The sequence below is a fragment of the Parabacteroides sp. AM17-47 genome (assembly GCF_003434625.1).
Classification (GTDB): Bacteria; Bacteroidota; Bacteroidia; order Bacteroidales; family Tannerellaceae; genus Parabacteroides; species Parabacteroides distasonis.
Genome location: NZ_QTLI01000006.1, coordinates 115,343 through 230,685, shown reverse-complemented (window position 1 = coordinate 230,685; position 115,343 = coordinate 115,343). Strand labels below are relative to the sequence as shown.

Sequence of the window (115,343 nt, the reverse complement as noted above, 5' to 3'; positions counted from 1 at the left end):
CTAACACCGCTAGTAGTTGGCCCTCACGGACCTTCTGCCCCTCGCCCACCAATACTCGCTCTACATTACCCATCACCTGAAAACTAATCGAGGAAGATACGACCTCCTCTACCGTTCCCACGTAATTCCTTGTATCCGCCGGAACGGTCTTCGCTACCTTCACGATCTCCACCGGGATCTCTTTGCTATCCCGTCCCTCTTTTTGACTGCCCGAACATCCGGACAGCACGAATACGACGGATAATAATCCTCCATAAACAATGCCTTTCATCCTTTTCATATCGTATGATTTATTATACCGCGAAGATGATGAGTTTATCCACTCCAAAGAAGTTCCGTTTTGCAACCAAATTGTCCTATTTGACACATTTCAATTGGATTATTCTATTATTTCACTAATTTTATCGCCCAAACAAGAATAAATTATGAACGTAACAGATCTACCTCAAGCTTGTATCTCTCTTATCGAGAACGTACCCGGCATAGACTTTATCGACGAGGATTTCGCCATATTCGATAACATCGACGATATTCCCTCGCTCGACCATCCGATGCGAATAGACGCCGTCGTATTCGCGCTTTGCACGAAAGGCTTCATGCGTATACGGATCAATATGGAGGAATATGTCGTAGGGGAAAACCATCTCGTATTGTCCTTGCCCGATCAGATCATCCAACACGTGGAACGTAGCGAGGACGTGGCCGGGATCTTCATCGTCATCTCCAAGAATTTCATGGAGGAGATCATTCCTCATATACAGAATACCTTGCCGGCGTTCTTCTACATCAAGGAGCATCCGGTCACTGAGTTGAATGCCGAGGAGATAGGTTGTATCAAGGAATATCATTCTTTTCTCTGGAAGAAAGTGAAAGCGAAAGGGCATCCTTACCGGAAAGAGATTGCCCAGAGCTTATTGTTGGCGGTATTCCACGAGGTTTACGGCATGTTTAAGAATCATATGCCGATCGAGGTGAAGAAGAGCCGGCAAGAGGAGTTGTTCGCGGCGTTCATACAAACGCTCGCCTTACATCATAAGCAGGAACGATCGGTAGCTTTCTACGCCGGGAAATTATGTGTCACTCCAAAATATTTATCTCTTTTGGTAAAGAACGTCAGCAACCGTACAGCCGGGGAATGGATCGATAATTACGTTGTCTTGGAGGCGAAGGCGTTATTATCCTCCTCCACCCTTTCCATCCAAGAGATATCAGACCGGCTAAACTTCGCCAACCAATCCTTCTTCGGTAAATACTTCAAGCAACACGTCGGGATATCGCCTACGGAGTATCGGAAGAAATGGTAATAATCAGAAAAATAATTATCTTTGTCTCACGACATAAGTCATTTAATGAAAAGATAAAATGAAACGAACAGAAATTATAGATCAGATAAAAGATATCATGCGCCGGATAGCTCCTACGGCACAAACTATCTTATTCGGTTCGGAAGCACGTGGAGACGCTCGGATTGATAGCGATATCGACTTGCTCATCTTAATAGACGGAGAGAAAATGACTTTGGAACGAGAGGAAGAAATTACTTTACCCTTGTATGAGCTGGAACTAAAGACTGGCGTAAATATCAGCCCCATCGTCATGTTAAGAAAACTCTGGGAAAACCGTCCCTTTAAAACTCCTTTCTATATTAATGTTATAAACGAAGGTATTATATTATGAAAGAGATCCTAGATGAAGAAAGTAAGAACGCATTGATTAACTATCGAATCCAACGTGCTTATGAGACATTGAAAGAAGCTCAAGTGATGATGCGTGAGTCTTTCTATAATGCTGCTGTTAATCGCCTCTATTATGCATGCTATTACGCAGCGGTTTCCCTGCTATTAAAATATGATCACCAACCACAAACACATAATGGAGTTAAGACTATGCTTGGATTACATTTTATCTCTACCGGAAAGCTTCCTATAAAAATCGGGAAAATATTCTCGACTTTATTTGAGAAAAGACATAGTGGAGATTATGACGATTTTGTTTATTGTGATAAGGAAATGTTGGATAACTTATATCCACAAGCCGAATTATTCATTCATACAATCAACCAATTATTGAAAGAAGAATAGTTCCCAAAGAGAACTATCCTCCGATCAACGCAGTTATCCCGCAAGAGGCGAATTGATCGATACACCTTTGCAGGACTGCTTCGGAAGGGGTGGATAGCGGAAGGTGCCCGGGATTGTAGAGGGTTCCTCGCTTATCGTGCTTACCTTTTCCGATGTCGTGGTACGGGAGGAGATTGACGACTTTGCGTTTCCACGGCAAGGAGGCTAGGAAGGTGGCAGAGCGGAATATATTCTCCTCGTCCGCATTGACGCCCTCGATCAAGGGGACGCGAATGAGGAAGTCTATGCCGGCCTCGGCGATCATCCGAAGATTGGAGAGGATACGCTCGTTCGGGACACCCGTGAAACGACGATGGCTACCGGAATCCATATGCTTTAAATCCACCAGAAAAAGATCCGTGCGCTCCATTACGCTCCGGACGGTATCCGGCGAGGCGAACAAGGTCGTATCCACCGCACGATGGATTCCCAACGCTCCGCAACGATCCAGCAGGGCAACCAAATCCGATGGATGCGACAACGGCTCTCCCCCGCAGAAGGTAACGCCTCCCTCGGAGCGATCCATAAAGACCGTCTCTTTCTCGATCTCACGCATGACCTCGTCGATAGAATACTCACGGCCGGACATCTCCATCGCCAAGGTGGGACAAACCTCGGCGCATCTACCGCATGTCCGGCACAGAGACCGATTCGTGACGATACCCGCCTCCGTCAAGGTCAACGCCCCGGTGGGGCATACATCCACGCAGGCCCCGCAACCTATGCACTTCTTCCTCGTATACAGCTTCTCCGCCCGGGGCGAGATGCCTTCCGGGTTATGGCACCATACGCAGGCAAGCGGGCATCCTTTCATGAAGATCGTGACACGAATGCCCGGCCCGTCGTTTATAGCGTATCGTTTGATATCGAATAACAGCATGGCTCAGAAAGTCTCTTGCTCCGTACGTGCGATCACGTCCGCTTGCAAATCGGCGTTCATATCGTTGAAATAGTCGCTATAGCCCGCTACACGGACCAGCAGATCCCGGTAGTCCTCCGGACACTTCTGGGCGGCGTAAAGCGTTTCCGTATCCACGATATTGAATTGGATATGATGGCCACCCAAGGCGAAGTAGCTACGGATCAAGGAGGCCAGCTTCGAGATATCCTCCTCCCGCCGGAGCAGGCTGGGCAGGAAGCGTTGGTTCAGCAGCGTGCCGCCGCTCTTCACCTGATCCAGCTTGCCGAGGGACTTGACAACGGCGGACGGCCCGTGGGTATCGGCTCCGTGCGAGGGCGAGGTACCGTCGGAGATGGCACGCCCGGCCAAGCGGCCGTTCGGGGTGGCTCCCATCACTTTGCCGAAGTAGACGTGGCAAGTGGTGGATAACATATTCAAATGGAAACACTCCCCTTTCGTATTCGGCTTGCCCTCGATCGCGTCATATAAATCGTCGAAGACACGGACGGCGATCTGGTCGGCGTACGGATCATCGTTGCCAAAGAAAGGCGTACGGTTCAGGATCATTTGGCGCATCGGCTCATGTCCCTCGAAATTATCCGCCATCGCATCCAACAAGGCTTCCATTGTGAAGGTCTTATCCTCGAAGACGTGTTTCCGCAAAGAGGAAAGGCTATCGGTTATCGTGCCTAATCCGGTACACTGGATATAAGTGGTGTTGTAACGAGGCCCGCAATTGTAGTAATCCTTACCCTTCGCTATACAATCATCGATAAACAGGGAGAGGAACGTGGCGGGGGCGTACTTGGCGAACATGCGGTCGATATAGTTGCTGACCCGCACCTTCATGTCCACGAAATAATGGATCTGGCGAATGAACGCCGCATAAAGCTCCTCATACGTCCGGAAACCACGGGGATCGCCGGTCTCCAGACCGACCTTGCGACCGCTTACCGGATCTACGCCGTTATGCAGCGTCACCTCCAATATCTTCGGCACGTTCAGATAACCGGTCAACACGTACGCCTCCTTCCCGAAAGCGCCCACCTCGATGCAACCGCTACAACCTCCCTCGCGGGCGTCACGCAGCGACTTGCCTTGCCGCATCAACTCCTGCACGTACACATCCGGGTTGAATACCGACGGATAGCCGTGGCCTTGGCGGATCACCTTGCACCCGGCACGAAGGAAACGCTCCGGCGTACGGGCACTGACGTGGATGGCGCTGCCGGGCTGGAGGATATGCAGCTCCTCGATCGTCTCCAACATGATATAGGAGACCTCGCTTACGCCATCGCTACCGTCCGCCCGGATGCCGCCGATGTTCAGGTTCGTGAAATCGTTATAGGTTCCGCTCTCCTTCGCCGTGATACCCACTTTCGGCGGGGCGGTATGATTGTTTACCTTGATGAAGAAGCAAGACATCAACTCCTTCGCCTCGTCACGGGTCAAGGTTCCGGCGGCGATCTCTTTCTCGTAGAAAGGCGCCAGATGCTGGTCAAAATGGCCGGGGTTCATGGCATCCCAACCATTCAGCTCCGTGATCGTACCGAGGTGAACAAACCAGTACATCTGGATCGCTTCCCAATAGGTACGGGGAGCGTGGGCGGGAACCCGGCGGCATACCTCGGCGATCTTCCTCAGCTCGGCGGCACGGCGGGGATCTTTCTCGGTGAGAGACATCTCGTCAGCCAAGTCTGCGTGTCGCTCGGCCAGCAGGATAGCGGCGTCGCAGGAGATAGACATGGCCGTCAGCTCCTCCTGCTTGTCCGTGGCCTCGGGGTCGTTCATGAAATCCAAGGCGCTTAGTTCCCCCTCGATACGTTTCTTCAAGTCCAGCAGGCCATATTGGTAGACCTTGCCGTCCAAAGCGGTATGCCCGGGGGCACGTTGCTCCATGAACTCGGTGAACATACCCACCTCGTACGCCTCTTTCCATTCCTTGGGGACGTGACTGAAGATGCGTTCCCGCTGGGTACGGCCTTTCCAGTACGGGATCACCTCCCGCTCGTAGGTATCGATATCTTCTTGGGAGATAGTGTAACGTTGCAGCTCCCGGGTATTCAATATATGCAAGTCCTCCACGCTATGGCAGGTAAGTTCCGGGAAGGTAGGCACGGCTTTGGGGCGGGGCCCCCGCTCGCCGACGATCAACTCGTCCTCGCCGATATAGATCGTCTTCCGCTTGCAGATCTCCAAGAAGTTCAGGGCACGCAGGATAGGGATCGGATACTTCCCGTAATTCTCCTGATAGAAACGGGTCTCGATCAAGGCCCGCTCGATGGAGAGGGAAGGTTGGGCCTCGAAGGTCTGCCGGCGCAGACGTTTGATACGGTCGTTCATCCCGAAATTGTTCGCTCCTACGGAAGAGACGGTATCATGTACGCATGAATGTGTGTGATGGGTTGTATTCATAAAATTATATGTTTTATCGTAGAGGTAGGATCTATCCGCCCTCATCAAGGTTATTTTTTATTGTTACACAGGACGGGCATCCCCGCCCCCATGAGTTCATATAGGGAGAGTATCTGCTAGAGATAAAACATCAGGCAGTTGAAAAGCATCCGATAGCCTTTGTGTAACATAGCGCTTGTTTCTTTTTGAAGTATGATGGCAAAAATAAGGAAATTATTGATAATATCACAATTCATCAACAGAAAGTAACCGTTTGTCAAAAAAATAACACAGGAACGTAAATAAAGGAATAGCTTTGCTTTGTATTTCCAGATCAAAGGGTTTAAAATTAAAAGAACTTATACCATGCAAAGTACATTCAAGAACCTGCTTTATGTCTTGAGACATTATAAATTAGCGACGGTCACTAATCTTTTAGGACTTAGCTTCGCTTTCCTGTTATTCATGCTGATAAGCATACATGTCGGTCATGAATATAGCTTCGACGCTTCCCTCTTGAACAGGGAAAGGATCTTTCAGTTAGAAAACAAGCGGGATGACGGGATATGGGAGGCTAATTTCGCACGTCCACAACTCGAGCGTTTCATCGCCGCCTCCCCTTATATAGAAGCGGCCGCTATCACAAACAACCTTGTTTACTCCTCCGTACGTTTTGGGATATCAGCCAGTGAAGGGCCCGACGCACGGAGCTATATGGAGCAGGTGGAACGGATCACCCCGGGATATACTAAGGTCTTTGGCTTCGAGCTGGTGGCCGGCGATACGGATTGCCTGAAACGTCCGGAAGGGACGCTGATCCCGGAGAGCATGGCCCGGAAACTCTTCGGCGAGGAAAATCCTATCGGGAAGCCGGTTTATCTGTCGGAGTTCGCCGGGGCCGAAGGCTCGATTATATATGGGCTTAGTTTTGAGCCGGCATATATCGTGGGAGGCGTCTTTCGCGATTTCCCGGAAAACACCCGGGTGAAGAATGCCCTGTATATCCCGATCATGGAGAAAGAGATGATGGAAAACTGGCATACCGGCCTTTACTATTGTTATCTGCTGATGTCGACGTCGGAATCCGCCTCTGTCACTACCGAGACCTATATGGCCGATAGCCGGGCTTTCCTGAAAAGTTTCACGATCGAGGATATGCGCCTCCGGCCCTTGTCTGATCTCTATTTCGGCCAGCCGGTCCGAGCGGACGCCGCTCCCATCGGTAATAAGCTACGGACGAATATGTTATTCTTTATCGCCATCCTGATCATAGGTATCGCCTTGGTCAATTATATCAACCTGTCGATAGCCTTGGCGCCGATACGCACCAAGTCGATCACCATCCAGAAAGTGCTGGGAAGCTCGGACGCCACGCTACGGAAGTATCTGGTCTTGGAGTCCTTGGGAATCTCGGTTGTCGCCTTCTTCCTCGCCTTGCTTTTCCTGTTATTTTTGAATAACGTGCAATGGGTCACGAATATGGTGGGGCATCCGTTGAACCTGTATGCCAACTGGAAGATTCCGGCGTACACATTCTTCCTTGTCGCAGGCGGCGGTATACTGGCCGGTTTGTATCCTGCTTTCTATATCACCTCGTTTCCTCCTGTCATGGCGCTGAACAAGTCTTTTACCCTTAGCGACCGGGCCAAGAACACTCGCAAGTTACTTATAGGGTTCCAGTTCGTTATCTCGATCACGCTGATTGTCGGAGCGTTGTTCGTCTCCTTGCAAAACAGATATATAGGGAACGTGGACTTGGGGTTTAACAAAGAAAACGTACTGGAGGTAAGACTAAGCATGGGGGCGGCCTTGAAAAAGGGCGAATTGTTCAAGGCACGTCTCTTGGAAAGCCCCGCTATCCGTGATGTTTCCTTTAGCGAGTTCAAATTTGTCTCGGACGAATCACGTTCTTTCATCGGGTATAATTACAAGGGACAACATTATTATATGAGCTGGCTGGGAGTATCCGCCAATTTCCCGGAGCTAATGGATGTAAAGATGATCGCCGGAAGGAAGTTCCGGCCAACAGATGAGGCGGCGGATAACACGCAGGCCGTTTGCGTCCTTAGCGAGACGGCAGCGAGGGAGATCGCCTCGGGTCTTTCCCCCGAGAAACCGGACGACCTATCGGACTTGGTAGGGACAAGCATCACGGATAATGATATACCGGTACGGATTGTCGGTATCTTTGAGGATGTCCATTATGAATCCCTGTATAAAGAGTTACGCCCGATGGGACTTTGGACCTCGGCTAAGAATCATTACCGCCGTTCGGTGCCGGAAAGATACGCTTATGTCAAGATCGCCGGCGGAAATCCCCGGACGGCTATCGAGCATATCCGGAAGGTAACGGATGAATTGATCCCGGGTTATCCGGCCGATATCCATTTCTTTGATACGGCGCTGGAGGAGCTTTACAGTAAAAGTGGGCGGCAGGGAGCGCTGATTACCGCCCTTTGCCTGATGGCCGTCTTTTTATCCCTCGTGGGAGTATTCGGACTGGTTATCTTTGAGTTACAGGGACGGGAAAAGGAGATAGCCGTGCGGAAAGTACATGGGTCCACGGTCCGGCAAATCCTTTGGATGCTGAACTCGTCTTTCCTCCGGATCACGCTCGTCTGTTTTATTATCTCGATCCCGCTTGCTTACTATGGGGTGCATATTTGGTTACGAAGCTTCGCTTATAAAACGCCGATCTACGTATGGGTATTTTTAGTGGCTTTGGTAATCATAATGACACTGACCGTATCTACGGTTACTTTCCAGAGCTATCGGGCGGCGATGGCGAACCCGGCGTCTAAATTGGGACATTAAGGTTCATTACGAAAAAAGGACGGGTAGATTGATCCGTCCTTTTTTACTCATATATTATCTTGTCTCAGGTTTGGTTACCGTTTCCAATAACCTTCCATCTCCTCCAGCGTCTTTCCTTTCGTCTCGGGGACAAATTTCCAGATGAACAACGCCGCCAATATACCCATCACGCCATAGATCCAATAGGCCATACCGTGATTGAACGTATCGGTCAAGTATTGATTCTTATCCAGCATTGGGAATGTCCATGATACCAAGAAGTTGGCAATCCATTGCGCCGCTACGGCGATACTCATCACCGTGGAGCGAATCGAGTTTGGGAAGATCTCGGCCAGCAGCACCCAGCAGACCGGGCCCCACGACATAGCGAATCCCGCCGTATAAACCAGCATGCAGACCAATGATCCCATACCCACCGAACGCGTATAGAAAGTAGTTCCCAAGATCAACATAGATACCGCCATGACGAGCGCCCCGATAATCATCAACGGACGGCGTCCGAACTTATCCACCGTGAAAATAGCCAATACGGTAAACGACAGGTTCACCGCCCCTACCACGATCTGTTGCAAAAGGGCGGCGTCCGTGGCCGCTCCCATCGTCTTGAAAATCTCCGGGGCATAGTAAAGCACCACGTTGATCCCCACGAATTGCTGGAAACCGGAGAGCAACACGCCCACCAAGATGATCAGCACGCCAAACGACCGGATCGGGAACAGCAAGGCGATACAGAAACTAGCCAACAAGGCGATCTCCAACGCGTTCGTATTACCTGCCCACGACAACAACCCGTAGCCGGCCAAGAACAGCGCCAGCCAAGTCCCCATAAACCGGAAGTAAGGCTTCATCGACGGAGCTTTCTCCTTGAAACTATTCCGTATATCCTCCAGCTCACGGCCAGCGTCCGCCTGATCCATCAAATGGCTCAAGACGCCCAACGCCTTCTCCGTACGCCCACGCATCACGAGATAACGAGGCGTCTCCGGCACGAACATCAAGAACGAGAGGAACAATACCGCCGGAATAATCTCGGAAGCGAACATCCAACGCCAGCCGATCGTATTCAGCCAAGCGGCATCTCCTTGAAGGGCGATCGTGTAATTCACGAAATATACCACCAGCATACCAAAGATAATGGCAAACTGGTTCCATGCCACCAGATTCCCCCGGCGATCGGCCGGAGCCACCTCGGCGATATACATCGGCGATACCATGGAGGCCAGCCCCACGCCGATACCTCCCAGAATACGATAAGCCACGAACGCATACATAAACGTATGATCGCCACTTCCGGGCATGCCGATAAACAGCTCCGGCCAAGCCGAGCCGATAGCGGAAAGCAAGAAAAGGATAGCGGCCAGTATCAACGTAGGCTTCCTGCCGTAACGCTGGCTGATCCACCCGGCGAACGAGGCGCCGAGGATACATCCGATCAACGCGCTACTCACCACGAACCCCTCCAAGGCGTTGGCTTGATCCAACGGAAGCCCTTGCGGCTCGATGAAGAACTTACGCAAAGACTCTACCGTACCGGAGATCACCGCCGTGTCATACCCAAACAGCAGACCTCCCAAGGTAGCGACCAAGGTAAGAGCGAAAATATAAGTGTTGTTACTTTTCATGGAATAGATTTATTAATTAAAAACTGAGAATTGAGAGCTGAAAACTAGGGCTTACGCACGATAATTTTCAATTCCCAATTCTCGATTTTCAATTATTTAGATATGCAGATTTACAATCATCTCGTATAATTCCTGCTTACCGCTGATCTGTTTCGGCTCGCCGTCACGCAAAGCGATCGTACGAAGATCTTCCAGCGTAAGCTTGCCATCCTCGAATGCCTTGCCCTCACCGGCATCGAAACTAGCGTAACGCTTGGCACGCATCTTGCGGTAATCTGAGTGCTCAAGGATATCGGCGGCGATCATCAAGGCACGGGCGAAAGCGTCCATACCACCGATATGAGCGATGAAGATATCCTCCAAGTCCGTAGAATTACGGCGGGTCTTGGCGTCGAAGTTCGTACCTCCGGTAGTCAAGCCACCTCCCTCAAGGATGACCAGCCAAGCCTGTGCCAGCTCATAGATATCCATCGGGAATTGATCCGTATCCCAACCATTCTGGTAATCGCCACGGTTTGCGTCGATACTGCACAACATGCCGGCGTCGGCGGCGGCTTGCAACTCATGCTCGAATGTATGTCCGGCCAAGGTAGCGTGGTTCACCTCGATATTCAAGGCGAAATCCTTGTCCAGTCCATAATGGCGAAGGAAACCGATCACGGTCTCCGAATCCACGTCATATTGATGTTTTGTCGGTTCCATCGGTTTAGGCTCGATCAGGAACGTACCCTTGAAACCGTTCTTACGGCCATAATCACGGGCCATCGTCAACATCATGGCTAAATGATCCTTCTCTCGTTTCATGTTCGTGTTCAATAGGCTCATATAACCCTCACGGCCGCCCCAGAATACATAGTTCTCGCCCCCTAAAGCGATACAAGCGTCGATAGCGTTCTTGATCTGCGTGCCAGCGCATGCCACGGTCGGGAAATAAGGGTTCGTAGCGGCGCCGTTCATATAACGCTTATTGCTGAAGACGTTCGCGGTAGACCATAGAAGCTTCTTTCCGGTAGCGGCTTGATGCTCCTTGGCATGTTCCACCATCGTCTGCAAACGTTTCTCGAACTCGCCCAGCGTAGGAGCCTCGTCCACTACGTCCACGTCGTGGAAGCAATAGTAAGGAATATTACATTTGGTCATAAACTCGAAAGCGGCGTCCATCTTGTACTTCGCACGGGTGATAGCGTCCGCACTGTCATTCCAAGGGAATGATTTTGTTCCACCACCAAACTGATCACCTCCCTCAGCACATAAGGTATGCCAATAAGCCATAGCGAAGCGCAAATGATCCTTTAGTGTTTTACCCATAACTACCTTATCCGCGTCATAATAATGAAATGCCAACGGATTTTTTGACTCACGTCCCTCAAACTGAATCTGTCCGATTCCCGGGAAAAATTCTTTCTCTCCTTTAAAGTAACTCATAATAATATATATTAAAAATGTAAATAATTCAGCCGTTAAATAGATTGTTCCAAGCGTTCTTTCCACGTCTCGAACGCCCCGCAATAAGCATTCGCCTTGAAACCGTCCGGCTCGATCACGTTGATCTTCTTCAAGGAAGCGAACGCTTCTTCTGCGTTCTTGTAGATACCGGCGCCAATACCGGCCCCCTTGGCCGCGCCTACCGCACCATTCGTATCATACAGTTCGATCACCGTACCCGTCACGCCCGCCAAGGCATCCCGGAAGATCGGGCTTAAGAACAAGTTCGCGTTCCCCGCACGGATTACCTGAATATCGATCCCCATCTCATTCATGATATCCATACCGTATTTAAAGGCGAACACGATACCTTCTTGCGCCGCCCTAGCCATATGGGCCTTGGTATGTATGTTGAAGTTCAATCCATGAACCGAGCAATCGATCTGCTTATTCTGCAACATACGCTCCGCCCCGTTTCCGAACGGCAAGATCGAAAGGCCGTCGCAGCCGATAGGAACCGTAGCCGCCAAATCATTCAACTCATTATAGTTGATACCTTCCGGCGCTATATTCCGTTTGATCCAAGAATTAAGGATACCGACCCCGTTGATGCACAACAAGACACCCAAGCGGGTCTGCTCCGTCGTATGGTTCACGTGGGCGAACGTATTCACACGGGAAAGCGTATCGTAATTCACCTTGCCGTTCACACCATACACCACTCCGGAAGTCCCGCCGGTAGCCGCTATCTCGCCCGGATTCAATACATTCAATGATAATGCGTTATTCGGTTGGTCGCCCGCACGATAGGTAACCGGCGTACCTTTCTTCAGTCCCAACTCGGCCGCGACCGAGGCGGTAACCTCGCCCTGCAAACCGAACGTCGGACGGATATCGGCAATCAGATCCTTACTGAATCCATAATAATTCATCAAATCCTCCGATAAGGCATTATTCTTGAAGTCCCAGAAAATCCCCTCCGACAAACCGGAAACCGTAGTCACGATATCCCCCGTCAGGCGCATAGCGATGAAATCTCCCGGCAACATGATCTTATGGATACGGTCGTAGATATCCGGCTCGTACTCCTTGATCCAAGCCAGCTTAGAAGCGGTAAAATTACCCGGCGAGTTCAATAGGTGGGAAAGGCATCGCTTCTCGCCTATATTCTTAAACGCACGCTCGCCATAAGGAACAGCACGGCTATCGCACCAGATAATAGATGGACGAAGCACCTCCATCTTCTTGTCCACCACCACCAAGCCATGCATCTGGTACGAGATACCGATCGCCTTGATATCCTCGCCTTTCACCTTCGCCTTGCTCATGGCACCTTTCATAGCGATCTTCACGTACGACCACCAATCCTCCGGATTTTGCTCCGCCCACCCCGGACGCAACGCCTTGATCGGGGCCTCTTCTTTGGGATAAAAATCCGCACCTATTGTTAACCCGGTCTCCTCATCGACGATAGAGACCTTGATGGAAGAACTTCCAATATCACATCCTAACAAACACATAATCGTATGGTTTTATATCTTATTAAACTTCGAACGTTGTTGATTATATTTCACCTTATCAAACCGATAATACCGGGCGGCACGATGGGCGACCCCATCTTGCATATCCTCCGTGGGTACCACGTAATCCAAGGAATTCATCTTCTTATGAAAATTACGCACGTCCATCTCACGGTTATAGATCACCTCGTACGTGCGCCTGAGCTGGAACGCCGTGAACTTCATCGGCATATAGTCGAAAATGATGGCGGGTTCCTTCTCTACCCAATTACGGATCTCCTGTATGGCAGCCTCGATAATCTCTTTATGATCGAATGGCAAGCGAGGAAGATCGTCGATAGGGCACCAACGGATCGAGTCGGATTTATCGGCCGGACACGTCTTCCTGCTATTCTTGCACAAGGCGAGATAAGCGACCGTGATCAACCGTCCGATCTTCACCTTGGAAGTCGCCTCCAGCCACATCACGTCCAACCGGTTCGAGGTACGGGCGGGAGAACCGAAACAACGGAATTGTTTCAATTGGACACGCTTCAAGCCGGTCGAATCATTCAGTATCCGATAGGCGGCGTCATCTAAATCCTCGTTCTCATAGATCAGGCTGCCGGGTAATTTATAGCCGATCAACTCGCCTTCCTCACTTTTCCGCTCCGCCAACAGCACGGTGAGCTTGTCATCATTGATGCCGAGAAGAACGCAGTCTACGGAAACATAGGGGGAAAGCATCTCTCTATTCTCGTTTTGTGTATCCATGATATCAGTAATTAGATTTGCGCAAATATAAGTATTTTTCTAAACAAAGCAATTACAAAAGGTCTTTTTTGCACCTCCTAATTGATTATTTTTCTGATATTTCAGTATCGTACATCATACAATATGCTATACAACACATAATGTAAGTAAAACAATTAGTATGAGAACAAATAATGAAGGCGCTTTCACGTACCTCTAACTTTTATTTCCTACATTTGTTATATTTATAAAACATCGGACATGAATCTAAAAAACATATACTTCTCTTGGCTGATTTATTGGGGTAAAATGAAGGGATTATTGAACGGGATAGCGGAAGCGATTATCCTACTCGCCTCCTTAGCCTCTTTCTTCGTATTGATCTACCAATTCGGCTTTGTACAGACACCCGATTCCGTCCATATCCTAGAGCGCTCCCGCCCATTCATCCTGCTAGCTTTTTTCACGGGCATAACACTCCGGTACGTGGTGAGGTTCCAAGAAATCATACAGGAGAAAATGTTGTATCTCGATATCAGCATCTATTTCCTTTTATTCGCCGTATTATCCAGCAAGATATTTTTCAAGGATGCCATAGCGCACTCTTTGCCTTATTTGTCTTTCCTTACGAAACCTCTCTTCGTATATGTCTTATTATTGCTGCTTAGCACGATTCACTTATCCCGGCAGACGTTCACGCTGATGCAGACACGGATCAAGCCCTCGTTGCTTTTCTTGCTCAGTTTCGTGTTCGTGATATTGGTCGGGGCCGGGTTGCTATCGTTGCCGAACGCCACTACGCACCGGATTCCGTTTATCGACGCTTTGTTTATCTCCACGACCTCGGTATGCGTAACCGGACTAACCACCGTCGACGTAGCCACTAGTTTCACGCATATCGGGCATATTATCATCATGATTTTAATACAGATCGGCGGTATCGGGGTCATGACATTTACCTCTTTCTTCGCCCTCTCCTTCATGGGGAAATCCTCTTTTACGAGCAAGATGATGCTGAAAGATATGTTGAACGAGGATCGGACGGGAGGGTTGTTCCGGGTCATCTTAAACATTCTTTTCGTGACCTTGTTTATCGAGGGGATCGGCGCCTATTTTATTTATATGGACGTACGGGGAAGCCTGCCGGGAGGTACGCAGCAGGAATTATTCTACGCAATGTTTCATGCCGTGTCCGCTTTTTGTAACGCAGGGATCTCTACCTTGAGCGGCAATATGTACGATCCGTTAGTGGCGGATAAGTACAACCTCCATTTCTGGATAGCCATGCTGATTATATTCGGAGGCTTGGGCTTCCCGATCGTCTTCAATTACCTGAAACTCTTGCATCACTTGCTGATGAATGGTATCAAGATATTGATCGGTAAGCAAAAGCATTATATCCATACGCCCCGTATTATTAATGTACATACGTACATTGTTGTTATATCTACCTTGATCCTGTTAATTACCGGAACGGCTTTCTACCTCTTTTTCGAGTATGACAATACCTTGGGCGACCTTCCCCTGCGGGGGAAACTGGCAAATGCGTTCTTAGGCGCCGTCACGCCTAGAACGGCAGGATTCAACGTAGCGGATATGGCTACATTGGCCCCTCCGACCTTAATGCTGACGTTGATCCTTATGGTAATCGGAGCCGCCCCTATGTCCACCGGCGGCGGCTTGAAAGTGACCACCGTTTTCGTAGCTCTGGTTACGACCTTGAACGCCGCACGTGAGAAAGATAAAGTGGAAGTGAGAAAACGGGAGATCGCCCCATTCGCTATCCGCCGGGCATTCGCTATCATCATGATGTACTTCATGTGGGTGGCGATCGCTACGTGGGTATTATCCTATACGGAAAAAGGGGCGCCGCTGTTCTCCCTATTGTTCGAGGTTGTTTCCGCCTTGAGTACCGTAGGCTTGAGTATCGATTATACCCCTCACCTCACCCCTATCGGGAAAATCATCATTATCAGCACGATGCTGGTCGGACGTATCGGGGTATTGGCCTTCCTCGTAAGTTTCTGCAAGGAATACACGAAAAAGGACTATACATATCCACAAGAAAATATATTAATGTAAAAATAAGATAGCATGAAATATTTAGTAATCGGATTAGGGAATTTAGGACGTGCGATAGCGAAGGACTTGACACGTGTCGGCAATGAGGTGATCGGCGTAGACATGGATCTGCATCGTGTCGATATGCTAAAGAACGACATAGCGGGGGCGATCGCCTTGGACTCCACGGACAAAGAGGCATTGAGCACCCTGCCATTGAGCGAGATGGATGCCATTATCGTAACATTCGGTAAGGATTTCGGGACTTCCGTTCAGACCGTCGCTTTATTGAAGAGTCTGGATGCGGGCAAACTGATCGTGCGGGCGATCTCATCGATCCATGAGACTGTGATCCGTGCGATCGGGGTAAGCGAGATTATCACACCGGAAGAGGATTTCTCTACGATGTATACCTCCCAAGCGTCTTTAGGCGGCCTGTTCAGGCATTGGTATAAAGTAACCGATACGGAACATCTCTATAAGATCAAGACACCGGCCACTCTTGTCGGGCAAACGATCAAAAATATTGATTTCGAGGAGAATTTCGGCATCCATCTGGTAGCGATCGAACGTCCTTACGAGAAAAAGAACCTGATCGGACTCACACAAACAGAATACAAGGTTATCAGCCGCATCAGCGAGGAATTGGTGATCGAGGCTGATGATCTACTGATCTTATTCGGGAAGATGGAGCTATTAAATAAAATAGCCAACATCTAAAACAAAACATAGGCAGACGATCACGATATAATCAGCGTCGTCTGCCTACGGCTAATATCAACGAAGCGATCAAGCCCCCGCTATCTCTATCGTATAGGAGGCATCGAAGACCTCTCCCGGTTCCAAATGCCATGCCCAATCCCGGTCTTTATACTCACCCGTATAATCCACCCGGTCGCAACGCCCATACCAAGGTTCGATACAGACAAACGGAGCGTTTTTCGTAGGCGGAGACCATAAGCCTACCACCGGAGCCGTAAAGGTGAGCGAAAGGTACGGACGTTTCTCCACATCCAATAAGTCCACCCGCTTAATCAGGCTGTCCTCCAAGATAAACGTATCGATATCGAACGTATGGATATTCAACGGCAGCAAGCCGTCCGCATCCAAAGGTACCGGACGAACCACGTCCCCTACGCACCCTTTCTCCACCAGCGCACGGTATACGAGATCTTTTTTCACATCGAAAGCGAAATACCCTCGATCCGGTTGATCCACCTCATAATTCGGGTACAGGAAAGCCGGATGAGCGCCGATCTGGAAATGCATCGTCTTATCTCCCGTATTCTTCACACGCCAAAGCACCTCCACCTTATTGCCCTCCAAACGATACCCGATCTCCAGAAGAAAAGGGAACGGATAGGCTCTCAGCGTGTCCGGGGTACTTTCCAGCGCGAAACGCAACTCGTTCTCCGCCTCATCGATCAACGTAAAATCCATATCCCGTGCAAAGCCGTGCTGCGACAGCGGATACACGGTTCCCTCGTTCCGATACTCGGCCTTCCATACGCTCCCGACGATCGGGAACAATACCGGGGAATGACGTTTCCAGAAAGCGGGGTCCGCTTGCCAGAGATACTCCTTTCCCGTAGCGTTCGCTACGATACTACTCAACTCCGCTCCATGTTCGGAGACACGGATCGTTAGTTCTTGATTTGATACTGTCTTCATTCCTTATGATAAGTTTAGTAATTGTTCGGCGGGAAGTCCCTTGCTTTTCAAGAAACCGTTCAAAGTCCCGAATAATAAGGGCTGTCGCCGGAAATCTTCCAGATAAACCCGTTTCAGGCAGTCTACCGGCATCGATATCGGAACGTATGGGATCAAGTTTCCATGCTCATAACGATAGAGCACCTCATCCGTAGCTTGCAGCGAGGCCAACCGCCATTCCTTATCCCCCACCGAGGAAGGCTGCTTCACCTCCAGACAGGCGTTACACAGCATCGAGAAAAAGCGGGAATCAGGCGTAAAGCCCGTGTGCTCCTCATCAAAAAAGAAGGTATCGTATTCCTTTTCCAATTGTGCCGTAAAATGGTTCAAGATAGGCTCCTTCTCATACTTGCAGGACAACAGGGAATAATTCTCGAACAGGCAAAGCTCGCCCAACGACTGATAGTCCAGCTCAAGGACCAGAGAAGGCTCGGCAGACTGGGCCGGCTCACCGGGTTCCTCATACAAAGGGATCACGTACATGCCTATCTCCGGCCCCACCAGCATCCGGCTGTCCTGTCTGAAAAAGGGCATCGCTTTCTTGCTCTTTTCCACAGGTATCCCTTTGCGTTCCTCATACAAGCCGATAGACTCCCTAAGCAAGGAAAGCCCATACTCGATCTCCTCTTGCGGCACGATATGCATCAACCCCTTCGCCGGAAGCGTGAAAAAGGAATCAGGCCCCGAGGTAGTCCGAAAGCTTTCGACAAAAGCGTTCAATGATACTCTACAATATAAAACCATACAATCTGTTTTTTGCCTCGCAAGGTAGAAAAATATTATCAGAACCGATATGCCTTCCGACAAGAATTTATCTTATTACGCAAGATCACTGCAACCCGGGTTGCAGTAAAAAGCAGTTCTACTTTGTAAAAGGAGTTGACTCGCATATCAAAATAATCATTATCTTTGTTCGGAATAACAAGCGAGTAAAAAAAGACCGTACCGTAAATCAAGTATAAACCAATATAGTATACAATTATGAAACGTCGTGATTTTTTAAAGACCAGTGTCATCGCTAGCGCGGCTCTATCCTTAAATTTTGAAGGTCTGCAAGCGGCCCTTTCCACGAACACCGTAGCCGTAGAGAAGGCTCCCGATATGGTAGCCGTTATGGGTGGAGAGCCGGAGGTGATGCTAGATAAAGCCTTGGAAGCCCTTGGCGGTATCGGAAACTTCGTAAAGAAAGGACAAAAGATCGTAATCAAGCCGAATATCGGTTGGGACCGCTCTCCTGAATTGGCCGGTAATACGAACCCCAAATTAGTGAAAGCCTTGGTCAAGAAATGCTTGGAGGCCGGCGCCTCTAAAGTGACCGTATTCGACCACACCTGCGATAACTGGCAGAAATGCTATGAGACGAGCGGGATCGCCGAGGCCGTAAAAGAGGCCGGAGGTATCATCATGCCTGCCAACGATGAGAAATATTTTAAGGAAGTATCCATTCCGGGTGGCGTGAACCTGAAAAGCGCCAAGATCCATGAGGCCCTGATCGAGGCGGACGCATGGATCAACGTCCCCGTATTGAAGAACCATGGTGGGGCGAAGATGACTTGCGCCATGAAGAACTATATGGGAATCGTATGGGATCGCCGTTTCTTCCATCAAAATGATTTGCAACAATGTATCGCCGATATTTGCACTTGGCAAAAGAAACCGGTATTGAACATCGTGGACGCTTATCGCATCATGCACCAAAACGGCCCGCAAGGAAAGAGCGCGGCCGATGTGGCTACCTTGAAATCCTTGATCGCCTCCACCAATATCGTCGCTATAGACACCGCCGCCCTTCGCCTGTTCAACCAAGTGAAGAAGCTGGATATGGCCGCCGTAGGTCATATCGGTAAAGGCGAGGCTTTAAAGCTGGGTACAACGAATCTGGATAATGTCACGATCAAACGTATTAAGATATAATCGAGGATGAAGAAGCCTAATTACTTAAAAGGATTGCGGGTCGTACTCGCGATCCTCATTTTCGTACCCATACTTTTATTCTTCGTTGATTTCGCCGATGTATTGCCGGACAACCTGCACACGTTGTTGCATCTCCAGATCATGCCCGCTATTTTAGGGGGAATGGCGGGGTTGGTAGTCTTCCAATTCGTATTGGCTTTATTGTTCGGCCGGATCTATTGCTCGGTTATTTGCCCGGCGGGCGTATTGCAAGATATTATCAACCGGGTTTTCTGTATCGGAAAGAAGAAAAAGAAAGGAGTACGCAGGTTCAGCTATCATAAGCCCATGAATATCTTACGGTACTCTATTCTCGGGCTTACATTCGTACTGGCTGTTTTCGGGATGATCGAATTATGTACGTTGCTAGATCCGTACAGTAACTTCGGCCGTATAGCGAACAACCTGTTCCGTCCGGTCGTCATGTGGGTCAATAACCTGCTGGCCGACGGATTGGCACGGATGGATAACTATACGCTTTATCACGTCACGATTAGCAACGTGACGGTATTCGGCGTGATATCCGCTTTGGTTGCGCTACTCGTATTCATCATCATGGTCGTATTCCGGGGAAGGTTGTTCTGCAATACGCTTTGCCCGGTAGGAACGCTGTTGAGCCTGATCTCCCGGTATTCGTTTTTCCGGATCTCCTTTGACAAAGAAGCCTGTACGCATTGTGGTAATTGCGAGCATACTTGTAAGGCGGAGGCGATCGACAGCAAGAACCTCACCGTAGATACCTCCCGTTGCGTAAATTGCTTCAACTGCGTGTCCTCGTGCGCTAAAGGAGGATTGCAATATCGTTTCAAGCCTTCCTTCAAGAAAGAAGCCGAAACAGCTCGCATACAAACGGACGTGATCCAACAGGCTACCGCTCCGAACAGCCGCCGTACATTTCTCTCGGCAGGGGCTACCGCCGCGGCCTCCCTCCCGATCGTATCCACCATTGCCCAAGGAATGGAAAAAGGGCATGGCAAAGGGCAGCACGGGCAAGGTAAGCACGGCAAGAAATGGCCCCCTATCGTACCGCCGGGAGCGATCAGCTTAGAGCGTTTCAAGGATGTATGTACCGGATGCCAGATTTGCGTGACTCAATGCCCGAGTCATGTACTACGTCCCACGGGACTGGAGTACGGCTTTGATTATATGTTGAAACCCCGTATCGCTTACATCGACAGTTATTGCAACTACGAATGCACGGTCTGCTCGGAGGTTTGCCCCACGCACGCTATAAAACCGCTTACTAAGGAAGAGAAAGCTACTACGCAAGTGGGCATCGCCACCTTCTTCATCAACCGCTGTATCGTAAAGACGGAGGGGACGGACTGCGGGGCCTGCTCGGAGCACTGCCCTACCCAAGCCGTGCATATGGTTCCTTACGAGGGCACGCTTACCATCCCGCAAGTAAACCCGGATCTTTGCATCGGTTGTGGCGGCTGCGAATCGATCTGTCCCGTACGCCCGATGAGAGCGATCATCATTAAGGCGAACGAGGTTCACAAGTTCGTGGAGAAGCCCAAAGAGGAAGAGGTGAAAAAGGTAGAAATAGATGACTTCGGATTCTAAGAGAAAAATGCTACCTTTGTCACAAATTTTTGATACATGACATTTGAATTACAGTATAACGATACGAAATCGAACGCTAGGGCGGGCTTGATTACCACCGATCACGGGGTAATCGAGACGCCTATTTTTATGCCCGTGGGTACGCAAGGTACGGTAAAGGGTGTACATATGACCGAGCTAAAGGAAGATACCAAAGCACAAATCATCTTGGGGAATACGTACCATCTGTATCTTCGTCCCGGTATCCAGATCTTGGAGCAGGCCGGAGGCTTGCATAAGTTTAATACATGGGATCGCCCGATATTGACCGATAGCGGGGGGTTTCAGGTATTCTCCCTTTCCGACAATCGTAAGCTGCATGAAGAGGGAGCCGAGTTCCGCTCGCATCTCGACGGCTCCAAGCATATGTTCACGCCGGAGAAGGTGATGGATATCGAACGCTCTATCGGTGCGGATATCATCATGGCCTTCGATGAGTGTTGCCCGGGAGATGCCGACTACAATTACGCCAAGCAATCACTGGGCCTGACCGAGCGTTGGCTGGATCGTTGTTTCGCCCGCTTCAACAGCACGGAGCCGAAATACGGCTACCGGCAAAGTCTCTTCCCGATCGTACAGGGATGCGTCTATACGGACTTGCGGCAGAGGGCGGCGGAGAACGTGGCCCGAAAAGGCGCCGATGGAAACGCTATCGGGGGATTGGCCGTTGGCGAGCCTACCGATAAGATGTACGAGATGATCGAGGTCGTGAACGAGATCTTGCCGAAAGATAAGCCTCGTTACTTGATGGGCGTAGGAACCCCGATCAATCTGCTGGAAGGGATCGAACGAGGCATCGATATGTTCGACTGCATCATGCCGACCCGTAACGGACGCAACGGCCAACTCTTCACCCGCTTCGGTACTATCAATATGCGTAACAAGAAATGGGAGAACGATTTCTCGCCAGTCGATCCGGACGGACATTCCTACGTGGATACCTTATATAGCAAGGCTTATCTGCACCACTTGATCAAGGCGAAAGAAATGCTTGGCTTACAGATCGCTTCTATCCATAACCTCGCTTTCTACCTATGGTTGGTGAAAGAAGCGAGGGCACATATCATCGCTGGCGATTTTACTACATGGAAAAGTGGTATGGTCCGTCAATTAGCGAACCGGTTATAAAAAACGAGACAGATGAAATTTAAACTAAAACGGATCGATTGGTATATCATCAAGCAGTTTCTGGGCACGTACGTGTTCGCTATCGCCTTGATTATCTCTATCTCCGTCGTTTTCGATATAAACGAGAAGATCGATAAGTTCTTGAATCCGGATGTCCCCTTAAAAGCGATCATCGTGGATTATTACTTGAACTTTATCCCCTACTTCGCCAATTTGTTCAGTCCGTTGTTCACATTTATCGCCGTGATCTTCTTCACGTCGAAGCTAGCGGATCGTTCGGAGATCATAGCGATGCTTGCCAGCGGTATGAGTTTCCGTAGGTTAATGCTTCCTTACGCGGTCTCGGCTACGATTATCGCTATCGTGACGTTTATCCTGAACGCTTACATCATTCCCCCGGCGAATGAGACTCGTATCGATTTCCAGAACAAGTATATCCGCAACAAGAAGGTGGACTACGTAAAGAACGCCCAATTGGAGATCGAGCCGGGTATTATCGCTTATTTCGATAGCTATGACGCTCGCTCGAACATGGGATACCGTTTCTCTCTGGAGCATTTCGAGGATAAGAAATTGATCTCCCGTCTGACCGCCAAGTCAATCAAATACGACTCGCTTTATCAATGGACCGTTATTGATTATATGATCCGTGATTTTGATGGCATGCGGGAACATATTTTCCAAGGCTCCCGTAAGGATACGACCTTGACCATCGTGCCCTCGGACTTCCTGATTTCCGTGAATGATTGCGAGACGATGACAACGCCCGAGCTGAATACGTATATCAACCGGCAGAAAAAAAGAGGTATCGGGAATATACAGACCTTCCAGATCGAGTATCATAAGCGCTTCGCCACGATCATGGCGGCGTTTATCTTGACTTCTATCGGAGCGTCGTTGTCTTCCCGGAAAATAAAGGGAGGTATGGGTATGAATATTGGTATCGGATTGGCGTTGAGTTTTTCTTACATCCTGTTTATGACGGTTACTTCCACCTTCGCTATTAATGGTTATGTGAGTCCTGCCGTAGCAGCTTGGATACCGAATATAGTTTATACATTTATAGCGATATTCTTATATCAGAAAGCACCAAGGTAATTGATTAACTCCTATATTGGTATAACTCTGCCAAATTTCATCCAGTTTAGAGACGGGGCGTGCCCCGTCTCTACAACCTAGGATTTTCAATTATTTCGTGAAATTAAGTCCAAACTCTAACGTTTTTGCGTTCGGAAGTAGTTGCAATACCATATCTACCATTTGCTGATAATTCTCCGGAACCATCGGTTTCAAGATAGGAGCTATCATGGTCAAAACCGGTACGATTAAATCCTTATCCGCATAAAAAGTAGCCTCACTTCCATCCACCTTCATGTTAAGAGGTAGACCATAATAACCTCCTAAATCAACCAAAAGCTTCATGATCTCGTCAATAGAGATACCAGCGGCCTCCAATTTGTCACCAGCAGCCTGTTGTAATAAAGTAGTCAAGACTGTCACATAATTTTTATCCACAGCCACCATAAATTTCCCGTCTACCACACAATATTGGATACTTGCCATTTTCGTGATCTCACCGATTCCTTTATCCTCAGAAGCCCCTATAGGTCTCCAAGAAACATCGAAGATTCCATCTTCCGGTAAGTTAACATTTACAACGCTTACTTTGCCCCAAATCAAGTTACTGATAACTGGCTTTATCATACGCACGAGATCATCGATCGTAGAATTTCCGGTAACGATATTCGCATAGATAGCTTCCACGCCCGCTTTCAAGCTCCAATTACCTACGATAGAAGAAGTTAATTTACGAGTATAAACAACAGAAGCTACGCCCCCTTTCACCGTACCATTTACCGATACCACGCAATCGCCAACCGTACTCTCGCCGGTAAACGTATAAGTGCCGTCCGCTTCCTTCAATGCGGCATCAATAGCGACCGACTTATTTTCGGGGATGATATTGTTCAAGGTTACTGATGCCTTCTCCGCAGAAGAAGCGGCAATCACGACCGATTTACCGTCAACAGGGATTGTCACTTCACCCATTACCAGATTAACGCTCTTACCCTCGTACGTTTTCGACAGATCTTGCCAGTTACCGGAAGAACTTGAATCGTCATCATCACCACATGCCGTAAAAAAACCCATCGTGCAAATCACGGCAAATACATACAACAAACTCTTTCTCATGACTCTTGTTTTAAATTTAACATAAATAGCTATTAATATTATCACAAATATATCCATTCCAACTTCCACTAACAACAATAATTTAATATCAGATGTTCGATTCCTGTGTTTAGATCAAAAATTCACTACTTTTGTCGTATCAAATACTTAAAAACAATCTATCATGAAGAAAGTGTTTATCTCAATGGCCTGCGTATTAATCGCTCTATCCGGTTGCACGAATGGAGGAAGCAATAAAGAATCCATGGAAGTCGTACTGAATATCAAACGGAAAGTAAAACCCGAATGTGTCTCCGCCTTAAAGGAATCATTCTTGAAATGCAAGGAAAGCACGTTGCTAGAACCGGGATGTATCGACTACGGCATGTACCAGTCCCTCACCGATAGCACCGAATTCTTTATCGCCGAGACTTGGAAAAACGACGGGGAATTACAAAAGCACGGCGAAACCGCCCATCTTAAACAACATCTGAATGAGATCAAAGATATGGGAGACCCTTCCTATAAAGGTAGTTTCCGGAAAATTTATGTCTGCCCGAGTGTAAATGACTAATCATTAAGAATTGAAGATTAAAAATCAAGCTTCACATAAGCGTTTATTTTCAATCTTCAATTCCCTATATTAATTACAAAAGATCTGACGCTAACTCAGATAACTCGCTTCGCTCGCCTTTTATCAAGTTGATATGGGCGAACAAGTCCTGTCCTTTCATCTTGTCGATCATATAGGCCAAGCCATTACTTTGGGCGTCTAGATACGGGGAGTCAATCTGTTGGATATCTCCCGTGAAGACCATCTTCGTTCCCTCTCCCGCACGGGTGATAATCGTCTTGATCTCATGCGGCGTGAGGTTCTGGGCCTCATCGATGATACAATAAGTCTCGGACAAGCTACGACCCCGGATAAAGGCCAACGCCTCGATCACCAACTGGTTGTTCTTCTGCATATCGTCGATCTTACGGACATCGGGATTACCCGGGGCAAACTGAGTCTTGATCACGTTCAGGTTATCGAATAGAGGTTGCATATAAGGAGCGACCTTTTGCTTCTCGTCACCCGGAAGGAAACCGAGATCCTTATTCGCCAAAGCGACGATCGGACGGGCCAAAAGTATCTGTTTATACGTGCCGGCTTGTTTCAAGGCAGAGGCCAACGCCAACAATGTCTTTCCGGTTCCGGCCTTTCCGGTCAGCCCCACAAGCTTGATATTCGGATCGTTCAATACCTCGAAAGCGAAACTCTGCTCGGCATTACGGGGCTGGATACCAAAGTTCGTGCCTTTATCCACCTTCTTGATCTTATCCGTAAACGGATTGTAGCGAGCCAATACACTATTACGTACGCTTTTCAAGATAAAGCATTCATTGGGGTCGAGCTTAGACTTGATATCCAACGAATCTGCATCCACACCTTCCGGAGAGCTGTATATCTTGTCGATCAAATCGGGGTCTATATTCTCATAGGTCTCTTGCGCACGCTCGAAAATATCTACATTCACGACCTTATCCGTGATATAATCCTCAACGGGAATACCCAAAGAACGAGCCTTCATACGAAGGTTCACATCCTTGCTGACCAAGGTTGTCTTGATCTTCGGATTCTTCTCGGCAATCGTCAACGCACAAGACAAGATACGGTGATCTGGCGTTTTATCCGGAAAAGAATGCGCTATTTTCTCCTGGTACTTATCACCGGTCACGATATAAAGTGTACCTTTTCCCGGTCCTAGTGAGGCGCCTTTCAAGAACAGGTCATTACTGGTCAATAAGTCTAGCTCCCGAACAAACTCACGGGCATTATAATTGATCTGCTCACTCCCCTTCTTGAACTTGTCCAACTCTTCTAATACCACGATGGGTAGATAGATATCATTTTCCTGAAAGTTCTCGATGCACTTATAGTCATGTAATATGACATTCGTGTCCAACACAAAATTCTTCTTTGCTCCCATGGCCTTTCGATTTAATGATTATTGCTTCTAATATAAGAACAATTCTGACACGTTGATAGTTCAGGCCTGCTAAAATTAGTTACACACACCAATAATTTCGTCATATTGACCAATTCAAGGAAAAATATGTATCTTTACGAGGATTAAAAAATAGAGGAGGATAACGTCATGTTCACAAATTTCAATTTCCAACAAATACTTAGCGCATTCATCGTATTATTCGCTGTTATCGATATAATCGGAGCTATTCCCATCATCATAGACCTAAAGGATAAAGGCAAGGATGTCAATGCGTTGAAGGCAACCCTAATCTCCTTTCTATTGTTATTAGGGTTCTTCTACGCCGGGGATATATTACTCAGGCTTTTCCATGTGGACATCGAGTCGTTTGCCGTGGCCGGCGCTTTTGTGATCTTCCTCCTATCTTTGGAGATGATTCTCGACATAGAGATTTTCAAGAACCAAGGGCCGATCAAGGAAGCTACGTTGGTGCCGCTAGTATTCCCGTTGCTAGCCGGAGCGGGATCGTTCACCACTTTATTATCGCTCCGTGCGGAATATGCCAGCGTGAATATTATCGTAGCCTTGGTACTGAATATGCTATGGGTCTACTTTGTTGTCCGCATGACACGCAAGGTAGAGAAAGTCTTGGGGAAAGGCGGCATATACCTGATCCGTAAATTCTTCGGTATCATCCTGCTGGCGATCTCCGTCAAGCTATTCATGAGCAATATCACCCTGCTAATGGAACAGATAGAAGCGAGTACGAAAGCAATATAGGATTTCCTTTAGAAGAGCATCCAGTTTCATCCTATTGAAACAAAGAGTTCATTAGGATGAAACTACAAGGCATCTATTATTTTCCGAAACGAGATGTGTCTATCGAATCATGTTCCCTCTCCTTGTAACCACCAAACTTCCAGACAAAAGATAATTTCAGACATCTCTCATCATTCAATTTCCTCATCCGGCTCCATTGATTGCCTTGGTTTATCTTGATGGTACGTGGAATGCTGCTGGCGAAAATATCGTCTCCTTTAAGTGTCAAGCTGGCACGGTCATTCAAGAAAGTCCATTTTAATCCAGCGGATATCTCATACATGGAACCCAAGTCGTATATACCTTGGATGGCACCGGGAGTCACGTATTGGCCGTCTATCGTCATTTTTAAATTCGGTTTATCACATAGGTTAAATGTGTTACTCATATGCGCTAACCCGAGATAAGCCTCACGGTTATATGAGATGCCGTGGAAGTTATCATTCTTCTCTTGCATCCTCCAACCTCGCAGTGTGATGCGGCTATTCCAAAAACGACCCACATTAAAAGGAATGATCACCGCCAATCCCGCTTCCAGACTATAATCCATATTCTCGAAACGAAAAACGGTCTTCAGTTCCGTATCGCTTTGATAAGGAAGTTGGGCGAAATAATCCGGCGTGTATTCACAGAACGCTACCAGCATATACTTTTGGCGGAAGATATAGACCATCTGCCCCTCATACGTGCGATAAGGTTTCAACAAGGGATTTCCCGCCACTTCCGAGTAAGAGTTTAGAGGCGTTACTTGCGGGGAGACTTGCCAATAACCGGGATAGGTCTTATCGCTACTTATATCGAACTGTAAAATATGTCGGGGAGAAAACGTATAGCTCAGGGATACGGTAGGAAACAACGCCCCCTCATTCCATAGGTTCATATTTTCCCGGCTAGAGGCGTAGTCAGACTTAAAATACTCCCCTTTCAGCCCGACCGTAGCAGAGAAACGCTCTCCGAAGCTTTTCGATACCTCGGCGAAAATATCAACGATGTATTCCTTTTGTGTATTATCCTCCAACGCTTCCTCGTCCATCTCATAGCCAGCACCTTGATCATATAAATACTCCGAATAGTTTTTCGACGAAGCGTAACCTCCATGCACGCCGTAATTCAATCCCCACCCGGAAGCGAAACTATGTGTCTTATTTAGGAATACGGACCAGCGGGATACATCCTGTCTCGTATTATTTATCATATCAGTCCGGGAACCATTCGTATCCTGGTAATCAAGTACCGAGGGCGAATGATAACGGGTGAAATCCGCTCCTGCCGATATCCCGGCATGTCCATCATATTGTAAACGTATATTATGAATAGCGGAGTGCCCGTCATCACGGACCAAGCTCGTACTCTCACTTTTATTTTCCGGCTTCGACAGATCCAGATATGAGGTAAAGGCATCACGGTCCGATAAGACTTTATCTCCCTTCAGATAATATGCCAAAGAGAGTTTATCCTCATTCGCAAACGTATAATCCATTCCCAGACGAACCGTTCCTCTATTTACATGGACAAGGGCCCGATTATGTTGGCTTATTTCCGTCATACCACTATTTAATGTATGGCGGGCCAACATATCCTCCCCCATCACATCCCGTCTCTTATTACCATTCAACAGGAAATCTATGCTAAAGCCCTTATTCGTATAAAGTAAATTCACATGCGCATCTCCCCCCGCATGGCGATATTGGGTGTAATCCACACCCGTTTCACCTTGCCAAGAAGGAGTCTCGGACTCATTCTTACTCAATACGACATTGAGTAACGCCCCCTTGACATTATATTTAGCTGGAGCGTTATACATCACCTCAGCCTTTTCGACCCTTGAGGCCGGCATAGTTTTCAGTAACTGGATTAATTGATCTGCCGACATTGTCGTCAACTGCCCATTCAAGATTATATTCAAACGACTGGCCCCTACCAGCTCCAGATTATCATTCCGCTCGATAAGCCCCGGTAAGTCCTTGATGATCTCAAAAGCGTTCGTGGCAGTCTTATCCTTCATCAGTTGAGGGACATCATACGTCAGCTTGCCTCCCTCCAGTTTCACTTGCGGGCGTTCTCCCTTTACGGTAATCTCGGCCAACTGATAATCTTTCTCCTCCAGCACCACCGTACCTACGTTGGCGGTAGTTATCTCTTTCTCTACCATATTATATAAGATGTGTTGGAAAATAAGTCGATACGACTGGTCTAGCGGATGATTCAATCGAAAATCCCCAAGCGTATCGGTAACCACGGCATCCACATATACAGAGTCGAGGGTCTGTAAAATCACCGCCACTCCATCTACCGGCTGTTCCTTGCCATCCATCACCTTCCCGGAAATACCTTGTGCCATAATCTCACCGAGACTCATCAGCAAGCATAAAATCATGTAGTAAATAGTACGTTTCATATCGGTTTGTTTTTATCATTTTTCGTTCATACAAAAGAAACGTATTCTTAAAAGAAACTATGTTACCACTCACTTACGAAGTCTTACCTTGTCTTATCAGGAATGTTATTTAGTCTTATCGCCATTTATCAAACCCAACAAAGAGGAACAAGGTAATCTAGAAAACACCTTCGGAAAAGTAGTATGAGTGGTATCCTTTATGCTAAATCTCACCTAAGGGAATTGCAGGAAAAAGGTTTCAAGGCCGCCGTACTCTTTGACGCGAAAACGTAAACTGAACATTAAGAGGTTCTAACTGTTGATATATCAATCAAATATTTGAAGATAACCTATTAAAAGTTGAAAATCATGTGTACAAGAGTAGTTTATTCGGGAACAAACGGGATGGTAGCGACTGGTCGCACAAGACTTTAAGCCGGCGCAACCGTTCAAGTTTATGGGTGTAAAGGATCTTATTTAGTCTTGGCTAACTATTTTTTGGGATAATATGTTCCATATTTCCTTTTACAACATTTGAGTTTCAATTAATATTTATATTTGACGTCAAAAATCTTACAATATGGATAAACAGTTCCTCTGCCTTGATTCACCTACGGACTTTATGGTTGGTAAATACATATCCGCCGACGAACTCAAGGAGTTTATAAATATTCCTTGTAAGATAAAAGCTGGGGTCTTTATCCTTTGCATGGAAGGGCAAATACGCTCAACTATCAATATGTCAGAATTGACCACTTCGAAACTCAATGTTGTAACGCTATTGCCCAATAGTCGCATACAAATACATGAGATATCCCCCGACATCTTGATCTATTTCATAGCGTTCTCTTTCGATTTCATGTGTTACACCAATTTTATCAAGAGCACGATGGGTTATCTACTGATGATTTACAGGTATCCGATTATAAAAATATCCCAAAACAGGGCCAACCTGATCACGAACTTCTACGAGCTTCTCTATCAATATGCCGTATATCCCGATATCTTGAACAATAAAGAGATGATAAAGGCCATTTTCATGATGTGTAGTCAAGGTATCATAGAAATATACAGTAAAATTTACCCATTAGAGAAACAGGAACTTACACGTCCGTTACAAATCTATCAAGAGTTCCTAAATATGGTATTGAGATACTATACGAAAGAGCATAACGTATCGTTTTATGCCGAGAAGTTGGGCCTCACGTTCTCTTATTTCTCGACATCCATCAAAAAAGCGATCGGAGAGACTCCTCAAGAGATCCTCACGCAAACAATAATCATAGACGCTAAGGCTCAGTTGAAAGGGACCAACCGAGAAATCAAGAACATAGCGATGGACCTCGGTTTTAATAATCTATCGTTCTTTAATAAGTTCTTCCGTCGAAATGTAGGCATGACTCCACAAGAATACAGGGGTAAATCGTATACCTATTCTTGTTACCAGAAAACATCCGACTAGCCGAAAGCAAAAACGGAACATATTATCAAAAAGAAGAATTTCAAGGGTACCTTTTATAATTTTTACTTTTGTAGGATAATATAAAAAGACATACGATGGAAGGGCGAGAGACGGATCTAGAATACAACTTATTGATGGGGCTTACGGGAGCTAGCGTTAGCAAACATTTATTGGATGAGCATTTCACACTTTTATGGGCAAATGACTTCTATTACGATATGATAGGTTACCCCAAAGAAGAATATGAAGCTCTTTTCCACAATAAACCCGATTTGTATTTTAAAGGTTATGATGAAGCTTGGAATATATTATCCAAGAATGTTTACGAGACGATAGCTAATAAAGCCAGCGGTTACGAAACCGTTATCCAGATGCCAACGAGAAAAGGAAAAAGATGGACTAAAATCACCTCAACGTTTACCGACCAACTACAAGACGGCATCCCTATCTCCTATACGGTAATGACCGATGTAGAGGACGTAATGCGAAGGCGGATCGAGCAAACGATCACTTATGATAATATCCCCGGCTTCATATCCAAGCATAAAGTACATAAAGACGGCAGTTTTACATTGCTGGAGGCAAATGATAAATATATGGACTTCTCTGGTATCGATAAAAATTCTTTTTTATCTTTCAGTCCTTTCTCCCGTTTAGATGAAACAAGCCGTAATACGATGAACGCACATATCTCCTGTATGCTAAAAGGGGAACCTGTACATTTCGTTATCCAGTCGAAAGACAAAAACGGAAACGACGCTTGGCTACAGTTGAACGGGGAATGTATTGGCTGGGAAGGTGACGAGCCTATCTATCTTATCGTTTACATCAATATCACCGACATTACCGAACAGAGGGAGTTGCAAAAGAAACTGGAGAAACAGTCAAAGCAACTTAAAGAAGCACTAAAGTCGGCGGAACAAGCCAACCAAGCCAAATCTGATTTTCTCGCCCGCATGAGCCACGATATCCGTACACCCATGAACGCCATCATGGGAATGGCGACTATAGCCAAAGCCCATGTAGATGAACATGAAAGAATACTAGATTGTATGGAAAAAATCAATGGAGCCTCTAAATTATTATTGAGTCTGATTAATGAGGTTCTCGATATGTCCAAGATCGAGAGTGGCAGGTTAATTCTTTCGGAGGATGAGTTCAATGTGGGTGAGCTCTTGCAAGACTTGGTCGTTATGATGCAACCGGAGATCAAAAACAAACAACAAACTTTAAATATACACGTCAAGAACCTGAGGCATGAGAATGTAAAAGGCGATACGCAGCGTATCAAGCAGGTATTGATGAATATCCTCTCGAACGCAATTAAGTATACGCCGGAGAATGGGCGAATCACGATAGAGATCTACGAGAAGGCCCCTCATAATGGCATCGGAAATTATCAATTCGTGTTTGAGGATAACGGAAGAGGTATGAAACCGGAGTTTCTGGATAAGATTTTCGAGCCTTTCGAGCGTGCGAGCGATGATGAGATCAAGAGGATACAAGGTACTGGCCTCGGGATGTCGATCAGCCATAAGATCATTCAGATGATGGGAGGAGATATCAAGGTGGAGAGTGAATATGGCAAAGGTTCCCGCTTCACCATCGACATGCCATTGGTTTGCCGGGATCAGAAGCCCGATGATAAGATAGAGGTAGAAGGTTTAGAGGTTCTTGTGGTAGATGATGATAAGATCGCTTGTCTAAACACGTCTAGCTGTTTGCGAGAGATCGGGATAAACAGTGAATGCGTATATTCAGGTAGAGAAGCTATAGAAAAAGTACGACAGCATCATTTAGCGGAGAAAGAGTATTTCGCCGTGATCATTGACTTGAAGATGCCTCAAATGAACGGCATTGAAACAACCCGGCAAATCAGACGTTTCGTGGGAGCGGACGTACCGATCATCATTCTCTCCGCATACGATCTTGAGGAATATGAGGCAGAGGCTAAGGAGGTTAAGGCCAATGGATTCATCACCAAGCCTCTCTATAAGTCCAAGCTACTCCAAGTATTGAGATCTTTCCTTGACGAAGGAGACCAGCCGGAACCGATCCGCCCATTCAAGTTATCAAACGTCGATTATTCCGGCAAGCGCATCTTGCTGGTGGAGGATAACGAGTTAAATCGTGAGATCGCCGTAGAGATCATCGGCAGCACCGGTATCACTATCGATACGGCGATAAATGGGCTCGACGCCGTACATAAAGTCGCCCAATCGGAAGAAGGATTTTACCAGATAATACTGATGGATATCCAGATGCCTATCATGGACGGTTATGAGGCGACCCGGCAGATTCGTTCCCTCCAACGAAGGGATATCGCACATATGCCAATTATAGCCATGACCGCCAACGCTTTTTCCGAAGACGTGACAAACGCTATCAAAGCGGGCATGAATTATCATTTGGCTAAACCGATTGATATTGGGGCGTTGATGGGCATCCTTAGTAAATATTTACAAGCGCCCGCATAAAGTTTATCTTGCGTATTAAAAGTTCATGTAATAAAATTGTCTATTTTTAGCGATCAATTCGATTATAAGCATAAAGAGACTTCATGAACATCAGACTTCGTTTTAAGTTAATCGCTTTGTTGATCGTCCTATCGCTGGCCGGGCTTTTGGTTTTCCAAGGATACTGGCTGAAAGGTTTATATGATACATTATATAAACAGATGGAGATCAATATAGAGGAAGCGATGAAGATCGCCGACTATAAGGAGTTGTTCCTGCGCATCCGATCTATCAAAAAAGAACAGGGAGCGCTGGGACCTCAAACCCAAGATGTGTACTTCAGCTCAGAGCTAGATCCGTCTAATAAGCAGAAGATGGACGCAAAAGCTTCGATCCATCCGCAGAAAGAAGATCCTGACCTTAACCGGGAAGATATCTTCAAGACGGCAAATCCAGACTCACACATGAAATTACATATCGATTACGGGGATGAGGAGGACTTTAGCTCGATAGACTCTACCCTAACGGATTACCTATATGTAATCGGCGAGGTGGAGGACATGGTGCAGCAAGCGATGCATGCGAATATAGATTCTATAAAACCAATTGATTTCAAGACCTACAACAAATTATTAACCTCGGAACTGGAGGCAAGAAACATCGTAACGGAACATGAGCTGGTAACGATTTATAAACCAAACAACGGGGACGAGAAGGGTTGGATGCATCTGGACAAGCCGGAACGATTCACTACGTGGAAAAACCCCGTGCATTTCGATTACCCGCTCCATAACGAGAGCACGTTACAATATCGCCTGTTCCTTAAATCGCCGGCTAGCGTGATACTCACCCAGATGAAAGGCATCCTGATCTCCTCCTTCCTATTACTTTTGCTGATCATTTGCGCTTTCATATACTTACTCCGCACCATCTTAAAGCAAAAGACCGTGGAAGAATTGAAGACCGATTTCACCAACAATATGACGCATGAGCTGAAAACCCCGATCAGCGTCAGCTATGCCGCCGTAGACGCATTATTGAACTTTAGCGATCCCGTCAACGAGAAACAGAAGAAATACCTGACGATCGTTAAAGACCAACTTATCCATCTTACCGGATTGGTGGAACAAATCTTGACACTCGCCGTAGAGAACCGCAGTACCTTCCGCTTGCGCCCCGAAACCATCTCATTAAACGAGTTGGTGAACTCCCTCATCGAGCAATACAAACTGAAAGCGAGCAAACCCGTGGAGTTTACTTACTCCATCCCCGAGGATATAGAATTGGTGGCCGATCGTACCCACCTATATAATATGTTGAGCAACCTTATCGATAACGCAATCAAATACGCCGACAAGGAACCTTGCCGCATCGAAGCGACAGCCCGGCAAGACGATCACGAAACGACAATCTCCATAACCGATAACGGCCCGGGTATCAGCGAAGCCAACCAGCGGCAGATATTCGACAAGTTCTTCCGGGTTCCCAGCGGGAATATCCACAACGTGAAAGGTTATGGCCTAGGATTATATTACGTAAAAGACATGATGGGTAAACATGGAGGAACAGCCCGTGTGGAAAGCGTCCCCGGCAAAGGCTCCACCTTTACCCTGCATTTTAAATAATAATCCGAAAATCAAGTATCAAATATGGAAAAGATAAAAGTACTACTAGTAGAAGACGAGCCTACATTGGCCATGATCATCAAGGATACGCTGGATGGGAACGAGTTCGATATCACCCTAGCGGCGAATGGCGAGGAGGGCCTCTCCCGTTATGCGGAGATCAACCCGGACATTATCGTAGCGGATATCATGATGCCCAAGATGGATGGTTTCACGATGGTCAAATTGATCCGTAAGACGGATACGCACACCCCTGTCCTATTCCTATCGGCCCGTTCCGCGGCCAACGACGTGGTAGAGGGCTTCGAGACAGGCGGCAACGATTACCTGAAAAAGCCTTTCGGCATGGCGGAATTGATCGTGCGCATCAAGGCGTTACTGCATAAGGTGTCCGTCCAAAGACCGGAAGCCACCTCTTTCCGTATCGGGCTTTATACGTTCGATTCCATCACGCAGACATTGGTCTACCGGGGAGAGAAACAACTCCTCAGCAACCGGGAATCCGAGATATTGAAGCGCCTTTGCGACAATAAGGACCAAGTATTACCGATGAAAGAGATCTTGATAGACCTTTGGGGAGATGATTCTTTCTTCAACGCACGCAGCCTGCATGTCTTTATCACCAAGCTACGTCATAAGTTATCGAAAGACGAGTCTATCAAGATTTTGAATATCCGGGGAATCGGATATAAGCTGATCATCGATTGAATTGCTTCAATGCCTGTGCCATCTGGTCCGGGCATGAAGTTCCCCTTCCATGACAATCGATGCCAGACAAACGGCCGATAGCGTCTTCGATGCGCATACCTTTCAATAAGGCGCACATGCCTTGCCCGTTACCGTGGCAACCTCCTACAATCTGCACATTCTCGATCACGTCCTCCTTCGCGTCGATCACCATCAACTTAGAACAAACGCCTCCTTGAGGCGTATAGGTTATACGTCGTGTTTCCATTTTCTTTTTCTCTCCTTTTTATAAACGAGTCGCAAAGGTATAAATAAATTTAACTACATTTGTAGCATCTAATTTACAAAAACATGACATACGAGGAAACGCTACACTATCTATATACCAGCATCCCGGTCTTCCAACACAGCGGAGCTTCCGCTTACAAACCCGGTCTTGGTACAAGTATCGCCCTAGATGATTATCTGGGAAATCCGCATAAAGCCTATAAGACCATCCATGTAGCCGGGACAAACGGCAAAGGCTCGGTCAGCCATCTATTGGCGGCCATTCTCCGGCAATCCGGTTTCAAGGTCGGGCTTTATACCTCTCCCCACTTAGTGGACTTCCGGGAGCGCATCCGGGTGAACGGGAAAAAGATCTCCCAAGATTACGTGGTCGATTTCGTCGAACGCCATCGTTCTTTCTTCGAGCCTCTCCATCCTTCTTTCTTCGAGCTGACGTCCAGTATGGCTTTTGAGTATTTCCGCGACCAGCAGGTAGATTACGCGGTTATCGAGGTCGGGCTTGGCGGTCGTTTGGACAGTACGAACATTATCACTCCGATCTTGAGTATCATCACGAATATCAGTCTGGATCATACGCAATTCTTGGGAGATACGGAGGAGAAGATAGCGGCGGAGAAAGCCGGCATTATCAAAAAAGGCGTACCCGTCCTTCTGGGGGAGGCAGAGAAACGCTCCGTTTTCGACCTCTTCCAGAACGAGGCGAGAAAGGCAGGAGCACCCTTCCACTACGCCTTGAGCATGGGAATGCTGGAGGGGACCGGAGGGTTGTCGATGGTACACTGGAAGTTCCCCTCCGTAGAATACGGCGAGGTGATCGGCGAGCTTGCCGGAGAGGTACAACAAGCCAACGCCATCACGGTGTTCTCCGCCCTGCACCTGCTCCGCGAGAAGTGCGGTGTTGACATCCTGCCCGAGGCCGTCCATGAAGGGTTCGGGCACGTGACCCAACTGACGGGTTTGATGGGCCGCTGGCAAACCTTGCGGACAAAACCGACCGTCATTTGCGACACCGGGCACAACGTGGGTGGATGGAAACACATAGCGGAACACCTGAATGCCATGAGAAGCCGTTTCCGCGAAATTTATATGATCGTCGGTATGGTGAACGACAAGGATATCGACGGCGTATTATCCTTGATGCCACCAGATGCTTCTTATTTCTTCACGCAAGCCTCCGTGGAGAGAGCGATGCCCGTAAAGGATTTCGCCATGAAAGCCATGCGGAAGGGACTGCCCGGAGTCCTTTGCGAAACGGTGGAAGAGGCGGTCGAGAAAGCGTTAAAAAGTGCCGACAAGGATGACTTGATCTTTATCGGCGGAAGCACCTTTATCGTAGCGGACGCTCTCCCCTTGTTCATGAAAGAAGACGAATACAAATAATATAACTCTATAAAACAAATATCATGATAGAAAAAATTCATCAGAAACTAAGTGACTCGAAAGTCGCACGCTGGAGTGTACTCGCTTTGGCGGCATTCACGATGCTTTGCGGATACTTCCTTACGGATGTAATGGCTCCGCTTAAACCGATGTTGGAAGAACAGCTAAGCTGGACGAGTACGGAATATGGTTGGTTCACCAGCGCTTACGGTTGGTTCAACGTATTTCTTTTCATGTTGATTATTGGTGGTATCGTTCTGGATAAGATGGGTGTCCGTTTCACGGGTGTCGCTTCCTGTATCTTGATGATTATCGGTTGTTCCATTAAATATTACGCCATCTCGGACGCGTTTACGATGGAAGGAGAGCTTTTCGGATGGAAAGCGCAAGTGATGGTGGCCGCCCTCGGATACGCAATCTTCGGTGTCGGCGTGGAGACCGCCGGTATCACGGTATCTAAGATTATCGTACGGTGGTTCAAGGGAAAAGAGATGGCGTTGGCTATGGGCTTGGAGATGGCTACGGCTCGTTTGGGTACGGCCTTGGCTTTATCTATCACGGTTCCCGCCGCCAAGTACTTCGGTAGTATCTCCGCTCCTATCTTGCTTTGTCTTTGTATGTTGTGTATCGGTTTGATCGCCTTCCTCGTATTTTGCGTGATGGATCGCAAGCTGGACGCTTCGATGGACGCTATCGAGCAAGCCGAGGAGGAAGAGCCTTTCCGTTTGAAAGATATCTTATTGATCGTTACCAATAAGGGTTTCTGGTTGATCGCTCTGCTTTGCGTATTATTCTATTCGGCCGTATTCCCCTTCTTGAAATACGCTACGGACTTGATGGTCAATAAATATAACGTAGATCCGGAGTTGGCGGGAAACATCCCGGCTATCTTACCTTTCGGCACGATTCTTCTGACTCCGTTCTTCGGTAACTTATACGACCGCAAGGGTAAAGGGGCGACGATCATGATCTATGGTGCCTTGATGTTGATCGGCGTGCATTTATTATTCACACTTCCGATCTTGAATCAGTGGTGGTTCGCGACAATCGTGATGATCGTATTGGGTATCGCTTTCTCCTTGGTTCCATCGGCGATGTGGCCATCTGTTCCGAAGATTATCCCGGAGAAGCAATTAGGCACGGCTTATGCCTTGATTTTCTGGGTACAGAATATCGGTCTGAGTATGGTTCCCTTATTAATCGGCTGGATATTGGATACGTATTGTAAAATAGACAATGGTACGGGCAAACCGGCTTACGACTATACGATACCGATGGCAGTCTTCACCTGCTTCGGTGTACTCGCCCTCTTCATCGCCTTGATGTTGAAACGTGAGGACCGGATCAAAGGCTACGGCCTTGAATTGCCGAACATCCAAAAGGACGCCGATAAAGCCGAGGCCGAGATAATCGCTAAAGAGATGATCGCAGAGCCTTAAAAGCTCATAACCCTAAATAAATGGAAGGCGCTGTAAACTTGATTTACTGCGCCTTTCTTTTTGATGACTGAAAACCATCGTCATTGGAACACACAAAAAGTTCGTTTGAAAAAGAGGAGTAGCGAAACAACTACAATATGCCTTATTCATAAAATCTTTTTTAGCGGTAATATTAATAAAAAGCACCCTTGATTTTCGGAACGGCATATTGAAATGTGGCATTTATCCGTGGTCCAGCCATCCAAAAGGAAATCATATGTATAGGTCTTAACGCAGTGGCTTATATATTTCATTAGATCCTTATTATCAGTTAAGAATAGATATACAGCTTCACAAATGTCGTTTTGATTAAAAAGGCAAGTGAGCGTGGAGGTTTTGAACACGACTTCCAATGTAATCTGGCTTACGTCATTCCACGTATAAGTGATCATACATAAATCCAGATCCTTCAACAATATCTGCGCTTTCCTTACCGGCAAACCAATTACTTGATGGGATAAGCTAATCATCTCGGAATAATCCCTTTGAGGATATTGATTTTGAGTTTCCATTGATTTCTGTGTTTATCATTCGCAGACAAAATAAGCTTACCGCCTGCTGATATACCATCAATCCCCTTGATAAAATATCAATGTCACGACTAATATTATCAGATGACAGAGATAAATGATATATCTGACTACGTATTTACGGTCGGTAACAATGCCCATTGTAATTTGTAGTTATAAATAAAATTAGGTGCGGTTGCTCTGGATATCTGATACAATAGTAAGATAACTCAGATTTAATACTTATTTTTGTGACAGGATCAATAAGAACTGACATGGAAACAACATTTACCAGAAGAAATAGTCATGGAGCCAACTTAAAACGTTGGAGAGAATGGAGAGGCATCAAACAAGAAGTGCTCGCCGACAAAATAGGGGTATCACAAGCCACCTTATCCGGCTACGAGAAAAAAGACGAATTGGAACCTGAAGTATTGGAAAAGATAACTAAAGCTTTGGATATTCCGACAGAGGCGATCACGGAGCTTAATGAAGGAGCGCTTATCAATATTTATTCTGGCACATGGCAAGATAACGCAACTGCAGCCGGAAGCATTCAAAATCAAACTTTCAATCCCATCGATAAAATAGTCGAGCTTTACGAACGATTATTAAAGGCCGAGCAAGAAAAGGTTGCCATGCTCCATGAAATCATAAAGGATAAATAAGTATCGATTATAGAGACCGTAAGCGAAAATGAGATAATCTTGACATTATGATCGAAATAACAGAATAACGATGTCAAGACCTTTTTACAAATAGAGAAAAAGAGGGAGAGACCTATGATGAAATCATACGTTTTCCCTCTTTTTCTTGCCTAAATACCCCTGTTTGGACTCAAAAGTAATAGAGTTAGGTAACACAAAAGGCTGTATTAGGCAACACGACCGTATGTATTAGGTAACGCAACCGTATGTATTAGGCGATACATACGGAAGAAACAGCCCTCGCATCCTATAGAATTGATCGATACACCCGTATAAAATGGCTATTTTCACCTAAAAATATGAGATACGATGAATTAATCTCGCTAGAATAAAAAGGCCTATTTCCATAAAACACTACAAGACAACCAGATGCTATTATTCTATGCCATTTTCGGAAGCAAGGCGTACCTTAGCCCGGAAAAAACGCTTCTCCGGAAGTTTAGATTACAGAATGTCAAAACGTCAAACCTACTCTTTTACGCGTGATGCCTACAGCTATGCCCGCAAGAAGAAAACTAAAATTAAACTCAAAAATATACTTACAACATTATTATATACAATAAAATATTTATTTTTACACAAAATCTGTTGTTATGACAAAAGAACAATTCCTAAACGATCAGTATGTATCTGGATTTATCCAGTGGCTTCGTGATAAACTATCTAATTTCACCCATTCATATTACAATCAGAAAGAGAAGGAGGAATGGCAATGTACCTCTTTTTATGATGCTTGCCACAAATATAAATGGGGAGGTCTAAATTGGGAGGAAAACAATGCCTTATTGGAAAGTTATGCCAAACGACTTAAAGCGAGTATCCGAAATAATGACAACGAAGCTTGCCAAGATGCTTGCCTCGATATATTAAAATGGGGAGGCGTTATACGGGAAAATCAAGAAAGGATCAAGGCACAAACCAACCTTGTGAATTATCTAATGAAGGCAGAAGGGGTCTTAACCCGTGACTCTTTAGATATAAAGGATGAGATAATTATTATGAACTCAGGATTCACCAAGATTTATTCTTTATATATAAATGATTTTATCATCTACGATAGTCGTGTAGGAGCCGCTTTATGCTATTTGGTGAAACTATATTGTATAGAGCAGAAACAAGGCGGTGTCCCTTCTTTATTAAAATTCGCCTATGGTGATGCCCGAAATCCGGAGGTTAATCGGAATCCTAACAGCGACATTTACAAATTCTCTAAACTTGATCGAGGAAAAATCCATATTGAATGCAACCTTAAAGCCAATTGGCTATTAAAAGAAGTATTAAACTTCCCAGAATGCCAATTTAAAGACATGCGTTCTCTGGAAGCAGCCCTCTTCATGATCGGGTATGCAATTCCAAAAGAGCAAGAACAGCAAACATTAAAAACATACCGAATTATGAAATTAGCAGAAGCTCTCAGCTTACGAGCTGATTTACAAAAAAGAATATCACAACTGGAAGTCCGGCTAAAAAACAATGCCCGGATTCAAGAAGGTGAAGAGCCCGCAGAAGATCCACGGGGGCTTATGGATGAGTTGAATAATAATCTGAATGATTTGGAGACACTGATTTTCAGAATCAACCGAACCAACATGGCTACCCTTGCAGAAGGTACAAGCCTTACGGAAATGATCGCAAAGAAAGATATCTTAGCATTGCGCATCTCCGTCCTTCGTTCCGTCACACAATCGGCAACGGGCAGTTTAGAACGTTATTCGGCAAATGAAATCCGTTATGTCCGCACAATAAATGTGGCAGATTTACAAAAAGAAATAGATTCATATTCCAAGCAATTACGTGAATTGGACGTGAAGATCCAACAGCTAAATTGGTTGACGGAACTGATATAAAGCATAATTCAGGTAGTTCTTTTTAAATAGGGCGAGTATATCTCTGGCAATTGAGAATGAATTGTCGAACTTACTGCGAATGGAAGCGAGAGCGGAGCATAGCGCAAAAAGAATCGTAATGCTCAGTATTGTTACAAGCTCAAGCCACAGGTTGCATTGTTACTACCGCATACTGACTATAAAGAGAATGAGGGCGGGTCGGAGGGATTTTCTTTTAAGCAGGCATTTAATTATGGGCATTCTAATGGATATGGAGAAACAGGTCGCTGGCGGTATGACACTTATGGAGAAATTTTGGTGTGATTATCCTATTTGCCCATCAGATTAAGGTAATTCTGATCGGTAAACATTATCTTCGCGTATCATATAAAACAAACATTAAATACTATGATCTGTTTCCCGAATGCCAAGATAAACCTAGGTCTGAACGTGGTAAGCAAACGTCCGGACGGTTATCATAATATAGAGACCATCTTCTATCCGATCCCCGTGAAGGATGCCCTCGAGATCGTCGCCTCGGATCAGCCCAGTTTCACCGGGACCGGAATCCCGGTAGACGCTCCCCAAGAGAAGAACCTCGTCATAAAAGCGCTGAACGCCCTAAAGACGAGATACGAGATTCCCCCGCTAGAGATCCATTTGTTGAAAGCGATACCTTTTGGCGCCGGGCTTGGAGGAGGTTCCGCCGATGCCGCTTTTATGTTGAAGCTGGTCAATGATTTCTGCGGTTTGGATATTCACCCGGATGAGTTGGAGGCGATAGCGTCCACCATCGGAGCCGATTGCCCGTTCTTTATCCGTAACACGCCGGTATTCGCGACTGGCACGGGAAACCAATTCGAGCCCGTGGACTTGTCCTTAAAGGATTATTATCTATGCTTAATTAAACCGGATGTAGCCGTCTCCACCCCCGAAGCCTATTCGATGGTAACACCCGCCACGCCCGAGACCTCCTTGAAAGAGATCATCCGGCTACCGGTATCCGAATGGAAAGAGCGGATGGTGAACGATTTCGAGCGGAGCGTATTCCCGAAACATCCCGTGATCGAGCGGATCAAGGATACCTTATACGAGGGAGGCGCCTTATATGCCGCCATGTCCGGCTCCGGATCGTCCGTGTTCGGTTTGTTCGAAAAACCAACCCATTTCAAGGAACAATCCCTGTTCAGCGATTGTTTTCTATGGGAAGGACAATTGTCATGAATCAAATAGAGACTTTTTTTGATACGATGGCGGAACGCTGGGACGCTGTCTGCGTACATGATCCGGAAAAAATCCGGACGATATTGGATCGTACCAACCTGCGGCGGAACGCTCGCATCCTCGATGTCGGTTGCGGCACGGGGATATTGGAAAGTTACCTGCTGCCGTACGAACCCCGCCAAATCGTAGCTATCGATATAGCGGGCCAAATGATCGAGAAAGCACGCGTGAAATATCCGGATCATCCGCTCATCGAGTTCCTCCAAGAGGACGCTATGAGCTACAAGGGGAAAGGATTCGACTATATTATCCTGTATAGCGCCTACCCGCATTTCATGCGGCCGGAACGGTTGATCAAGCATATGAGCGACTTGCTCGTGCCCGGCGGTAAATTGGTTATCTGCCACAGCGAGAGCAAGGAAAAGATCAATACGCACCACCATCGGCACGCCGATCGATTATCGCTGCCCTTGCCCCCGGCCCGAGAGGTGGCGGCATTGATGGAGCCTTATCTTCTTCCGCTCGTCGTAGAGGATACCGAACAGCTTTACATCGTTTGCGGAAAACGTTTATCCTAAACTAATTATATATGAACAGAAAAACTAACTTAATTCCGGCATTGCTTCTTTCCGCCCTTTCGCTTTACGCCATGGAAGACGTGAAAGTAACGCAATTCCAGCACGCAGGCCCGTTCACGGTCAACAAGCCGATCCTAGCGGACAGCCTCAACGTAAACGGCAAGCCTTTCGAGGCAAAGAATCTATTAAAAGCGACCTTACCGTTCGAGCAAACGCTTGCGAACGCCACGGTACTCGACGCTGACACGGCAGGCGCGATCACCTTCGCCGCCCCGCAAAAGGGATATGCCTTGCATCTATTCTCTTTCTTCTTGAACAGCGACCGGTACGTAAAAGGTACGCTCGATATATCGGGTCCCGGGGCGTTCGAAGTATTCGTCAATGATAAACCGGTAGGAGCCTCTTCCGAGTTGGTGATGGAACCCCGCCGCTATCAAGTAGTCGTTAAATACCTGACAGCGGAAACAGACACTTGTCCTCCCAGCCTAAAGGCTACCTTCAAGAGCGAGGCGGAAGCGAAAGTCGTAGCTTCCTTGAACCCGGAGAAACGCTACACCCTTCTGAATATCCTAGAAGGAAAGGATTTCCAAGGCGTAAGTGTCTCCCCGAACGGGAAGTATGCCTTGGTAAAATACGTCAACCGATTCCCGGAGGGCAAGAGCGAATCGTACGGGCAATTGATGGATGCCGCTACGGGACGGGTCTTATTGCAAGACGGAAGTTTCTTGACAACCGCCAAATGGATGCCTAAAAGCAATCGATTGTATTACACCCGCACCGGTCTGGACGGTACGGAGTTGGTAACTGTAGATCCGGCGACCTACCAACAAACAGTATTAGTCCCGAACCTTCCGAAAGGGCGGTTCGTATTCACCCCCGATGAGTCCACGCTTCTCTATACCGTAGAAGAGGAAGGTCCAAAGGAAGGGACGGACTTGATCCGTGTATTAGAGCCGGCAGACCGCATCCCGGGTTTCCGTGACCGCTCCTTTATCTGGCGGTATGACTTAAAAACAGGTTTGTACGAGCAACTTACTTTCGGGCATACGGACACTTATATCAATGATATCAGCACTGATAGCCGCTATCTATTGTTCAGTACCAGCGACCGGGTGTACACCTCCTTGCCGCACTCCCTGGGCTCCCTTTATAAATTGGATTTGCAGACCATGGCGATCGATACGATCTGGGAAAAAGCCCCGTACGTAAACCAAGCCGCCTTCTCGCCCGACGGTAAACAGTTATTGGTAGCCGGGGCAGGCGACGCTTTCGACGGGATCGGACGAAATATCAAGCAAGGACAGATCTCCAACTCGTACGACGGGCAGTTATTCCTATACGATCTGGCAAGCCGTAAAGCTTCCCCGCTCACCAAGGACTTCAATCCGAACGTGATCGATGCCGTATGGAACCGCTTCAACGGGCAAATCTATATCCTCTGTGAGGATGAGGATTACCAACGGATCTATACGTGCGACCCGGCAAATGGAAAGATCAAGCAAGTAGCCGCCTCCGAGGATATTATCATGTCGTATGCGTTGGCCGACAACGCTCCGGTTCTCTTCTATTACGGACAGAGCGCGTCCAACGCCAACCGCCTTTACGCTTACGACCTGAAAGGAGGAAAGAACCGCTTGGTGTATGATCTCTCGCAAGATAAATTAAAAGATATCGCCTTAGGCGAGGTACACGACTGGAACTTCAAGTCGGATGACGGTACGACGATCCAAGGTCGTTATTACCTACCGCCTCATTTCGATCCGAATAAGAAATATCCGATGATCGTTTATTACTATGGCGGTACTTCCCCGACGAACCGTGCGCTGGAGATGCGTTATTCCATGCATATGTACGCCGCTCTCGGATACGTGGTCTACACCTTGAATCCGAGTGGAACAACGGGCTTCGGACAGGAATTCGCCGCCCGCCATGTGAACGCATGGGGCCTGAAGACCGCCGATGAGATCATCCAAGGCACCAAGCTGTTCTGCAAGGAGCATTCTTTCGTGAACGAGAAGAAGATCGGTTGCATCGGTGCCAGCTACGGCGGATTCATGACACAATACCTACAAACCCGTACGGACATTTTCGCCGCCGCTATCAGCCATGCCGGTATTAGCGCGTTGAGTAGCTATTGGGGAGAAGGTTATTGGGGATATGGCTATTGCTCCGTAGCGAATGCCGGCACTTATCCTTGGAACGCCCCGGAGTTCTTTACCAAGCAAAGCCCGTTGTTCAACGCCGATAAGATCAAGACCCCGCTCCTGTTGCTTCACGGCAACGCCGATACGAACGTACCCATCGGGGAAAGTATCCAGATGTTCGCCGCCTTGAAGATCCTAGGGAAAACCGTGGAATTCGTGCAGGTGGATGGCGAGAATCATGGTATCGTAGGTTATCAGAAGCGTATAGGCTGGCAAAATACCATCTACGCATGGTTCGCCAAATGGCTGAAAGACGAGCCGGAATGGTGGAAAGCCTTATATCCGGATCGTACTTTATAAGAATATTTATTTGAACGAAAGCGTCTGTGTCTCCCGCAAGGGAATCGCAGGCGCTTTATTCGTTTGCTCAACCCCAGCTGTCATCCGGATCAGCTCCGTTTACGAACGGTAATTTTGATACAAAGATCCGTAATATATATACATATACTTGAGATAAATCCGAATATCTTTGTGATGTCAAACAATAACGATATCCTCATGAAAACAAAAGCAATCGCACTCTTCCTGCTAGGCTTCATACCAGCCTTCGCACAAGATATTTCTCAACCCGCCCCAGAGAAGAACTTAGTCCGCCTATCCAAGATCACGGTCGATCCCGCCCAGTTGGAGCGTTATAACGCCTTTCTGAAAGAAGAGATCGAGGCTTCCATGCGTCTAGAGCCGGGTGTTCTTACACTGTATGCCGTATCGGAGAAAGAACATCCAAATAAAGTAACCATCCTAGAGATTTACGCAGATCAAGACGCTTATAAAAACCATATCCAAACGCCCCATTTCCAGAAATACAAACAAGGAACATTACAGATGGTGCAAGAGTTGGAACTGGTAGATAGCACGCCCCTGATCCCCGGACTAAAGATAAAATAAAACAAGAATCCCCGCTTTCCGGCACGAAGCCATCTAAGCGGGGATTCCATATATCCATGAAAATCTAAATTACTTGTTATTCGATCATTTGATATTCGGATTCAATTTATGCCATTCGGAAATAGCGGGAAGCACGCCCATAGCGATCACCTCGTCACGTAAAGCGCAAAGGTGCTTGTAGCTCTTCTCCAAGGCAGCCTCTTCTTCCGGTGTACCATGCACCTCTTTCAACGTTACGCCGTCTTTCGTAATCGAGGTCTCCCAAGCCATCATGATATGATCGAACTTACCGTTTGATACATAAGCGCCAGCCGGCCAACGGAACGGTTTACCACCCATTGCCGCAGCGATCATCTCGATAGATACATACGATGGGCTTTGGAAGGAAGAACGGCCACGCAAGGCGATAATGTTCGCGCCACCCTTCGTAACCTTTGTCTGTATCTCCGCCCATTGATCTTTCGTCAAGGCATCCGTACCGATAAGCTCAGTTAAAGGTTTACCATCCACTTTAGCGGTAGAGGCGAAAACAGCCATTTGCTCGCCATGGCCACCATACGTACGGCAATTCTCAACCTGATCCATAGAGATACCGAAATGTTTTGCCAACTCACTGCGTAAACGAGTAGAATCCAATGCGGCCAACGTCGTAACCTGAGAAGGTTTCAAGCCGGAATACAATAAGGTAATCAAACCGGTAATATCCGCCGGGTTAAAGATAACCACGATATGCTTTACGTCCGGGCAATAAGCCTTTACGTTCTTGCCGAACTCCTCGGCGATAGCGGCGTTTCCTTTTAGGAGATCCTCACGGGTCATACCTGCCTTTCTTGCGGCACCACCGGAGTTAACGATATATTTAGCGCCAGTCAAAGCCTCCTTGATGTCTGAGGTAAAAGTGATGTTTACACCCTCGAAACCACAATGGAATAATTCCTCGGCAACTCCCTCCAAACCCGGTGCGTAAGGGTCGTACAAACAAATGTTGGAAGTTAGTCCCATCATAATAGCGGTCTGTGCCATATTAGAACCGATCATACCTGCTGCGCCGACAATCGTCAGCTTCTCGTCTGTGAGTGTTTTCATAAGAAACCTTGTTTTTAAATGTTTATTTTTCTTTTCGACACAAAGATACGAGATTGAGAACTCTTGTCCTAATCATAAAAACGAATCCCCCATAAATAAAAGTTATGAATAGCGTCTCTATGATTATTCCAAGATTATCACGTACCTTTGCATTATGAAAACATTTAAACTAGACAATTGGTTGCCCACAACGAAGAAAGAAGTCGAGGCACGGGGATGGGATTACCTCGACGTGATCCTTTTCTCGGGAGACGCCTATGTGGATCACCCCTCTTTCGGGGCGGCCGTGATCGGTCGTGTATTGGAAGCGGAAGGATTACGGGTAGCGATCGTACCGCAACCGGATTGGCGGGGAGATTACCGGGATTTCAAGAAGCTCGGCGTTCCCCGGCTTTTCTTCGGTGTATCCGCCGGTGCCATGGATTCAATGATCAACCATTATACTGCCAATAAGCGATTACGCAGCGACGACGCCTATACGCCGGACCAACGTCCGGGAATGCGCCCGGATTATCCGAGCATTGTCTATACTAAAATACTGAAAGAATTGTATCCGGATGTCCCCGTCGTATTGGGTAGCATCGAGGCCTCATTACGCCGGCTTACGCATTACGATTATTGGCAAGATAAGCTATTACCGGGAATCCTTGCCAGTAGCCCGGCCGATTTATTGATTTACGGCATGGGCGAGAAGCCGATCAAGGAGTTGGTGCGCCGCCTAAAGTCCGGCATTCCTTTCAACGAGATCAAGGACATCCGCCAAACGGTTTATCTGGCAGACAAAGAGGATGCGAAAGACGATGATATCGTGCTCTTCTCACACGAGGAATGCCTAAAAGATAAATTGAAACAAGCGAAGAATTTCCGGCATATCGAAGAGGAATCCAACAAGTACAATGCCTCACGTATCTTGCAAAAGGTAGGAAAGCAAGTGATTGTGGTGAATCCTCCCTTCCCTCCAATGACGGAAGCGGAGATAGATGCCTCCTACGACCTTCCCTACACCCGCTTGCCGCATCCCAAATATAAAGGGAAAGTGATACCGGCTTTCGAGATGATCAAGTTCTCGGTGAATATCCACCGGGGTTGTTTCGGAGGATGCGCGTTCTGTACCATATCGGCGCATCAAGGGAAGTTCATCGCCTCCCGAAGCAAGGAATCGATCTTGAAGGAAGTGAAAGCGATTACCGAAATGCCGGATTTCAAGGGATATCTAAGCGATCTGGGAGGCCCTTCCGCCAATATGTACCGTATGAAAGGGAAAGATGAGCGGATTTGCGCCAAATGCAAGAAACCGTCTTGTATCTCCCCCGTCGTTTGCAAGAACTTGAACGCGGACCATACGCCGCTACTGGATATCTACAAAGCGGTAGATAGACTTCCCGGGATCAAGAAGTCGTTTATCGGAAGCGGTGTACGCTATGACCTGTTATTGCACCGTTATGCGGATGAGTCTTTAAACAAGGCAGCTCAAACCTATACCGAGGAATTAATCGCCCTCCACGTATCCGGCCGTTTGAAAGTGGCCCCGGAGCATACGCAAGACGAGGTGTTGAAACAAATGCGTAAACCGTCTTTCTCGCAATTCGGACAGTTCAAGAAGATATTCGATAAGGTAAACCGGCAATATGGGTTGAACCAGCAACTCATCCCCTATTTCATTTCCAGCCATCCGGGATGTACCGAGGCGGATATGGCGGAGCTGGCGGTGATCACCAAGAGCTTGCATTTCCAGTTGGAGCAAGTACAAGACTTCACGCCTACGCCGATGACATTGGCTACGGAGATGTATTATACCGGATATCATCCTTATACGTTGGAGAAAGTATATACGGCCCGCTCAAAAGAACAAAAGTTGGCACAACGCCAGTTCTTCTTCTGGTATAAACCCGAGTCACGCCGTCAGATCATGCAAGTATTGCAAAAGATGGGACGAAAGGATTTGATTGAGAAATTATTCGGACAGAGGGGTGACATGAATCCCGCTCCCAGAAAAAGAAGATAATAGGCTTTTGAGATTAGCTGTATCGATGAATTACGAGAGTAGTCGCATCGTATCACGGGAGTAGTCTTGATGGATAACGAGAGTAGTCTCGACAAGTGATGAGACTACTCTCGTTATTCCTTATGATTATTCTTTCACGGCGATCACCTCGATCTCTACCAAACCATTCTTCGGCAGTGTCTTAACGGCTACCGCCGAACGTGCGGGAAACGCACCTTCGAACTGAGAGGCGTATACCTCGTTCATAACGGCGAAGTCGCCCATATCCGCTAAAAATACGGTTGTTTTTACGACATCATTGATGCTATAACCTGCCTCTGCCAAGATAGCGTGAACATTCTTGAACGCTTGGGCGGTTTGTTCCTTTACGGATCCCTCAACGAAAAGTCCCGTAGCAGGATCGATACCCAGCTGTCCGGAAGCGAACAGCATATTGCCTACTTGCACCGCTTGGCTATACGGACCGATAGCGGCGGGAGCGTTTTTTGTAGCGATAACTTTCTTCATTTTCTTCTTTAGTTTATATACATATTATTATTGTTGCTCGTTCATACGTTGGCGAACCACCTCGTACACCAGAATGGAAGTGGCTACAGATACATTCAAGGAGCCAATCGTTCCGAATTGCGGAATCTTTACCATATTATCGCAGATGCGCAAGTTCTCCGGAGACACACCCGTATCCTCCGCTCCCATCACGATCGCTACCGGTCCTTCATACTTCACCGCCGTATAATTCTCCGCCGCTTTCTCGCTGGCGGCAAATACCTTCACCCCGCTTTGCTGCAAGAAACGGATCGCTTGGTTGATACTCTTCTCCTTACAAACCGGCAATACATGCAAGGCGCCGGCAGAGGTCTTGATCGCGTCGGCGTTTACCGAAACGCTTCCTTTTGCCGGAATCACAATCGCATCGACTCCCGCACACTCGCAGGTACGGGCAATAGCGCCGAAATTACGCACGTCCGTAACCCCATCCAGCAATACGATGAAAGGATCTTTTCCTTGCTCATACACAAAAGGAATGATATCTTCCAAGCTCTGGTAGGTAACCGCCGACATAAAAGCGATCACCCCCTGATGATTCTTTCGAGTCAAACGATCCAAGCGTTCAGCCGGAACACGTTGTACCGGTATCTCACGGCCTCTCAGTACCTCAAATAACTCTTTGGATAGATCCCCTTGTAAATCCCTTTTCACAAGGATCTTATCTACCTCCTTATCAGCCTGTATAGCCTCAATCACGGCACGAATGCCGAACACCATCTCGTTTTCTTTCATACTTTATATAACGCAAAACTATTAATTTCACAAATGTAGGGATAAATAATCAATTCTTCAAACCTTCAGCCTTCGCATAGCATTCCCGGCATAAAGGCTCGTATTCGGATTGTTCCCCTAAAAAGACCCGTTTATCATTTCCCACGATACGATGGGATACGTAAGCCAAACGTCCGCATTTCACGCAGATGGCATGCACTTTCGTCACCTCATCGGCGATAGCGCATAGCTCCGGCATAGGACCGAAAGGAACTCCCTTATAGTCCATGTCCAACCCAGCCACGATCACCCGGATACCGTTAGCGGCCAATTGATTGCACACGTTTACCAATCCCTCATCGAAAAACTGGGCCTCGTCTATCCCCACCACATCGATCTCGGAAGTGAACAATAGGATACTGGAGGAAGAATCCACCGGAGTAGAAGGAATCGAATTACTATCGTGCGAGACCACGTTATCCTGCGAATAACGGGTATCGATCGCAGGCTTGAAAATCTCCACCCGCTGCTTGGCGAATTTAGCCCGTTTCAAACGGCGGATAAGCTCCTCCGTCTTACCGGAAAACATGGAACCGCAAATCACCTCGATCCGCCCTTGTCCCGGATACTGGAATATATGTTCTTCTGAAGGCAATGTCATTACTTTCTCCTTTTTTGCCGGCAAAAGTACATAAAAAAGCGGAACCGCGGAAGTTTACTCACCGTATCACCGGTTCTAATTGTCACTGCACAGGCGTTGCAGTGGGCCTGCCTATAGTGATACACGGTGTAAGGCATCCATCGTCCGCCTCGTTATAAATTAAGGTTGGGCCGGTCTATTTTCCAGTTGAGCGACGGTATCTTCCGGTTCAGTAAAAATCCGCCTTATTCCTTCATCCATTGCCTCTATTTTTGCCCGGTAACAAATAACTAGGTATATCTTATGAGAAGAATTTCATACATCCTGCTTCTGGGCATCCTTTTATCGGCATGCCAAAAGAACACAAAGTCCGAAGGCACGAACTTACCTGTCGAGGTGATCTCTCCAATAAAAAAGACAGAGATCGGCAGAAGTCGTGAATACACCTTTTTATCAAGGCCCTACAATGAGACGGTCCTATCTTTCCGCATCAATGGCCCCGTCTTGAATTTCGACTTATGGCCCGGACAAGCGTTCTCCAAAGGCAGCACGATCCTCTCGATCGATAACCGTGACTTCTTGATTCGCAAGCAGCAAACAGAGGCGCTCTATTCGCAAACCAACCAAGAGTATAAACGGATCGAGGCCCTTTACAAAAAGAATAACATCTCCGGAAGTAATTATGAGAAGGCGAAAGCGGATTTCCTTGTTGCCAAATCCAATTACGAGACCGCCGTCAACGCCCTAAGCGATACCCATCTGAGCGCCCCTTACGACGGGTATATCCAAAATATCCATATCGAACCTTTCCAAGACGTGAAAGCGACCGAGCCAATCCTTACCTTCATAGAACTGGACAGGCTCAAGATCGAGACCTATATACCAGAGGAAGTCGCCTTACACTTATATGATAAAGAAAAACAGAAACTATGTCAAGTAGGAATCCATTTCGATACAGATCCCGAACGGACAATCACCCCTTCCGATTTATATGTGTCTAAAAGTACGACAAACAATAACCTCTCTTATCTACTGACCGCCATTATCCCCAACCCCGATATGGAATGGCTGGGCGGAATGAGTGGAATCCTCTCGATCGACCTACCCAAAGAAGAGCGGTCTCAAAATCTATGGCTTCCCTTAACGGCTATCTGTCATCGCCCCCAAAAAGGAGATTATGTATGGGTGGTTAAAGGAGACAAGGTTAACTCCGTTCCCGTCAAACTCGGTGAGCAAAGAAATAACCAGATAGAGATCGTGGAAGGAATCACGGAAAATGACCTTGTCGTATTGACAAGGCAACGTTTCCTTTCCGAAAATAGTACCGTAACCATCCAAAAATAAGTAAGATGCAAAAATTCATCAAATATTTCCTGAAAAACAAAGCGGTTACATGGCTCCTGCTAGTCCTGATCTTGGCAGGGGGGCTGTTCTCTTACGCAAAGATGGGAAAACTGGAAGATGCCCCGTTTACGATCAAGCAAGCCTTGGTACTTACCCCTTATCCCGGCGCCTCCCCCTCGGAAGTTCAGTCCCAAGTGACGGATGTGCTGGAAGAAGCCATTCAATCCTTAGGCGAGTTATACTATCTGAAGACAGAGAACCGGGCTGGACTTTCCAAAATCACGGTCTACGTGAAAAAGGAAATCCGGGCTGATGAGATGCAGCAGTTATGGGATAAACTACGCCGGAAGGTAAACGACGTACAAAGCAAATTACCTTCCGGAGCGGGAACCTCCATCGTCAATGATGATTTTGGCGATGTATTGGGTGTTTTCTACGGATTGACCGGAGAATCTTATACCTACCGGGAACTGGAGGATCAAGCCAAACTGATCAAAGACGATTTACTGAAAGTAAAAGACGTGGCAAAGGTAGAGATCTACGGCATACAAACTCCCGTAATCGATATCCGGATAAACCCCACGATCTTATCCAATCGGGGTATTACGACAGCTGATATCAAACGGGCGTTCGACGGACAGAATAAAGTGGTAGACGCCGGGAGTATTCGCAACGGGGAGACTCGCATACGTATCGAATCCACCGGTAATTTTTACTCCTTGGATGATATCCGTAACCTTACGATCGTATCTCATTCCGGCGAGCATTTCCGGCTAGGCGATATCGCCCGTATCGAAGAGGGTTACCAGACTCCGCCCCAAAACTTCATGCGCATCAATAACAAGCAAGCGGTCGGTATCGCTATCTCTACCATACCGACCGGGAACGTGGTCGATATGGCCAAAGCCGTGAAAAAGCGTATTCAATCATTTTCGGAGACCATGCCCAAGGGTTTTGAGCTCACCTCCATATACGACCAAGGATATGAGTCCGCCGTGGCCAACCAAGGATTTATCTTGAACTTGATCATCTCCGTCGTGACCGTAGTAGCGATCTTATTGTTCTTTATCGGTTTCAAAAACGGCCTTTTGATCGGTAGCGGATTGGTTTTCTCTATCTTCGCCACTTTAATTGTCATGTTCGCCAACGGGATCGCCTTGCAACGAATGTCTCTTGCCGCTATCATCATCGCGATGGGTATGTTGGTAGATAACGCCATCGTAGTATCGGACTCTGCCTTGGTAAATATGCAACGAGGCATGCGCAAACGTATTGCGATCATGAGGGCTTGCTCATCCACCGCCCTGCCTCTACTGGCGGCTACGGCTATCGCGATCCTCACGTTCTTGCCCATTTACTATTCACCGCATATCACGGGCGAATTACTTTCATCCTTAGTGATCGTGATCGGAGTATCCTTGATGTTCAGCTGGGTGTTCGCACTTACGCAAACCCCATTCTTCATCCAAGAGTTTGTACGGCGCCCCAGACCGGACGAGTTAACAGGGGAATTATTCTCTGGAAAATACTATGATTATTTTCGGTCTTCCCTACGCCTTGTCATCAAATACCGATACGCTACAGTAGGTAGCTTATCCGTTCTATTGGTTATCTCCGCATGGAGTTTCCAGTTTATCCCGAAAGTGTTCGTGCCTTCGCTCGATAAGCAGTATTTCACTTTAGATATGTGGCTACCGGAAGGTACAGCCATCGAGGAAACCGATCGATACGCTACTGATATGGCCGAATCCATCCAAGAATATTCGCAGACGGAAATGGTTTCCTCTTATATCGGACGGACACCGCCCCGTTATTATCTATCGAACGTTAGCTTCGGTCCCCAACCAAACTATGCCCAATTATTGGTAAAATGTAAGACATCCGGAGAGGCCCGGGAATTGCATGCCTTGCTACAAGACTCAATTCGCTTAAAATATCCGGAACCGCTCATCAAGGTGAACAAGTTTGAGTTAAGCCCGCTTACGGAAGCCTTGATAGAAGCCCGTTTCCTCGGGCCGGACCCGGCGGTATTGGACTCTTTGGCTGGAGTCGCTATCGACATTATGCGAAGGAACCCGAAAGTAGCCGATGCCCGGAATGAATGGGGTAATATGACCTATATGATACGCCCGGTATATGATCCGGTAAAAGCCGGTTCCTTAGGTATCACCAAGGCCAATTTGATGGAATCCGTCAAATCCATCGAGGAAGGTACGGTTATCGGGATTTACCGGGATGAGGAAAAGAAAGTCCCGGTCTTATTGAAATCGGAGACGAGCGGAATCAATGATCCCCATTCATTAGGCGATTTCTCGGTCTGGAATGGAGAGAAATCCGCTCCTTTGTCGCAAGTAACCCAACAAGTAACCTCTACATGGGAATATCCGCAGATCAAAACCTACAACCGACAATTGTCTATGGCAGCGATGTGTGGCGTGAAAAACGGTTACACCATGTCTGAGGTACATGGTGAGATTCGGGAAGAGATCGAGAAAATGAACCTGCCCCAAGGATATAGCTTCTTCTGGGATTCACAATATAAAGACCAGACAGAGGGATTACAAGCCCTTGTCAAATTCTTTCCGTTGGCATTCTTGATGTTGGTTGTTATATTGGTCGCTTTATTCTCCAATTTCCGTCAACCGATAATCATCCTTTGCGTGCTCCCTCTCTCCTTAATCGGGGTAGCGATCGGTATGTTACTTACCGGGTTCGATTTCGGCTTTTTCCCGATCGCCGGATGGTTGGGACTCTTGGGTATGATTATCAAAAACGTAATCGTATTATTAGACGAGATTAACACGCAACGTCGTAACGGTATCTCTCCATACGACTCGATCATAGAGGCAACCATCTCAAGGACTCGCCCGGTCTTGATGGCAGCCACCACGACTATTCTAGGAATGGTGCCTTTACTTTTAGACGTAGCGTTCGGTGGAATGGCGGCGACTATTATCTTCGGACTCACCTTCGCCACCTTACTTACGTTATTCGTAACCCCGACGTTATACGCATTGTTTTACCGGATTCATTCACCTCACAAATAAACGATAAAAATGGACAAAGTATATATTATCAGCGGTCTCTTATCCTTCCTATCCTTCCCGTTAATCGCACAAAACAGCGATTATCAAGCGCAATATAGGGAAAAAGTCTTGGAATACAACCAAGACTTGAAAGCAGCGGGATACAACGAGGCCATGAAACAGGAAATGATCAAATCGGCCCGTGCGGATTTCAAACCGAAACTCTCGGCGGGAGGTAATTTCAATTATACCGGTAATCCGCTAGAATTATCGATTGATTTGCCATCTATGAGTTCCCCCCTTTATTTTCAAGGTAAAGATCTGAAATATGGGGCGACTCTCTCCCTATCACAACCGATTTATACCGGAGGCGGCATTCGTGCCAACTACCAAAAAGCACGGAAGGAAAAAGAGTTGGCATCCAATGAATCCAATCGTATAAAAAGCAATACCCTACACGACGCCGATATCTACTATTGGAATGCGGTAGCCCAACACGAGCTGGTTTTCGTGGCACAGGCATTTCGTACATCTATACAGCAACTAGTGGATGTCGTACACCACCGGGTAGAAGTCGAATATATCGATCGAAACGATCTTCTTATGGCAGAGGTAAAACTAAACGACGCAGATTTCCAGTTATTGCAAACTCGTGATAACGCCGAGATCGCACGTTTAGCCCTTAATTCTTTCGCTGGTGTAAACCCGAGCGATACCTTGCCGATCGATCATTCCGTAATCGCCCTCAAACAATTTATCCCTTTATCGGATGCGATAGATAACGCGATAACCAGCAGGCCGGAATACCGGATCGCCCAAAACAAGATCGAGTTACAGGAATCATCCCGGAAAATAGCAGATGCCCGTTTCTTACCCCAATTCCATATTGGAGTAGATGGAAGTTATTCCTCACCGGGCTATAACTTCAAATCCGACCTAGATCCGAACTATGCGATCTACGCCAAGCTCAGTATCCCGCTCTTCGAATGGGGAAAACGTAAGAGTACCCGCAACGCTTCCTCGTACGCCATCAATATGGCTCAACAGAATCTCAGCAAGGCGCAAGATAAGATCCGGCTGGAAATACAAACCGCCCATTACAACTATAAGCAAGCTATCGATAAAGTCAAACTAACCGAGAGCTCATTATCAAAAGCATCCGAAAGTGAACAAATGGCCATGGAGCGTTATAAGGAGGGGAATGTTTCCATCGTCGAGGTTATCAACGCTCAACTATATCATCAGCAAGCTCAGGTTAATTATATACAATCCAAACTAAACGCACAGATGGCGAAGACGGATTTCGAACGGGCAATTTATTATCTTCGCGAAAAAGAATAGGTCATGAAAGAAATATCATACGGGAAATCGGCATGTATCCTTTTGTTTTCGGCATTAGGGGTCTTTTCCTATTTCTTGCTGTTATATCATACGGAGCTACAAGAGCGCATCCCCGATATAAAAATTTCATTGATCGCTTTGTCCATCACGATAGCGGTATTCAACCTGTTCGGTTTCAGTTTACTGGTCAGCAGTAATTGGATGGCTACCAATTACCCATTGTATTATATCGATAAGAGCCGGATGTTATGGCATTATCTGCTGGTAGCGATCCTATTGCTACTTATGAATTGTACCCTGTTTATCTCGTTGAAATGGATCACAAGCATTGGCGATCCTTTCGTGATCCGGGCAAAAGGGGCCGGTTTAGTAATAGCCGTCTGGTTCGTGGAGATGATCATTTTCAGCCTTCTCTTGATTAATTATTCGATGCGTTATACATTGAATTTATATAAGGAGAAACAAAGATTGGAAGCAGAATCTATACAAGCTAAATATACCGCTCTCCAAAGCCAGCTAAATCCTCATTTCCTGTTTAATAGCTTGAATACATTGATAGCGGAGATAGAGTATGATCCATCTACGGCGGTCAAGTTTACGCAGCATCTATCCGAGGTATACCGTTACGTGCTCCGCCAGCAACAGTGCCAGATCGTCTCTTTAAAAGAGGAGCTTGATTTTCTGGATTCTTATATATTCCTCCATCAAGTCCGGCTGGGAGATTGTTTGTCGTTGGAACGCGATCTTCCCGACAACGTCATTGACCATCAATTGCCCCCACTGACACTGCAACTGCTAGCCGAGAATGTCGTGAAACATAATTATATCGACGATTTTAACCCGATGACCATACGAGTATATACTGAAAAGAACGGTCGATATCTATGCGTCAGCAATACATTACGACCTAAAAAAGTCTCAAACGCATCCGGTAAAGGATTAAAGAATTTGTCGGAGCGTTATCAATTACTATGTAAGCAGGATATCCAAATCCGTAAAAATGATCACCAATTCACCGTATCAATCCCACTTATTTATGAATAATATTCAAGTAGCCATTATCGAAGATGAGAAACCGGCCGCCCGGTTACTGGAAGGTATGATAAAGAAATTACGCCCGCAATGGGATATCATCAAGATACCCGGAAGCATCGAATCATCCGTGGCTTGGTTCGCTTCCCATCCGCATCCGGATATCGTTTTTCTGGATATCCAGTTGTCGGATGGAAATTCTTTTTTATTTATAGAACAGGCTTGTCCTACAAGTCTCATTATCTTTACGACCGCTTACGATGAATATGCAGTCCGGGCCTTTACGGTAAACAGTATTGATTATCTACTCAAACCGATACGACAAGAGAGATTGGAGGAAGCCATCCAAAAATTCGAGCATGTCACGTCTAAGTACAACCAGAAGCTCTTAGAGCAAAATGATTTATTGGAAGTACTCCATTCCCTCACGTATCCCGGCAAGAAATACAGGACCCGTTTCCTTATTTCCGGCAACGAGAAACTGATCACTTTACAGGTGGAGGATATCGCCTACTTTTATTCATTAAACAAGATCACCTTCGCTGTCACACGCCAAAACAAGGAGTACATAATCGATTTCCCGCTGGATAAACTCATGGAACAATTAGATCCCGATAAATTTTTCCGGACGAACCGGCAGACGATCATAAATATCGAATCCATCGTGAAAATAGAGCCCTATTTTCAGAATAAGGTCATTGTCCACATAAAGCCGGAACATAAAGAGAAAATATTGGTCAGCAAAGAAAAATGGGCCTCTTTCAAGCTATGGTTGAATTATTAGACCTTTCGCCCATTGCTATAATACCGTTCTTTTCTATCGTCCCGATCCTTCTTATTCTTTTTAGGTTTGGGCTTATCCGGTTTCGCTGGTTTCCGATAGTCATGACGATGATTGTCACGATCCCAATGTCTATCTGAGTCATGCCGGTCGTCTCTCCAATGATTGTCATGGTGAATGGTACCCCAGCGGTAATTCCAATAGTTATCCTCATAGCGACGGCAGTCATGGGACGGGCGGCGATCCGGATATCTCGGATTTGCATACCATCCCCGATAATCATGGATACGTTGCGGATGCTCCCTTACAAAACGGACATATAGATTGAACTGGGCTGGAGTCAATATACGTTGGACCTTACGATCCCTTTCCATGCGCAAATCGTAAATACGACGAGCTGCCCGGTCCCAATACCGATAGTCACGGCGGGCCTCCTTCTCTATTTTCTGTCCGTACTTATGGATGATCTTATGGTATTCCGCTGCTTGGCGAGCGGGCAAATGCATCGCTTGCTCCATCCAAAGACAATTTTGACAATGCGGTTCATTCCACCCAAAACTGATCCAAAACTGGCTGTAAGCGGGTAAACTGCACAATATAGCCAACACACATAGTAAGCTGAATCGTTTCATGTCTTTTCAATTTTAAGTTAATAATAAAGCGAATCGTTTGTTCTTTTATCTAAGACTGCCCTACTTCAGAAAGGTTTAATCCTTGATACCCAACAAATCTTTCGCATTGGCAAGAGAAGCCTCTGTTAACGAGGCTCCGCTCAACATACGGGCCACCTCGTTCACACGTTCCTCCCCCTCTAATTGCTTGATACGGGTCAGCGTACGGTCTTTGGTATCCTTCTTATAAACAAAATAATGAGCTTGCCCCTTCGCCGCTATCTGAGGTAAGTGAGTGATAGCGAAAACTTGCATCTTTGTTCCGAGTTCTTGCATGATATCCCCCATTTTATCGGCGATATCACCCGATACCCCCGTATCTACCTCATCAAAGATAATAGTAGGTAAAGCGGTGAACCCGGCAATCATAGCCTTAATGCAGAGCATCAACCGGGAGATCTCACCTCCGGAAGCGGTTTGGGCTACCGGCTGCAATTCCGCGCTCTTATTGGCGGAGAACATAAATCGGATATCGTCCATTCCATCGCTCTCCGGCTCTTTGCGAGGAAGGATGTCCACACGGAAACGGGTATTCGGCATCCCCAACGGAATAATCATCTTGACCAATTGCGAGGCCATCGCCGTGGAAGCGACTTTACGCTGCTCGCTAAGCACTGAGGCCTGTTGAAGCAACTCTTTATACGAGGCATCCAATTGACTTTCTAACAAACCGATTTGCTCATCGAAAGAATCGATCGCACGCAATTGCTCTTGGTATTGATCCCGTATAGCGATCAATTCATTCACGGTGGAGACACGGTGTTTTTGCTGGAGCGTATAAAGGGTATTCAAGCGTTCATTCACCCATTCCAATCGTTCCGGGTTGAACTCTACATCTTCCTTTAAAACGTCTGTCTCGGAAGCCAGATCATTCAAGTCGATATAAGCCGAGCGGATTCGCTCGGAGATCTCCTTGGCTTTCGGGAAATATCTTTCTAAGGAATCCACGGTGGAAAGGGCTTCCTTGAGTATTTGGATGGCTCCTTGCTCCTCGCCGTCCAAGAGTTCGGTTACCTTATATAAAGAACTTTTGATCTCCTCCGCATGCGAGAGAGTTTCTTGCTCTTGCTCCAACTCATCCTGCTCATCCGGTTGAAGGTTGGCTTCGTCCAATTGTTCCAATTGAAAACGGATATAGTCTTCCTCCTGCTTGCTTTGAGCCGCTTTGTCCCTCAAATCTTTCAGTTCCCTTCGCAACGCCTGATAACGGGTAAATTCCTTCTTATAAAGAATGAGCAAGATCTCATTTTCGGCCATTACATCGATCACTTTCAGCTGGAAACGGTTATCGCCCAACAATAGGTTCTGATGCTGCGAATGGATATCGATCAAGCGGCTTCCCAACTCTTTTAAGATCGTAAGGGAAACCGGAGAATCATTGACGAAGGCACGGGATTTGCCGGAGGCATAAAGCTCCCGACGCAAGATACAGCTATCCGCATCGTACTCAAGATCGTTACTTAGGAAGAAAGGCTCCAACTGATATTTTGAGACATCAAATACGGCCTCGATCACACATTTATCCGAACCTTTCTTTATACTCTTGCCATCCGCACGTTGTCCCAGCACCAATGACAAGGCTCCTAATATAATAGATTTTCCCGCTCCGGTCTCACCCGTTATCACCGAGAAGCCTTTATCAAAGCGGATATCCAAATTGTCTATCAAGACAAAGTTCTGTATAAATAAGGATTTCAACATAACTATTTTACCTTACTGGTTTTTGAAGCTCTTCCAAGCGAGTGGATTGTGCCGGATAGATCTCGAACAGCATCTTATAGCCCTCTTGTCGCTCTTGTGTGGTCGCTTTCGAATAAATCGCGATAATCTCATCTAATTTAGCGTCGGCGAACATTTGTAGGAGCACAGAGGTAGGCCGGGCTTTCTTTACTTCCTGCAAGGCGGGAAGCGCACTAATGATCGTCGTACGTCCACGATCCGGATTTGCCGCCATTTCATCGAGTCCTTTCCGGTGATACGTGTACCACATTTCTCGGAAAGCCTCGGATGCGTTATCTTGCAAAGCCGTCGCTACGGCATGGCGGTTCTGGCTGCTATCAAAAGCTTTCCAGCCCGTCCACGACATCTCGGACTGGGCCATGTTCACGATTTGCTGGGCTTGTTGTATATAGGTAGTTCCACCTTTCGGGGCGAAACTATCGAAATCAAGCCCCAAGATCACATAGACGTAAAACACGATAGTGGCCGTAAGATTGCTGGTCAGCGTATTTGAGTTATAGTCCAATGGCTCGCCCTCCGTATATTCAAAATCCAACTGTTGGTCCCGGAAATTCAAAAGAGTGGTCGTATAACTGGAATTATAGACCGGACGGCGGGCTTGTATCTGGATCTCGCTCTTGAAGTTCGTCTCATCCAATTCATTCACGATAATCGTCATCGTACAATCGATCTTCTCATTGACGGCAAACGTGGCATCCGTCCATTTCCGGTTATTCACGAACTCAGTCAAGGAGTTCTGCAAGGTCGTGAAGATTTGCTTGTTAGCGGTCGCAATTTTGTCTCCGTTCACCGTGATACGGGCGTTCAACTCTTGTGCCTTCCCACAAAAAGGAGCGGCGCAAAGCATGAATAGATAAAACAGTCTTCTTACTTTTCTCATTTCAATAATGTTACCAACTTATTTACGATATCACAGGCTACCTCCCGCTTCGTTTTGAGCGGATAGCTCGTTACTCCTCCGGCATTGTCGATAATCGTGATCTTATTGGTATCGCAACGGAAACCGGCACCTTGGTCTCGTAAAGAATTCAAAACGATGAAATCGAGATTCTTCCGCTTCAGTTTACCTTCGGCATGAGTGGCCTCGTCGTTCGTCTCCAGGGCGAACCCCACCATGACCTGTCCTTCCCGCTTGATCGCACCCAAAGAGGCGGCGATATCCGGGTTCGGAACCAAATGAAGCGTCATCTCTCCCTCTGTTTCCCGTTTGATCTTCTGCTCGGAAGCATTCTCCGGACGGTAATCGGCGACAGCGGCACATAATATGGCAGCATCGCTACTCGGGAATGCGGTCATCGCCGCTTGGTACATTTCCCCGGCAGACTCAACATCGATTCGTTTAATAGCCGGATGATGTGTTTTTAAAGAGACCGGACCAGCGACCAAAGTCACCTCCGCCCCTCTCTCCGCACAAGCTTCCGCTAAAGCGAACCCCATCTTACCGGAAGAGTAATTACCTATAAAACGTACGGGATCTATCTTTTCATATGTCGGACCTGCTGTTATTAAGATCTTTTTTTTTTCAAGATCTTTTTGAGCGAAAAAGAAGTCTTCCAAAACCTCGATAATCTTATCGGGTTCTTCCATCCGGCCTTTACCAACCAAATGGCTCGCCAATTCCCCCTCGGCAGGTTCGATAATCCGGTTACCGAATGAACGCAAGCGCTCCAGATTCTGTTGGGTACTCGGATGAGCGAACATATCCAAATCCATGGCCGGAGCCACGAATACAGGGGATTTGCAAGAAAGATAAGTAGTTATCAGCATATTATCGGCGATTCCGTTCGCCATCTTACCGATCGTGGAAGCGGTAGCCGGAGCAATCAACATGGCATCCGCCCAAAGCCCCAGATCCACATGGCTATTCCATGTACCATCCCTATTGGAAAAAAACTCGCTGATTACAGGGTGGCTACTCAACGTCGATAACGTAAGCGGAGTGATAAACTCTTTTCCCGCCGGCGTGATAACCACTTGTACCTCGGCTCCTTTTTTCACCAATCCCCGGATGATATAAGCGGCTTTGTATGCGGCTATACTCCCCGTAATCCCTAATATAATATGTTTATCTTTCAATGTCATATATCGAATCAATTTATCTTTGCCAGTAGAGACGTAGCACATTGCGTCTCTACAACCTCAACAAAAGAATCTCTTTGGCTACTTTTGAGTTTATATTGCCATATTCGCCAAGTTTCCATCCCATTCGATCGATAGGTTCCACCAAAGCATCCAAGTCGGACTCCTTGATCCCATAGTCGGAAAGACGGGTCTTTAATCCCATGAAATGGAAAAAATCTTCCGTAGCCTCTATTGACTTTTGCGCCTTTTCATCGGCAGATCCTTCGGTAATACCAAATACGACTTCTCCCATCCGGATCAGTTTCGCCGCTTTCTCCTTACGCATATAGGTCATGACACCCGGCAAGATAACCGCCAAAGTCTGGGCATGATCCAAGCCGAACTGCGCCGTCAATGCATATCCCATACGGTGTGAGGACCAGTCTTGGGGTACTCCTTGGCCAATCCAACAGTTCAAGGCATTCGTAGCCGCCCACATCAAATTAGCACGAATATCATAATCATTCGGGTTTTGCAAGACCTTGCGGCCTTCTTCCACGATTGTCTTCATCAATCCTTCGGCAAAATAATCTTGAACCTTAGCGTTCACCGGATAAGTCAGGTATTGCTCGACCACATGGATAAACGAGTCAACGACACCGTTAGCCACCTGTCGCTCTGGTAAAGAATAAGTTACCTGCGGATCTAAGATAGCGAACTTAGGGAACACCAACGGAGACATGAAATTCAATTTCTCATGGACAGATTCCCGGGAAATTACCGCCCGTTCATTCATTTCCGAACCGGTAGCGGCCAAAGTCAGCACTACTCCTAAAGGAAGCGCCTTCTTTATTACGCCACCTTTCGATAAGATATCCCAAGGATCTCCCTCGAAAAACGTAGCCGAAGCGATAAATTTCGTAGCGTCGATCACTGATCCGCCGCCTACCGCCAGCAAGAAATCGATATTCTCCCCCTTCACCAACTCAACAGCCTTCATACAAGTCTCATAACGGGGATTCGCCTCAATACCACCAAACTCATAGGTATGGAAGTCTTTCAAAGCTGCCGTCACCTGCTCATAAATGCCATTTTTCTTAATGCTACCGCCACCGTATACCACCAGAACCTTACTTCCTTCTGGAATTAACGCAGACAAACGGGCAATACTTCCTTTGCCGAACACAACCTTTACAGGATTGCAAAACTCAAAATTATTCATCGCCTTATTTTGAATTAAAGTCTCTCAAACGGATCTCTGTCAACATTTTCTTCGTATTCAACGGGAAATCGCCATTCATGATCCAAGAATAATAACCCGGATCCGACTTCAAGATCTCCGTTACCAAACGGCCTTTATACTTACCGAAGTTAATAACCTCCTCGCCTTTATCGTTGTAAACCATACGTCCGGCGAAATCCACATTATTCGAGTAGCAGGAATATTGGGAAAGGAAAGCAACGTCATTCTTCAAATCCGGATAGCGATCCAGCTGCGCTTTCAACACCTCATATGTAGCCAACGTATCAGCCTCAGCCGTATGAGCGTTCTCCAAGCTTTTATTGCAATAGAATTTATAAGCGGCAGATAACGTACGTTGCTCCATCTTATGGAAAATCGTCTGTACATCGATAAATTTGCGCCGGTTCAAATCGATATCCACACCCGCACGCAGAAACTCCTCGGCAAGCATGGGTATATCAAAACGGTTGGAATTATATCCGGCCAAATCACAACCCTCGATCTGGGTTGCCAAAGATTTAGCGATCTCCTTAAAGGTCGGACAATCTTTTACATCTTCATCGGTTATGCCATGAATAGCGGTAGATTCGGGGGGAATAGGCATACCGGGATTTATCCGGCGTGTCTTCGTTTCTTCTTTCCCATTTGGGAAGACCTTCACGTAGGAAATCTCTACGATACGGTCCTTTACGATATTTATACCCGTGGTCTCTAAATCAAAAAAGACCAGCGGGTTCCTTAAGTTTAACTGCATTATTTATTTATTAGTCATTCAACATCATCGGCATCAGCAACATGAGCAAGTCCTCGTCCTCATCATTCTCAGAAGGAACGATCAAGCCGGCACGTGAAGGGTCCGCTAATTCTAATACAACCTCTTCCGAGCTGATATTTCCAAGGATCTCGATCAGATATGTAGCCTTAAAACCGATGCTTAACTCCGTCCCGTCAAACTGACAAACAATACGCTCTTCCGCAGAAGTGGAGAAATCGATATCTTGGGCGGAAACCGTAATCAAGCTATCCTTCAAGTGCAACTTCACCAAGCTGCTCGCCGGATTAGAAAAGACAGAAACACGCTTTAAAGCATTCAAGAAAGAGATACGATCGATCGTTACCTTAAACGGGTTTTCTTGAGGAATCACACTATTATAGTTCGGGTAACGCCCCTCGATCAAACGACAAACCATCTCGAAGTTCGTGCAAGTAATATACGCATTGTTATCATCAAACTTAATCAATACTTGCTCCGACTCCTTCGCCAACAAATTCTTCAATAAATTAGCCGGCTTCTTCGGCAAAATGAAAGAAGCCCGTTCCGGGGATTTCACCGCCAAGTTACGCAAGCGAACCAATTTATGTCCGTCTGATGCCACGAACGTCAAATCATCCGTATGGATATCGAAATAGACACCATTCATTACAGGGCGAAGCTCATCATCGGCCGTGGCGAACAAGGAACGACTGATGCCGTTTAACAGCATCTGGGCATCCATCGAGATAGAGATAGCGTTATCATTCAACGGCTTCTGCTGCGGATATGTGTCCCCTTTCTGACCGATAAAATTATACTTACCATTCTGGAAATGAATGAAAATCTCCAAATTCTCATCATTGATATCAAAAGTAAGCGGTTGTTCGGGAAGCTCTTTCAGCGGATCGAGCAGTATCTTGGCGGAAACCGCAAAGAGTCCGGCACCTTGGGCATTCATGACGTCTACGGAAGTCACCAACCGGGTCTCGGCATCGGAAGCTGTCACCGTAAGCGTATTTCCTTCTAGGTTAAAAAGGAAGCTGTCCAGAATCGGTAAAGAGTTCTTGGAAGCGATAACCTTGCTTATAGACTGTAAACGTGATAATAGCGCAGTGCTGGATACATCGAATCTCATAGCTTTAATATTTTATCTTGTTATATTATTATTTCACACAAACTACCATTTGGATGGGAAGAGACACGGCATGCCCCATCTCTACAAATTAACCCAACAAAATTAAGAAAATATTTTATTTGTAACCAACTATACTTTCAAAAGTTTAGGGTACAAAAAAAGCTTCCCTCCGCTTTATCGGAGAGAAGCCTCTTATATTCTTTATTATTCGCTACTTAATTATTTAGCGAAATAATCTTTTACTGCTTCGTTAGGGATCATTTCTTCTTGGAAGATGTATGCACCTGTTTTCGGAGACTTAACCATTTTAATCACTTTGGAATAAGTACGACCGTCACCTTTCTTAAATGTTGCAACTGCTTTTTTTGCCATCGTTTAAAATCTCCTATTACTTAATTTCTTTGTGTAACGTCATCTTCTTCAAAACCGGATTGTATTTCATCAATTCCAATCTCTGAGTAGTATTCTTTCTATTCTTCGTAGTGATATAGCGAGACATACCCGGCATTCCACTTTCCTTGTGCTCTGTACACTCAAGGATTACCTGTACTCTATTTCCTTTTGCTTTTTTTGCCATTTTCTATATCCTCCACAAATTATGCGTTCAAATAACCTTTTTCAGCCGCCATCTTGATAGCCGCATCCAAACCTAACTTATTGATTGTACGTAAGCCAGCCGCAGATATATTCAAGCTAACCCAGCAATCCTGCTCTACCCAGTAGAACTTCTTCGTAAACAGGTTGACATTGAACTTACGTTTCGTTCTTCTCTTTGAGTGAGAAACGTTGTTTCCAACCATTGCTCTCTTTCCAGTAATTTGACAAATTTTAGACATTTCTAATCTGTTCTTTTAAATTATACGAAATTTAAGTCAACTCCTGCTATGTGTCTTCCCTTTCTGAACTAGCATCATGAACAAAAACGAAGATTCTAATAGAGTCTTATCTTTACAGGGTGCAAAGGTAAGAATTATTTTGATTTATCCGCAAGAATTCTCAAATATTTTTTCCTCAACAAATCATGTCTTAAATTAGTTATAGGTATATAACAACATAACATGATATTCATTATGGCAAGAAGTTTTAAAGAAGCGATCCAGCATCGCCGGACACATTATGGAATAGGTAACAACTCTCCCATTTCCGACAACGAGATTCATGAGATTATTAAGACAGCGGTCACTCACGTTCCCTCCGCATTCAATTCGCAGTCTACGAGAATCGTACTGCTACAGGGTGAAAGCCACAAGAAGCTTTGGGAAATCGTAAAAGACACGCTTCGTAAAATCGTCCCCGCCGAAGCCTATAAGGCTACCGAGGCAAAGATAGATAATTCTTTCGAGGCTGGCTATGGCACGGTCCTCTTTTTCGAGGATACAGCGGTAGTAGAAGGCTTACAGAAGCAATTTCCTTCTTATAAAGAGAATTTCCCGGTATGGTCCCAACAGACATCGGCTATGCATCAATTCGCGGTATGGACTATGCTGGAAGACGCCGGCTTCGGCGCTTCTTTGCAACATTACAACCCGTTGATCGACGAGGCGGTCGCTAAACAATGGCATATCAATCCGAACTGGAAACTGATCGCCGAGATGCCGTTCGGAACCTCTACCCAGGAACCGGGAGAAAAACAATTCGCTCCATTAGAGGAACGAATTTTAGTATTCAAATAATTATAATAATGTATATGGAATATGACATAGCAATCATAGGCGGTGGACCTGCGGGTTACACCGCCGCCGAAAGGGCTTCGGAGAATGGATTAAAAACTATCCTTTTCGAGAAGAACGCTATCGGTGGCGTCTGCCTAAACGAGGGATGTATCCCGACAAAAACTCTTTTATACTCCGCCAAGATACTAGACAGTATCAAAAGTGCCTCCAAATATGGTATAGTGGCGATGAAAGACCCAAGTTTCGACTTGGCAAAGATTATCGACCGGAAGAACAAGACCGTCCGTAAACTTACGCTCGGGGTAAAAGCCCGGCTTACGGGTAACGGCGTCACCATCGTAGAAGGAGAGGCACGAATCACCGGAGAGGAGTTTGGAAATATACGGATTCACTGCGATGGAAAAGAGTATTTAGTGAAGAATGTGTTAGTATGCACAGGCTCTGAAACCGTGATCCCTCCTATCAAAGGGTTATCAGAGGTCAAGTATTGGACTTCCCGGGAAGCCCTTGATCTCAACGATTTGCCAAAATCGTTAGCGATTATCGGTGGTGGCGTGATCGGAATGGAGTTCGCCTCATTCTTTAACAGTATGGGCGTAAAGGTGAAGGTAATCGAGATGCTACCCGAGATATTAGGGAATATGGATAAAGAAACCTCAGCGATGCTTCGATCCGAGTATAAGAAAAAAGGCGTAGAGTTTTTCTTGAATACCAAAGTTACAGAGGTATCGGCAGAGAAAGTCTTTGTTGAGAAAAACGGCAAGGCAGACACGATTGAAGCCGATAAAATATTGGTGAGCGTGGGCCGCCGTCCGATTACAAAGAGTCTGGGACTAGAAAATCTAGCGATCGAAATACAAGGGGCCGGTGTAAAGGTAAACGAACATATGCTGACTTCCCATCCACATGTATATGCGGCTGGAGATATTACCGGTTTTTCCCTGCTGGCACATACGGCTTACCGGGAAGCGGAAGTTGCCATACACCATATCCTAGGCATACCGGACGAGATGAGCTATAAAGCCATTCCGGCGGTAGTTTATACGAATCCGGAATTGGCGAGCGTGGGTAAGACAGAAGAGGAATTGATAGCGAACGGGGAAAGTTTTCGTGTTCAAAAGATCCCGATGACCTATTCCGGACGTTTCGTCGCAGAGAACGAGAATGGTAATGGTTTATGTAAACTGATCACGGACGACGAGGATCGTATCATCGGTTGCCATCTACTAGGGAATCCGGCATCCGAGATTATCGTCACCGCCGGAATCGCTGTCGAGAATGGTTATACAGTCGATGAATTTAAGAAAAATATTTTCCCGCATCCGACAGTCAGTGAAATCCTCCACGAAAGTTTATATATCTAATAAAACGCCTAACTAAAACAGTTTCCTGATGCTTTGCATTCACAATACACAAACGGATCCATACTTCAATTTGGCCGCCGAAGAGTATCTGCTCAAGAATTTCAAAGAGAATATTTTCATGCTTTGGCAGAATGAACCATCAATCGTGATCGGTAAGCATCAGGATGTATGGGCCGAGGTAAATCTCAAATTCGTACAAGACCAACAAATCAAGATAGCGCGCAGGTTTTCCGGTGGTGGTGCCGTTTACCATGATCCGGGAAACCTGAATCTTACATTTATAGAGACCGGCCAGATTATGCAGACCGACAAATATACCATCCAGATCATGAATTTTCTCAAGACATTGGGAGTACATGTCGAGGTGGATGAACGGAAAGGATTAACTATCGGAGGATTTAAAATATCGGGTAGCGCACAGAGTATCCATAAGAATCGGTATATGCACCATGCTACCTTATTGTTTTCCACCGATCTGGATAGGCTCGTCACCTCCTTGAAAAGTACATCCCGTCAAGCACCAGAGAAAACAGGAGGTAAACGATCGACATTCGTTAAATCTGTACGGAGTCCGGTCACGAATATCAGCGCCCATCTTCCGGCTTCTATCTCCATCCAGCATTTTAAGAAAGCGCTTCTTTACTATTTCACGATCAATAATCCCGGCATTCAAGATTATTATTTCACGCAAGCAGACTTGGAAGCCATCTATCGGCTTAAAGAGCAGAAATATGCTACAGCCAGCTGGAACTTTAACACTTATACACTATAATACAGAAACTTACCTTCTTGATCTTTGTTCTTATTATATACCGTTTGTAGAGACGGGGCACGCCCCGTCTCCCACTATATAACAGTAATTAAAAAATCAAAATATGGCTACATTTGAGATAAAGATGCCTAAGTTGGGCGAAAGTATTACAGAAGGAACCATCATCTCATGGTCGGTAAAGGTAGGTGATACCGTAGAGGAAGATGATGTCCTTTTCGAAGTAAGCACAGCGAAAGTAAGCGCTGAGATTCCATCCCCCGTTGAGGGAAAAGTAAAACAACTTCTTTTTAATGAGGGAGACACCGTAGCGGTCGGTACAGTCGTAGCGATCCTTGAGATCGAAGGTGAAGGAGAGGATAACGGAGTTCAGCCGGAAACCTCGGAGGCTACTCAACCGAAAGAACAAGTCCCCGCTCCCGTCCCAGAGGAATTATCAAAGAATTCCCAAGAGGAAGATCGTTGGTATTCTCCCGTCGTATTGCAATTAGCGAAAGCTGCCGGTGTGTCGCAAGATGAACTGGATCATATTCCGGGTACCGGATATCTGGGACGTCTCAGTAAGAAAGATATTCAAACGTATATCGATCACAAAAATAAAGGTACGGAAATGCCGAAGCCGAAACAGGCTCCTGTTTCTTCCATGCAGCAAACGGCTACGAGCACGCCAACAATTACGGTAGCGCCGCCGACCGCTCCTTCCATGCCTATGACAGCGGCCACTCCATCCGCTCCACTCGCTCAAGGAGACGAGGTGAGAGAAATGGATCGTGTACGTAAGATCATTGCGGACCATATGGTATTATCGAAAAAAGTATCTCCGCATGTGACGTCGGTTATCGAGGTAGACGTGACCCGACTGGTTAACTGGCGTAAAAAAGTGAAGGATCAATTCTTCAAGCAAGAAGGCATCAACCTAACTTATATGCCGGCTATTACCGAAGCGACCGCCAAAGCGTTGAAAGCCTATCCATTAGTAAATTCATCCGTGGACGGTTACAATATCATCCTAAAGAAGCCTATTAATATAGGTATAGCGGTTTCCTTAAACGACGGAAATTTAATTGTCCCGGTTATACACGATGCCGATAAGCTGAACCTAAGTGGCCTCGCCTCACAAATAGATACCTTGGCGGCTAAAGCCCGTGAGAATAAGCTCGCCCCGGATAGCATCCAAGGCGGAACGTTCACGATTACGAATTTCGGAACCTTCAAGAGTCTGTTCGGCACCCCGATCATCAATCAGCCTCAAGTAGCGATCCTAGCCGTCGGTTATATCGAGAAGAAGCCTGCGGTAGTAGAGACGCCCGAGGGAGATACGATCGCTATCCGTCACAAGATGTACCTCTCACTCTCCTACGATCATCGTATCGTGGACGGAGCTTTGGCGGGAGCCTTTTTACGTTCCATCGCCGACGAACTAGAGAATTGGAACGCTTAATACATTATATATAATAGAACAACATGAAAAAGTATGATATAAAAACAACAGATAAGGAGACTCTCAGGAAATGGTTTTACCTTATGACGCTCGGAAGGGCGATCGATGAGAAGGCTCCCTCCTATTTATTGCAATCTCTCGGCTGGTCTTATCATGCCCCGTATGCCGGGCACGACGGGATACAACTCGCCATGGGACAAGTATTCGATAAGGATACGGACTTTCTCTTCCCCTATTACCGGGATATGTTGACGGTTCTCTCGGCGGGAATGACTGCCGAGGAGATCATCCTGAACGGTATCTCCAAGGCGACCGATCTGACCAGTGGCGGCCGCCACATGTCTAACCACTTCTCTAAGATGGAATGGCATATCGAGAACGTTTCTTCCGCTACGGCGACTCACGATCTCCATGCCGCCGGCGTGGCACGGGCGATGGTTTACTATGGACAGAAAGGCGTAGCGATTACCTCGCACGGTGAATCGGCCGCTTCCGAAGGCTATGTGTATGAGGCAATCAATGGCGCCAGCAATGAGCGACTGCCGGTTATCTTTGTCTTCCAAGACAATGGATATGGTATCTCTGTCCCCAAAAAGGACCAGACGGCCAATCGTAAAGTTGCCGATAACTTCTCTGGCTTCAAGAATTTACGTATTATCCATTGCAATGGAAAAGACGTGTTCGATTCCATGAATGCCATGACCGAGGCCAAAGAGTACGCGATCGCTAACCGGACTCCCGTGATCGTTCAGGCCAATTGCGTACGGATAGGCTCCCACTCAAACTCCGATAAACATACCTTGTATCGTGATGAGAACGAGCTTACCTATGTAAAATCCGCCGATCCTTTATACAAATTCCATCGCATGCTGATTCGTTACGGACGTTTCACCGAGGAAGAATTGAAAGAGATCGCGGATCTAGCGGCTAAAGACCTGAAAGCCGCCAATCGGAAAGCGATGGCTGCCCCCGATCCCGATCCGTCTACCGTCAAGGATTACGTCCTTCCGGAACCTTATCAACCTCAGAAATACAAAGAAGGTGTTCAAAACGAGGAAGGAGAGAAAGAAACGCTAGTTACGGCGATCAACAAGACGTTGAAAGCGGAGTTCCGGCACAACCCGGATACGTTTATCTGGGGACAGGATGTAGCCAATAAAGAAAAGGGTGGCGTATTCAACATCACGAAAGGCATGCAGCAAGAATTCGGTATCGAGCGAGTCTTCAACGCCCCTATCGCCGAGGATTATATCGTAGGGACAGCGAACGGTATGTGCCGCTTTGACCCGAAGATCCATGTAGTGATCGAGGGCGCGGAATTCGCCGATTACTTCTGGCCGGCCGTCGAGCAATACGTGGAATGTACGCATGAGTATTGGCGCAGCAACGGGCAATTTACCCCAAACATCACTTTGCGCCTAGCCTCCGGAGGCTATATCGGAGGAGGACTTTATCATTCCCAGACCATCGAGGGCGCATTGACCTCACTGCCCGGTGCCCGGATTGTTTATCCCTCTTTCGCGGATGATGCCGCCGGGCTGTTGCGGACGAGCATGCGTTCTAAAGGCTTTACGCTCTATCTGGAACCGAAAGCGCTCTACAACGCGGTAGAAGCCTCCACCTTTGTCCCCGAGGATTTCGAGGTTCCGTTCGGGAAAGCCCGCATACGCCGTCCGGGAAAAGATCTGACAATCATCACTTATGGCAATACGACCCATCTTTGCCTCAACGTAGCCGAGCTTCTTTACAAAGAAAAAGGCTGGGAACTGGAGGTTATCGATCTTCGTACCTTGATACCATTGGATAAAGAGGCCATCTTCAACTCGGTGAAGAAAACCAGTAAAGTATTGATCGTACATGAGGACAAGGTCTTCTCTGGCTTCGGAGCGGAAATTGCCGGCATCATCGGCTCGGAACTATTCCAGTACTTGGATGCTCCGATCCAACGGGTAGGTTCCCTATTCACTCCGGTTGGTTTCCATCCGGTCTTGGAACGGGCCATCCTCCCCAACGAGGAGACCATCTATCATGCGGCAAAAGAACTGCTGCTTTATTAGATCCACATTCGTTAAATCTTTAAAAGCATCACAATGAAAACAGGATTATTTTACGGAACGGGCACAGAGAAAACAACCTTTGTCGCCAATAAAATAAGAAAAGCTTTCGGGGAGGATCAGATCGATATCATCCCTATTGAAAGCGCATGGAAAAGAGATTTCGAGGCTTACGACCATATAATCGCAGGAACCTCTACTTGGTTCGATGGCGAGCTTCCCACCTATTGGGACGAGATCATCCCGGAACTGGTCACTTTAGACCTTAAAAATAAGAAGGTCGCTATTTTCGGTCTTGGAGATCAAACGAATTATCCGGATAATTTCGCCGATGGAGTCGGCATATTGGCGGACGCTTTCACCTCCTGTGGAGCGACTTTAGTAGGCGAGACCTCTTCGGATGATTATTTCTTTAATGCCTCCAAAGCCTTGAAAAATGGCAAACTACTAGGCTTAGTCCTCGATTTGGAAAACCAACCGGATCAAACCGACAAACGAATCGAGCGATGGGTGAAACAATTGAAGGAGGCGTTTGGATAAAGAAGAATGCATCTTAAACTCGTAAACGAGAACTAAACAGAAAGCGTAACGAATCACTCCACGGGTTTGTTACGCCTTCATTCTATACACCTGTCTTTCATGCACATACTGTGCCAACATCTGCCATCGCCTTGGCACAGCTGTGCCACGCTGATGGCATACCCGTGCCATAGTGATGGCAAGCCCGTGCCACGCCGATGGCAAAGCTGTGCCACCTAGATGGCAAACATACTTTATTAGCGAGACGCTAATTAGTTAAACATTTGACTAATCCGAGAAAAAACGCTATCTTCGCGCCCAGCAAGTTTAAAAGAATTATAAGTAATGGTAGAAGGTAAAGAATTCCGGGAACTTATGTTACAAGTTGTCCGCACACGCATGGCATTTCGTCGGTCTATGCAACGAACGCTGAAAAAGAACAACGCCGGTATAACATTTGAGATGCTTCAAATCTTGAGTTGCCTATGGCACGAACAAGGTATCACCCAACAGGTCTTGGCAGAGAGAACGGCAAAGGATAAGGCTTGTCTGACAAACCTAATGAACAATTTAGAGAAGAAAGGCTACGTCCATCGGAAAGAAGATCCCGAGGACCGGAGGAACAAACTGGTTTTCCTAACCCCGGAAGGAGAAGAATTCAAAAAGCAAATTCGCCCGATCCTTGATCAGGTTTATGTACATGCGGAGCATATTATCGGAATAGAGAACGTAGAAACCATGTTATCCGAATTAAAAGCAGTACATAATGTCCTTGAGAATATATAAAAAGCACGTATTGAGCCTCTTTTGTATGACGGTCGCTACATTTCCGGCAATCGCCCAAACCGATTCGCTCTTCTTGACCATCGACCAGCTTTTCGAGAGAGGCGTACGGCATAGTCTGCAGATCCAAGCAGACGTCTTAAAAGAATCGATAGCGCAAGAGAGAACCCATACGGCACGTTCCGCACAATTGCCAGACCTGCAAATCGGCTTGAAAGGTGGATATGTAGGGCAACCGATCCTCTTTGAGCAAGGACTCGCCCATCCGACTCGCCCGGAAGCGCCCGATTGGTCCCAGAACTATGCCATCGACCTTACCCAACCGATATACCAAGGCGGTAAAATCCGGTATTCCATCCGGAAAGCGGATCTGGAGAAAGAAGTCGCCTCTTTACAAACGCTCACAGACCAGAGTGAGATCAAGCTCGGTCTATTAAATCAATACATCGGTCTTTTCAGCCTGTTTAAACAACGTGAGGTGCTTTCCCGTAATATCGAGGAATCGGAACGCCGCCTGCAAGATATCCGGCGTATGAAAAAAGAGGGACTGATAACCAATAACGACGTATTAAGAAGCGAGATGCAATTAACCAACGACCGCCTATCCTTGCAAGAAACGGATAATAGCCTCATACTGGTATCACAGCAATTGGATATCCTGATCGGTCTCGATGAAAATCTATTGCTCAAACCAGATACCACGTTACTGGACCAAACCGTATCTTTAGAAACTTACGAAGATTATGTAGCCCAAGCCTATTCCAATGATCCGGCGATACGTCTACTCCGGAAACAAACAGAGTTAGCCCAAAATGATATACGTTTGACTAAAGCCTCCTCGCTACCCAGCCTATCGCTATATGCGTCGAACACATTGGCACGTCCAGTCTCCCGAACATTAGCGGATATGTACAATAACAACTGGAACATAGGGCTGTCGCTCTCCTACCCTTTATCCTCTTTATATAAAAACAACCATAAGATAAAGGAAAGCAAATGGATGGTCTCGTTACATAAAAACGAGGAGGAACAGAAAAAGCAGAAAATCCGCATGGAAGTACGCACCGCGTTCTTACGTCATAAGGAGGCTCTACAAGAAGTGGAAGCCTTGAAGTTATCCGTACGGCAAGCTCAAGAGAACTATAGGATCATGCAAAACCGGTATTTAAACCAATTGGCGATCCTAACCGACTTACTCGACGCGAACTCGGTTCTCCTCAATGCGGAGCTACAGCTCACGAATACCCGTACCCACGTGATTTACACTTACTATCAACTACAGAAGGCTTGCGGCCGTCTCTAAAAAGAAACAACGACTATGGCAAACGAATTAAAAGAGAAACATCAAAGACTAAAGAAAGTAAGGACACGGAATATAGTATTAAACTCCATATGTATCCTTTTAGCCGGTTCCGGCATTTGGTGGACAGCCAATTATTTCTGGCGTTACATCAATTATGAGGTGACAAACGATGCCTTTGTGGACCAATATATCGCCCCACTAAATATACGTGCCTCCGGCTACATAAAAGAGGTCCGTTTCAAGGAACACCAGTACGTTCACCAAGGGGACACACTTCTCATACTGGACGATCGGGAATATCGGATCAAGGTAAAAGAGGCAGAGGCTGCGTTGATCGATGCCCAAGGATCACAAGACGTACTTCGTTCCGGTATCGAGACCTCCCATACGAACATCGCCGTACAAGACGCCAACATCGCCGAGGCTAAAGCCAAGCTTTGGCAACTGGAACAGGATTATCACCGATTTGAGCGGCTGCTGAAAGAAGAATCGGTCCCCGAGCAACAATACGAGCAATCCAAAGCCGCTTTCGAGGCGGCGCAAGCCCGATATCAGGCGTTGGTGGAACAAAAGAAAGCCGCTTTCTCCCAATTCACCGAAACCAGCAAGAAGACAACAGGAGCCGAGGCGGCGATCTTACGAAAAGAAGCGGATCTGGATTTAGCGAGGTTAAACCTTTCCTATACCGTTATAACCGCCCCTTACGACGGTCATGTAGGCAGACGGACCTTAGAGCCCGGACAATACGTGCAAGCCGGACAAACGATATCCTACCTCGTACGAGATAAAGACAAATGGATCACGGCCAATTACAAGGAGACCCAGATCCCCCACATCTATATCGGGCAAAAAGTACGTATCAAGGTAGACGCGTTGCCGGGAAAGATATTCAACGGGGAGGTAACCGCAATCTCCGACGCCACAGGCTCCAAATACTCATTGGTCCCGACCGACAATTCCGCCGGAAACTTCGTCAAGGTACAACAACGTATCCCGGTACGGATAGACTTGGAAAATCTATCGCAAGAAGATACGCAATACTTAAGAGCAGGCATGATGGTTGAAACAGAAGCCTTACGCAAATGATCACGATGAAAGAGCTTGGGGCACCGATCCGCCAATGGGTGCCGGACTGGTTAGGATTGATTTGCATCTTCATCGTTATCCTTCCGGTTACGATGCTAAACGGTTCGTACACCGGCAGTATGCTGGAGGTATCAAACACGCTAGGCACGAACACCGAGGATATAACCATGGGATATTACGCGGCAGCAGCGGGAATGGCGGTATCCTATCCGATTATTCCGAAGATATTAGAAGCCTTCTCTATAAAATTCTTATTGTTAGCGGATTTAGTCGCCCAGTTCTTCTTAAGCTGGATCTGTGCCCGCTCCCAGAACGCCGACATATTGATCGTCTGTAGTTTCGCGATAGGTTTCCTAAAAGGGTTTCTCATGCTGTGGTTTATCCGGTACGCACAAAAGATATTCAGCCCTAAAAATATACGTAGCCAATTCTACTCCTACTTCTATCCTTTTGTTTTCGGAGGGGGACAAGCGTCCATGCTTGTTACCGCACAGTTAGCCTACCATTATGACTGGAAATATATGTATTATTTCATGATGCTGATGATCTTATTGGCCATACTAGTGGTAATCATCTGCTTCCGCCATAACCGGCCGATCAAGTCCATCCCCTTGGCCGATCTACACATCCGGGAAATGTTCATCATATCCACCGGATTGTTAATGCTTATGTATGTCATTAATTACGGGAAAGTACTCGACTGGATGGCATCCCCCAAGATTTGCCTTTATATCATGATCGCCCCGATATTGATCGCTTTATTTATTTGGTATCAATATCATTCGGAACGTCCGTACGTGAATCTGGCGCCTTTATACCAGCCGAAAGCCATTATCGGTTATTTCTATATGATGCTTGTCATGTTTTTCAGTACTTCGACTACCTTGTTGACCAGCTACCTGACCAGTATCTTAAAGGTAGACAGTACCCATACCTATTCCCTTTATACTTATTTGCTTCCGGGATATGTCTTGGGGGCGTTCATCTGTTTTTGGTGGTTCCGGTGGCAACGTTGGCGGTTTCGTTTCTTGATAGCGGGAGGAATGAGTTGTTTCGTCCTGTTCTTCGGGAGCCTTTATTTCGGGATCTCACCGGATAGCAGATACGAGATACTCTACTTTCCTATATTCCTCAGGGGATTGGGCATGATGATTCTAATCATAGCTTTCGCCTTATTTGCCGTGGAAGATTTAAATCCTAAATATTTATTGTCAAACGCTTTCTTTCTCATCATTTTCCGTTCGGTACTATCCCCTATCATGGCGACTTCTTTTTACAGTAATATACTATATCGCTTGGAACAAAAATATATGTATTCCTTATCAGAAACCGTTACGCTGGCCGATCCTCTAGCCGCCTCACGCTATAATCAGGCGCTTGGCAACGCCTTGACCCAAGGGCATCCCTACAACGAGGCAGCGCAAATGGCTACCAATACACTCTATAATACGTTACAGCAACAAAGCTTATTATTGGCGTTAAAAGAGATACTGGGGTATTTATTAGTCATCTCCTTATGCATAGCGATCGTATCCCGTTTTATTCCATTCCATAAAACCGTCCGTGTTACATTCGCCAAGACAGGTGATGATATGGTTTGATCAAACTATGCCCGGCTGCAAATCTATCAGCCGGTATCTGCCTTTTTGTCATTTATAGTTTATCCGAAACATTTTGGCATTCGTTTTGTATAGGAATAGGCGGATCTTGAGAATGATCAAGATCAGGAATACGCACAAAATAACAATAAAAATAATAAGATATTCAGACTATGAGCAGTAAACAAGGTAACATCGGAGTAACATCGGAAAACATCTTTCCGATTATCAAGAAGTTCTTATACAGTGATCACGAAATCTTCCTTCGTGAACTTGTTTCTAATGCGGTAGACGCTACCCAGAAGTTAAAAACGCTTTCTTCCGTAGGCGAGTTTAAAGGCGAACTCGGCGATTTGACCGTACAGGTTAAGTTCGATGACAAAACGATCACGATCTCTGACCGGGGTATCGGTATGACGGCCGAGGAGATCGATAAGTACATCAACCAGATCGCTTTCTCCGGCGCCGAGGAGTTCGTTGAGAAATACAAGAACGACGCCGCTTCTATCATCGGTCACTTCGGTCTTGGTTTCTACTCCTCTTTCATGGTTTCCAAGAAAGTAGAGATCGTGACGAAATCATACAAAGAAGGCGCTGTTCCCATGAAATGGAGCTGCGACGGTACGCCGGAATACTCTTTGGAGGAAACGACGAAAGAGGATCGCGGTACCGATATCATCCTGTATATCGACGACGAGAACAAGGATTTCTTGAACAAGGATAAGATCAATGGCTTATTGACAAAATACTGCCGTTTCTTACCGGTTCCTATCGCGTTCGGCAAGAAGCAAGAGTGGAAAGATGGTAAATATGTAGATACGGACGAAGATAACGTAATCAACGACACCAAACCGGCGTGGGTTCGCAAACCGGCCGATATGACCGACGAGGATTACAAGAAGTTCTATCGCGACTTATATCCTATGACGGATGAGCCGTTGTTCTGGATTCACTTGAACGTAGACTATCCGTTCAACTTGACCGGTATCTTATATTTCCCTCGCATCAAGAGCAATATCGACTTGCATCGTAACAAGATCCAGTTATATTGCAACCAAGTATTCGTTACGGATTCCGTAGAGGGTATCGTTCCTGAGTTCTTGACATTATTGCATGGTGTGTTGGATTCGCCGGATATCCCGTTGAACGTATCCCGTTCCTATTTGCAAAGCGATCAGAACGTGAAGAAGATCTCCAACCACATCACGAAGAAGGTGGCAGACCGCTTGGAAGAGATCTTCAAGAACGACCGCCCGCAGTTCGAGGAGAAATGGGATAGCTTGAAACTATTCATCCAATATGGTATGTTGACTGATGAGAAGTTCTACGACCGCGCGGTTAAGTTCGCCTTATTCAAGGACGTCGAAGGCAAATACTTCACTTTCGAGGAATACAAGAACTTAATCAAGGACAACCAGACAGACAAAGAGGGTAACTTAATCTATCTGTATACCACCAATAAAGACGAGCAATACAGCTATATACAAGCCGCAAAGGACAAAGGTTACAGCGTCTTGGAAATGGACGGACAATTGGATGTACACTTGATCGGACAATTGGAGCAGAAGTTCGAGAAGAGCCGCTTCGTTCGTGTGGATAGCGATACGATCGATAACCTGATCCGCAAGGAAGACTCGAGTAAGGTAACCTTGAGCGAGGAGCAGAAAACGGCCATGCAGGAAGTATTCAAGAGTCAGATGCCGAAATTGAACAAGACCGAGTTCTACGTAACATTCGAGGCATTGGGCGAAAACGCGAACCCTGTCATGTTGACACAAAGCGAGTATATGCGAAGAATGCGTGAGATGTCCGCTATGCAACCGGGTATGTCTTTCTATGGCGAGATGCCGGATAGCTTCAACTTCGTATTGAATACGGATCATCCGTTGATCAAGAAAGTATTAACTGAAGAGGAGCAAGCTTGCGACGAGAAGTTAAAACCGATCCTTAGCGATATCAAAGGATGGGAGGCTCGTCAAGCCGACTTACGTGAGGCTCAAAGCAAAAAGAAAGAAGATGAGATCACGGCGCAAGAGAAAGAGGATATGACCAACACCGACCATAAGCTGGATGAGCTTCGTGAGCAACGCAACCAAGTTCTGGCCGAGTACGCCGGCACGAACAAGACAGTTAGTCAGTTGATCGACCTTGCTTTGTTAGGAAACGGTATGCTGAAGGGAGAGGCCTTAAGCCAATTCATCAAACGTAGCGTAGAACTGATCGGATAAACCAATCCTCACATATATAAAAAACCGTTCCTTCTCGGGGGAACGTTTTTTTTAGTTTCAGCCCACGACATCCTCGACCACTTTCCGTAACCTATCCAAGCTCATCTCGCCGGATTGTCTCCACAAAGCCTCCCCTTTCCGTAGCAGGATAAAAGTAGGAATCGATTCCACCGTATACAAATCGGCAAGAGCGCTCTCCTCCTCGATATTGATTTGTACCACTTCTAATTTTCCTTTCTCCAATTCCTTGAACTCCTTCACGATCGGCATCATTTTCTGGCAATGAGGGCACCAATCCGCATAAAACTCAGCCATGACCAAAGCACCGGTCTCCATAACGGTCTTATTCCGCTCTTCCCTATTCAATTCTTTCTCTTTCATAACATCATCTGTTTTAATTGTATTGATAACTCAACAATACGAAAAAACAAAATGTTTATGTTTCTAAAGAAATACTTCTTACATTTGGAGAAGAAAAACAGATTGGGTTCATATGAGGAAAATAACCGTTATCATAGCCTTATTCCTTGCTGCCATTCAGATTGTTTCCGCCCAGAAAGTAGGGTTGGTACTCAGTGGCGGCGGTGCCAAAGGAGCGGCACATATCGGAGTGATCAAGGCGCTGGAAGAAAATAATATACCGATCGATTACATTACCGGTACCTCCATCGGGGCGATTATCGGTAGTTTATACGCCATGGGATATTCCCCCGAGGAGATGCTGGAGCTGATGCTTTCCAAGGAGTTCGCCTATTGGCAAACAGGTACGGTGGAGGAGCAATATACCTATTATTTCAAGGAGCCTTACCCGACCCCGGAATTCGCGCATTTCTCCATCGACATGTCCGATTCCCTACAGATCAAGGCTAGCTTCTTACCGCAAAGCTTGATCAATCCCATACAGATGAATCAGGCGTTCATGGCCTTGTTCTCGCAGGCGACGGCAAAGGCGGGGTGGAATTTCGACAACCTGTTTGTCCCTTTCCGTTGCGTGGCCTCGGATATATATACCAAAAAGCCGATCATCTTTAAGAATGGGGATCTGGGAGACGCCGTACGTGCCTCCATGACTTTCCCGTTTTTCTTCCAGCCCATATGGAAAGACAGTATTCCTTTATTCGATGGAGGTATCTACGATAATTTCCCGGTAGGCCCGATGAAAGACGCGTTCCACCCGGATTTCATTTTCGGATCGACAGTATCGGGAGGGAACAAAAAGCCTTCGGAGAATCCTTATAACCAGATCGAGACCATGATCATGCAAAAGACCGACTATGAGGTACCGGAAGAAGATGGCATGATGATTAAATTCAGTTTCCCTACCGTCTCCTTATTGGATTTCCAGAAAGGCAAGGAGCTTATGGACATCGGTTATAAACGTACCCTTTCCATGATCGACTCCATCAAGCAACGGGTTCCCCGGGAAGTGCCGTTAAATGAGGTTACCGAAAGAAGAAAAGCCTATAAAGAGAACCTTCCCTCGCTGATCTTCCGCAATATTTACGTGACGGGCGTATCCGAGGCCCAGCGTAAATACATAGAGGCCCAATTACACAGGGATATCAATAACGAGTTCTCCATGGAAGAGTTCAAGCGGGCTTATTTCAAGATGCTGACCTATTCCAAGATTAGGGAAATCATGCCGCATGCCGTTTATAACCGGAAAGAGAAGAAATTCGATCTTTATCTGGACGTGAAGATGAAAGAAGAGATCACGGTTGGCTTCGGTGGAAACGTATCGTCTCATCAAGCGAATCAATTATACCTAGGATTGGGGTATCAATATCTGGGACGGTTCGCCGCCGACGTAAACTCGAACTTTCAAGTGGGTAACTCCTTTAGTGGTGTCATGTTGAGTGGCCGGATGTACCTGCAAACGCAAATCCCCACTTATTTAAATTGGCAAGGAGTCTTCTCGGACAAGAAATATACGGAAAGCCAATCCCTCTTTTATGAGGATATAGTGCCCGCCATGATTAAGCAGAAAGAACTGTACATGAAACTAAAATTAGGCTTCCCCTTCCTCAACCACGCGAAAGCGGAGATCGGGTTCGCCTACGGACGGTTGAACGATTTCTATTTGCAGAGCACCACGATACCTTTCCCGAACGCCTCTTTCGACCATAGCTGGTACGATTTATTCAGCGGTTCGTTAAGTATCGAGCAAAACTCACTCAACGCCAAACAATACCCGATAAGCGGAAAACAGCAATTCCTAATCGCCCAATACGTAACCGGTACGGAGAAGTACACTCCATCCCCCACTTCCGCCACGACGGAAGCCCCGATTGGTCGCAAAGTGCATAGCTGGCTGCAACTGAAAGGGCGCTGGAACCAATACCAGACGCTGAGCAACCGTTTCAACTTAGGTTATTTGGCGGAAATGGTCATATCCAGCAAGAACCTCATGAATAACTATACGGCTAGCGTATTACAGGCCCCGGCGTTTACCCCGACACCCCATAGCGAGATTGTATTCAACGAGGCGTTCCGGGCGAACCAATATGTGGCTTTCGGGCTTTCCCCGATCTTGAAGTTAAGCAAGCTTCTGCACTTCCGGTTGGATATGTATGGCTTCGCTCCGCTCTATGAAATACAAAAGACGGTGCCGGAAAACAACCCGTATGTCGGAATCCCACATTATGGTAAGTTTTTGCACTCGTTTAATTATATGGGTGAAGCGGCGGTCGTATTGCAATTGCCATTTTTATGTATAAGTCTGTACGCCAACGGATACAGTTATCCGAAGGAGAATTTCAACTTTGGCTTAAACATTGGTTATCTGATCTTCAATCCAAAAATGTTAGATTAAATTCGCAAAAAAGTAGTCGAAACGTTTGCATATTTAAAACAAAAACGTACCTTTGCACTCGCAATCACGAAACAATGGCCGCGTAGCTCAACTGAATAGAGTAGCTGACTACGGATCAGCCGGTTACAGGTTTGAATCCTGTCGCGGTCACCATTCGAAGATAGCAATAGAATATATCTTGGCTCCTTAGCTCAACTGAATAGAGCATCTGACTACGGATCAGAAGGTTAAAGGTTTGAATCCTTTAGGAGTCACTTGAATATTCAAATTCATTTACAGATTGGCTCGCTAGCTCAACTGAATAGAGCATCTGACTACGGATCAGAAGGTTATAGGTTTGAATCCTATGCGAGTCACTTGAGAATCCTTATTTCATCCAGCGTCTTCGGAAGCAATGAAATAAGGATTTTTTCAATTTCTACCGGTCGTATCATTATTATTCATATATTCGCAGTTAATACAAAGAATATTTTATTTAAGATAAAAGGTAAACACTTGAAAGCACACTATAAAACTTCTATAGCCATAAGTCTAATCGTCATTATCGTATTAGTGATCTTACGTACCACTGTTACCGGACAAGATAGCATCAAATTCATCGACGATACCGATGATCAGCCAATAGATCAACAAAACAGCGACTCTATAGACCTTCGTTATTCCAATGAGTACCAAAGTTGGAAACAAACCTCGGACACGACTTTCCGCAGTTTGTTTAATGGGAACCAACAAGCTGATATCTTGGCCGAACATCCCGTAATGGTGGTATTATGGGCAGGATACGCTTTCTCCAAAGATTATCTAAGTCCCAGAGGGCATATGTATTCCATAGAAGATCTATACAAAAGCCTGCGGACCGGCTCTCCCATGACCCCGACGAGTGGCCCCCAGCCTGCCGCATGCTGGGCATGTAAAAGTCCGGACATACCCCGCTTATTAACGACCACCGATGCCAAGACCTTATATAAGAAGAAATGGGCGGAGCTAGGCAACGAGATCGTAAATCCAATCGGATGCGCAGACTGCCATGAACCGCAAAGCATGGGATTGCGCGTGACCCGCTCATTCTTGAAAAGTGCCTATAAGCGCAACGGATTACGTATAGAGGACGCAACCGAGCAAGAGATGCGATCTCTAGTATGCGCCCAATGCCACGCCGAATATTATTTCCAAGGAGAAGATCGTATACTAACCTTACCTTGGGATCAAGGTTATACGGTAGAAAATATAGAAGCCTATTACGATAGCATAAACTTCACCGATTTCACCCATAAATTAAGCCGGGCACATTTGATAAAGGCGCAACATCCGGATTTCGAGTTATTCCAGATGGGCATTCACGGGCAAAGAGGCGTTTCCTGCGGAGAATGCCATATGCCTGCTGTCGGGGAAGATGAGAACCGGTACAACAACCATCATATCAAAAGCCCGTTGGCGATGATAGACCGTACTTGCCAAGCCTGCCACCGGGAAAGTGAGGAGACCTTACGCAAGGATGTTTATGAACGGCAAAACAAAGTCTACGCCATACGCATGCGTGTAGAGGAAGAATTGACAAAAGCCCATATAGAAGCGAAATTCGCTTGGGACAAAGGCGCTACGGAATCTCAAATGAAAAACGTATTAAAACTGCTCCGGCAGGCACAATGGCGTTGGGACTTCGCCGTGGCCTCACATGGGGCGGCTTTCCACGCGCCCCAAGAAGTCACACGTATCTTGGGCAGCGGACTCGATAAGGCTACCCAAGCCCGCATCCAGATCATGAAGGTCTTAGCGCAGCTAGGCTATACCCAAGATGTTCCGATGCCGGATATCTCCACAAAAGCGAAAGCCCAGCAATATATCGGCCTCGATATGGAAGCCGAGCAACAGGCCAAACAAAAGTTTTTAGAAACCGTCATCCCCCAATGGCAGGAAGAAGCGAGAGCCAATAAACGATTCATCGAAGGTAATTAAGTTCTTTCCTCCAGCTCCAATCCCGGGGTATAAGGTAGCGAGATCGTAAACTTACTACCTACGCCAACCTCGGATTCCAACGATATGCTTCCATGAAACGTATGAACGATACTCTGGCAGATCGCTAACCCCAAGCCTGTACCTTGAGCAAACTCATCCAGTTTCTGGAAACGCTCGAATACCTTTTCCTTTTTATCATCAGGAATGCCCTTACCCGTATCTTTCACGGAAATAAGGATCGATTTTCCATCTGCGCTAAGTTCGTATCCGATCTCGATATATCCCTTAGCGGTAAACTTCACCGCATTATTAATGAAATTGGTACAAACCTGCGTCAACCGGAAATGATCCGAACGGATGATAAGAGGTTCATGGGGAACCCTTATCTTTAACTCCACTCCCTCCGGCATCATCAATTGATGCGTATGGAAGATATCTCCCATCAGTTTACTCAGATCGAGGTTCTCATAAGAGAAAGACATGCTACCGGATTCTATGCGTGATAGATCCAAGATATCGTTGATCAGCTTAAGCAACAGGTCACTGTTTTTGGTAATCAGATCTATAAACTCCGCCTTTTCCTCCGGTTCCAAAGGCATATCCGAATTGAGCAATTGGGAGAAGCCTACGATCGCATTCAGAGGCGTACGTATCTCATGGCTCATATTCGCCAGAAAGACTAATTTCATCCGATCGGATTCCTCCGCTTTCCGGCGGGCGGCTATAAGGCTATTCTCCGTGTCTTTTATCCGCTGGATATTCAAGCATAAGCCACTTACCTCAACAGCTTCGTCATCGGAAACCGAATCTTTCTCATTCTTATTTTGGGCATAGCGAAATTCCCACCACTCATACCCCTTCTTATTAAAGTTACAACGACGTTGCGTCACTTTCCGGGAAAGAAAGCCACTATCCAGCAGATTCCGGTCTCGAAGGAAATTATCCAGTTCTTCAGGATGTATAGCATCCTGAAACTCCTCGATTTTCATCGGTACACAGGGCATACCTAAATAATGGTAGAATCTATTATCAAACTCGAATACCCCTTTGCTATACCGAAAAGCGAAAATGTTGCCGCTATCCAACGCAAAAGAAAGAAAAGTCTTCTCCCTTTTTAACTTCTCCTGCGCATCCTTCTTATGTAAAGCCTCCTGTATATATCGCTTTCTTTGGTAACTAAAAAGCAGAAGCAACATCACCACCAGAATAAAGCCGGCAGCCCATATATAATATTTATATTGAACGACAAACGGCATATTCGCGATAATAGCTCCTTCCGGCAATTTACTACTATCAATGCCCCAACGTTCTAACACACCGTAATCAAAAACATAAGCCTTGTTACTCTCTTCGATTTGCGGAAAATCGGACGGGGGCGTTCCTTTCAAGATAGAGACGACCCGGTTTACAGCTGCCTCTACCTCATCCTTAAAGACAGTTACATACCCGCCAACTACGCCATTCTGATTTCCGATCAACTCATTGATCACGGAGAAACATGGAAAGGCGCTGAGCCGCCCCAACGAGATTGTCATATAATCCCTCTTGGTTGCCAGATACGCTTTATTATAATAATTCTCGCCGAATCCCTTAATCAGGGCATTCGCCGATTTCGTACTGAGTGTGCTTATATACATCGTATCCGGCTTTATCTTAGGTATATCCGATATCGAAATCCCGTTCTTTCCGGATAAACGTACCCGATCCAAGGAATATATATTGTTCACGGCACAAATATCCTGAATCTGCGCATTCATGTCCGCCAGCATCATATTATCCTGAAAGGTATCGTCCGAGACTCTTATGACGATGCAATTACCAACAAGCCGCCGTATCAATTCTATATTCCTCTTATAATCCGGTTTATCATAAAAGCCCATCATATTCGGATATTTCCGGATGATCGGGATATTGGGATAACTAACCCCCATAAACACGACCGGGATCGATTTAGCGAGGGGATGCCTGCTACTTATCAAAGCGTTCAAGGCTTGATCGTCATTGACCAGAATAATATCCGGGTTCCATGTCGATAACTCATTCAGTTTCTTGAATAATTTCTGTCGCTGTTGCTTCTCCGAATATTGCTCACAATCCAAATAAAAAGAATAGACACTCGCATGTATCCCCTTCTTCCGCAAATCACTCGACATGATTTCCTTCATCTTCTCATAGGCGGGAAAATGTTTTTCGTAAGATTGAATCACGAGTATACGCTTCTCCTCCGATAAGTCTGTAGAGGATTTACATGATATACAGGTAACAAAGAGAAATATGATGGAATTATTCCAAATAAGCGCTTAGCTGGCATATCGTTCCTTTAAGGTGTTTTCTATGACTTTACAAAACTAAAGATTTATTTCGTACATTTGAGCATATTTTTCACGAAATACAATCAAAACATCAAATATATGAAACAAGAAATCCAACTGAACGAACACAACAAGCAAGAGTATCCTCCTATGCACACGGCGGAACATATCTTAAACCAGACAATGGTACGGATGTTCGGATGTCCCAGATCCAAGAACGCACACATAGAGAGGAAGAAGTCTAAATGCGATTATCTATTGGCGGAAGAGCCCAGCGCGGAGGTCATGGCCGAGGTTGAGAAGAAGATAAACGAGGTGATCGACCGGCACCTGCCCGTAACCATCGAGTTCATGCCAAAAGAAAAGGCCGGCGGTATCGTGGATTTAAGTAAATTGCCCGATGATGCCAGCGACACATTACGTATCGTACGCATAGGCGATTACGATGCCTGCGCATGTATCGGATCGCACGTGGCGAATACATCCGAGATCGGACATTTCAAGCTGTTGAATTACGACTATGCTGACGGGAGATTACGGCTACGTTTCAAATTGGTATAAAATTTAAAGCAAGCGCAAACGGTCAAATAAAAATATTTTATGTAAGTTTGCAAGCGATTAAAGGAACATTTTAATACAGACATTAAATACAATAGTTATGCAAACAATTGACAATTTCAATTTTGCCGGCAAAAAGGCATTTGTAAGAGTTGACTTTAACGTTCCATTGGACGAAAACTTCAACATCACCGACGACACTCGTATGCGTGCCGCTCTTCCTACATTAAAGAAGATCTTAGCGGATGGTGGTAGCGTAATTATCGGTTCTCACCTAGGTCGTCCGAAAGGCGCTACTGATAAGTTCTCCTTAAAGCACATATTGAAGCACCTTTCTGAGTTGTTAGGCGTAGATGTTCAGTTTGCAAACGACTGTATTGGCGAAGAAGCCGGCGCTAAGGCTGCCGCTTTGCAACCGGGCGAAGCTTTGTTGCTTGAGAACCTTCGTTTCTACGCTGAGGAAGAAGGCAAACCAAGAGGTTTGGCTGAAGACGCTTCTGACGAGGAGAAGAAGGCTGCCAAGAAAGCCGTTAAAGAAAGCCAGAAAGAGTTCACGAAGAGATTGGCCTCTTACGCTGACTGCTATGTAAACGACGCGTTCGGTACCGCTCACCGTGCTCACGCTTCTACGGCTTTGATCGCTGACTACTTCGATACGGACAACAAGATGTTCGGTTATTTGATGGAGAAAGAAGTGAAGGCTGTCGATAAGGTTATGAACGACATCCAACGTCCGTTCACCGCTATCATGGGTGGTTCTAAGGTTTCCTCCAAGATCGAGATCATCGAGAACTTGTTGAACAAGGTAGACAACTTGATCATCACGGGTGGTATGACTTATACTTTCACGAAAGCGCAAGGCGGTAAGATCGGTAAGTCTATCTGCGAGGACGATAAGCTGGATCTTGCTCTTGATTTGATCAAGAAAGCGAAAGAAAAAGGCGTAAACTTGGTATTGGCTGTTGACGCTAAGATCGCTGACGATTTCAGCAACGACGCTAAGACTGATTTCGCTCCGGTAGATCAGATTCCTGATGGTTGGGAAGGTCTTGACATAGGTCCGAAGACCGAGGCTATCTACGCTGACGTTATCAAGAACTCTAAGACGATCCTTTGGAACGGTCCTACGGGTGTATTCGAGTTCGAGAACTTTACGCACGGATCTCGTACGGTTGGCGAGGCTATCGTTGAGGCTACGAAGAACGGCGCTTTCTCTTTAGTAGGTGGTGGCGACTCTGTTGCTTGCGTTAACAAATTCGGTTTGGCTAACGGCGTATCTTACGTTTCTACAGGTGGTGGCGCTCTTCTTGAGGCTATAGAAGGTAAGGTTCTTCCGGGTATCGCAGCTGTAAAAGGCGAGGCTTACAAATAATCAGATAAGTAAGTGATTTAATAAGAAATCCCCCGGGACGCTCGGTATTCATCGAGATGTCCCGGGGGATTTTCTTTGATTTAGTTCCGTATTAATCTTGTTTCAAGATCAAGGCGGAAGAGGCGCTTACGGTAGTTTTACCCTGTACGGAACCTTTACCGTCCAGATAAATCCGACCGTCTTTACAAACCGGAACCCATGTTCCTTCCGGCAGAGAAACCGTTACCGCCTTCCGGTTCCCGTTAAAGATAACCATAATCTTCTTCCAACTATCCCCGTTCGCATGTTCCCCTAAGGTATACGCTACGACACCGGGCTGGTTCACTTCTTGGAATTGAAGGGCCTCCCTCACTCCCTCGGCCGTGGCGATACGGAAAGCCGGGTGCGACTTACGAAGGGCGATCAAATCCTTGTAATAGTTGAAAACATCCTTGTTTTTTGCCTTCAAAGACCAGTCGATCTCATTGATTGAATCGGGCGATTGATAGCTGTTATGTACGCCCTTCTTATCGTGCAGCAACTCCTCTCCTGCCCGCATGAAGGGTACTCCTTGCGAGGTGAAGATGATGGTCTGGGCCAACTTGCCGAATCGTATCAACTCATCCGGGGTAGCGTCTTTCGGGGCCGAGAGCTTCAACTTATCCATCAAACAAAGATCATCGTGGCAAGAGACATAGTTGATCACTTGCGTAGGCTTGTTCGCATAAGGCGCTTTGCAATATAATATTTGGTTATAGTCGATTTGCGGATGGCGGATAGCGCCTACGATACCGAACTTAATAGACTCCTCGTTACCTTCCGGCTTTCCGGAGGCGAAACCGGCCTGTGTAGTCTCGAATACGCTTCCTTTTAAAGCATCCCGCAGGTCATCGCTAAATACGGCCACATCATTCAGTTTCGGGGCGTTTACCTTGATCGCCCTCTGATCCTCCGGTAGCGGGGAATCGCTGGCGGTCCAGCCCTCGCCGTATACGAAGATGGAAGGATCTAGTTTGGTTAACTCGGCTTTTACCTCGTTCATGGTCTCTACGTCATGGATGCCCATCAAGTCGAAACGGAAACCATCCACATGGTATTCCTCGGCCCAATATTTCACGGACTCCACAATATAGCGGCGTACCATCGCCCGCTCCGAAGCGGTCTCATTACCACAGCCGGAGGCATCCGAATAGCTTCCGTCCGGTTTATGACGGTAGAAGTAACCGGGGACGGTCAAGCTGAAATTCGACCCGTCACCCACAAAGGTATGATTGTAAACCACGTCCATGATCACACGGATACCATTCCGGTGCAACCCCCGCACCATCTCCTTGAACTCACGAATACGAGCCTCGGGATTGTAAGGATCGGTGGAATAGCTCCCCTCGGGGGCGTTATAGTTCTTGGGATCATATCCCCAATTGTACACATTATCTTGCAAGCGAGTCTCGTCCACCGAGCCATAGTCATAGGAAGGAAGGATGTGGACATGGGTAACGCCCAACTCCTTCAGATGATCCACGCCGGTAGCCACGCCGCCCGGACCTTTCGTGCCGTTCTCCGCCAAGGCGAGAAACTTACCTTTATGCGTCACGCCGGAGTTCGCGGCGATCGAGAAATCCCGATGATGCATCTCGTAGATGATAATATCGGAGAAGCTTTTCAACTCGGGAGATTTATCCGCCTCCCAGCCCTCCGGATCGGTAGCCGCCCAATCGATCACGGCCGCACGGTTTCCATTCACCCCGACGGCTTTCGCCCAGATACCGGGAGTCTCATCCAGCCATTTATCGCCGATACGGATCTGGAAGGTATAGAAGGAACCTTTCAGATCCTCGCTCACGGAGATACGCCACGTACCCTTGTCCGAGGATTTCATCGGCAACTGGCGGATAGGCTCCCCTCCCTCACCGGAGGCGTAAAGATTCAAGCGGACTTCTTCCGCCGTCGGGGCCCAAAGGGTGAACACGGATTTCGTGGGGGAATAGAACAACTCCAGATCGTCTCCCTCATAGGAAGGGTATTCATCAAAGGATTTGTATTCTTTCGGTGAGTTGCAGCTAAGCAACAGCGACAGGTATATAGATACCGGAACTAAGTGTCTCGTCATGGCTGATTCAGTAATTTGTTTTCAATCACAAAGATAGAAGATTCGAATCGGATTCGCCAACGAAACAGAAAAGAAGAGGCGAAAAATCTACCGCAAACGTTTTCGCCTCTTTCGCTCATTCATGCTATATTAGAACGGAACCTCGTTACTGCTACCTTGACTCAAGAAGTCAGCTCCCGCCGATGGGATCGGGGGCATCGGGTCTCCACCGTTCATGGTCGAGGAGAATTCCCTTACCGCTATATCTTCCTCTACGTTCATAAACTTGGCGAACTCGCTCTTAAAGCGCAGCCGGACATCCCCCACGGCACCGTTACGATGCTTGGCGATAATGATCTCGGCAAGACCGATCAGAGAATTTCCCCGCTCATCTTCCGTAATCTTATAATATTCGGGACGGTGGATGAAACATACCATATCGGCATCCTGCTCGATAGCTCCGGACTCACGCAAGTCGGCTAGCTGCGGACGCTTACCTTCCACGCCTTGACGGGCTTCCACACCACGGTTCAACTGCGACAAGGCGATGATCGGGATATTCAATTCCTTGGCCAATCCCTTCAACGAGCGGGAGATCGTACTCACCTCCTGCTCACGGCTACCGAAGTTCATACCGCTGGCGTTCATCAACTGAAGGTAGTCGATAATGATACATTTAATGCCATGCTCACGCACCAGACGACGGGCTTTCGTCCGCAGCTCGAAGACGGACAAGCTCGGGGTATCGTCCACGAAGATCGGGGCGTCGTAAAGCTCCTTGATCTTAAAATCCAGCTGTTCCCACTCGTAACTCTCCAAGCGTCCGCTCTTGATCTTCTCGCCCGGTATCTCGCAGACATTCACGATCAGACGGTTTACCAACTGCACGTTACTCATCTCGAGCGAGAACAGGGCGACAGGCGTATTGAAATTCACCGCCATATTCTTCGCCATGGAAAGGACGAAGGCCGTCTTACCCATGGCCGGACGGGCGGCGATAATGATAAGGTCTGAATTCTGCCAACCGGAAGTCATCTTATCCAAGCCCTCGAAGCCCGTACGCAATCCGCTCAGACCTTCCTTCTGGAGGGCCGCCTTTTGCAACATCTCCATAGCGTCCTTGATGACGGGGTTGATCTGGGTGACATCCTTCTTTACGTTACGTTGAGAGATCTCGAACAACTTACCCTCCGCCTCTTGCATCAGGTCCTCTACATCGAGCGTCTCATCAAATGCCTTTCCTTGGATCATCGCCGTGAAAGAGATCAACTCCCTCGCCAGATATTTCTGGGCGATGATACGGGCGTGATACTCGATATGGGCGCTGCTGGCCACCTTGCTGGTAAGTTGAGAGATATAGAACGGTCCGCCTACATCCTCCAATTCTCCCCGTTTCTTCAATTGCTCCGTTACGGTAAGCATATCCACGGGACGTTGGCTCAACGCCAAGTCTACGATAGCGGCATAAATCTTCTCATGCGCTTTCTCATAGAAACATTCCGGCTTCAAGATCTCGCTGACGATCGAGTACGCGTCTTTCTCCAGCATCAACGCACCCAACACAGCCTCCTCCAACTCACGGGCCTGTGGCTGAAGACGCCCCATATCGGGGAGCATCTCCACAGGCTTTTTCCTTCCTCTTCCTGTATTTCTTGTTCCTTCTGCCATCATTCTTTCTATTTGGGGAGTCAAAGGTAATATCTTTTACCCATTTCTGAAAAAGATTCTTTATATTTAGGAATTAAAACCTGTCGAATCATGAAAGCGTATTTTATCGGATTAGTTATCATGGGAGGTTGCCTATTATACGGCTGCCATACCAAACAAAAGAAAGGGGAAAACAGTAGCGACTACTCAGCCGACTCCCAATCCATAGCACGGCAAGATTCCCTACCGTTACCGACTGATACCCATGCCGCATCTTCAGTTTCCACGGAAGGATGGACCGCCAAGCAGATACGGGACAGCATAGAATTGTTCTTCGGCAAGGAATACGATACCCTTCCCCCGCATCTCCGGAAGATCCGCGGCAACCTGACCTCCCTCTGGAACACGGACGACTCCGTCTTCCTACAGCTTATCATAGCGGAGAAGGAGTATGTGGAGGCTTTCAAGACTTACGTATTCAATTCACCCCTCATCCGGATCGGCGGAGGCCCTTACGACCGGCCACCCGAGGAAGCTATCAGCATGGACACCACCCACTTCTCCATGCGAGTAAGACCGAACGTCTACCCAACCAACATCGAGCGGATCGAGATCGCTATCACCAACCATACCGACCTGGAAGGGATGGGAGGCGAAGAGTATTTCATCGAGCGTTTCGACGGGAGGGCATGGAAAGGAATCCCGCAACCCACCGCCTTCGTCGCTCTCGGCTATCCGATCTTTCCTAACCAGACAAGAGACGATTTCTCGGCCACCTTGATGCCTGAGCTCAAGGAAAACCCTCCGGGATTGTACCGGGTGCGCAAGACCGTCATCACCGGACAGGGCGCCGGCATCGTCCATTATCCTTTGGCCGCCACGTTCTACCTATCCGATAACCCGGAAGATTATGAGGAATACACACGCTTCGCCAGCCGGCTCCACGAGCCTCGCCCCATGGCCGAGTTCAAGGGAGGAAGAGAAGCCATGATCCGTTTCTTCGAACAAAACCTGCGTTATCCCGAATCTTATAAAGGTACGGGCACGAAGGTACGACTCTTCTACTCCTTCACGATCGATTCCTTAGGAATGTTACAGAATCCCGTAAGCCTACCCGAGAATATACTGTATCCTCGCGATACGGGGAAAACCTATGATGAGTTCCGCGATGAAGCCTTACGGGTACTCCGGTTGATGCCCGCATGGGAACCCGCCGTAAACCGTATCCATGGTCCGGTCAGCATAGATACCGGGCTCTTCTTCTACTTCAACGAAGAGGGGAAATGCGGGATTGAATAAACGGTCAGTACTGCCTAAGAAGTATTGGAGTACTTCTTAGGCAGTACTCGGGTACTTCCATGAAAGTACTCCAGTACTATTACCAGAAGTATCGCAATACTCTCAGAGAAGTAAGCCTATGCTAACGTAAACTGGCAACAATATTGCTGTCAGCATACAGCGACATAACTTTACTTACGTAAAAAAGTATTATCTTTGCGCCGTAAAAAGTAATTTTCAAATTATGGACGACAGTATCCCGCTAGAAACAGAACAGAGTATGAACTAACGAGGCGGAGGGTTTCATTGATCCTCTGCTCGGATTAAACACGAAAGGAGGCAATAATGAGACAATTTCTTTATTGTGAGGCCGGTTATGTGGAGAAGAACCAATGGCTTCCTAACAGTTGGGTAAACGTAGAGTGCCCGACTCCCGAAGATCTTCAATTCTTGATGGATCGATTTAACGTACCCGAATCATTCTTGAGCGATATAGCCGATACGGACGAACGTCCCCGTATCGAGTACGAGGGGAATTGGTTGCTTACCATCTTACGTATCCCGTTGCAGAACCAAGATCATGACATCCCGTTCAATACGGTGCCGATCGGTATCATCACGAACAATGAGATCATCGTAAGCGTATGTTACCATAAGACGGACTTGATCCCCGATTTCATCCGTTATACCCAACGGAAGGAACTCCAGATTAAAAACAAGTATGAGTTGATCCTCCGGCTGATCCACTCATCGGCCGTATGGTTCCTTAAATACCTGAAACAAATCAATTACGCCGTCACCGAGGCGGAAAAGGCGTTGGAGAAAAGCATCCGCAACGAGGATCTGCTAGCGTTGATGAAGCTGGAGAAGAGCATGGTATTCTTCAACACCTCCATCCGCGGGAATGAGGTGATGCTGGCCAAGCTCCAGAATATTTTCCAAGAGCCGGAATATATCGACAAGGATTTGGTGGAGGACGTGGAGATCGAGTTGAAGCAGGCCCATAACACGGTAAATATCTATAGCGATATTCTTACGGGTACGATGGACGCTTTCGCCTCTATCATCTCCAACAACGTGAACACGATCATGAAACGTATGACATCACTTTCCATTATCTTAATGGTTCCGACATTAATCGCTAGCTTCTACGGGATGAACGTCCCGATCTACATGGAGGATATGCCGCATGGTTTCGTGGTTATCATCTTGCTCTCGATCTTGCTATCCGCTACGGCCTTTTTTATATTCAGGAAGATCAAATGGTTTTAGGATATCAAAAAATAAACCGGACGCAGATCACCCGTGCTTGTCGGTGTCATCTGCGTCCGGTAAATATCAAATTCGGTATATCTTTATCTTGGCTTACTTATGCGTATCCTCGAGGATATAACGCAAGGTTCCGGCATTTACCAAGTCCTCTTGCGAGATGGTGTAGCCCTTTAGCTTTTTATCGCCGGCGAAAACGTCCTTGATATAGATCGCTTCCGGATTACTATGCTTAGACTCGATTACCAATTCGCCTTTAGGATAGAATTTCTTGTCGAGCTGGATCGTAACCTTATCGAAAGTCGGGGAAGTCAATACATAGTTCACGTCGCCCGGACAAGCCGGATAGAAGCCCATCATGGAGAAAATAGCCCAAGCGGACATAGTGCCTGTATCCTCGTTACCCGGGACACCGTTCGGGGCGTTATGATAGCAATCCTTCAACAACTGACGGACCAACTTCTGAGTACGCCAAGCCTCTCCCTTGAAATAACTAAACAAATAAGGATAAGCGATATCCGGCTCGTTGGCGGGATCATAATTGCCGTCATCGAATACCTTCTGCAAATGATCGACAAATTTCTTATCGCCTCCCATCAATTTGGCCAGTCCCTTGATATCGTGAGGAACATAAAACGTATAATTCCATGCGTTGCCTTCATGGAAACCGGGACTAGGCTCGAAGTTCTCGCCTTGTTTCGGATCGAACGGAGAGTAGAAAGTGCCGTCCGGCAAGATAGGACGCAGCGTTCCGAACTCCTTGCTATAATAATGTTTGTAACCTAAAGAACGGTCACGGAATAACTTGGCATCCTCTTTCTTACCCAAGGCTTGAGCGAAATTAGCCAAGTTCCAGTCGGCGATATAATATTCCAGCGCATGAGATACGGAGTTATCGTATTGCTCACGCAAAGGAACATAGCCCTTGCTGAAATAATCGTTCGCGTCCGGACGAAGCAGGTTGAACTCTCCCGGGGTAGTAGCGCCTTTACGCATCGCCTCATAAGCGGTTTGCTCATCAAAGTCACGCAAGCCGCGCATCCATGCGTCTACGATATACGGGATCGAGGGATCGCCCTCCATCGTAAAGGTCTCACGTCCGTAAAGCTCCCATTTCGGTAACCAACCGTTTTCCCGGTACATATCCAGCATCGTACGGATAATATCTAATTGACGCTCCGGATAGAGCAAGGTCATCAGGGTACTTACGTTGCGGTACGTATCCCACAGGGAGAAGACCGTATAACGGTTTCCGGTGGTATGGCCTACTTTCAGGCTCTCCATCATCGGGTACTCGCCGTTCACGTCTTGCAGGATATTCGGATGGATCAGCAAATGATACATACCGGTATAGAATATCGTTTTCTCGTCTTTCGTACCTCCTTCCACTTGTACCTTGGAAAGATCCTTGTTCCACATCGTGCTAGCCGCCGTACGGACCTTGTCGAAATCGAAGCCGGGCTGCTCCGTATTCATGTTCAGGCGGGCGTTCTCGATGCTCACGTACGAGATACCCATCTTCACCTCGATAGCCTCGCCCTCGTCCGTATCATAATCGAACCATACGCCGATGTCGTCTCCGCTCATCTCACGGGTATAACTGGTATATAACTTATACTTGCCGGAGTAGATATCCCATTCGGCCTCTACCCCCTTCATCTCACGTTGTTTCTTCCAATAACCCATCTTCTTCGGGGCCTTGTTTACCTTCATCACGAAGTAAACCGGGAATACGGCTTGTGGATTATAGCAGAACGTACCTAAAAGCTTACTCCCCTCGATCTCCGTATCATTCACGATACGTACCGTAGCGCCGGTCTCGTTCGTCAAGCCCTCGCCTAGGTTCAAGAGGATATGGCTCTCCCCTTTCGGAAAGGTAAAACGGCTCAAGCCCGTACGCATGCTGGCAGTAGCCTCCGCCTTGATATTATACTTGGTCAAGGTATTGCTATAATAACCGGGATGAGCCACCTCGTCCTTGTACTCACTGCCGTAAGCCTTATAGTCCACGTTCAACTCGCCCGTCGTCGGCATCAATAGCAAACCTCCCAGCTCCGGGCATCCCACGCCGCTCAAGCTGCCGTGGGCGAATCCCGTAAAGAATTTATTGTCTGCCGAGTAAGGAGTAGACCACCATTGACTATCCTTGTCAAAACGGTTCTTCTCCGACCCCATGACGTTGAAAGGAACCACGCTCATCATACCCTGCGGACAAACCGCACCGGGATTCGTCGTACCGTAATTGCTCGTACCGATGAAGGGGTTCACATAATCTACCGGTTGCTGCGCCGTAGCGAACAGACTGCCACACAACAGGAAGGTCATTAACTGTTTCTTCATTTGATAAATGTATTTTAGTTGATAATTAATTGATTCATACTTACCAGATCACGATCTCATCCGTGAAGATGAAACCCTTATTTGCCTCTTTTGCCTTGATACGGATATAACGGGCTTTCCAATCGCCGTTAAACGTATATTCCTGAAAAGACAGGTCTTTATCCGTATTGGATATCGTAGTAGGGATAACTCCCTGCGAGATATAGCTCTCCCCGTCTTCCGATGTCAGCAACTCCACCTCTCCCGGTTGGTACACGCCCGGGCCGATCAATTGCATAAAGCGGGACGATACCTTATGGATATCCGTCACCTCGCCCATGTCCACCACGCAATCCAAGTCATTCAAATAACCCTGCCAACGGCCGTCCAGATAAGTCAAGCCTCCCCTATAGCCGTCCAGCAAGGCGTTCATGCCACCCGCCATATAACCGCTATACAGCTTACTATTATAATGTATAGGCTTATTGATACCCCGGTGATAATCCACCTTCTTCTCGGTAGGCGTTCCTTGAAGCTGCCCGTCACGGAAAATAGCGGCCTTGATATCAGCGGAGTCTTTCACCACGATCGGGCCGTTATAGACCCGGGAAGAGGCGGCGGGAATAGAGCCGTCTGTCGTGTAACGTATCTCCGCCGGATATTTCTCCGCATCCAACATGACCTTGATCTCTCGCCGCAAGGTATCTACCTCCATCGTGGTCTCGATCTCGTCCGAGAGCGTGAACGTATTGATACCCATCCGTTGCAGAACCGGGATATTCGCGTTCATACGAGGCTTAAAATCCTCCCAACTACGATCCTCTTGCGGAGTCCATCCGATCTCGGCGACCGCCAAGGCACGAGGGAACATCATATACTCCAAATGTTTCTCATCCTTGATATACTCCGTCCATGTATTCGCCTGCACCCCTAGGATATGCTTACTTTCCTCGGCAGTCAACGAATCCACAGGCACTGGATTATAACTGTACGCCCGCTTGATCGGCGTATAACCGCCGATGGCATACGGCTGTGTCTTCGGATCGGCTTGATAGAAATCGAAATACATATAACCACCCGGTGTCATGACCACGTCGTGTCCCATGCGGGCGGACTTGATTCCCCCTTCCTCGCCCCGCCAAGACATGACGGTAGCCTCCGGAGCCAAGCCCCCTTCCAGAATCTCATCCCAACCGATCAATTTGCGGCCTTTGGAAATCAGGAATTCCTCGGCACGATGAATCATATAGCTCTGCAACTCATCCACGTCCTTCATCCCATTCCGGCGCATCAAGCCTTGACATTTCGGGCAGGTCTTCCAAGCTCCCTTCCCGGCCTCGTCTCCCCCGATATGGATATATTCGGAAGGGAACAACTCGATCACCTCGGACAATACATCCTCCATAAACGTAAACGATTTCTCGTTGCCGATGCAGAAATCACCCGTCGTATAAGGTTTGCCGGCACAACTCAACTCCGGGTACGCCACGAACACCTCGTCCGAATGCCCCGGGAATTCGATTTCCGGTATTATATTAATATGCCGGGCCGTAGCGTAATCCACGATCTCACGGATATCTTCTTTCGTAAAATAACCGCCATATGCCCCCGGAGTTCCTTCCGGCAGATACTTGCGATCCTTTCCATCCCACCATTTCTGCCAATCGGATTCCGTACGGAAAGCCACGTCCGTAGTCAGTTTCGGGTATTTATCCATCTGGATACGCCAACCACCGGCATCCGTTAAATGTATATGAAGCGTATTCAATTTATAATAAGACATGACGTTTAATAACTTCATCACCTCCTCTTTCGGGAAGAAATGACGGGAGACATCCAGATGCAAGCCACGATACGGGAAACGGGGATTATCTTGGATCGATACGCAAGGAATCCCTTTCGACGTATACAGCTGGCGCAACGTTTGTTCCCCGTAAAACAATCCGGATTTAGAGGCGGCTCTCAACTCGATCCCCTTCTTGGTCACATTCAACGCATATCCCTCCGGATTTCCGCCATTGAAAGACTCATCGACCACGTAACGGATCGTACCCGATTGATCATTCCCGAATACGAGATTACTATCTACTTTGAAATAACCGCCAGTCACCTCGATATGGGCCGGCTTAGGGATTAAATTCACCTGCGGAACCTCCTTGGGAGCACAGGAAAAAAGTAGCGAGGAACAAGCGAGAGCAAGTCCGGTTACTTTCATGCAAGACCGTTTTGGCAACGTCATAATACTTATTTTTTAGTTGTGTTATTCTTGGTGTGTAAATATACAACAATAATAGACAATATCAAAAAAGCGGAAAGACTATCGTCTCCCCGCTTCAGAGTTATTTTAAGATGTATATCTTCTAAAATTAACGTCTAGGAATTGCTTCTTTTACAACCATCTGACGACCTTCGTACTCAGCTTGGTTTAATTCCTCGATAGCTTTTTGAGCCTCGTCTACGTTAGGCATTTCAGCGAAAGCAAAACCCTTAGAACGTCTAGTATCACGATCAACAATTAACTTTACTGAATCAACAACACCATACTCTTCTAATACTTGTTGCAAATCAGACTCTCTTACTCGATAACTCAAGTTTCCAATGTAAATATTCATACGAAAAAAATTAAAAATAAATTAATAATAAAACAAGTGATGTTAGTGAAGATCGATTTCTAGAAGAATATATTATCATTACTGAGAATAGAAACTCGAAGATAAAGAGCAAGACAAACTATCTTTTGTTTGTTGGCACAAAGGAAAGCATTCTTTTTGGATTACCAACTATAAAACCTAATTTATTTTCAAAATAATTCACTTTATCCTCAGAAGACTACTTATATGAGCTAACGAGACTACCTGCGTGAACCGCATAAAAAAGAAGAGAATCTAATTAAAGATCCTCTTCCCTATTTGAAAAAGCCGCACTGTAGATGTGAACAAACTCCGTATGACAGGATTTGAGTGCTTTGCCACCTTTGTAATCCGCCGTGCTAAGCATACCCCGAAGGGCGCGGCCCGCCATTGGCGACAAGAGCTATGTCTCGGAATTAAAATAAACTGATGAGTTTCCCAATCGAACAAGTGCGGCTTAACTCATTCCCTGTTTATCTTTTTCTTGTTACAAAGATATGTAATCGTATCGACATAACCAAACAAAAACAACAAAAAAAGAGCCTCCTTTTCGGGGAGGCTCTTTATTAACTATATAGCAAAAATCTTATTTTACTTTAGCTACGATAGCCTTGAATGCTTCCGGATGGTTAACGGCCAAGTCTGCCAAAACCTTACGGTTGATCTCGATACCGGCAGCGTGCAAAGCACCCATTAGGCGAGAGTAAGACAAACCTTCCATACGAGCGGCAGCGTTGATACGCTGAATCCACAAAGCACGGAAATTACGTTTCTTGTTACGACGGTCGCGGAAAGCATAAGTCAAACCTTTTTCCCATGTATTCTTCGCTACGGTCCAAACGTTCTTACGTGCACCATAATAACCACGGGTTAGTTTTAAAATCCGTTTTCTTTTTGCTCTTGAAGCAACATGATTTACTGATCTAGGCATAATTCTAATCTGTTTTGAATGTTAGCGTCATCTCTTAGGATGAACTTGATTGCTAAATGCATTCGGTTAATAAAAATCGTTATAAAACTCGCTTAATGAATAAAGATTACTTCATGCAAAGCATCTGCTTTACGTTGCTTACGTCAACACTAGCTACCAAACCCGTGTGAGTAAGATTTCTCTTTTGCTTCTTAGTCTTCTTTGTTAAGATATGACTCTTAAAAGCGTGTTTTCTTTTGATCTTTCCTGATCCGGTAAGGGCGAACCTCTTTTTGGCACCGGAATTAGTCTTCATCTTAGGCATTTTCCAATTATATTTTAATTATTAAACTTAACCTCCCTTCTATCAGGGACGGATTTTATTCTTCTGTTTTCTTATCACCCTCGCTTTTAGGCTTAGGTGTCGTGATCACTTTCTTTACAACTTTCGGAGCTGCGACCGTAGCCGGGGCTGAACCAGTGCCCGCTTTCTTCGGAGTAAGCATGATAATCATACGTTTTCCCTCCAATACCGGCAACTGCTCTACTTTTCCATAATCCTCCAAATCGTTGGCAAAACGAAGCAGCAGGACTTCTCCCTGTTCCTTGAAAAGGATAGAACGGCCTTTAAAGAACACGTAGGCTTTGACCTTCGAACCTTCCTCCAAAAATCCCTTAGCGTGCTTCAATTTAAAATTGTAATCATGATCATCTGTCTGAGGCCCGAAACGAATCTCCTTCACGACCACTTTCACAGATTTCGCTTTTTGCTCTTTCTGACGCTTTTTTTGCTGATAGAGGAATTTCTGGTAGTCGATTACTCTACAAACGGGGGGCGCAGCATTTGGTGAAATCTCGACTAGATCCATCCCCTGCTCTTCCGCTATTTTTAGCGCTTGAGCGATCGGATAAACACCCGTCTCAATATTGTCACCTACTAAACGAACTTCACGAACACGAATACGTTCGTTGATTCTATACTGTTCTTTCAGATTGTCATTCTTCATTCAAAAAGATTTATTCTCCTCGTTATTAGTTATTTAATCATTACTTTTTTTGCCAGCGATTCATCATTTCCTCTACCTCGCCATTCAAAAGCGCTGCAAAGGTAGCAATTTTCATCGAACCTTTATCACCTTCGCCCTGTTTTCTTACAGAAACTTCACCATTTTCTGCTTCTTTTTCTCCAACGATGAGCATATAAGGGATTCTTTTCAATTCATTGTCACGAATTTTACGACCGATCTTCTCATTTCGGTCATCTACGATAGCACGGATTTCCTGATTACCTAACTCACGTGCGATTTGCCAAGCGTAATCATTAAACTTCTCGCTGATCGGCATGATACATACCTGCTCCGGAGTCAACCACAACGGGAACTTTCCGGCGGTGTGCTCGATCAATACGGCAACGAACCGTTCCATGGAACCGAACGGCGCACGGTGGATCATAACCGGACGGTGCTTCTGGTTGTCGGCACCCGTATATTCCAATTGGAAACGTTCCGGTAAGTTATAGTCTACCTGAATCGTACCTAACTGCCAACGGCGGCCGATAGCGTCTTTCACCATGAAGTCGAGTTTCGGACCGTAGAAAGCGGCCTCTCCATATTCGATCTTAGCTTTCAAGCCTTTTTCCTCACAAGCCTCTACAATCGCTTGCTCAGCCTTCTCCCAATTCTCGTCGCTACCGATATATTTCTCACGGTTCACCTTGTCACGCAAGGAGATCTGAGCCTCGAAGTTCTCGAAATTCATCGTCTTGAATACGATCGAGATGATGTCCATTACGTTCAAGAATTCCTGCTTTACCTGATCGGGGCGGCAGAAGATATGAGCATCATCCTGCGTAAAGCTACGTACACGGGTCAATCCGTGCAACTCTCCGCTCTGCTCATACCGGCAAACCGTACCGAACTCAGCGAGACGCAACGGCAGGTCCTTATACGAACGAGGAGAGTTTTTATAGATCATACAGTGATGAGGACAGTTCATCGGTTTCAAGAAGTATTCCTCACCCTCCTCAGGTGTATGGATCGGTTGGAAAGAATCCTTTCCGTATTTAGCGTAGTGGCCGGAGGTAATATACAATAATTTATTACCGATCGGCGGACACATTACCTCTTGATAATTATAACGAGCTTGGATACGACGCAAGAACTCTTGCAGACGCAAACGCAAGGCGGTACCTTTCGGCAACCACATCGGTAAGCCCTTACCTACCGTATCGGAGAACATGAACAAGTCCATCTCCTTACCGATCTTACGGTGGTCACGTTTCTTGGCCTCCTCCAACAATGTCAGATACTCATCCAACATCTTCTTTTTCGGGAAAGTGATACCATACAAACGAACCAATTGCTTGCGTTTCTCATCGCCACGCCAATAAGCGCCGGCTACGCTCAATATCTTGACAGCTTTCAGATAAGAGGTATTCGGTAAGTGCGGTCCTCTACACAAGTCCGTAAAAGAACCCTGCGTATAGGTAGTGATCGTACCGTCTTCCAACTCACTGATAAGCTCTGTTTTATACTCTTCACCTCTATCGCCGAACATCTTCATGGCATCCGCCTTGGTAATGTCCTGACGTTTGATCTCTTCTTTCTTGGCTACCAGCTCAAGCATCTTAGCCTCGATAGCAGCGAAATCACCCTCTTTGATCACGGCCTCACCCGGATCCACGTCATAATAGAAACCGTTCTCGATCGCCGGACCGATACCGAATTTAATACCCGGATATAATTCCTGCAAAGCCTCTGCCATAAGGTGAGCGCTGGAATGCCAGAACGCATGTTTACCTTCCTCGTCTTCCCACTTCAAAAGTTTCACCGTAGCGTCGTCGTTGATAGGACGGCTTAAGTCCCAAACCTCCCCATTCACGCTTGCGGCTAGGACTTCCTGTGCCAAACGAGAACTAATGCTTTCCGCTATCTGCATAGCAGTCGTTCCCTTTGCATATTCTCTTACGGAATTGTCCGGAAATGTAATCTTTATCATATTCTATTCTCTAAAATTCTTTATATTCAGCCCACAAAGTTAATATTTCTTTTCTATCAGCGAAACATTTAACTCGAATAATTTGCGTTATCACCGGCTTGTCATTCGCTTGATGATACTATAGGCGTTGTAGATACCCAATTCCCCTGCCTTGCTCAAGTCGGCGATGCCCCGGTTCACGTCACCTTGCGACAGACGGGCTAACCCACGGTTGTAGTAAGCCTCGGCAAATTCAGGGTCCCGCTCGATCGCCTCGTTGTAATCAACGATAGCGGCACGGAAATCACGCTGGGCGCAACGCAGATTCGCACGGTTAAAGTAAGCGTACACAAAACCCGGGTTCAGCTTGATCACCATATCGTAATCCCTCATGATCTGCTCATGCTCATAGGCTCGCTTATTATCCTTCAGCATAGCGCTACGGAGGTCCACCGAGGTGTTGGCGTTTACCTGCGACTGTGCGGACTTACCAATATTCAAGTTCATTCCCGAGCCACTCAAGTCGTACGTATCCTTGCTAGCCTGCTGGGATTGGGTGTACATCAATTGCTTATAACGTTCCACGGCACGATTGAAATAAGCCATCGTGAACGACGGGTCTCGCTCGATCGCTTCCGAGAAATTCTTGATCGCCTCCGAGAAATCCTGCACCAACATGAAGTCCATCGCACGGCCAAAATAAGCGTTAGCGTTGTTCGGATCACGCTCGATCTCCGCCGAATACTCGTCGATGGAGGCGAAATGCACGGCGATTTGGTCCTCAGTCAAAGCGGCCTCCTCGTTCGTGATACGCAATTTACGCTTCAAGACCATCTGGCCATTGTAATCCTCCACCATCTTGTCGTAATAAACAAGTTTCTTTACGGGATCCGCCTTCTCGTAATAGGTCAAGACAAACTGGGGTTCCAGATCCACATGGACATTCCGGTCTTGTACACGCCCACGGACCTCACTTTGGTATTTACTTTTACGCTCCTGCTCCTTATCGTATACCACCAAGCGGTTGAACTTATTGATATTCTTATCGGATTGCTCACGAGTATTCTCCTCCGAATCGTCCGTCTTGGCATCTCCGTTCACCGCTGTATTGGAGCCAGAAGACGATGTCTTCGGGAGCTGTCCGTTCTTGGCCTGCTCCTCCATCTTTATGGCTGCCCAATAATCACGATCTGCCCCCACGTTATCCCCCAGCTTACGCTTTGCTTCCGAACGGCTCACAAAGCCTGGCAGGAAAGTAGGATATTGCTTCAAGACCACGTCGTAATCCTGCACGGCCCCCCGGTAGTCGCCCGTCTCGAAACGGAGCAACGCACGGTTGTAATAAGCCATATAGTTATCTGGCTCTTGCTGGATAACGACATCGAAGTCCTCGATAGCCCGGTTATTATCCCCGACTTGGAACCGAAGCAAACCTCGGTTAAACCGTGCGATCAAGTTCCGGCTATCCATGCTGATCACCTGATCGTAATCGGCCATCGCACCTCTCAAGTCATTCATCTGATAACGAACTAGCCCCCGGTTAATATAATATCCGCTCTCACGGGTATCCAGACGTAGAGCCTCGTTCAAATCGGCCAAAGCGTCCTTGTAATCATCCATTTGATAATGAAGGATCGCACGATTGCCATACGCCGGCGCATAATAAGGATCCATCTCGATCGCCTTATTATAATCGGCCAAGGCTTTCAACGTATCCCCTTTCTCCAGATACATAGCGCCCCGTGTCATATAATTCATGGAATATTTCGGATGGGCGGTCATTAAATCATCGAATGTCTTCTCCGCCCCGTTGTAGTCTTTTTTCTGGATAAAAGCCACCGCCATATTCACCAGCATCTGCCGGTCCTCGGGTTTGAACTCAAGTCCTTTCTGGTAATCGTCGATCGCCTCGTCGTATTTCTCCTGACTTTGACGGGCGATGCCGCGAGCGTAATACGCTTGCGTTAAAAAAGGGTTCCGCTGAAGACATAAAGTACAGTCTTCCTCGGCCCCCTTAAAATCGTCCAGATTTATCTTCGCCACCGCACGATAGAAATAGGGTTCCGCCAACCAAGGTTTGGATTTGATAACCTGATTGAAGTACTGAATGGAAAGAACATAATCCTCAAAATAAAGGGCGTTCCTACCAATGGCCAATACACGGTCCGTATTAATCTGCGCAAAAAGCGAAATCGTAAATATCTGTAATATCAAAAAGAGTGTTGCCTTCTTCATCCTATTAAAAATGATTGAGAGGCAAAAATAAGTAAATTATCTTACTTAGACTCTATTTTTACCATTAAATGATTCTTCGTTATCTTATCACCTTCTTTTACATTGAGCTCGACAACGACTCCCGATATGGGAGCGACCACCCGGTTCTGCATTTTCATCGCCTCATGGATTAGCAGAAGTTGCCCGGCCTCCACAGCCTGTCCTTCCTCTACCATAATCTTGATAATCGTTCCGGGAAGATGAGAAACCACGTCACCAGCCGACGGCTTATGCCACATCGGTCGGTTCTTATACTTCGCTGTCAGCAACGTCTTATATTTACGTGCCGTCACCACAAAGTCTACATATTCTTCTTGCTGGTGTTTCTTTTCCATACTCTCATCAATTTAGAACGGAGGCAAACCATGCTTCTTGGCCGGTCTGTATTCCTCTTTTAGAATGGAAAGCTTCAGTGCGTGTAGCAATAATGAACGGGTTTCTTTCGGTTCGATCACAGAGTCGATAAATCCCTTGGAAGCCGCCACGTACGGGTTCGCGAATTTCTCGATATATTCTTTCACCTTCTCCTGACGCATAGCGTTCTGATCTTCCGCCTCCATGATCTCCTTGCGGAATATGATGTTAGCTGCGCCTTCCGGACCCATAACAGCGATCTCCGCACTCGGCCAAGCGAACATGAAGTCAGCGCCCAAGTGACGGGAGTTCATAGCTATATAACCTCCACCGTACGCCTTGCGCAAGATAACCGTGATCTTAGGAACAGTAGCTTCCGAATACGCATACAGAACCTTAGCCCCATGACGAATCACACCCGCATGCTCTTGATCTACGCCCGGCAGATAACCCGGCATATCCTCCAACGTGATGATAGGAATATTGAATGAGTCGCAGAAACGGATGAAACGAGCGGCCTTGTCAGCGCTATCACAATCAAGCACGCCGGCCAAAACCATCGGTTGATTGGCAACGAAACCTACCGTTTCTCCTGCCATACGACCAAAACCGATCACAATATTAGCGGCCCACAACTCTTGAATCTCCAAGAAGTCCGAGTCATCGACGATACATCTGATAACGTCTCGCACATCATACGGTTGTTTCGGGTCCGCCGGAACTACTTGCTCGATATTCAGCATAGCGGACGGCTCTTTCGGCTCAACCACTTTCGCACGCTCCTGATTATTCCAAGGGATGAAGCTAACCAAACGTTTCACCTGATCGAAACATTCTTGCTCGCTCAAGGCATAGAAATGAGCGTTACCTGTAGTCTCCGCATGAACACGTGCGCCACCAAGGTCTTCCATAGAGATATCCTCACCCAGCACGGTCTTGATAACGTTCGGTCCCGTGATAAACATCTTAGAGATGTTCTCAACCACAAACACGAAGTCCGTCAACGCCGGAGAATAAACGGCACCACCGGCACAAGGACCGAGGATCAAGGAAATCTGAGGGATCACGCCCGAGGCGATCGTATTGCGATAGAATATTTCACCATAACCAGCCAAAGCACCAACACCTTCTTGGATACGCGCGCCACCCGAGTCATTGATTCCGATGATCGGGCATTTCATCTTCAACGCATGATCCATGATCTTGGTGATCTTACGAGCATGCTGCAAACCTAACGAACCACCGGCAACCGTAAAGTCCTGCGCATAGATGCAAACCGGGGCACCAAAGATCGTACCCGTACCGGTAACCACACCATCACCCGGCAGAACCTTCTTCTCCATACCGAAATCACGGCCATCGTGTTTCACGAACATGTCATACTCATGGAAAGAGTTCTTATCCAACAAAGCCAAGATACGCTCCCGGGCAGTAAGCTTACCCATCGCCACCTGCTTTTCGATAGCAGCCTCACCACCGCCCATCTCGATAACGGCTTTCTTTTCCCTGAGGGCCTCAATGTTTTTACTTAAATCTGTCATATTGATTATTTATAGATTTATTATTTACCAACGGCTTTTGCCCGGTAAGAGCAACGAACCGTCCCTTTAATAATACTATTTAATTTGCCTTTGTTCAATTGACGGCGAATAGCGGAGACATTGTCGATAAAGACATGCCCCGTCAGATGCTCGCACTCATGCTGCACAATACGGGCGGCGAAACCTTCCACCACTTCCTCGTGCTCCTCCCAATTCTCATCCCAATATCTCACACGAACCGTTTTCGAGCGAGACACTTTCTCGTGTATACCCGGCAGGCTCAAGCAGCCTTCCTCCATAGCTATTTCCTCCTCGCTACGTTCCAAGAACTCGGGATTAATCAACGCACGCTTGAAACCCTTGCATTCAGGGAAGTCATCTCCCATCACATCACCGTCTATAACCACCAAACGGATAGACAAGCCCACCTGAGGAGCGGCAAGTCCTACCCCATCGGCATTATACATCGTTTCAAACATATTGGCAACCAACTGTTTCAAGTCGGGATAATCTTTAGGTACATCCTCAGCCTCTTTTCTTAGTACGGGCTGACCATATAAAAATACGGGTAAAATCATAAGTTATAACTGATATTTTTTACTTTCTAAATAAGCTTGCAAAATAATAACGGCGCTAATCTCATCGACCAATCCTTTATCTTGCCGTTTCTTTTTCTTTAAACCGCCTTCCAACATGGCCTTATGAGCTAAGACCGACGTGAACCGCTCGTCGTAATAAGTTACCGGGATACTTGGTATCGTCCTTTTCAGATGGGTCACGAACGCCTCCACATACTTCATGTTCTCAGAAGGCTCATTGTTCATTTGCTTCGGAAGCCCGACCACAAATAAATCCACCGGTTCCCGCGATATGTAATCCGACAGGTATTTCACAACCTCTCCACTTGGGACTGTCGCCACGCCGTTAGCGATCATTTGTAAAATATCCGTAGCGGCTATCCCCGTACGTTTCCGGCCGTAATCTATTGCAATTATTCTTCCCATCGAGCGCGAATATAGCATAAATATAAATACAGATTACACAAATCCGCAAAAAGTGTGCAACAAATCGGATTAATACGCATTCTTCTCTCCCTTGAACATATTCAGTACCGTAACCACAATAATCTTTAAATCAAGGAAAAACGTCCAATTCTCTATATACCACACATCTCTCTTCACACGTCCTTCCATCTGCTCCAGCGTCTTGGTCTCACCCCGGTAACCGGTGACTTGCGCCCACCCCGTTACTCCCGGTTTCACCAAATGCCGCACCATATACTTATCGATCAACGCCGAGTACTGCTCGGTATGCTTCAACATATGCGGACGAGGGCCTACCACGGACATATCGCCCAGCAAGACGTTCACGAACTGAGGGAACTCATCCAGATTCGTCCGGCGCAAGAAATCGCCGATCCGGGTCTTCCGAGGATCGTTCTTAACGGCCTGCAAGGTATCAGCCTGCGCATTCACCTTCATCGTACGAAATTTGAAACATTCGAAGTCATGCCCATACAATCCCGTACGTTTCTGCTTAAACAAGATCGGGCCGGGTGAGCTTAACTTGATCATTATACCGACCACGATGTACAGGATCGGATAAATCGTGAGCAAAATCACCAAAGAGAAAAATATATCGAACGTCCGTTTCAAGAACCGGTTATAGGCGGATTGCAAAGGCTCCCGGCGGACCGTCAGCAATGGGATCGATTCCATCACCTCCATCACCATACTCTTCTTTACATCCCGGTAAAACTCGGGCACGATATAGAAACGCACCATCTTCTTCTCGGCGAAATTCAGAAGCCGTACGATCTTTCCGTTGTTCGTACCCGGCAAGGTACAATAAATCTCATCGATATCATGCTCCAGCACATACGCTTCCACCTCACTCGTCTTACCCAAATAATTAGGTAAAACGTCTTTCAACGAGTCATTGTCATCAAAGAACCCCTTTACACTAAACCCATAGCTCAAATCATCTTTCATAACTTGGTAAAGCTCCATACCATTCTTTCCCGCACCCACAATCACCACCTTCTTAAAGTTATAGCCTTTTCGCCTATAAAACTTTAAGGATAAGCGCACAAAAACCCGCCAAAGCGAAAACAAGATGATAGAAACCCCGTAATAGACCAAGAGGAAGGTAGCCAGAATATCCCCTACATTCAAGAAGATCAAGCAAGTAGCGAATAAAAAGATAAGTACGGTAACCAATCCGAACGCCCGTTGCACAATCTTGTCGATAAACACGACCGCCTGATGCAATTGAATCGGGATAAAATATAAAGAGAAGAAATAACAGAAATTCAATAACAAAATAACCTCTCTCAAATTATAGGATATCGCTTCCGTGTATTTCGGGCCAAGCAGATGAAAAACGGCCATAAACAAGAGATTCAATACGATCAAATCTCCTACACCAATCAGCCATTGGATTAAATAACCATGTTTTTTGTTCAATATCATAGCAATTCGATAAATTCTCACAAAAGTAAGTATTTTTCGGCGCAAAAAAAAGGCCGCACTTAGAAGTACGGCCTTTTTAAAGTATTAATTCGTAAATTAATTATTAGCGCTCATAATTACTACACGGTTCCAGCTATTTTCGCCATAAGGTTGTTCGTCCGAACCTCTCCACTCGATAGTGATCTGGCTAGAAGAGATACCGTATTTATCGATAAGTTCCTTAGCGACCGCTCTAGCACGTTTCTCAGAAAGACCCATGTTATAATCAGAAGTACCCGTCTTCTTGTCAGCGTAACCAACTACCTTGATCGGAGCGTTGTTGTTCTTCATGAACTCAGCTGTGTTATAGATATTGATCTGCTGGTTCTTGTCGATCTTAGCGCTGTTGATGCGGAAATAAACCACATTGTCAACGTAGTTATTTACAACTTCAGTAACTGTCTCTTGGCACTCAGGGCAAGAAACCGGACGTTTGCTCAACTCATCGTTAGCAGCACGCAAAGAGTTGATCTGGCCGTTCAAGTCGTTCAACAAAGCGTAATCCATCGGCTCCAATACCTCGAAGTCTGTCTTACCCAATTTGAATGTCAAACCAGCGCTCAACTGAACGATACCATCTGTCAGGTGATTCATCTCGACACGGTTAAACTGCTCGTTCAACAAAGAACCTTGGATCTCAACATTCAAATCAACACGTTTGCTCAAACGGAAAGCGGTTAAGATACCAGCGTTCAACGTAGGAGACTCCGTTCTTGGACGATCATAAGACTCTGTAGTCTTGAAACGCTGCGCATAACCAAAACCGACCCAAGGAATCAAGCGGAACACTTTAGATTCTCTGTAAGGAGCCCAGAAGTTAGTAACATCCCACAACAAATCTACGTGAGCGGCTACATATTTATTATGTTGCATAAACTGTGCGCCATCACCTTCAAAACCGTGGATAATACCACCATTTAACTGGGTACGGAATCCTAAATACGGATTAAACCACTTACCAAAAGATACTTGTGGAGCGAAGTTTAAACGATTCTTGAAATCAGCCTCTCCATTTTGGTCTCCTAACAATACGCTGGCTCCACCCGCAATTGAAATAAACCAATTGTCGCGAGCTTTATTCTTCTTGAAATTAGTCTTATAACCAGCCTCATTGCTGAACCCCACCTGCGGTTGATATTCCTGTGCTGCCACAGAGAATACAAAACCTGATAACAAAGCTAAAAGTAAAACCTTAGTCTTCATATTTTCAACATTTTAATTAAACAATCAATTACCTAATATCTTAAAATTGGCACAAAATTAACTCTTTTTGTAATTACAACAAATAAAATCTTCAAATTGTTTCGAACTCACTCGAAATAGTTCAAAATTTTATAGCCCCCCTCTTTCAGATAAGACTCCTTCTTCATTAGTTTTATATCGTTCTTCATCATATCCTCAATTAAAGCCGCTAATGAATACTCCGGTTCCCACCCTAAACGAGTACGTGCCTTCGTAGCGTCACCGATCAGCAACTCTACTTCCGTAGGGCGGAAATACTGCGGATCTACTCCTACAACTTCCTCACCCACACGTTTCTTAAAGTTTTCCAGATAGGCATCACCAACCTTCTTGACGAACAATCCCTCGTCTATCGACTCTAAGATAGCGACCTCGTCTATCCCTTCTCCTTTAAAGCGGATTCCCACGCCAATTTCCTCAAAAGCCATACGGATAAAGTCCCGAATCGTGGTAGTAATCCCGGTAGCTATGACATAATCCGAGGGTTCATCTTGTTGCAAAATAGCGTACATGGCACGCACGTAATCTTTTGCGTGTCCCCAATCCCGTTTGGAGGAAAGATTACCCATATAAACCTTTTTTTGCATACCCAAAACGATACGTGAAACCGCCCGGGTTACCTTACGGGTCACGAATGTTTCTCCCCTTAATGGAGACTCGTGATTAAACAAGATGCCATTGGAAGCGTGCATATGATAGGCTTCCCTGTAATTCACCGTAATCCAGTAACCGTATAGTTTCGCTACGGCATAAGGGCTTCTCGGATAGAAAGGAGTAGTCTCCCTCTGCGGCACCTCTTGCACCAAGCCATACAACTCAGATGTAGATGCCTGATAAATACGTGTCTTCGGGATCAAGTTCAGCAAGCGGACCGCCTCTAGGATACGCAATACGCCCAAACCATCCGCATTCGCCGTATATTCGGGAGTGTCGAAACTTACTTTTACATGGCTCATGGCGGCCAGATTATAGATCTCATCCGGTTGAACCTCGCCAATGATACGTGTAAGATTCAAACTATCCGTTAAATCGCCATAATGCAGAATCAAATTACGGTTTTCCACATGCGGGTCTTGATACAAATGATCGATACGGTCCGTATTGAACATGGAAGAACGACGCTTGATACCATGTACCGTATATCCTTTCTTAATCAAGAACTCAGTAAGATAAGCCCCATCCTGTCCCGTAATACCCGTTATTAACGCTACTTTGCCCATTTCTCTAATTTTCAATTTTCAATTCTCATTTTTCAATTCCCAAGTACCATTCATAGAGTCGCTTCACGCCCTCCTCGATCTCGATCGTATGGCGCCAACCCAAGGCATGCAACTTGCTTACATCCGTCAGCTTACGAAGCGTACCGTCCGGCTTGGACGAGTTAAACCTCAACTCGCCCTCGAACCCGATCTCTCGCCGGATCAGTTCGGCGACCTCACGGATCGAAAGCTCGATACCCGTACCTATATTAATATGTGTATTCCGGACCTCGCCCTCCTTCTGGCGGACATCCTCGAAATCCACGTGTTCCATGATATAAACAGAAGCGTCGGCCATCTCCTCGCTCCATAAAAACTCACGAAGCGGCTTGCCGGTTCCCCACAGCTCCACCTCGCCCGGACAGATACCCTGTTTATCCAATACGGAGAGTATCTCCGGCTCGGAGGCCTTCCCAGACACGCCCTCTACCGGACGAATGTCCATATCCTTACGCAAGGCCTCCCAATCTCCTGTATGCAG

Annotated in this window: 95 protein-coding genes, 3 tRNA genes and 1 pseudogene (2 of these 99 running past the window's edge); 51 read left to right on the top strand and 48 right to left on the bottom strand. The window is 46.6% G+C overall.

Annotated features, from left to right (window positions below; genetic code table 11):
* On the bottom strand, positions 1 to 280 hold the beginning of the coding sequence (locus DW205_RS06570) for an efflux RND transporter periplasmic adaptor subunit (RefSeq protein WP_005862797.1). It extends 752 nt beyond the left edge of the window; the window shows 280 of its 1,032 coding nt (coding positions 1-280); its start codon is at positions 278 to 280; its stop codon lies beyond the left edge, outside the window.
* Between the two features lie 145 nt (positions 281 to 425).
* On the opposite strand from DW205_RS06570, the gene DW205_RS06565 reads away from it, so the two are divergent.
* The 3 genes from DW205_RS06565 to DW205_RS06555 are packed head-to-tail and all read left to right on the top strand — an operon-like array spanning position 426 to position 2,081.
* The gene (locus DW205_RS06565) at positions 426 to 1,304 is read left to right on the top strand and encodes an AraC family transcriptional regulator (protein WP_005862798.1); all 879 of its coding nucleotides are present in this window, start codon (positions 426 to 428) and stop codon (positions 1,302 to 1,304) included.
* Between the two features lie 58 nt (positions 1,305 to 1,362).
* Positions 1,363 to 1,677 (top strand): nucleotidyltransferase domain-containing protein, encoded by a 315-nt coding sequence (locus DW205_RS06560; protein WP_005862799.1) that lies wholly within the window; start codon positions 1,363 to 1,365, stop codon positions 1,675 to 1,677.
* A complete protein-coding gene (locus DW205_RS06555) occupies positions 1,674 to 2,081 on the top strand; it encodes a HEPN domain-containing protein (RefSeq protein ID WP_005862800.1) in 408 nt (135 codons plus the stop codon). Before DW205_RS06560 ends, DW205_RS06555 begins: the two co-directional genes overlap by 4 nt.
* A 13-nt stretch (positions 2,082 to 2,094) precedes the next feature.
* Here the strand turns inward: DW205_RS06555 and DW205_RS06550 are convergent, their stop codons facing one another.
* Complete coding sequence (locus tag DW205_RS06550; RefSeq protein ID WP_005862802.1) at positions 2,095 to 3,000, bottom strand: glycyl-radical enzyme activating protein; 906 nt, start codon at positions 2,998 to 3,000, stop codon at positions 2,095 to 2,097.
* A gap of 3 nt (positions 3,001 to 3,003) precedes the next feature.
* Positions 3,004 to 5,436, bottom strand: a complete 2,433-nt coding sequence (gene hypD, locus DW205_RS06545; RefSeq protein ID WP_005862804.1) for a trans-4-hydroxy-L-proline dehydratase — start codon at positions 5,434 to 5,436, stop codon at positions 3,004 to 3,006.
* A 345-nt stretch (positions 5,437 to 5,781) separates the two neighbouring features.
* On the opposite strand from hypD, the gene DW205_RS06540 reads away from it, so the two are divergent.
* Positions 5,782 to 8,229: an ABC transporter permease gene (locus DW205_RS06540; protein ID WP_005862806.1), complete on the top strand. Its 2,448-nt coding sequence runs from the start codon at positions 5,782 to 5,784 to the stop codon at positions 8,227 to 8,229.
* Between the two features lie 74 nt (positions 8,230 to 8,303).
* Here the strand turns inward: DW205_RS06540 and xylE are convergent, their stop codons facing one another.
* The 4 genes from xylE to DW205_RS06520 form a co-directional block, all read right to left on the bottom strand.
* Positions 8,304 to 9,851 carry a D-xylose transporter XylE gene (gene xylE, locus DW205_RS06535; RefSeq protein WP_005862808.1) on the bottom strand — a complete coding sequence of 516 codons (1,548 nt, stop codon included), beginning with the start codon at positions 9,849 to 9,851 and terminating at the stop codon, positions 8,304 to 8,306.
* 96 nt (positions 9,852 to 9,947) lie between these two features.
* The gene (xylA, locus tag DW205_RS06530) at positions 9,948 to 11,276 is read right to left on the bottom strand and encodes a xylose isomerase (protein ID WP_121963071.1); all 1,329 of its coding nucleotides are present in this window, start codon (positions 11,274 to 11,276) and stop codon (positions 9,948 to 9,950) included.
* Positions 11,277 to 11,311: 35 nt separating this feature from the next.
* Entirely contained in the window at positions 11,312 to 12,796 is a 1,485-nt protein-coding gene (locus DW205_RS06525; RefSeq protein WP_005862812.1) for a xylulokinase, read from the bottom strand.
* Between the two features lie 12 nt (positions 12,797 to 12,808).
* Positions 12,809 to 13,549, bottom strand: a complete 741-nt coding sequence (locus tag DW205_RS06520; protein WP_005862814.1) for an NUDIX domain-containing protein — start codon at positions 13,547 to 13,549, stop codon at positions 12,809 to 12,811.
* Positions 13,550 to 13,789: 240 nt separating this feature from the next.
* On the opposite strand from DW205_RS06520, the gene DW205_RS06515 reads away from it, so the two are divergent.
* The gene (locus tag DW205_RS06515) at positions 13,790 to 15,610 is read left to right on the top strand and encodes a TrkH family potassium uptake protein (protein ID WP_005857461.1); all 1,821 of its coding nucleotides are present in this window, start codon (positions 13,790 to 13,792) and stop codon (positions 15,608 to 15,610) included.
* 12 nt (positions 15,611 to 15,622) lie between these two features.
* Positions 15,623 to 16,309: a TrkA family potassium uptake protein gene (locus tag DW205_RS06510; protein ID WP_005862816.1), complete on the top strand. Its 687-nt coding sequence runs from the start codon at positions 15,623 to 15,625 to the stop codon at positions 16,307 to 16,309.
* A gap of 69 nt (positions 16,310 to 16,378) precedes the next feature.
* On the opposite strand, the gene DW205_RS06505 is transcribed toward DW205_RS06510, so the two are convergent.
* Both DW205_RS06505 and DW205_RS06500 read right to left on the bottom strand, forming a co-directional pair.
* Complete coding sequence (locus tag DW205_RS06505; protein WP_005862818.1) at positions 16,379 to 17,260, bottom strand: aldose 1-epimerase family protein; 882 nt, start codon at positions 17,258 to 17,260, stop codon at positions 16,379 to 16,381.
* Positions 17,261 to 17,263: 3 nt separating this feature from the next.
* Entirely contained in the window at positions 17,264 to 18,043 is a 780-nt protein-coding gene (locus DW205_RS06500; protein ID WP_005862821.1) for a hypothetical protein, read from the bottom strand.
* Positions 18,044 to 18,280: 237 nt separating this feature from the next.
* On the opposite strand from DW205_RS06500, the gene DW205_RS06495 reads away from it, so the two are divergent.
* The 4 genes from DW205_RS06495 to DW205_RS06480 are packed head-to-tail and all read left to right on the top strand — an operon-like array spanning position 18,281 to position 23,083.
* Entirely contained in the window at positions 18,281 to 19,213 is a 933-nt protein-coding gene (locus tag DW205_RS06495; protein ID WP_005862822.1) for a DUF362 domain-containing protein, read from the top strand.
* 6 nt (positions 19,214 to 19,219) lie between these two features.
* Positions 19,220 to 20,818, top strand: a complete 1,599-nt coding sequence (locus DW205_RS06490; protein WP_005862824.1) for a 4Fe-4S dicluster domain-containing protein — start codon at positions 19,220 to 19,222, stop codon at positions 20,816 to 20,818.
* 36 nt (positions 20,819 to 20,854) lie between these two features.
* Positions 20,855 to 21,985 carry a tRNA guanosine(34) transglycosylase Tgt gene (gene tgt / locus DW205_RS06485; RefSeq protein ID WP_005862826.1) on the top strand — a complete coding sequence of 377 codons (1,131 nt, stop codon included), beginning with the start codon at positions 20,855 to 20,857 and terminating at the stop codon, positions 21,983 to 21,985.
* A 12-nt stretch (positions 21,986 to 21,997) separates the two neighbouring features.
* Positions 21,998 to 23,083, top strand: coding sequence for an LptF/LptG family permease (locus DW205_RS06480; RefSeq protein WP_005862828.1), 1,086 nt, complete (start codon positions 21,998 to 22,000; stop codon positions 23,081 to 23,083).
* Between the two features lie 90 nt (positions 23,084 to 23,173).
* Here the strand turns inward: DW205_RS06480 and DW205_RS06475 are convergent, their stop codons facing one another.
* Positions 23,174 to 24,178, bottom strand: a complete 1,005-nt coding sequence (locus DW205_RS06475) for a DUF4925 domain-containing protein (RefSeq protein WP_005862830.1) — start codon at positions 24,176 to 24,178, stop codon at positions 23,174 to 23,176.
* A 163-nt stretch (positions 24,179 to 24,341) separates the two neighbouring features.
* On the opposite strand from DW205_RS06475, the gene DW205_RS06470 reads away from it, so the two are divergent.
* On the top strand, positions 24,342 to 24,731 hold the full coding sequence (locus DW205_RS06470) for a putative quinol monooxygenase (protein WP_005857478.1): 390 nt from the start codon (positions 24,342 to 24,344) through the stop codon (positions 24,729 to 24,731).
* Between the two features lie 73 nt (positions 24,732 to 24,804).
* Here the strand turns inward: DW205_RS06470 and DW205_RS06465 are convergent, their stop codons facing one another.
* Positions 24,805 to 26,130 (bottom strand): PhoH family protein, encoded by a 1,326-nt coding sequence (locus DW205_RS06465; RefSeq protein ID WP_005857480.1) that lies wholly within the window; start codon positions 26,128 to 26,130, stop codon positions 24,805 to 24,807.
* Between the two features lie 168 nt (positions 26,131 to 26,298).
* Between DW205_RS06465 and DW205_RS06460 the strand changes: the two genes are divergently transcribed.
* Positions 26,299 to 26,910, top strand: coding sequence for a MarC family protein (locus DW205_RS06460; protein ID WP_005862832.1), 612 nt, complete (start codon positions 26,299 to 26,301; stop codon positions 26,908 to 26,910).
* Between the two features lie 76 nt (positions 26,911 to 26,986).
* Here DW205_RS06460 and DW205_RS06455 read toward each other — a convergent pair whose 3' ends face one another.
* A complete protein-coding gene (locus DW205_RS06455; RefSeq protein ID WP_121963070.1) occupies positions 26,987 to 29,347 on the bottom strand; it encodes an outer membrane beta-barrel family protein in 2,361 nt (786 codons plus the stop codon).
* A 183-nt stretch (positions 29,348 to 29,530) separates the two neighbouring features.
* Here DW205_RS06455 and DW205_RS22815 point away from each other — a divergent pair.
* The 5 genes and pseudogenes from DW205_RS22815 to DW205_RS06430 form a co-directional block, all read left to right on the top strand.
* Positions 29,531 to 29,611 (top strand): annotated as a pseudogene (locus tag DW205_RS22815) (cysteine hydrolase); the annotation flags it as partial.
* A 295-nt stretch (positions 29,612 to 29,906) separates the two neighbouring features.
* On the top strand, positions 29,907 to 30,788 hold the full coding sequence (locus DW205_RS06445; protein WP_005862871.1) for an AraC family transcriptional regulator: 882 nt from the start codon (positions 29,907 to 29,909) through the stop codon (positions 30,786 to 30,788).
* A 95-nt stretch (positions 30,789 to 30,883) separates the two neighbouring features.
* On the top strand, positions 30,884 to 33,265 hold the full coding sequence (locus DW205_RS06440) for a response regulator (protein ID WP_005862873.1): 2,382 nt from the start codon (positions 30,884 to 30,886) through the stop codon (positions 33,263 to 33,265).
* A gap of 83 nt (positions 33,266 to 33,348) precedes the next feature.
* Positions 33,349 to 34,869: a sensor histidine kinase KdpD gene (locus DW205_RS06435; RefSeq protein ID WP_005862875.1), complete on the top strand. Its 1,521-nt coding sequence runs from the start codon at positions 33,349 to 33,351 to the stop codon at positions 34,867 to 34,869.
* A 24-nt stretch (positions 34,870 to 34,893) separates the two neighbouring features.
* Complete coding sequence (locus DW205_RS06430; protein ID WP_005862877.1) at positions 34,894 to 35,577, top strand: response regulator transcription factor; 684 nt, start codon at positions 34,894 to 34,896, stop codon at positions 35,575 to 35,577.
* Here DW205_RS06430 and DW205_RS06425 read toward each other — a convergent pair.
* Positions 35,567 to 35,824, bottom strand: coding sequence for a TIGR03905 family TSCPD domain-containing protein (locus DW205_RS06425; protein ID WP_005862879.1), 258 nt, complete (start codon positions 35,822 to 35,824; stop codon positions 35,567 to 35,569). The genes DW205_RS06430 and DW205_RS06425 overlap by 11 nt on opposite strands.
* Before the next feature lie 83 nt (positions 35,825 to 35,907).
* Between DW205_RS06425 and DW205_RS06420 the strand changes: the two genes are divergently transcribed.
* Positions 35,908 to 37,224 (top strand): folylpolyglutamate synthase/dihydrofolate synthase family protein, encoded by a 1,317-nt coding sequence (locus tag DW205_RS06420; protein ID WP_005862881.1) that lies wholly within the window; start codon positions 35,908 to 35,910, stop codon positions 37,222 to 37,224.
* Between the two features lie 23 nt (positions 37,225 to 37,247).
* Complete coding sequence (locus DW205_RS06415) at positions 37,248 to 38,663, top strand: MFS transporter (RefSeq protein ID WP_005862883.1); 1,416 nt, start codon at positions 37,248 to 37,250, stop codon at positions 38,661 to 38,663.
* 146 nt (positions 38,664 to 38,809) lie between these two features.
* Here DW205_RS06415 and DW205_RS06410 read toward each other — a convergent pair whose 3' ends face one another.
* Positions 38,810 to 39,214 (bottom strand): hypothetical protein, encoded by a 405-nt coding sequence (locus DW205_RS06410; RefSeq protein ID WP_005862885.1) that lies wholly within the window; start codon positions 39,212 to 39,214, stop codon positions 38,810 to 38,812.
* A gap of 272 nt (positions 39,215 to 39,486) precedes the next feature.
* Between DW205_RS06410 and DW205_RS06405 the strand changes: the two genes are divergently transcribed.
* From DW205_RS06405 to DW205_RS06370, 6 genes are all read left to right on the top strand, one after another.
* Positions 39,487 to 39,879 carry a helix-turn-helix domain-containing protein gene (locus tag DW205_RS06405; protein ID WP_005862887.1) on the top strand — a complete coding sequence of 131 codons (393 nt, stop codon included), beginning with the start codon at positions 39,487 to 39,489 and terminating at the stop codon, positions 39,877 to 39,879.
* A 632-nt stretch (positions 39,880 to 40,511) separates the two neighbouring features.
* On the top strand, positions 40,512 to 41,765 hold the full coding sequence (locus DW205_RS22810) for a DIP1984 family protein (RefSeq protein ID WP_005862889.1): 1,254 nt from the start codon (positions 40,512 to 40,514) through the stop codon (positions 41,763 to 41,765).
* Between the two features lie 387 nt (positions 41,766 to 42,152).
* Entirely contained in the window at positions 42,153 to 42,968 is an 816-nt protein-coding gene (ispE, locus tag DW205_RS06385) for a 4-(cytidine 5'-diphospho)-2-C-methyl-D-erythritol kinase (RefSeq protein ID WP_005862891.1), read from the top strand.
* Positions 42,965 to 43,546, top strand: a complete 582-nt coding sequence (locus DW205_RS06380; RefSeq protein WP_005862893.1) for a class I SAM-dependent methyltransferase — start codon at positions 42,965 to 42,967, stop codon at positions 43,544 to 43,546. The genes ispE and DW205_RS06380 overlap by 4 nt, the downstream gene beginning before the upstream one ends.
* An 11-nt stretch (positions 43,547 to 43,557) precedes the next feature.
* A complete protein-coding gene (locus DW205_RS06375) occupies positions 43,558 to 46,050 on the top strand; it encodes a prolyl oligopeptidase family serine peptidase (RefSeq protein ID WP_005862895.1) in 2,493 nt (830 codons plus the stop codon).
* 198 nt (positions 46,051 to 46,248) lie between these two features.
* Positions 46,249 to 46,638 (top strand): putative quinol monooxygenase, encoded by a 390-nt coding sequence (locus tag DW205_RS06370; RefSeq protein ID WP_005862897.1) that lies wholly within the window; start codon positions 46,249 to 46,251, stop codon positions 46,636 to 46,638.
* An 84-nt stretch (positions 46,639 to 46,722) separates the two neighbouring features.
* Here the strand turns inward: DW205_RS06370 and DW205_RS06365 are convergent, their stop codons facing one another.
* On the bottom strand, positions 46,723 to 47,724 hold the full coding sequence (locus tag DW205_RS06365) for a malate dehydrogenase (RefSeq protein WP_005862899.1): 1,002 nt from the start codon (positions 47,722 to 47,724) through the stop codon (positions 46,723 to 46,725).
* Between the two features lie 154 nt (positions 47,725 to 47,878).
* Between DW205_RS06365 and DW205_RS06360 the strand changes: the two genes are divergently transcribed.
* Complete coding sequence (locus tag DW205_RS06360) at positions 47,879 to 49,729, top strand: YgiQ family radical SAM protein (RefSeq protein WP_005862901.1); 1,851 nt, start codon at positions 47,879 to 47,881, stop codon at positions 49,727 to 49,729.
* 126 nt (positions 49,730 to 49,855) lie between these two features.
* Here the strand turns inward: DW205_RS06360 and DW205_RS06355 are convergent, their stop codons facing one another.
* The 3 genes from DW205_RS06355 to DW205_RS06345 are packed head-to-tail and all read right to left on the bottom strand — an operon-like array spanning position 49,856 to position 51,650.
* Complete coding sequence (locus DW205_RS06355; protein ID WP_005862903.1) at positions 49,856 to 50,236, bottom strand: RidA family protein; 381 nt, start codon at positions 50,234 to 50,236, stop codon at positions 49,856 to 49,858.
* Between the two features lie 27 nt (positions 50,237 to 50,263).
* The gene (rlmB, locus tag DW205_RS06350) at positions 50,264 to 51,010 is read right to left on the bottom strand and encodes a 23S rRNA (guanosine(2251)-2'-O)-methyltransferase RlmB (protein WP_008778406.1); all 747 of its coding nucleotides are present in this window, start codon (positions 51,008 to 51,010) and stop codon (positions 50,264 to 50,266) included.
* 49 nt (positions 51,011 to 51,059) lie between these two features.
* Positions 51,060 to 51,650 (bottom strand): thymidine kinase, encoded by a 591-nt coding sequence (locus DW205_RS06345; protein ID WP_005857603.1) that lies wholly within the window; start codon positions 51,648 to 51,650, stop codon positions 51,060 to 51,062.
* 282 nt (positions 51,651 to 51,932) lie between these two features.
* Between DW205_RS06345 and DW205_RS06340 the strand changes: the two genes are divergently transcribed.
* Genes DW205_RS06340 through DW205_RS06320 form a run of 5 tightly spaced genes read left to right on the top strand, consistent with a single transcriptional unit; the run spans position 51,933 to position 59,156 of the window.
* Entirely contained in the window at positions 51,933 to 52,973 is a 1,041-nt protein-coding gene (locus DW205_RS06340; protein ID WP_005862907.1) for an efflux RND transporter periplasmic adaptor subunit, read from the top strand.
* Positions 52,974 to 52,978: 5 nt separating this feature from the next.
* Complete coding sequence (locus DW205_RS06335) at positions 52,979 to 56,020, top strand: efflux RND transporter permease subunit (RefSeq protein ID WP_005862909.1); 3,042 nt, start codon at positions 52,979 to 52,981, stop codon at positions 56,018 to 56,020.
* A 9-nt stretch (positions 56,021 to 56,029) separates the two neighbouring features.
* A complete protein-coding gene (locus tag DW205_RS06330; protein WP_005862911.1) occupies positions 56,030 to 57,340 on the top strand; it encodes a TolC family protein in 1,311 nt (436 codons plus the stop codon).
* A 3-nt stretch (positions 57,341 to 57,343) separates the two neighbouring features.
* Entirely contained in the window at positions 57,344 to 58,384 is a 1,041-nt protein-coding gene (locus DW205_RS06325; protein ID WP_005862913.1) for a sensor histidine kinase, read from the top strand.
* Positions 58,377 to 59,156: a LytTR family DNA-binding domain-containing protein gene (locus tag DW205_RS06320; protein WP_008778407.1), complete on the top strand. Its 780-nt coding sequence runs from the start codon at positions 58,377 to 58,379 to the stop codon at positions 59,154 to 59,156. The genes DW205_RS06325 and DW205_RS06320 overlap by 8 nt, the downstream gene beginning before the upstream one ends.
* Here DW205_RS06320 and DW205_RS06315 read toward each other — a convergent pair.
* From DW205_RS06315 to rpmB, 10 genes are all read right to left on the bottom strand, one after another.
* Positions 59,153 to 59,785, bottom strand: coding sequence for a hypothetical protein (locus tag DW205_RS06315; protein ID WP_005862917.1), 633 nt, complete (start codon positions 59,783 to 59,785; stop codon positions 59,153 to 59,155). The genes DW205_RS06320 and DW205_RS06315 overlap by 4 nt on opposite strands.
* Before the next feature lie 75 nt (positions 59,786 to 59,860).
* Positions 59,861 to 61,525: a DNA repair protein RecN gene (gene recN / locus DW205_RS06310; protein WP_005862919.1), complete on the bottom strand. Its 1,665-nt coding sequence runs from the start codon at positions 61,523 to 61,525 to the stop codon at positions 59,861 to 59,863.
* 7 nt (positions 61,526 to 61,532) lie between these two features.
* Positions 61,533 to 62,444 (bottom strand): DUF4835 family protein, encoded by a 912-nt coding sequence (locus tag DW205_RS06305; protein ID WP_005862921.1) that lies wholly within the window; start codon positions 62,442 to 62,444, stop codon positions 61,533 to 61,535.
* The gene (coaBC, locus tag DW205_RS06300; protein ID WP_005862923.1) at positions 62,441 to 63,646 is read right to left on the bottom strand and encodes a bifunctional phosphopantothenoylcysteine decarboxylase/phosphopantothenate--cysteine ligase CoaBC; all 1,206 of its coding nucleotides are present in this window, start codon (positions 63,644 to 63,646) and stop codon (positions 62,441 to 62,443) included. Before coaBC ends, DW205_RS06305 begins: the two co-directional genes overlap by 4 nt.
* A gap of 49 nt (positions 63,647 to 63,695) precedes the next feature.
* Positions 63,696 to 64,847 (bottom strand): iron-containing alcohol dehydrogenase, encoded by a 1,152-nt coding sequence (locus tag DW205_RS06295; protein WP_005862944.1) that lies wholly within the window; start codon positions 64,845 to 64,847, stop codon positions 63,696 to 63,698.
* A gap of 4 nt (positions 64,848 to 64,851) precedes the next feature.
* The gene (locus DW205_RS06290) at positions 64,852 to 65,622 is read right to left on the bottom strand and encodes a 3'-5' exonuclease (RefSeq protein WP_005857624.1); all 771 of its coding nucleotides are present in this window, start codon (positions 65,620 to 65,622) and stop codon (positions 64,852 to 64,854) included.
* 10 nt (positions 65,623 to 65,632) lie between these two features.
* Positions 65,633 to 66,757, bottom strand: a complete 1,125-nt coding sequence (gene dnaN / locus DW205_RS06285) for a DNA polymerase III subunit beta (protein WP_005857626.1) — start codon at positions 66,755 to 66,757, stop codon at positions 65,633 to 65,635.
* A gap of 219 nt (positions 66,758 to 66,976) precedes the next feature.
* Positions 66,977 to 67,129: a DUF4295 domain-containing protein gene (locus DW205_RS06280; RefSeq protein WP_005638125.1), complete on the bottom strand. Its 153-nt coding sequence runs from the start codon at positions 67,127 to 67,129 to the stop codon at positions 66,977 to 66,979.
* Positions 67,130 to 67,145: 16 nt separating this feature from the next.
* On the bottom strand, positions 67,146 to 67,334 hold the full coding sequence (gene rpmG / locus DW205_RS06275) for a 50S ribosomal protein L33 (RefSeq protein ID WP_005857628.1): 189 nt from the start codon (positions 67,332 to 67,334) through the stop codon (positions 67,146 to 67,148).
* Positions 67,335 to 67,353: 19 nt separating this feature from the next.
* Entirely contained in the window at positions 67,354 to 67,593 is a 240-nt protein-coding gene (gene rpmB / locus DW205_RS06270) for a 50S ribosomal protein L28 (RefSeq protein ID WP_005857630.1), read from the bottom strand.
* A gap of 234 nt (positions 67,594 to 67,827) precedes the next feature.
* Here rpmB and DW205_RS06265 point away from each other — a divergent pair, with 234 nt between their 5' ends.
* The 11 genes from DW205_RS06265 (at position 67,828) to htpG (ending at position 81,575) form a co-directional block, all read left to right on the top strand.
* Positions 67,828 to 68,430 carry a nitroreductase family protein gene (locus DW205_RS06265; protein ID WP_005862947.1) on the top strand — a complete coding sequence of 201 codons (603 nt, stop codon included), beginning with the start codon at positions 67,828 to 67,830 and terminating at the stop codon, positions 68,428 to 68,430.
* Positions 68,431 to 68,444: 14 nt separating this feature from the next.
* Entirely contained in the window at positions 68,445 to 69,794 is a 1,350-nt protein-coding gene (gene lpdA / locus DW205_RS06260; RefSeq protein ID WP_005862949.1) for a dihydrolipoyl dehydrogenase, read from the top strand.
* Between the two features lie 28 nt (positions 69,795 to 69,822).
* Positions 69,823 to 70,566 (top strand): lipoate--protein ligase family protein, encoded by a 744-nt coding sequence (locus tag DW205_RS06255; protein ID WP_005862951.1) that lies wholly within the window; start codon positions 69,823 to 69,825, stop codon positions 70,564 to 70,566.
* Between the two features lie 103 nt (positions 70,567 to 70,669).
* Positions 70,670 to 72,004 (top strand): dihydrolipoamide acetyltransferase family protein, encoded by a 1,335-nt coding sequence (locus DW205_RS06250; RefSeq protein ID WP_005862953.1) that lies wholly within the window; start codon positions 70,670 to 70,672, stop codon positions 72,002 to 72,004.
* A 23-nt stretch (positions 72,005 to 72,027) separates the two neighbouring features.
* Positions 72,028 to 74,061 (top strand): thiamine pyrophosphate-dependent enzyme, encoded by a 2,034-nt coding sequence (locus DW205_RS06245; protein WP_005862955.1) that lies wholly within the window; start codon positions 72,028 to 72,030, stop codon positions 74,059 to 74,061.
* 33 nt (positions 74,062 to 74,094) lie between these two features.
* The gene (locus DW205_RS06240; RefSeq protein WP_005857641.1) at positions 74,095 to 74,598 is read left to right on the top strand and encodes a flavodoxin; all 504 of its coding nucleotides are present in this window, start codon (positions 74,095 to 74,097) and stop codon (positions 74,596 to 74,598) included.
* 324 nt (positions 74,599 to 74,922) lie between these two features.
* Entirely contained in the window at positions 74,923 to 75,363 is a 441-nt protein-coding gene (locus tag DW205_RS06235) for a MarR family winged helix-turn-helix transcriptional regulator (protein ID WP_005857644.1), read from the top strand.
* Entirely contained in the window at positions 75,344 to 76,663 is a 1,320-nt protein-coding gene (locus DW205_RS06230) for a TolC family protein (RefSeq protein WP_005862958.1), read from the top strand. The genes DW205_RS06235 and DW205_RS06230 overlap by 20 nt, the downstream gene beginning before the upstream one ends.
* Positions 76,664 to 76,678: 15 nt before the next feature.
* Positions 76,679 to 77,749 (top strand): HlyD family secretion protein, encoded by a 1,071-nt coding sequence (locus tag DW205_RS06225; RefSeq protein WP_005862960.1) that lies wholly within the window; start codon positions 76,679 to 76,681, stop codon positions 77,747 to 77,749.
* The gene (locus DW205_RS06220) at positions 77,746 to 79,350 is read left to right on the top strand and encodes an MFS transporter (protein WP_005862961.1); all 1,605 of its coding nucleotides are present in this window, start codon (positions 77,746 to 77,748) and stop codon (positions 79,348 to 79,350) included. The genes DW205_RS06225 and DW205_RS06220 overlap by 4 nt, the downstream gene beginning before the upstream one ends.
* 170 nt (positions 79,351 to 79,520) lie before the next feature.
* A complete protein-coding gene (gene htpG, locus DW205_RS06215; RefSeq protein ID WP_005862962.1) occupies positions 79,521 to 81,575 on the top strand; it encodes a molecular chaperone HtpG in 2,055 nt (684 codons plus the stop codon).
* A 57-nt stretch (positions 81,576 to 81,632) separates the two neighbouring features.
* On the opposite strand, the gene DW205_RS06210 is transcribed toward htpG, so the two are convergent.
* Entirely contained in the window at positions 81,633 to 81,956 is a 324-nt protein-coding gene (locus DW205_RS06210) for a co-chaperone YbbN (RefSeq protein WP_005862963.1), read from the bottom strand.
* A gap of 112 nt (positions 81,957 to 82,068) precedes the next feature.
* Here DW205_RS06210 and DW205_RS06205 point away from each other — a divergent pair, with 112 nt between their 5' ends.
* From DW205_RS06205 to nrfA, 5 genes are all read left to right on the top strand, one after another.
* On the top strand, positions 82,069 to 84,387 hold the full coding sequence (locus DW205_RS06205; RefSeq protein ID WP_005862964.1) for a patatin-like phospholipase family protein: 2,319 nt from the start codon (positions 82,069 to 82,071) through the stop codon (positions 84,385 to 84,387).
* 76 nt (positions 84,388 to 84,463) lie between these two features.
* Positions 84,464 to 84,540: transfer RNA gene (locus DW205_RS06200), tRNA-Arg, on the top strand.
* A 27-nt stretch (positions 84,541 to 84,567) separates the two neighbouring features.
* A tRNA-Arg gene (locus DW205_RS06195) sits at positions 84,568 to 84,641 on the top strand.
* Between the two features lie 28 nt (positions 84,642 to 84,669).
* Positions 84,670 to 84,743 (top strand) — tRNA-Arg (locus DW205_RS06190).
* Between the two features lie 139 nt (positions 84,744 to 84,882).
* On the top strand, positions 84,883 to 86,343 hold the full coding sequence (gene nrfA / locus DW205_RS06185; RefSeq protein ID WP_005862965.1) for an ammonia-forming cytochrome c nitrite reductase: 1,461 nt from the start codon (positions 84,883 to 84,885) through the stop codon (positions 86,341 to 86,343).
* Here nrfA and DW205_RS06180 read toward each other — a convergent pair.
* Positions 86,340 to 88,508: a sensor histidine kinase gene (locus tag DW205_RS06180; protein WP_005862966.1), complete on the bottom strand. Its 2,169-nt coding sequence runs from the start codon at positions 88,506 to 88,508 to the stop codon at positions 86,340 to 86,342. The two genes, nrfA and DW205_RS06180, sit on opposite strands and share 4 nt — an antisense overlap.
* 246 nt (positions 88,509 to 88,754) lie before the next feature.
* Between DW205_RS06180 and DW205_RS06175 the strand changes: the two genes are divergently transcribed.
* Both DW205_RS06175 and pgk read left to right on the top strand, forming a co-directional pair.
* The gene (locus tag DW205_RS06175) at positions 88,755 to 89,216 is read left to right on the top strand and encodes a hypothetical protein (RefSeq protein WP_005862967.1); all 462 of its coding nucleotides are present in this window, start codon (positions 88,755 to 88,757) and stop codon (positions 89,214 to 89,216) included.
* Positions 89,217 to 89,313: 97 nt separating this feature from the next.
* Positions 89,314 to 90,585, top strand: a complete 1,272-nt coding sequence (gene pgk / locus DW205_RS06170; RefSeq protein WP_005862970.1) for a phosphoglycerate kinase — start codon at positions 89,314 to 89,316, stop codon at positions 90,583 to 90,585.
* A 91-nt stretch (positions 90,586 to 90,676) separates the two neighbouring features.
* On the opposite strand, the gene pulA is transcribed toward pgk, so the two are convergent.
* Both pulA and dnaB read right to left on the bottom strand, forming a co-directional pair.
* Positions 90,677 to 92,674 (bottom strand): type I pullulanase, encoded by a 1,998-nt coding sequence (gene pulA, locus DW205_RS06165; RefSeq protein WP_005862971.1) that lies wholly within the window; start codon positions 92,672 to 92,674, stop codon positions 90,677 to 90,679.
* Positions 92,675 to 92,803: 129 nt separating this feature from the next.
* Entirely contained in the window at positions 92,804 to 94,321 is a 1,518-nt protein-coding gene (gene dnaB, locus DW205_RS06160; RefSeq protein WP_008772408.1) for a replicative DNA helicase, read from the bottom strand.
* 90 nt (positions 94,322 to 94,411) lie between these two features.
* Here dnaB and DW205_RS06155 point away from each other — a divergent pair, with 90 nt between their 5' ends.
* On the top strand, positions 94,412 to 95,599 hold the full coding sequence (locus tag DW205_RS06155) for an immunoglobulin-like domain-containing protein (protein ID WP_005862975.1): 1,188 nt from the start codon (positions 94,412 to 94,414) through the stop codon (positions 95,597 to 95,599).
* A 324-nt stretch (positions 95,600 to 95,923) separates the two neighbouring features.
* On the top strand, positions 95,924 to 96,850 hold the full coding sequence (locus DW205_RS06150) for a magnesium transporter CorA family protein (protein WP_005862977.1): 927 nt from the start codon (positions 95,924 to 95,926) through the stop codon (positions 96,848 to 96,850).
* Between the two features lie 93 nt (positions 96,851 to 96,943).
* Here DW205_RS06150 and DW205_RS06145 read toward each other — a convergent pair whose 3' ends face one another.
* The 16 genes from DW205_RS06145 to DW205_RS06065 form a co-directional block, all read right to left on the bottom strand.
* Positions 96,944 to 99,187: a GH92 family glycosyl hydrolase gene (locus DW205_RS06145; RefSeq protein WP_005862979.1), complete on the bottom strand. Its 2,244-nt coding sequence runs from the start codon at positions 99,185 to 99,187 to the stop codon at positions 96,944 to 96,946.
* Positions 99,188 to 99,227: 40 nt separating this feature from the next.
* Positions 99,228 to 101,405 (bottom strand): family 20 glycosylhydrolase, encoded by a 2,178-nt coding sequence (locus DW205_RS06140; RefSeq protein ID WP_005862981.1) that lies wholly within the window; start codon positions 101,403 to 101,405, stop codon positions 99,228 to 99,230.
* A 127-nt stretch (positions 101,406 to 101,532) separates the two neighbouring features.
* Positions 101,533 to 101,778 carry an RNA-binding protein gene (locus DW205_RS06135; RefSeq protein ID WP_005862983.1) on the bottom strand — a complete coding sequence of 82 codons (246 nt, stop codon included), beginning with the start codon at positions 101,776 to 101,778 and terminating at the stop codon, positions 101,533 to 101,535.
* Positions 101,779 to 102,382: 604 nt separating this feature from the next.
* Positions 102,383 to 102,727, bottom strand: coding sequence for a 50S ribosomal protein L20 (gene rplT / locus DW205_RS06125; RefSeq protein ID WP_005857682.1), 345 nt, complete (start codon positions 102,725 to 102,727; stop codon positions 102,383 to 102,385).
* A 106-nt stretch (positions 102,728 to 102,833) separates the two neighbouring features.
* Positions 102,834 to 103,031: a 50S ribosomal protein L35 gene (gene rpmI, locus DW205_RS06120; protein WP_005857684.1), complete on the bottom strand. Its 198-nt coding sequence runs from the start codon at positions 103,029 to 103,031 to the stop codon at positions 102,834 to 102,836.
* Between the two features lie 55 nt (positions 103,032 to 103,086).
* The gene (gene infC / locus DW205_RS06115; protein WP_005862985.1) at positions 103,087 to 103,713 is read right to left on the bottom strand and encodes a translation initiation factor IF-3; all 627 of its coding nucleotides are present in this window, start codon (positions 103,711 to 103,713) and stop codon (positions 103,087 to 103,089) included.
* 40 nt (positions 103,714 to 103,753) lie between these two features.
* Positions 103,754 to 105,703 (bottom strand): threonine--tRNA ligase, encoded by a 1,950-nt coding sequence (thrS, locus tag DW205_RS06110; RefSeq protein ID WP_005862987.1) that lies wholly within the window; start codon positions 105,701 to 105,703, stop codon positions 103,754 to 103,756.
* A gap of 90 nt (positions 105,704 to 105,793) precedes the next feature.
* Positions 105,794 to 107,917 (bottom strand): tetratricopeptide repeat protein, encoded by a 2,124-nt coding sequence (locus tag DW205_RS06105; RefSeq protein WP_005862989.1) that lies wholly within the window; start codon positions 107,915 to 107,917, stop codon positions 105,794 to 105,796.
* A gap of 41 nt (positions 107,918 to 107,958) precedes the next feature.
* Positions 107,959 to 108,291, bottom strand: coding sequence for an acetyl-CoA carboxylase biotin carboxyl carrier protein subunit (locus tag DW205_RS06100; protein ID WP_005862991.1), 333 nt, complete (start codon positions 108,289 to 108,291; stop codon positions 107,959 to 107,961).
* Between the two features lie 12 nt (positions 108,292 to 108,303).
* Positions 108,304 to 109,851 (bottom strand): acyl-CoA carboxylase subunit beta, encoded by a 1,548-nt coding sequence (locus DW205_RS06095; RefSeq protein WP_005857693.1) that lies wholly within the window; start codon positions 109,849 to 109,851, stop codon positions 108,304 to 108,306.
* A gap of 20 nt (positions 109,852 to 109,871) precedes the next feature.
* The gene (gene def / locus DW205_RS06090) at positions 109,872 to 110,429 is read right to left on the bottom strand and encodes a peptide deformylase (RefSeq protein ID WP_005857695.1); all 558 of its coding nucleotides are present in this window, start codon (positions 110,427 to 110,429) and stop codon (positions 109,872 to 109,874) included.
* A gap of 3 nt (positions 110,430 to 110,432) precedes the next feature.
* On the bottom strand, positions 110,433 to 110,855 hold the full coding sequence (gene ruvX, locus DW205_RS06085; RefSeq protein WP_008772415.1) for a Holliday junction resolvase RuvX: 423 nt from the start codon (positions 110,853 to 110,855) through the stop codon (positions 110,433 to 110,435).
* Positions 110,856 to 110,924: 69 nt separating this feature from the next.
* A complete protein-coding gene (locus DW205_RS06080; RefSeq protein WP_005862993.1) occupies positions 110,925 to 112,322 on the bottom strand; it encodes an undecaprenyl-phosphate glucose phosphotransferase in 1,398 nt (465 codons plus the stop codon).
* 96 nt (positions 112,323 to 112,418) lie between these two features.
* Positions 112,419 to 113,564 (bottom strand): OmpA family protein, encoded by a 1,146-nt coding sequence (locus DW205_RS06075; RefSeq protein WP_005857701.1) that lies wholly within the window; start codon positions 113,562 to 113,564, stop codon positions 112,419 to 112,421.
* Positions 113,565 to 113,671: 107 nt separating this feature from the next.
* Complete coding sequence (gene gmd, locus DW205_RS06070) at positions 113,672 to 114,823, bottom strand: GDP-mannose 4,6-dehydratase (protein WP_005862995.1); 1,152 nt, start codon at positions 114,821 to 114,823, stop codon at positions 113,672 to 113,674.
* Positions 114,824 to 114,848: 25 nt separating this feature from the next.
* On the bottom strand, positions 114,849 to 115,343 hold the end of the coding sequence (locus DW205_RS06065; protein ID WP_005862998.1) for a GDP-L-fucose synthase. It continues 582 nt past the right edge of the window; 495 of the gene's 1,077 nt are visible here — the last part of the coding sequence; its start codon lies beyond the right edge, outside the window; the stop codon is at positions 114,849 to 114,851.

Coding starts and splice junctions, on each gene's coding strand:
- thrS (WP_005862987.1), bottom strand. CDS start 105,703: ATGATAAAGATTACATTTCCGGACAATTCCGTAAGAGAATATGCAAAG.
- DW205_RS06330 (WP_005862911.1), top strand. CDS start 56,030: ATGGACAAAGTATATATTATCAGCGGTCTCTTATCCTTCCTATCCTTC.
- DW205_RS06380 (WP_005862893.1), top strand. CDS start 42,965: ATGAATCAAATAGAGACTTTTTTTGATACGATGGCGGAACGCTGGGAC.
- DW205_RS22810 (WP_005862889.1), top strand. CDS start 40,512: ATGACAAAAGAACAATTCCTAAACGATCAGTATGTATCTGGATTTATC.
- DW205_RS06315 (WP_005862917.1), bottom strand. CDS start 59,785: ATGAAACGATTCAGCTTACTATGTGTGTTGGCTATATTGTGCAGTTTA.
- dnaN (WP_005857626.1), bottom strand. CDS start 66,757: ATGAGATTCGATGTATCCAGCACTGCGCTATTATCACGTTTACAGTCT.
- hypD (WP_005862804.1), bottom strand. CDS start 5,436: ATGAATACAACCCATCACACACATTCATGCGTACATGATACCGTCTCT.
- DW205_RS06230 (WP_005862958.1), top strand. CDS start 75,344: ATGTCCTTGAGAATATATAAAAAGCACGTATTGAGCCTCTTTTGTATG.
- DW205_RS06465 (WP_005857480.1), bottom strand. CDS start 26,130: ATGGGAGCAAAGAAGAATTTTGTGTTGGACACGAATGTCATATTACAT.
- DW205_RS06205 (WP_005862964.1), top strand. CDS start 82,069: ATGAGGAAAATAACCGTTATCATAGCCTTATTCCTTGCTGCCATTCAG.
- DW205_RS06175 (WP_005862967.1), top strand. CDS start 88,755: ATGAAACAAGAAATCCAACTGAACGAACACAACAAGCAAGAGTATCCT.
- DW205_RS06305 (WP_005862921.1), bottom strand. CDS start 62,444: ATGAGAAAAGTAAGAAGACTGTTTTATCTATTCATGCTTTGCGCCGCT.
- DW205_RS06210 (WP_005862963.1), bottom strand. CDS start 81,956: ATGAAAGAGAAAGAATTGAATAGGGAAGAGCGGAATAAGACCGTTATG.
- DW205_RS06140 (WP_005862981.1), bottom strand. CDS start 101,405: ATGACGTTGCCAAAACGGTCTTGCATGAAAGTAACCGGACTTGCTCTC.
- lpdA (WP_005862949.1), top strand. CDS start 68,445: ATGGAATATGACATAGCAATCATAGGCGGTGGACCTGCGGGTTACACC.
- DW205_RS06420 (WP_005862881.1), top strand. CDS start 35,908: ATGACATACGAGGAAACGCTACACTATCTATATACCAGCATCCCGGTC.
- DW205_RS06290 (WP_005857624.1), bottom strand. CDS start 65,622: ATGCAGTTAAACTTAAGGAACCCGCTGGTCTTTTTTGATTTAGAGACC.
- DW205_RS06470 (WP_005857478.1), top strand. CDS start 24,342: ATGAAGAAAGTGTTTATCTCAATGGCCTGCGTATTAATCGCTCTATCC.
- DW205_RS06520 (WP_005862814.1), bottom strand. CDS start 13,549: ATGGATACACAAAACGAGAATAGAGAGATGCTTTCCCCCTATGTTTCC.
- DW205_RS06345 (WP_005857603.1), bottom strand. CDS start 51,650: ATGACATTGCCTTCAGAAGAACATATATTCCAGTATCCGGGACAAGGG.
- DW205_RS06405 (WP_005862887.1), top strand. CDS start 39,487: ATGGAAACAACATTTACCAGAAGAAATAGTCATGGAGCCAACTTAAAA.
- rpmI (WP_005857684.1), bottom strand. CDS start 103,031: ATGCCTAAGATGAAGACTAATTCCGGTGCCAAAAAGAGGTTCGCCCTT.
- xylA (WP_121963071.1), bottom strand. CDS start 11,276: ATGAGTTACTTTAAAGGAGAGAAAGAATTTTTCCCGGGAATCGGACAG.
- DW205_RS06440 (WP_005862873.1), top strand. CDS start 30,884: ATGGAAGGGCGAGAGACGGATCTAGAATACAACTTATTGATGGGGCTT.
- DW205_RS06240 (WP_005857641.1), top strand. CDS start 74,095: ATGAAAACAGGATTATTTTACGGAACGGGCACAGAGAAAACAACCTTT.
- tgt (WP_005862826.1), top strand. CDS start 20,855: ATGACATTTGAATTACAGTATAACGATACGAAATCGAACGCTAGGGCG.
- DW205_RS06245 (WP_005862955.1), top strand. CDS start 72,028: ATGAAAAAGTATGATATAAAAACAACAGATAAGGAGACTCTCAGGAAA.
- DW205_RS06565 (WP_005862798.1), top strand. CDS start 426: ATGAACGTAACAGATCTACCTCAAGCTTGTATCTCTCTTATCGAGAAC.
- DW205_RS06430 (WP_005862877.1), top strand. CDS start 34,894: ATGGAAAAGATAAAAGTACTACTAGTAGAAGACGAGCCTACATTGGCC.
- DW205_RS06180 (WP_005862966.1), bottom strand. CDS start 88,508: ATGAAGGAAATCATGTCGAGTGATTTGCGGAAGAAGGGGATACATGCG.
- DW205_RS06460 (WP_005862832.1), top strand. CDS start 26,299: ATGTTCACAAATTTCAATTTCCAACAAATACTTAGCGCATTCATCGTA.
- rplT (WP_005857682.1), bottom strand. CDS start 102,727: ATGCCTAGATCAGTAAATCATGTTGCTTCAAGAGCAAAAAGAAAACGG.
- DW205_RS06145 (WP_005862979.1), bottom strand. CDS start 99,187: ATGAAGAAACAGTTAATGACCTTCCTGTTGTGTGGCAGTCTGTTCGCT.
- coaBC (WP_005862923.1), bottom strand. CDS start 63,646: ATGACATTGAAAGATAAACATATTATATTAGGGATTACGGGGAGTATA.
- DW205_RS06255 (WP_005862951.1), top strand. CDS start 69,823: ATGCTTTGCATTCACAATACACAAACGGATCCATACTTCAATTTGGCC.
- DW205_RS06220 (WP_005862961.1), top strand. CDS start 77,746: ATGATCACGATGAAAGAGCTTGGGGCACCGATCCGCCAATGGGTGCCG.
- DW205_RS06540 (WP_005862806.1), top strand. CDS start 5,782: ATGCAAAGTACATTCAAGAACCTGCTTTATGTCTTGAGACATTATAAA.
- DW205_RS06555 (WP_005862800.1), top strand. CDS start 1,674: ATGAAAGAGATCCTAGATGAAGAAAGTAAGAACGCATTGATTAACTAT.
- DW205_RS06375 (WP_005862895.1), top strand. CDS start 43,558: ATGAACAGAAAAACTAACTTAATTCCGGCATTGCTTCTTTCCGCCCTT.
- DW205_RS06095 (WP_005857693.1), bottom strand. CDS start 109,851: ATGACAGATTTAAGTAAAAACATTGAGGCCCTCAGGGAAAAGAAAGCC.
- DW205_RS06435 (WP_005862875.1), top strand. CDS start 33,349: ATGAACATCAGACTTCGTTTTAAGTTAATCGCTTTGTTGATCGTCCTA.
- DW205_RS06265 (WP_005862947.1), top strand. CDS start 67,828: ATGGCAAGAAGTTTTAAAGAAGCGATCCAGCATCGCCGGACACATTAT.
- DW205_RS06135 (WP_005862983.1), bottom strand. CDS start 101,778: ATGAATATTTACATTGGAAACTTGAGTTATCGAGTAAGAGAGTCTGAT.
- DW205_RS06250 (WP_005862953.1), top strand. CDS start 70,670: ATGGCTACATTTGAGATAAAGATGCCTAAGTTGGGCGAAAGTATTACA.
- pgk (WP_005862970.1), top strand. CDS start 89,314: ATGCAAACAATTGACAATTTCAATTTTGCCGGCAAAAAGGCATTTGTA.
- DW205_RS06155 (WP_005862975.1), top strand. CDS start 94,412: ATGAAAGCGTATTTTATCGGATTAGTTATCATGGGAGGTTGCCTATTA.
- ruvX (WP_008772415.1), bottom strand. CDS start 110,855: ATGGGAAGAATAATTGCAATAGATTACGGCCGGAAACGTACGGGGATA.
- def (WP_005857695.1), bottom strand. CDS start 110,429: ATGATTTTACCCGTATTTTTATATGGTCAGCCCGTACTAAGAAAAGAG.
- DW205_RS06410 (WP_005862885.1), bottom strand. CDS start 39,214: ATGGAAACTCAAAATCAATATCCTCAAAGGGATTATTCCGAGATGATT.
- rpmB (WP_005857630.1), bottom strand. CDS start 67,593: ATGTCTAAAATTTGTCAAATTACTGGAAAGAGAGCAATGGTTGGAAAC.
- DW205_RS06100 (WP_005862991.1), bottom strand. CDS start 108,291: ATGGAAAAGAAACACCAGCAAGAAGAATATGTAGACTTTGTGGTGACG.
- DW205_RS06370 (WP_005862897.1), top strand. CDS start 46,249: ATGAAAACAAAAGCAATCGCACTCTTCCTGCTAGGCTTCATACCAGCC.
- DW205_RS06325 (WP_005862913.1), top strand. CDS start 57,344: ATGAAAGAAATATCATACGGGAAATCGGCATGTATCCTTTTGTTTTCG.
- DW205_RS06550 (WP_005862802.1), bottom strand. CDS start 3,000: ATGCTGTTATTCGATATCAAACGATACGCTATAAACGACGGGCCGGGC.
- DW205_RS06355 (WP_005862903.1), bottom strand. CDS start 50,236: ATGAAGAAAGTTATCGCTACAAAAAACGCTCCCGCCGCTATCGGTCCG.
- DW205_RS06295 (WP_005862944.1), bottom strand. CDS start 64,847: ATGAATAATTTTGAGTTTTGCAATCCTGTAAAGGTTGTGTTCGGCAAA.
- DW205_RS06505 (WP_005862818.1), bottom strand. CDS start 17,260: ATGAAGACAGTATCAAATCAAGAACTAACGATCCGTGTCTCCGAACAT.
- DW205_RS06480 (WP_005862828.1), top strand. CDS start 21,998: ATGAAATTTAAACTAAAACGGATCGATTGGTATATCATCAAGCAGTTT.
- DW205_RS06150 (WP_005862977.1), top strand. CDS start 95,924: ATGAGACAATTTCTTTATTGTGAGGCCGGTTATGTGGAGAAGAACCAA.
- DW205_RS06225 (WP_005862960.1), top strand. CDS start 76,679: ATGGCAAACGAATTAAAAGAGAAACATCAAAGACTAAAGAAAGTAAGG.
- DW205_RS06335 (WP_005862909.1), top strand. CDS start 52,979: ATGCAAAAATTCATCAAATATTTCCTGAAAAACAAAGCGGTTACATGG.
- rlmB (WP_008778406.1), bottom strand. CDS start 51,010: ATGAAAGAAAACGAGATGGTGTTCGGCATTCGTGCCGTGATTGAGGCT.
- DW205_RS06360 (WP_005862901.1), top strand. CDS start 47,879: ATGAAAACATTTAAACTAGACAATTGGTTGCCCACAACGAAGAAAGAA.
- DW205_RS06105 (WP_005862989.1), bottom strand. CDS start 107,917: ATGAAGAAGGCAACACTCTTTTTGATATTACAGATATTTACGATTTCG.
- DW205_RS06320 (WP_008778407.1), top strand. CDS start 58,377: ATGAATAATATTCAAGTAGCCATTATCGAAGATGAGAAACCGGCCGCC.
- DW205_RS06365 (WP_005862899.1), bottom strand. CDS start 47,724: ATGAAAACACTCACAGACGAGAAGCTGACGATTGTCGGCGCAGCAGGT.
- DW205_RS06500 (WP_005862821.1), bottom strand. CDS start 18,043: ATGGTTTTATATTGTAGAGTATCATTGAACGCTTTTGTCGAAAGCTTT.
- ispE (WP_005862891.1), top strand. CDS start 42,153: ATGATCTGTTTCCCGAATGCCAAGATAAACCTAGGTCTGAACGTGGTA.
- xylE (WP_005862808.1), bottom strand. CDS start 9,851: ATGAAAAGTAACAACACTTATATTTTCGCTCTTACCTTGGTCGCTACC.
- DW205_RS06415 (WP_005862883.1), top strand. CDS start 37,248: ATGATAGAAAAAATTCATCAGAAACTAAGTGACTCGAAAGTCGCACGC.
- infC (WP_005862985.1), bottom strand. CDS start 103,713: ATGAAGAATGACAATCTGAAAGAACAGTATAGAATCAACGAACGTATT.
- DW205_RS06560 (WP_005862799.1), top strand. CDS start 1,363: ATGAAACGAACAGAAATTATAGATCAGATAAAAGATATCATGCGCCGG.
- DW205_RS06455 (WP_121963070.1), bottom strand. CDS start 29,347: ATGAAACGTACTATTTACTACATGATTTTATGCTTGCTGATGAGTCTC.
- DW205_RS06495 (WP_005862822.1), top strand. CDS start 18,281: ATGAAACGTCGTGATTTTTTAAAGACCAGTGTCATCGCTAGCGCGGCT.
- pulA (WP_005862971.1), bottom strand. CDS start 92,674: ATGACGAGACACTTAGTTCCGGTATCTATATACCTGTCGCTGTTGCTT.
- recN (WP_005862919.1), bottom strand. CDS start 61,525: ATGTTGAAATCCTTATTTATACAGAACTTTGTCTTGATAGACAATTTG.
- DW205_RS06075 (WP_005857701.1), bottom strand. CDS start 113,564: ATGAAGACTAAGGTTTTACTTTTAGCTTTGTTATCAGGTTTTGTATTC.
- rpmG (WP_005857628.1), bottom strand. CDS start 67,334: ATGGCAAAAAAAGCAAAAGGAAATAGAGTACAGGTAATCCTTGAGTGT.
- htpG (WP_005862962.1), top strand. CDS start 79,521: ATGAGCAGTAAACAAGGTAACATCGGAGTAACATCGGAAAACATCTTT.
- DW205_RS06515 (WP_005857461.1), top strand. CDS start 13,790: ATGAATCTAAAAAACATATACTTCTCTTGGCTGATTTATTGGGGTAAA.
- gmd (WP_005862995.1), bottom strand. CDS start 114,823: ATGGGCAAAGTAGCGTTAATAACGGGTATTACGGGACAGGATGGGGCT.
- DW205_RS06510 (WP_005862816.1), top strand. CDS start 15,623: ATGAAATATTTAGTAATCGGATTAGGGAATTTAGGACGTGCGATAGCG.
- DW205_RS06425 (WP_005862879.1), bottom strand. CDS start 35,824: ATGGAAACACGACGTATAACCTATACGCCTCAAGGAGGCGTTTGTTCT.
- DW205_RS06235 (WP_005857644.1), top strand. CDS start 74,923: ATGGTAGAAGGTAAAGAATTCCGGGAACTTATGTTACAAGTTGTCCGC.
- DW205_RS06445 (WP_005862871.1), top strand. CDS start 29,907: ATGGATAAACAGTTCCTCTGCCTTGATTCACCTACGGACTTTATGGTT.
- DW205_RS06080 (WP_005862993.1), bottom strand. CDS start 112,322: ATGATATTGAACAAAAAACATGGTTATTTAATCCAATGGCTGATTGGT.
- DW205_RS06490 (WP_005862824.1), top strand. CDS start 19,220: ATGAAGAAGCCTAATTACTTAAAAGGATTGCGGGTCGTACTCGCGATC.
- DW205_RS06475 (WP_005862830.1), bottom strand. CDS start 24,178: ATGAGAAAGAGTTTGTTGTATGTATTTGCCGTGATTTGCACGATGGGT.
- DW205_RS06525 (WP_005862812.1), bottom strand. CDS start 12,796: ATGTGTTTGTTAGGATGTGATATTGGAAGTTCTTCCATCAAGGTCTCT.
- DW205_RS06340 (WP_005862907.1), top strand. CDS start 51,933: ATGAGAAGAATTTCATACATCCTGCTTCTGGGCATCCTTTTATCGGCA.
- dnaB (WP_008772408.1), bottom strand. CDS start 94,321: ATGGCAGAAGGAACAAGAAATACAGGAAGAGGAAGGAAAAAGCCTGTG.
- DW205_RS06280 (WP_005638125.1), bottom strand. CDS start 67,129: ATGGCAAAAAAAGCAGTTGCAACATTTAAGAAAGGTGACGGTCGTACT.